This is a genomic window from Kribbella sp. NPDC058693 (assembly GCF_042715335.1).
In the GTDB taxonomy this organism is placed as follows: Bacteria; Actinomycetota; Actinomycetes; order Propionibacteriales; family Kribbellaceae; genus Kribbella; species Kribbella jiaozuonensis.
Genome location: NZ_JBHXSQ010000003.1, coordinates 887,729 through 997,347 on the forward strand (window position 1 = coordinate 887,729; position 109,619 = coordinate 997,347).

The 109,619-nt window shown below is 67.9% G+C and carries 117 protein-coding genes and 3 tRNA genes (2 of these 120 running past the window's edge); 77 read left to right on the top strand and 43 right to left on the bottom strand.

Translation table 11 applies throughout. The features are described 5' to 3' along the window. Positions 1 to 1,270, top strand: partial view of a penicillin acylase family protein gene (locus ACFWUU_RS22285; protein ID WP_380177771.1) — the end only. It extends 1,271 nt beyond the left edge of the window; only the last 1,270 of its 2,541 coding nucleotides appear in the window; its start codon lies beyond the left edge, outside the window; its stop codon occupies positions 1,268 to 1,270. A 3-nt stretch (positions 1,271 to 1,273) separates the two neighbouring features. On the opposite strand, the gene ACFWUU_RS22290 is transcribed toward ACFWUU_RS22285, so the two are convergent. The 3 genes from ACFWUU_RS22290 to ACFWUU_RS22300 are packed head-to-tail and all read right to left on the bottom strand — an operon-like array spanning position 1,274 to position 3,781. Beyond that, a complete protein-coding gene (locus ACFWUU_RS22290) occupies positions 1,274 to 2,332 on the bottom strand; it encodes a serine hydrolase domain-containing protein (protein WP_380177773.1) in 1,059 nt (352 codons plus the stop codon). Beyond that, on the bottom strand, positions 2,332 to 3,228 hold the full coding sequence (locus tag ACFWUU_RS22295; protein ID WP_380177775.1) for a phosphotransferase family protein: 897 nt from the start codon (positions 3,226 to 3,228) through the stop codon (positions 2,332 to 2,334). Before ACFWUU_RS22295 ends, ACFWUU_RS22290 begins: the two co-directional genes overlap by 1 nt. After that, positions 3,221 to 3,781, bottom strand: a complete 561-nt coding sequence (locus ACFWUU_RS22300; RefSeq protein WP_380177777.1) for a 5-formyltetrahydrofolate cyclo-ligase — start codon at positions 3,779 to 3,781, stop codon at positions 3,221 to 3,223. The genes ACFWUU_RS22295 and ACFWUU_RS22300 overlap by 8 nt, the downstream gene beginning before the upstream one ends. A gap of 65 nt (positions 3,782 to 3,846) precedes the next feature. On the opposite strand from ACFWUU_RS22300, the gene ACFWUU_RS22305 reads away from it, so the two are divergent. The 8 genes from ACFWUU_RS22305 to ACFWUU_RS22340 all read left to right on the top strand — a co-directional run bounded on the left by ACFWUU_RS22305 (position 3,847) and on the right by ACFWUU_RS22340 (position 9,563). Beyond that, on the top strand, positions 3,847 to 5,235 hold the full coding sequence (locus ACFWUU_RS22305) for a UTP--glucose-1-phosphate uridylyltransferase (RefSeq protein ID WP_380177779.1): 1,389 nt from the start codon (positions 3,847 to 3,849) through the stop codon (positions 5,233 to 5,235). Positions 5,236 to 5,254: 19 nt separating this feature from the next. After that, positions 5,255 to 5,725 (top strand): GNAT family N-acetyltransferase, encoded by a 471-nt coding sequence (locus ACFWUU_RS22310; protein WP_380177781.1) that lies wholly within the window; start codon positions 5,255 to 5,257, stop codon positions 5,723 to 5,725. A 10-nt stretch (positions 5,726 to 5,735) separates the two neighbouring features. Next, positions 5,736 to 6,962, top strand: coding sequence for a gephyrin-like molybdotransferase Glp (glp, locus tag ACFWUU_RS22315; RefSeq protein ID WP_380177783.1), 1,227 nt, complete (start codon positions 5,736 to 5,738; stop codon positions 6,960 to 6,962). Then, complete coding sequence (moaC, locus tag ACFWUU_RS22320; protein ID WP_137258985.1) at positions 6,959 to 7,441, top strand: cyclic pyranopterin monophosphate synthase MoaC; 483 nt, start codon at positions 6,959 to 6,961, stop codon at positions 7,439 to 7,441. The genes glp and moaC overlap by 4 nt, the downstream gene beginning before the upstream one ends. Beyond that, a complete protein-coding gene (locus ACFWUU_RS22325) occupies positions 7,438 to 7,926 on the top strand; it encodes a molybdenum cofactor biosynthesis protein B (RefSeq protein ID WP_380177785.1) in 489 nt (162 codons plus the stop codon). The genes moaC and ACFWUU_RS22325 overlap by 4 nt, the downstream gene beginning before the upstream one ends. Then, positions 7,926 to 8,543 (top strand): GNAT family N-acetyltransferase, encoded by a 618-nt coding sequence (locus ACFWUU_RS22330; protein ID WP_137258987.1) that lies wholly within the window; start codon positions 7,926 to 7,928, stop codon positions 8,541 to 8,543. The genes ACFWUU_RS22325 and ACFWUU_RS22330 overlap by 1 nt, the downstream gene beginning before the upstream one ends. A 97-nt stretch (positions 8,544 to 8,640) precedes the next feature. Further along, entirely contained in the window at positions 8,641 to 9,417 is a 777-nt protein-coding gene (locus ACFWUU_RS22335; RefSeq protein WP_380177787.1) for a hypothetical protein, read from the top strand. Between the two features lie 73 nt (positions 9,418 to 9,490). Continuing rightward, positions 9,491 to 9,563 (top strand) — tRNA-Ala (locus ACFWUU_RS22340). Positions 9,564 to 10,173: 610 nt separating this feature from the next. Here the strand turns inward: ACFWUU_RS22340 and ACFWUU_RS22345 are convergent. The 4 genes from ACFWUU_RS22345 to ACFWUU_RS22360 all read right to left on the bottom strand — a co-directional run bounded on the left by ACFWUU_RS22345 (position 10,174) and on the right by ACFWUU_RS22360 (position 13,062). After that, positions 10,174 to 10,971 carry a 50S ribosomal protein L11 methyltransferase gene (locus ACFWUU_RS22345; RefSeq protein WP_380177789.1) on the bottom strand — a complete coding sequence of 266 codons (798 nt, stop codon included), beginning with the start codon at positions 10,969 to 10,971 and terminating at the stop codon, positions 10,174 to 10,176. Further along, positions 10,968 to 11,231, bottom strand: coding sequence for a hypothetical protein (locus tag ACFWUU_RS22350; RefSeq protein ID WP_380177791.1), 264 nt, complete (start codon positions 11,229 to 11,231; stop codon positions 10,968 to 10,970). Before ACFWUU_RS22350 ends, ACFWUU_RS22345 begins: the two co-directional genes overlap by 4 nt. Before the next feature lie 23 nt (positions 11,232 to 11,254). Further along, the gene (locus ACFWUU_RS22355) at positions 11,255 to 12,061 is read right to left on the bottom strand and encodes a hypothetical protein (protein WP_380177793.1); all 807 of its coding nucleotides are present in this window, start codon (positions 12,059 to 12,061) and stop codon (positions 11,255 to 11,257) included. Positions 12,062 to 12,456: 395 nt separating this feature from the next. Continuing rightward, positions 12,457 to 13,062 carry a TetR/AcrR family transcriptional regulator gene (locus tag ACFWUU_RS22360; protein WP_380177795.1) on the bottom strand — a complete coding sequence of 202 codons (606 nt, stop codon included), beginning with the start codon at positions 13,060 to 13,062 and terminating at the stop codon, positions 12,457 to 12,459. 112 nt (positions 13,063 to 13,174) lie between these two features. Here ACFWUU_RS22360 and ACFWUU_RS22365 point away from each other — a divergent pair, with 112 nt between their 5' ends. Next, positions 13,175 to 13,867: a hypothetical protein gene (locus ACFWUU_RS22365; RefSeq protein ID WP_380177797.1), complete on the top strand. Its 693-nt coding sequence runs from the start codon at positions 13,175 to 13,177 to the stop codon at positions 13,865 to 13,867. A 53-nt stretch (positions 13,868 to 13,920) separates the two neighbouring features. On the opposite strand, the gene ACFWUU_RS22370 is transcribed toward ACFWUU_RS22365, so the two are convergent. Continuing rightward, on the bottom strand, positions 13,921 to 14,496 hold the full coding sequence (locus ACFWUU_RS22370; protein ID WP_380177799.1) for a TetR/AcrR family transcriptional regulator: 576 nt from the start codon (positions 14,494 to 14,496) through the stop codon (positions 13,921 to 13,923). An 83-nt stretch (positions 14,497 to 14,579) separates the two neighbouring features. On the opposite strand from ACFWUU_RS22370, the gene ACFWUU_RS22375 reads away from it, so the two are divergent. The 7 genes from ACFWUU_RS22375 (at position 14,580) to ACFWUU_RS22405 (ending at position 22,321) form a co-directional block, all read left to right on the top strand. After that, positions 14,580 to 15,461, top strand: a complete 882-nt coding sequence (locus tag ACFWUU_RS22375) for an NAD-dependent epimerase/dehydratase family protein (RefSeq protein ID WP_380177801.1) — start codon at positions 14,580 to 14,582, stop codon at positions 15,459 to 15,461. 69 nt (positions 15,462 to 15,530) lie between these two features. After that, positions 15,531 to 15,956, top strand: a complete 426-nt coding sequence (locus tag ACFWUU_RS22380) for a Fur family transcriptional regulator (RefSeq protein ID WP_134107921.1) — start codon at positions 15,531 to 15,533, stop codon at positions 15,954 to 15,956. A gap of 38 nt (positions 15,957 to 15,994) precedes the next feature. Beyond that, the gene (katG, locus tag ACFWUU_RS22385; RefSeq protein ID WP_137258993.1) at positions 15,995 to 18,223 is read left to right on the top strand and encodes a catalase/peroxidase HPI; all 2,229 of its coding nucleotides are present in this window, start codon (positions 15,995 to 15,997) and stop codon (positions 18,221 to 18,223) included. Positions 18,224 to 18,320: 97 nt separating this feature from the next. Next, positions 18,321 to 18,833, top strand: a complete 513-nt coding sequence (locus ACFWUU_RS22390) for a hypothetical protein (RefSeq protein WP_380177803.1) — start codon at positions 18,321 to 18,323, stop codon at positions 18,831 to 18,833. Beyond that, on the top strand, positions 18,830 to 19,432 hold the full coding sequence (locus ACFWUU_RS22395; RefSeq protein WP_380177805.1) for a hypothetical protein: 603 nt from the start codon (positions 18,830 to 18,832) through the stop codon (positions 19,430 to 19,432). Before ACFWUU_RS22390 ends, ACFWUU_RS22395 begins: the two co-directional genes overlap by 4 nt. Positions 19,433 to 19,507: 75 nt before the next feature. Next, positions 19,508 to 20,944, top strand: coding sequence for a GuaB1 family IMP dehydrogenase-related protein (locus tag ACFWUU_RS22400; RefSeq protein ID WP_380177807.1), 1,437 nt, complete (start codon positions 19,508 to 19,510; stop codon positions 20,942 to 20,944). A 393-nt stretch (positions 20,945 to 21,337) separates the two neighbouring features. Next, on the top strand, positions 21,338 to 22,321 hold the full coding sequence (locus tag ACFWUU_RS22405; protein ID WP_380177809.1) for a LuxR C-terminal-related transcriptional regulator: 984 nt from the start codon (positions 21,338 to 21,340) through the stop codon (positions 22,319 to 22,321). Here ACFWUU_RS22405 and proS read toward each other — a convergent pair. Then, complete coding sequence (proS, locus tag ACFWUU_RS22410; protein WP_380177811.1) at positions 22,318 to 23,730, bottom strand: proline--tRNA ligase; 1,413 nt, start codon at positions 23,728 to 23,730, stop codon at positions 22,318 to 22,320. The genes ACFWUU_RS22405 and proS overlap by 4 nt on opposite strands. Positions 23,731 to 23,886: 156 nt before the next feature. On the opposite strand from proS, the gene ACFWUU_RS22415 reads away from it, so the two are divergent. After that, on the top strand, positions 23,887 to 24,900 hold the full coding sequence (locus ACFWUU_RS22415; RefSeq protein ID WP_380177813.1) for a metallophosphoesterase: 1,014 nt from the start codon (positions 23,887 to 23,889) through the stop codon (positions 24,898 to 24,900). Between the two features lie 46 nt (positions 24,901 to 24,946). Here the strand turns inward: ACFWUU_RS22415 and ACFWUU_RS22420 are convergent, their stop codons facing one another. From ACFWUU_RS22420 to ACFWUU_RS22440, 5 genes are all read right to left on the bottom strand, one after another. Continuing rightward, a complete protein-coding gene (locus ACFWUU_RS22420) occupies positions 24,947 to 27,163 on the bottom strand; it encodes an NADP-dependent isocitrate dehydrogenase (protein WP_380177815.1) in 2,217 nt (738 codons plus the stop codon). An 86-nt stretch (positions 27,164 to 27,249) separates the two neighbouring features. Beyond that, positions 27,250 to 27,912, bottom strand: a complete 663-nt coding sequence (locus ACFWUU_RS22425; protein WP_380177817.1) for a pentapeptide repeat-containing protein — start codon at positions 27,910 to 27,912, stop codon at positions 27,250 to 27,252. 31 nt (positions 27,913 to 27,943) lie between these two features. Then, complete coding sequence (locus ACFWUU_RS22430) at positions 27,944 to 28,768, bottom strand: ROK family protein (RefSeq protein WP_380177819.1); 825 nt, start codon at positions 28,766 to 28,768, stop codon at positions 27,944 to 27,946. 19 nt (positions 28,769 to 28,787) lie between these two features. Continuing rightward, the gene (locus ACFWUU_RS22435) at positions 28,788 to 29,558 is read right to left on the bottom strand and encodes a hypothetical protein (RefSeq protein ID WP_380177821.1); all 771 of its coding nucleotides are present in this window, start codon (positions 29,556 to 29,558) and stop codon (positions 28,788 to 28,790) included. Between the two features lies 1 nt (position 29,559). Beyond that, a complete protein-coding gene (locus tag ACFWUU_RS22440) occupies positions 29,560 to 30,084 on the bottom strand; it encodes a SigE family RNA polymerase sigma factor (protein WP_380177822.1) in 525 nt (174 codons plus the stop codon). A 146-nt stretch (positions 30,085 to 30,230) separates the two neighbouring features. Between ACFWUU_RS22440 and ACFWUU_RS22445 the strand changes: the two genes are divergently transcribed. From ACFWUU_RS22445 to ACFWUU_RS22510, 14 genes are all read left to right on the top strand, one after another. Continuing rightward, positions 30,231 to 30,764 carry a hypothetical protein gene (locus ACFWUU_RS22445; protein WP_380177824.1) on the top strand — a complete coding sequence of 178 codons (534 nt, stop codon included), beginning with the start codon at positions 30,231 to 30,233 and terminating at the stop codon, positions 30,762 to 30,764. A gap of 46 nt (positions 30,765 to 30,810) precedes the next feature. After that, on the top strand, positions 30,811 to 31,503 hold the full coding sequence (locus ACFWUU_RS22450) for a YcnI family protein (RefSeq protein WP_137259005.1): 693 nt from the start codon (positions 30,811 to 30,813) through the stop codon (positions 31,501 to 31,503). A 2-nt stretch (positions 31,504 to 31,505) separates the two neighbouring features. Beyond that, positions 31,506 to 32,012: a copper resistance protein CopC gene (locus tag ACFWUU_RS22455; RefSeq protein WP_380177826.1), complete on the top strand. Its 507-nt coding sequence runs from the start codon at positions 31,506 to 31,508 to the stop codon at positions 32,010 to 32,012. Positions 32,013 to 32,260: 248 nt separating this feature from the next. Beyond that, on the top strand, positions 32,261 to 33,073 hold the full coding sequence (locus ACFWUU_RS22460) for a copper resistance D family protein (protein ID WP_380177828.1): 813 nt from the start codon (positions 32,261 to 32,263) through the stop codon (positions 33,071 to 33,073). Positions 33,074 to 33,115: 42 nt separating this feature from the next. After that, positions 33,116 to 33,598, top strand: coding sequence for a MarR family winged helix-turn-helix transcriptional regulator (locus ACFWUU_RS22465; RefSeq protein WP_380177829.1), 483 nt, complete (start codon positions 33,116 to 33,118; stop codon positions 33,596 to 33,598). A gap of 102 nt (positions 33,599 to 33,700) precedes the next feature. After that, on the top strand, positions 33,701 to 35,236 hold the full coding sequence (locus tag ACFWUU_RS22470; RefSeq protein ID WP_380177831.1) for an ABC transporter substrate-binding protein: 1,536 nt from the start codon (positions 33,701 to 33,703) through the stop codon (positions 35,234 to 35,236). After that, positions 35,237 to 36,175, top strand: coding sequence for an ABC transporter permease (locus ACFWUU_RS22475; RefSeq protein ID WP_380177833.1), 939 nt, complete (start codon positions 35,237 to 35,239; stop codon positions 36,173 to 36,175). 20 nt (positions 36,176 to 36,195) lie between these two features. Further along, positions 36,196 to 36,957 (top strand): ABC transporter permease, encoded by a 762-nt coding sequence (locus ACFWUU_RS22480; protein ID WP_380177835.1) that lies wholly within the window; start codon positions 36,196 to 36,198, stop codon positions 36,955 to 36,957. Then, complete coding sequence (locus tag ACFWUU_RS22485) at positions 36,954 to 38,474, top strand: ABC transporter ATP-binding protein (protein ID WP_380177837.1); 1,521 nt, start codon at positions 36,954 to 36,956, stop codon at positions 38,472 to 38,474. The genes ACFWUU_RS22480 and ACFWUU_RS22485 overlap by 4 nt, the downstream gene beginning before the upstream one ends. Continuing rightward, on the top strand, positions 38,471 to 39,517 hold the full coding sequence (locus ACFWUU_RS22490) for a pyridoxal-phosphate dependent enzyme (protein ID WP_380177839.1): 1,047 nt from the start codon (positions 38,471 to 38,473) through the stop codon (positions 39,515 to 39,517). Before ACFWUU_RS22485 ends, ACFWUU_RS22490 begins: the two co-directional genes overlap by 4 nt. A 26-nt stretch (positions 39,518 to 39,543) precedes the next feature. Continuing rightward, on the top strand, positions 39,544 to 40,347 hold the full coding sequence (locus tag ACFWUU_RS22495) for a Rossmann-like domain-containing protein (RefSeq protein WP_380177841.1): 804 nt from the start codon (positions 39,544 to 39,546) through the stop codon (positions 40,345 to 40,347). Beyond that, positions 40,344 to 41,552: an MFS transporter gene (locus ACFWUU_RS22500; protein WP_380177843.1), complete on the top strand. Its 1,209-nt coding sequence runs from the start codon at positions 40,344 to 40,346 to the stop codon at positions 41,550 to 41,552. The genes ACFWUU_RS22495 and ACFWUU_RS22500 overlap by 4 nt, the downstream gene beginning before the upstream one ends. 63 nt (positions 41,553 to 41,615) lie before the next feature. Continuing rightward, a complete protein-coding gene (locus tag ACFWUU_RS22505; RefSeq protein ID WP_380177845.1) occupies positions 41,616 to 42,293 on the top strand; it encodes a DUF1707 domain-containing protein in 678 nt (225 codons plus the stop codon). A 40-nt stretch (positions 42,294 to 42,333) separates the two neighbouring features. Next, positions 42,334 to 42,783, top strand: a complete 450-nt coding sequence (locus ACFWUU_RS22510) for a GNAT family N-acetyltransferase (protein ID WP_380177847.1) — start codon at positions 42,334 to 42,336, stop codon at positions 42,781 to 42,783. Here the strand turns inward: ACFWUU_RS22510 and ACFWUU_RS22515 are convergent. After that, entirely contained in the window at positions 42,767 to 44,338 is a 1,572-nt protein-coding gene (locus ACFWUU_RS22515; protein WP_380179045.1) for a dolichyl-phosphate-mannose--protein mannosyltransferase, read from the bottom strand. The genes ACFWUU_RS22510 and ACFWUU_RS22515 overlap by 17 nt on opposite strands. 195 nt (positions 44,339 to 44,533) lie before the next feature. On the opposite strand from ACFWUU_RS22515, the gene rsmI reads away from it, so the two are divergent. The 3 genes from rsmI to ACFWUU_RS22530 all read left to right on the top strand — a co-directional run bounded on the left by rsmI (position 44,534) and on the right by ACFWUU_RS22530 (position 47,976). Continuing rightward, a complete protein-coding gene (rsmI, locus tag ACFWUU_RS22520) occupies positions 44,534 to 45,376 on the top strand; it encodes a 16S rRNA (cytidine(1402)-2'-O)-methyltransferase (protein WP_380177849.1) in 843 nt (280 codons plus the stop codon). 28 nt (positions 45,377 to 45,404) lie between these two features. Continuing rightward, positions 45,405 to 46,970 (top strand): methionine--tRNA ligase, encoded by a 1,566-nt coding sequence (gene metG, locus ACFWUU_RS22525; protein WP_380177851.1) that lies wholly within the window; start codon positions 45,405 to 45,407, stop codon positions 46,968 to 46,970. An 88-nt stretch (positions 46,971 to 47,058) separates the two neighbouring features. After that, on the top strand, positions 47,059 to 47,976 hold the full coding sequence (locus tag ACFWUU_RS22530; protein ID WP_380177853.1) for an NADP-dependent oxidoreductase: 918 nt from the start codon (positions 47,059 to 47,061) through the stop codon (positions 47,974 to 47,976). On the opposite strand, the gene ACFWUU_RS22535 is transcribed toward ACFWUU_RS22530, so the two are convergent. Genes ACFWUU_RS22535 through ACFWUU_RS22555 form a run of 5 tightly spaced genes read right to left on the bottom strand, consistent with a single transcriptional unit; the run spans position 47,967 to position 53,186 of the window. Further along, on the bottom strand, positions 47,967 to 48,878 hold the full coding sequence (locus ACFWUU_RS22535; protein WP_380177855.1) for a phytanoyl-CoA dioxygenase family protein: 912 nt from the start codon (positions 48,876 to 48,878) through the stop codon (positions 47,967 to 47,969). The genes ACFWUU_RS22530 and ACFWUU_RS22535 overlap by 10 nt on opposite strands. Further along, complete coding sequence (locus tag ACFWUU_RS22540; RefSeq protein WP_380177857.1) at positions 48,875 to 50,149, bottom strand: ABC transporter substrate-binding protein; 1,275 nt, start codon at positions 50,147 to 50,149, stop codon at positions 48,875 to 48,877. Before ACFWUU_RS22540 ends, ACFWUU_RS22535 begins: the two co-directional genes overlap by 4 nt. Before the next feature lie 13 nt (positions 50,150 to 50,162). Beyond that, entirely contained in the window at positions 50,163 to 50,972 is an 810-nt protein-coding gene (locus tag ACFWUU_RS22545) for a carbohydrate ABC transporter permease (protein WP_380177859.1), read from the bottom strand. Then, a complete protein-coding gene (locus ACFWUU_RS22550) occupies positions 50,969 to 51,883 on the bottom strand; it encodes a carbohydrate ABC transporter permease (protein WP_380177861.1) in 915 nt (304 codons plus the stop codon). Before ACFWUU_RS22550 ends, ACFWUU_RS22545 begins: the two co-directional genes overlap by 4 nt. After that, positions 51,876 to 53,186 (bottom strand): glycoside hydrolase family 36 protein, encoded by a 1,311-nt coding sequence (locus ACFWUU_RS22555; protein WP_380177863.1) that lies wholly within the window; start codon positions 53,184 to 53,186, stop codon positions 51,876 to 51,878. The genes ACFWUU_RS22550 and ACFWUU_RS22555 overlap by 8 nt, the downstream gene beginning before the upstream one ends. 65 nt (positions 53,187 to 53,251) lie before the next feature. On the opposite strand from ACFWUU_RS22555, the gene ACFWUU_RS22560 reads away from it, so the two are divergent. Continuing rightward, positions 53,252 to 54,169, top strand: coding sequence for a helix-turn-helix domain-containing protein (locus ACFWUU_RS22560; protein ID WP_137259024.1), 918 nt, complete (start codon positions 53,252 to 53,254; stop codon positions 54,167 to 54,169). On the opposite strand, the gene ACFWUU_RS22565 is transcribed toward ACFWUU_RS22560, so the two are convergent. Continuing rightward, a complete protein-coding gene (locus ACFWUU_RS22565) occupies positions 54,141 to 56,276 on the bottom strand; it encodes a discoidin domain-containing protein (RefSeq protein WP_380177865.1) in 2,136 nt (711 codons plus the stop codon). The genes ACFWUU_RS22560 and ACFWUU_RS22565 overlap by 29 nt on opposite strands. 164 nt (positions 56,277 to 56,440) lie before the next feature. Here ACFWUU_RS22565 and ACFWUU_RS22570 point away from each other — a divergent pair, with 164 nt between their 5' ends. From ACFWUU_RS22570 to ACFWUU_RS22630, 13 genes are all read left to right on the top strand, one after another. Further along, positions 56,441 to 56,854: an SRPBCC domain-containing protein gene (locus ACFWUU_RS22570; RefSeq protein WP_380177867.1), complete on the top strand. Its 414-nt coding sequence runs from the start codon at positions 56,441 to 56,443 to the stop codon at positions 56,852 to 56,854. 10 nt (positions 56,855 to 56,864) lie between these two features. Further along, positions 56,865 to 57,776 (top strand): TatD family hydrolase, encoded by a 912-nt coding sequence (locus ACFWUU_RS22575; RefSeq protein WP_137259027.1) that lies wholly within the window; start codon positions 56,865 to 56,867, stop codon positions 57,774 to 57,776. 24 nt (positions 57,777 to 57,800) lie between these two features. Further along, the gene (locus ACFWUU_RS22580; protein ID WP_380177869.1) at positions 57,801 to 58,217 is read left to right on the top strand and encodes a hypothetical protein; all 417 of its coding nucleotides are present in this window, start codon (positions 57,801 to 57,803) and stop codon (positions 58,215 to 58,217) included. Then, a complete protein-coding gene (locus tag ACFWUU_RS22585; protein ID WP_380177871.1) occupies positions 58,214 to 58,450 on the top strand; it encodes a hypothetical protein in 237 nt (78 codons plus the stop codon). The genes ACFWUU_RS22580 and ACFWUU_RS22585 overlap by 4 nt, the downstream gene beginning before the upstream one ends. 10 nt (positions 58,451 to 58,460) lie before the next feature. Continuing rightward, positions 58,461 to 59,351 carry an ornithine cyclodeaminase family protein gene (locus tag ACFWUU_RS22590; RefSeq protein WP_380177873.1) on the top strand — a complete coding sequence of 297 codons (891 nt, stop codon included), beginning with the start codon at positions 58,461 to 58,463 and terminating at the stop codon, positions 59,349 to 59,351. 112 nt (positions 59,352 to 59,463) lie between these two features. Then, positions 59,464 to 59,772: a hypothetical protein gene (locus ACFWUU_RS22595; protein WP_137259031.1), complete on the top strand. Its 309-nt coding sequence runs from the start codon at positions 59,464 to 59,466 to the stop codon at positions 59,770 to 59,772. Positions 59,773 to 59,793: 21 nt separating this feature from the next. Further along, a complete protein-coding gene (locus tag ACFWUU_RS22600) occupies positions 59,794 to 60,408 on the top strand; it encodes a nitroreductase family protein (RefSeq protein WP_380177876.1) in 615 nt (204 codons plus the stop codon). A gap of 226 nt (positions 60,409 to 60,634) precedes the next feature. After that, positions 60,635 to 61,765 carry a ubiquitin-like domain-containing protein gene (locus tag ACFWUU_RS22605; protein WP_380177878.1) on the top strand — a complete coding sequence of 377 codons (1,131 nt, stop codon included), beginning with the start codon at positions 60,635 to 60,637 and terminating at the stop codon, positions 61,763 to 61,765. A 76-nt stretch (positions 61,766 to 61,841) separates the two neighbouring features. Next, positions 61,842 to 62,663, top strand: a complete 822-nt coding sequence (gene rsmA, locus ACFWUU_RS22610) for a 16S rRNA (adenine(1518)-N(6)/adenine(1519)-N(6))-dimethyltransferase RsmA (RefSeq protein WP_380177880.1) — start codon at positions 61,842 to 61,844, stop codon at positions 62,661 to 62,663. 184 nt (positions 62,664 to 62,847) lie between these two features. After that, on the top strand, positions 62,848 to 63,780 hold the full coding sequence (locus ACFWUU_RS22615) for a 4-(cytidine 5'-diphospho)-2-C-methyl-D-erythritol kinase (protein WP_380177882.1): 933 nt from the start codon (positions 62,848 to 62,850) through the stop codon (positions 63,778 to 63,780). 31 nt (positions 63,781 to 63,811) lie between these two features. Then, positions 63,812 to 64,066, top strand: coding sequence for a type II toxin-antitoxin system Phd/YefM family antitoxin (locus tag ACFWUU_RS22620; RefSeq protein ID WP_137259036.1), 255 nt, complete (start codon positions 63,812 to 63,814; stop codon positions 64,064 to 64,066). Continuing rightward, positions 64,063 to 64,458 carry a type II toxin-antitoxin system VapC family toxin gene (locus ACFWUU_RS22625; protein WP_380177884.1) on the top strand — a complete coding sequence of 132 codons (396 nt, stop codon included), beginning with the start codon at positions 64,063 to 64,065 and terminating at the stop codon, positions 64,456 to 64,458. The genes ACFWUU_RS22620 and ACFWUU_RS22625 overlap by 4 nt, the downstream gene beginning before the upstream one ends. A gap of 146 nt (positions 64,459 to 64,604) precedes the next feature. After that, positions 64,605 to 66,482, top strand: coding sequence for a GTP-binding protein (locus ACFWUU_RS22630; protein ID WP_380177886.1), 1,878 nt, complete (start codon positions 64,605 to 64,607; stop codon positions 66,480 to 66,482). Here ACFWUU_RS22630 and ACFWUU_RS22635 read toward each other — a convergent pair. Beyond that, positions 66,466 to 67,314, bottom strand: a complete 849-nt coding sequence (locus ACFWUU_RS22635; protein WP_380177888.1) for a fructosamine kinase family protein — start codon at positions 67,312 to 67,314, stop codon at positions 66,466 to 66,468. The two genes, ACFWUU_RS22630 and ACFWUU_RS22635, sit on opposite strands and share 17 nt — an antisense overlap. Before the next feature lie 73 nt (positions 67,315 to 67,387). Between ACFWUU_RS22635 and ACFWUU_RS22640 the strand changes: the two genes are divergently transcribed. Continuing rightward, positions 67,388 to 69,148 (top strand): ABC-F family ATP-binding cassette domain-containing protein, encoded by a 1,761-nt coding sequence (locus ACFWUU_RS22640; RefSeq protein ID WP_380177890.1) that lies wholly within the window; start codon positions 67,388 to 67,390, stop codon positions 69,146 to 69,148. 360 nt (positions 69,149 to 69,508) lie between these two features. On the opposite strand, the gene ACFWUU_RS22645 is transcribed toward ACFWUU_RS22640, so the two are convergent. Then, positions 69,509 to 70,006: a MarR family winged helix-turn-helix transcriptional regulator gene (locus tag ACFWUU_RS22645; RefSeq protein ID WP_130440594.1), complete on the bottom strand. Its 498-nt coding sequence runs from the start codon at positions 70,004 to 70,006 to the stop codon at positions 69,509 to 69,511. Positions 70,007 to 70,103: 97 nt separating this feature from the next. On the opposite strand from ACFWUU_RS22645, the gene ACFWUU_RS22650 reads away from it, so the two are divergent. Further along, on the top strand, positions 70,104 to 70,889 hold the full coding sequence (locus tag ACFWUU_RS22650; RefSeq protein ID WP_380177892.1) for a methyltransferase domain-containing protein: 786 nt from the start codon (positions 70,104 to 70,106) through the stop codon (positions 70,887 to 70,889). Positions 70,890 to 70,891: 2 nt separating this feature from the next. Next, positions 70,892 to 71,239 (top strand): VOC family protein, encoded by a 348-nt coding sequence (locus ACFWUU_RS22655; RefSeq protein WP_202878026.1) that lies wholly within the window; start codon positions 70,892 to 70,894, stop codon positions 71,237 to 71,239. A gap of 43 nt (positions 71,240 to 71,282) precedes the next feature. Here ACFWUU_RS22655 and ACFWUU_RS22660 read toward each other — a convergent pair whose 3' ends face one another. The 6 genes from ACFWUU_RS22660 to ACFWUU_RS22685 all read right to left on the bottom strand — a co-directional run bounded on the left by ACFWUU_RS22660 (position 71,283) and on the right by ACFWUU_RS22685 (position 78,232). Next, the gene (locus ACFWUU_RS22660; protein ID WP_380177894.1) at positions 71,283 to 73,745 is read right to left on the bottom strand and encodes an ABC transporter permease; all 2,463 of its coding nucleotides are present in this window, start codon (positions 73,743 to 73,745) and stop codon (positions 71,283 to 71,285) included. A gap of 1 nt (position 73,746) precedes the next feature. Beyond that, a complete protein-coding gene (locus ACFWUU_RS22665) occupies positions 73,747 to 74,526 on the bottom strand; it encodes an ABC transporter ATP-binding protein (RefSeq protein ID WP_137259044.1) in 780 nt (259 codons plus the stop codon). Positions 74,527 to 74,621: 95 nt separating this feature from the next. After that, a complete protein-coding gene (locus ACFWUU_RS22670; RefSeq protein WP_130440580.1) occupies positions 74,622 to 75,287 on the bottom strand; it encodes a response regulator transcription factor in 666 nt (221 codons plus the stop codon). Next, complete coding sequence (locus ACFWUU_RS22675) at positions 75,287 to 76,465, bottom strand: sensor histidine kinase (RefSeq protein WP_380177896.1); 1,179 nt, start codon at positions 76,463 to 76,465, stop codon at positions 75,287 to 75,289. Before ACFWUU_RS22675 ends, ACFWUU_RS22670 begins: the two co-directional genes overlap by 1 nt. Positions 76,466 to 76,540: 75 nt before the next feature. Next, the gene (locus tag ACFWUU_RS22680; protein WP_137259047.1) at positions 76,541 to 77,182 is read right to left on the bottom strand and encodes a TetR/AcrR family transcriptional regulator; all 642 of its coding nucleotides are present in this window, start codon (positions 77,180 to 77,182) and stop codon (positions 76,541 to 76,543) included. A 54-nt stretch (positions 77,183 to 77,236) separates the two neighbouring features. Further along, entirely contained in the window at positions 77,237 to 78,232 is a 996-nt protein-coding gene (locus tag ACFWUU_RS22685) for an acyl-CoA desaturase (RefSeq protein WP_380177898.1), read from the bottom strand. Positions 78,233 to 78,355: 123 nt separating this feature from the next. Here ACFWUU_RS22685 and ACFWUU_RS22690 point away from each other — a divergent pair. From ACFWUU_RS22690 to ACFWUU_RS22700, 3 genes are all read left to right on the top strand, one after another. After that, positions 78,356 to 78,427, top strand: a tRNA-Gln gene (locus ACFWUU_RS22690). A 331-nt stretch (positions 78,428 to 78,758) separates the two neighbouring features. Further along, on the top strand, positions 78,759 to 79,199 hold the full coding sequence (locus ACFWUU_RS22695) for a hypothetical protein (protein ID WP_380177901.1): 441 nt from the start codon (positions 78,759 to 78,761) through the stop codon (positions 79,197 to 79,199). A 492-nt stretch (positions 79,200 to 79,691) separates the two neighbouring features. Continuing rightward, a complete protein-coding gene (locus ACFWUU_RS22700; RefSeq protein WP_380177904.1) occupies positions 79,692 to 79,814 on the top strand; it encodes a hypothetical protein in 123 nt (40 codons plus the stop codon). A gap of 68 nt (positions 79,815 to 79,882) precedes the next feature. On the opposite strand, the gene ACFWUU_RS22705 is transcribed toward ACFWUU_RS22700, so the two are convergent. Next, positions 79,883 to 80,233, bottom strand: a complete 351-nt coding sequence (locus ACFWUU_RS22705; RefSeq protein ID WP_380177906.1) for a hypothetical protein — start codon at positions 80,231 to 80,233, stop codon at positions 79,883 to 79,885. A 241-nt stretch (positions 80,234 to 80,474) separates the two neighbouring features. Between ACFWUU_RS22705 and ACFWUU_RS22710 the strand changes: the two genes are divergently transcribed. The 4 genes from ACFWUU_RS22710 to ACFWUU_RS22725 all read left to right on the top strand — a co-directional run bounded on the left by ACFWUU_RS22710 (position 80,475) and on the right by ACFWUU_RS22725 (position 83,225). After that, a complete protein-coding gene (locus ACFWUU_RS22710; protein ID WP_380177908.1) occupies positions 80,475 to 81,263 on the top strand; it encodes a hypothetical protein in 789 nt (262 codons plus the stop codon). Positions 81,264 to 81,332: 69 nt separating this feature from the next. Further along, positions 81,333 to 81,659, top strand: coding sequence for a DUF4288 domain-containing protein (locus tag ACFWUU_RS22715; protein ID WP_380177910.1), 327 nt, complete (start codon positions 81,333 to 81,335; stop codon positions 81,657 to 81,659). A gap of 207 nt (positions 81,660 to 81,866) precedes the next feature. Further along, positions 81,867 to 82,730, top strand: a complete 864-nt coding sequence (locus tag ACFWUU_RS22720; RefSeq protein WP_380179047.1) for a phosphotransferase family protein — start codon at positions 81,867 to 81,869, stop codon at positions 82,728 to 82,730. A gap of 54 nt (positions 82,731 to 82,784) precedes the next feature. Continuing rightward, positions 82,785 to 83,225, top strand: coding sequence for an AAA family ATPase (locus tag ACFWUU_RS22725; protein WP_380177912.1), 441 nt, complete (start codon positions 82,785 to 82,787; stop codon positions 83,223 to 83,225). Here ACFWUU_RS22725 and ACFWUU_RS22730 read toward each other — a convergent pair. From ACFWUU_RS22730 to ACFWUU_RS22750, 5 genes are all read right to left on the bottom strand, one after another. After that, a complete protein-coding gene (locus ACFWUU_RS22730) occupies positions 83,216 to 83,740 on the bottom strand; it encodes a DinB family protein (RefSeq protein ID WP_380177914.1) in 525 nt (174 codons plus the stop codon). The two genes, ACFWUU_RS22725 and ACFWUU_RS22730, sit on opposite strands and share 10 nt — an antisense overlap. Further along, positions 83,730 to 84,167, bottom strand: coding sequence for an NUDIX hydrolase (locus ACFWUU_RS22735; protein ID WP_380177916.1), 438 nt, complete (start codon positions 84,165 to 84,167; stop codon positions 83,730 to 83,732). The genes ACFWUU_RS22730 and ACFWUU_RS22735 overlap by 11 nt, the downstream gene beginning before the upstream one ends. A 37-nt stretch (positions 84,168 to 84,204) precedes the next feature. Further along, a complete protein-coding gene (locus tag ACFWUU_RS22740) occupies positions 84,205 to 84,780 on the bottom strand; it encodes a nucleotidyltransferase domain-containing protein (RefSeq protein ID WP_380177918.1) in 576 nt (191 codons plus the stop codon). Positions 84,781 to 84,951: 171 nt separating this feature from the next. Next, entirely contained in the window at positions 84,952 to 85,770 is an 819-nt protein-coding gene (locus ACFWUU_RS22745) for an alpha/beta fold hydrolase (protein ID WP_380177920.1), read from the bottom strand. Between the two features lie 39 nt (positions 85,771 to 85,809). Further along, positions 85,810 to 86,184 carry a YciI family protein gene (locus ACFWUU_RS22750; protein WP_380177922.1) on the bottom strand — a complete coding sequence of 125 codons (375 nt, stop codon included), beginning with the start codon at positions 86,182 to 86,184 and terminating at the stop codon, positions 85,810 to 85,812. Between ACFWUU_RS22750 and ACFWUU_RS22755 the strand changes: the two genes are divergently transcribed. Further along, positions 86,183 to 87,106: a phosphotransferase family protein gene (locus ACFWUU_RS22755; protein WP_380177924.1), complete on the top strand. Its 924-nt coding sequence runs from the start codon at positions 86,183 to 86,185 to the stop codon at positions 87,104 to 87,106. The genes ACFWUU_RS22750 and ACFWUU_RS22755 overlap by 2 nt on opposite strands. Here ACFWUU_RS22755 and ACFWUU_RS22760 read toward each other — a convergent pair. After that, positions 87,096 to 87,422 (bottom strand): VOC family protein, encoded by a 327-nt coding sequence (locus ACFWUU_RS22760; RefSeq protein WP_380177926.1) that lies wholly within the window; start codon positions 87,420 to 87,422, stop codon positions 87,096 to 87,098. The two genes, ACFWUU_RS22755 and ACFWUU_RS22760, sit on opposite strands and share 11 nt — an antisense overlap. Positions 87,423 to 87,515: 93 nt before the next feature. Between ACFWUU_RS22760 and ACFWUU_RS22765 the strand changes: the two genes are divergently transcribed. From ACFWUU_RS22765 to ACFWUU_RS22805, 9 genes are all read left to right on the top strand, one after another. Then, positions 87,516 to 88,595 (top strand): hypothetical protein, encoded by a 1,080-nt coding sequence (locus ACFWUU_RS22765; RefSeq protein ID WP_380177928.1) that lies wholly within the window; start codon positions 87,516 to 87,518, stop codon positions 88,593 to 88,595. Positions 88,596 to 88,758: 163 nt separating this feature from the next. Beyond that, a complete protein-coding gene (gene glmU, locus ACFWUU_RS22770) occupies positions 88,759 to 90,210 on the top strand; it encodes a bifunctional UDP-N-acetylglucosamine diphosphorylase/glucosamine-1-phosphate N-acetyltransferase GlmU (RefSeq protein WP_380177930.1) in 1,452 nt (483 codons plus the stop codon). Positions 90,211 to 90,236: 26 nt separating this feature from the next. After that, a complete protein-coding gene (locus tag ACFWUU_RS22775; RefSeq protein ID WP_137259064.1) occupies positions 90,237 to 91,217 on the top strand; it encodes a ribose-phosphate diphosphokinase in 981 nt (326 codons plus the stop codon). 2 nt (positions 91,218 to 91,219) lie between these two features. Further along, positions 91,220 to 91,981, top strand: a complete 762-nt coding sequence (locus ACFWUU_RS22780) for an NAD(P)-binding domain-containing protein (protein WP_380177932.1) — start codon at positions 91,220 to 91,222, stop codon at positions 91,979 to 91,981. A 269-nt stretch (positions 91,982 to 92,250) separates the two neighbouring features. Then, positions 92,251 to 92,895, top strand: a complete 645-nt coding sequence (locus ACFWUU_RS22785) for a 50S ribosomal protein L25/general stress protein Ctc (RefSeq protein ID WP_137259066.1) — start codon at positions 92,251 to 92,253, stop codon at positions 92,893 to 92,895. A gap of 45 nt (positions 92,896 to 92,940) precedes the next feature. Continuing rightward, the gene (gene pth, locus ACFWUU_RS22790; protein ID WP_380177934.1) at positions 92,941 to 93,516 is read left to right on the top strand and encodes an aminoacyl-tRNA hydrolase; all 576 of its coding nucleotides are present in this window, start codon (positions 92,941 to 92,943) and stop codon (positions 93,514 to 93,516) included. Continuing rightward, positions 93,513 to 97,145, top strand: coding sequence for a transcription-repair coupling factor (mfd, locus tag ACFWUU_RS22795; protein ID WP_380177936.1), 3,633 nt, complete (start codon positions 93,513 to 93,515; stop codon positions 97,143 to 97,145). The genes pth and mfd overlap by 4 nt, the downstream gene beginning before the upstream one ends. A 31-nt stretch (positions 97,146 to 97,176) precedes the next feature. Then, positions 97,177 to 97,800, top strand: a complete 624-nt coding sequence (locus ACFWUU_RS22800) for a hypothetical protein (RefSeq protein WP_137259069.1) — start codon at positions 97,177 to 97,179, stop codon at positions 97,798 to 97,800. A gap of 6 nt (positions 97,801 to 97,806) precedes the next feature. Beyond that, positions 97,807 to 98,781: a MazG family protein gene (locus ACFWUU_RS22805; RefSeq protein ID WP_137259070.1), complete on the top strand. Its 975-nt coding sequence runs from the start codon at positions 97,807 to 97,809 to the stop codon at positions 98,779 to 98,781. Position 98,782: 1 nt separating this feature from the next. Here ACFWUU_RS22805 and ACFWUU_RS22810 read toward each other — a convergent pair whose 3' ends face one another. Together ACFWUU_RS22810 and ACFWUU_RS22815 are read right to left on the bottom strand one after the other, a co-directional pair. Next, positions 98,783 to 99,073 carry a transcriptional regulator gene (locus ACFWUU_RS22810; RefSeq protein ID WP_134123511.1) on the bottom strand — a complete coding sequence of 97 codons (291 nt, stop codon included), beginning with the start codon at positions 99,071 to 99,073 and terminating at the stop codon, positions 98,783 to 98,785. Further along, complete coding sequence (locus ACFWUU_RS22815) at positions 99,070 to 99,531, bottom strand: hypothetical protein (protein ID WP_380177938.1); 462 nt, start codon at positions 99,529 to 99,531, stop codon at positions 99,070 to 99,072. The genes ACFWUU_RS22810 and ACFWUU_RS22815 overlap by 4 nt, the downstream gene beginning before the upstream one ends. Positions 99,532 to 99,785: 254 nt before the next feature. On the opposite strand from ACFWUU_RS22815, the gene eno reads away from it, so the two are divergent. Genes eno through ACFWUU_RS22835 form a run of 4 tightly spaced genes read left to right on the top strand, consistent with a single transcriptional unit; the run spans position 99,786 to position 103,065 of the window. Continuing rightward, the gene (eno, locus tag ACFWUU_RS22820) at positions 99,786 to 101,066 is read left to right on the top strand and encodes a phosphopyruvate hydratase (RefSeq protein ID WP_371404687.1); all 1,281 of its coding nucleotides are present in this window, start codon (positions 99,786 to 99,788) and stop codon (positions 101,064 to 101,066) included. Between the two features lie 19 nt (positions 101,067 to 101,085). After that, a complete protein-coding gene (locus tag ACFWUU_RS22825; RefSeq protein ID WP_380177940.1) occupies positions 101,086 to 101,691 on the top strand; it encodes a septum formation initiator family protein in 606 nt (201 codons plus the stop codon). Next, entirely contained in the window at positions 101,688 to 102,170 is a 483-nt protein-coding gene (locus ACFWUU_RS22830; RefSeq protein ID WP_380177942.1) for a DUF501 domain-containing protein, read from the top strand. Before ACFWUU_RS22825 ends, ACFWUU_RS22830 begins: the two co-directional genes overlap by 4 nt. Beyond that, positions 102,163 to 103,065, top strand: a complete 903-nt coding sequence (locus ACFWUU_RS22835) for an exopolyphosphatase (protein ID WP_380177944.1) — start codon at positions 102,163 to 102,165, stop codon at positions 103,063 to 103,065. The genes ACFWUU_RS22830 and ACFWUU_RS22835 overlap by 8 nt, the downstream gene beginning before the upstream one ends. On the opposite strand, the gene ACFWUU_RS22840 is transcribed toward ACFWUU_RS22835, so the two are convergent. After that, a complete protein-coding gene (locus tag ACFWUU_RS22840) occupies positions 103,058 to 103,633 on the bottom strand; it encodes a TetR/AcrR family transcriptional regulator (RefSeq protein WP_380177946.1) in 576 nt (191 codons plus the stop codon). The two genes, ACFWUU_RS22835 and ACFWUU_RS22840, sit on opposite strands and share 8 nt — an antisense overlap. A 129-nt stretch (positions 103,634 to 103,762) precedes the next feature. Between ACFWUU_RS22840 and ACFWUU_RS22845 the strand changes: the two genes are divergently transcribed. From ACFWUU_RS22845 to ACFWUU_RS22855, 3 genes are all read left to right on the top strand, one after another. Beyond that, on the top strand, positions 103,763 to 105,193 hold the full coding sequence (locus ACFWUU_RS22845) for an MFS transporter (protein WP_380177947.1): 1,431 nt from the start codon (positions 103,763 to 103,765) through the stop codon (positions 105,191 to 105,193). Between the two features lie 193 nt (positions 105,194 to 105,386). Then, positions 105,387 to 106,235: a uracil-DNA glycosylase gene (locus tag ACFWUU_RS22850; protein ID WP_380177949.1), complete on the top strand. Its 849-nt coding sequence runs from the start codon at positions 105,387 to 105,389 to the stop codon at positions 106,233 to 106,235. A 61-nt stretch (positions 106,236 to 106,296) separates the two neighbouring features. After that, positions 106,297 to 107,040: a hypothetical protein gene (locus tag ACFWUU_RS22855; RefSeq protein ID WP_380177951.1), complete on the top strand. Its 744-nt coding sequence runs from the start codon at positions 106,297 to 106,299 to the stop codon at positions 107,038 to 107,040. A 13-nt stretch (positions 107,041 to 107,053) separates the two neighbouring features. On the opposite strand, the gene ACFWUU_RS22860 is transcribed toward ACFWUU_RS22855, so the two are convergent. The 4 genes from ACFWUU_RS22860 to ACFWUU_RS22875 form a co-directional block, all read right to left on the bottom strand. Further along, on the bottom strand, positions 107,054 to 107,875 hold the full coding sequence (locus ACFWUU_RS22860; protein ID WP_380179049.1) for an LLM class F420-dependent oxidoreductase: 822 nt from the start codon (positions 107,873 to 107,875) through the stop codon (positions 107,054 to 107,056). 389 nt (positions 107,876 to 108,264) lie between these two features. Continuing rightward, a tRNA-Leu gene (locus ACFWUU_RS22865) sits at positions 108,265 to 108,347 on the bottom strand. Between the two features lie 19 nt (positions 108,348 to 108,366). Further along, positions 108,367 to 108,909: a peptide deformylase gene (gene def / locus ACFWUU_RS22870; protein ID WP_380177953.1), complete on the bottom strand. Its 543-nt coding sequence runs from the start codon at positions 108,907 to 108,909 to the stop codon at positions 108,367 to 108,369. Further along, the gene (locus ACFWUU_RS22875) at positions 108,906 to 109,412 is read right to left on the bottom strand and encodes a glycine cleavage system protein R (RefSeq protein ID WP_137258488.1); all 507 of its coding nucleotides are present in this window, start codon (positions 109,410 to 109,412) and stop codon (positions 108,906 to 108,908) included. Before ACFWUU_RS22875 ends, def begins: the two co-directional genes overlap by 4 nt. Before the next feature lie 104 nt (positions 109,413 to 109,516). On the opposite strand from ACFWUU_RS22875, the gene ACFWUU_RS22880 reads away from it, so the two are divergent. Next, positions 109,517 to 109,619: the 5' end (the start) of a sensor histidine kinase gene (locus ACFWUU_RS22880; protein ID WP_380177955.1), read on the top strand. Its footprint extends 1,016 nt past the window's final position; 103 of the gene's 1,119 nt are visible here — the first part of the coding sequence; it begins with the start codon at positions 109,517 to 109,519; the stop codon falls past the right edge of the window.

Sequence of the window (109,619 nt, forward strand, 5' to 3'; positions counted from 1 at the left end):
CAAGGTCGGCGAGCAGGCCGCGGCACAGGCGAAGTACCCGACGGCGTACGGCGTTGCACTGCAGTGGACCGCGCTGAATCCGGGCAAGACCGCCGACGCGCTGTTCGCGATCAACACAGCTCAGAACTGGACCGAGTTCCGCGCCGCCGCGCAGCAGTTCCAGGTCCCCTCGCAGAACCTGGTGTACGCCGACACCGACGGCCACATCGGCTACCAGTCGCCCGGACTGATCCCGATCCGCGCAACGGGTCGCGGGGACTGGCCCGTGCCCGGCTGGGACCCGAAGTACTACTGGAAGGGCTACATCCCCTTCGATGCGTTGCCGACCGAGTTCGATCCACCGGGCGGGATCATCGTCACCGCCAACCAGGCAGTGGTGCCGAACACGTACACCTACTACCTGACGAACACCTGGGACTACGGCTATCGAAGTCAGCAGATCCTCGATCGGATCAAGTCCGCCGGCAAGCTGGACGCGAACGCGATGGCGTCGATCCAGCTGGACACCAAGAACAAGGCCGCCGAGATGCTGGTGCCGTACCTGCTCCGGATCAGCATCGACGACGCGTTCGAGAAGCAGGGCCAGGACACCCTGCGGAACTGGGACTTCACCCAGCCGCCGGACTCCGCCGCGGCCGCGTACTTCAACGTGGTCTGGCGCAACCTGCTCGCGCTGACCTTCCACGACCAGCTCCCGGACGGCACCTGGCCGGACGGCGGTTCGCGCTGGTTCGAGGTGATCCACACGCTGCTCGGCCAGCCCAACAGCGGCTGGTGGGACAACATCGGCACTCCGCAGAAGGAGAGCCGCGACGACATCCTGCGCGAGGCCCTGGTCAACGCACGGACCGAGATCACGCAGAAGATGGCGCGGGAGCCGGTCAATTGGCAGTGGGGCAAGCTGCACAAGCTCACACTGACCAACCAGACGCTGGGCAAGTCCGGGATCGGACTGGTCGAGAAGATCTTCAACCGCGGCCCCTACCAGCTCGGCGGCGGTACGTCGATCGTCGACGCGACCGCCTGGGACGCCTCCGAGGGGTACGACGTGACCGCGACCCCGTCGATGCGCATGGTCGTCGACCTGTCGGACTTCGACCAGTCCCGCTGGGTGAACCTGACCGGTGTGTCCGGGCACGCGTTCTCGTCCAACTACACCGATCAGACGAAGTTGTGGGTCAAGGGCGAGACGCTGCAGTGGGCCTACACGAAGGGCGCCGTCGAGGCGACCCGTAAGCACTCACTGACCTTCACCAAGCCGGACCGCTAGCTGTCACCAAGCGGGCGCGCTGGCCTCGGCGAACAGTTCCTCCGGCCAGGTCCAGAGCGCCCGCTGGGTCAGCAGGATCGAGATCGTCCCGTCTGCGGGCGTGGTCGACCAGAGCGAGCCCAATCCGCCTGCCCAGCCGTACCGTCCGCCACCGACGGACATGCCGTAGCCCCAGCCGGTGTCCGGTCCGAGGAAGCCGGCCGCGCCTTCGCGCTGCGCCGGCGTGAGCTGGTCGGTCGTCATCTCCGCGATGGCAGCCGGTGAGAGCAGGCCGCCGTTCAGGAGCATCCGCGTGAAGGCGTGGAAGTCGTCGACGGTCGAGACCAGCCCACCACTGGCGTCCGGGAACGGCGGCGGCGTCAGCCATTGGCTGCCATCAGCCGGATCCAGTACGTCGTCCCCGACGTACGCCGTGGTCAGCCGAGCGGGATCCATCGCCGTGAACCCGGTGTCGCGCATTCCGAGCGGTTCGAAGATCCGCTCGCGGAGGAACTCCTCCAGCGGCTGACCTGCAACCCGTGCGATCAATACGCCGAGCACGTGTGAGCCGGTCGAGTACAGCCACTGCTCGCCCGGCTGGTACTGCAGCGGCAGCGTCGCCAGCCGCCGCATCCACTCGTCCGGCTCCAACCCGGTCCGCGGTACAGGTGGTCCGAACGTGTGGAGGTCGAGCTCCTCCTCACGCTGCCGCAGCGCCGGGTTGTCCGACTCACCCAGCCCGAGCCGGAACGTCAGCAGGTCCCGCGTCGTGATCGGCCGCGCCGCCGGCACCGTGTCGTCCAGAGGCCCGTCCGGCTGCCGCAGTACGACGGGATGCGCCAGCTCCGGCAGTACGTCGGCAACCGGTGCGTCCATGGTCAGCCGCAGCTCGTCGACGAGGATCATGGTCGCGGCGGCAACGATCGACTTGGTGAACGACGAGACCCGGAACAGGCTGTCCCGCTGCAGCTCCGGCCCGTCGTACGCCGTCCTGCCGAGCACCTCGACCCGGGTTTCGTCACCGCGGCTGATGAGACTGATGAGTCCGGGTACCACGCCGTTGTCGACGTACGTCTGCAGCATCAGCTCAGTCCACCAGCGAACGGCATCGCGCGCCACTGGGTCGCGAACATCCGGATCCCGTCGGCCAGTTCCGGGATCAGCGGGACCAGCGGGGTGCAGACGAGGACCTGCAGGGCGCGGGCCAGGTCCATCACCTGCTGGATCTTCGGGTCGAGCGTCGGGAGCCCGCGAGCGTGCGCGCCGTCGTCGTACGCCCGGTACAGCTCCGGTCCGAAGCCGGCGACGTCCCACTCGATCGGTCCGAACGTCGCGTCCTCGAAGTCGGCCCAGAGCGGGCCGTCGACGGTGGTGATCAGGTTCCACGCCGGGGCGTCGCCGTGGATCGGCTGCACGGTCGCCGACGGGAAGACCGCCTCGAACCCGGCCCGGCTGGTCAGAACTGGCTCCAGCACCTTCCACTCGGCTCTGGCTCGGTCGAGGTCGTCCTGCTCGAGCAGACCGGGCACAGCCTCGACGGCCTGCAGACCTGGACCGATCAGCCGCAGCGGGGTCATCCAGGCGAGTTCACCTGGGTAGTCCGCGAGCTGGGCGTGCAGCTCTGGCACGCGAGCCGTGGCAGCGAAGTAGTCGGGCTCGGCGGTCTGGTCCACTTCCACGTACGTCCAGAAGGTCATGGACAACCCGTCCCGCTCCACCGGCCGCCGCGGAACCACCGGAGTCGGCTGGACGACGGGCACGCCCTGCGTGGCCAGCCAGGCAGCGATGTCCAGCTCGCGCTGCTGACGGCGTACGGCGGGCTCGGGGTCCTTCATGCCGTCCGGGAGGTTCATCGGTACCCGCGCGACCACAGGCGACGGCTGCAGATGAACGACCGTGGAGAAGGCCGTGTAGAGCACCCGAGGGTCGGTGACGGTCAGGCCGAGGGAGCGTGCGGCTTCGACCGCGGTCTCAGTCATCTCCTGATCTTTGCAGCGGGATCAAGCGAGTTGGTGTGAGCGCAGCGTCCACCGGGTGGTCGTGCGCGTCGGACGGCAGGGCATCCACGATCTCGGTGTCGTACACGGCGGCCCAGACCGGCGTACCAGGTCGGATGCGGCCGAGTGCGCGGTCGTACGAGCCGCCGCCACGGCCCAGACGTACTCCGTTGCGGGCGACGGCCACGGCGGGGCAGATGACCAGATCGGCGGTGGCGATGGCGTCCGAGCCCAGATCGGTCGGCGGCTCCGACAGGCCGAGCCGACCGGGCACCAGGTCAGCCGCGCCGGGTGCAATGCCCCAGCCGAGGTCGTTGTCGGCGTACAGGATCGGCAGCAACACCTCGCGGTCGGTCGCGAGCAGCCAGTCGATCAGCGCGCCGGTCTGCGGCTCCGGGCCCATCGACACGTACAGAGCGACCCGGTGGACGTCGGGCAGCACCTGCTTGGCGCAGGTCAGCAGCCCTTCCGCATGGGGGCGCTGCTCCCGGGTACCGAGGAAATGTTGCCGCGCCGTGGCCTTCGACTGAAACACGAACTGATCGTATGAGGGTGACGCGGGCAACACTCGGATTGGTGGCTGTCCCCTAGGGTTGGTGCATGGGTGAGGTGGGTCTCAGACAAGCGCAGGAGAAGATGCGTGCAGCCGGTGCTGCCGACGTTGCAATACGCGTCTTCACGCACTACTACCAGCTGCTCGAATCGGGGCAGCAGGGGAAGATCCACGAGGCCGACATCGAACCGGTCGGCGAGCTGCCGCACCTCGATCACCTGGACACCGATCCGGACGCCATGCGCGCCGCGCTCGCCGAGACGGTGGTGATCAAGCTTAACGGCGGCCTCGGTACGTCGATGGGCGTCACCGGCCCGAAGTCCGCGCTGGCGGTCAAGGACGGGCTGAGCTTCCTCGACATCATCGCCCGGCAGATCCTGAGCACCCGGCGCAAGTACGACGTACCGTTGCCGCTGGTGCTGATGAACTCGTTCCGTACCAAGACCGAGTCGCTGCAGATCCTGAGCGAGTACGACGGCCTGGCGATCGACGGGCTGCCGCTCGATTTCATGCAGAACATGGAGCCGAAGTTGCTCGCCGACGACCTGACGCCGGCCGAGTGGGAGCCGGACCCGGAGCTGGCCTGGTGCCCGCCGGGCCACGGCGATCTGTTCACCGCGTTGGTTGCCTCCGGCACCCTTGATGCGCTGCGCGAGCACGGCTTCCGGCACGCGTTCATCTCGAACGCCGACAACCTCGGCGCGACACCGGATCCGCGGATCGCCGCCTGGATGGCGGAACATACCGTACCGTTTGGTATGGAGGTCTGCCGGCGCACCAGGTCGGACCGCAAGGGTGGTCACGTCGCGGTGCGCAAGTCCGACGGCCGGCTGATCCTGCGGGACAGCGCACAGGTCGCCGAGGAGGACACGCAGTACTTCCAGGACGTCACCCGGCACAAGACGTTCAACACCAACAACCTGTGGATCGACCTGGACCGGCTCGCCGAGCTGATGGACGGACACGACGGGATCCTCGGCCTGCCGATCATCGTGAACCGCAAGACCGTCGACCCGGCCGACCCGTCCTCGCCGAAGGTGATCCAGCTCGAGACCGCGATGGGTACGGCGATCGAGACGTTCGAGGGCTCCCAGGCCGTGATCGTGGACCGCAGCCGGTTCAAGCCGGTGAAGACCACGAACGACCTGCTCGTACTGCGTTCCGACGTGTACGAGCTGGACGAGGCCGGCGACCTGACCACGACGCACGAGGGCGACGAGCCGTACGTCGACCTGGACCCGGAGTTCTTCAAGATCCTCGCCGACTTCGACCTCCGGTTCGCGGCCGGGCCGCCCTCGCTGGTCCGGGCCGACCGGCTCGAGGTGCGCGGCGACGTTGCCTTCGGCAAGGATGTGGTGGTGGTCGGGGACGTCGAGGTGGAGGCGCCGGCCGGTGAGCGCCGGGTCATCCCGGACGGGACCGAACTGAGCAACTGAACGCTTCGGGGGGAGTGCGATGGACGACCTGCTGATCAGGCCGTTGGAGCCGTCCGACACGGATGAGGCCGCCGCGGTGTGGTGGCGCTCGCGGCACGCTGCCGATTCGCAGCTGCCGCCGGCGATCCATACGGCCGCGGAGGTGGCGACCTGGTTCGCGGACGTGCTGCTGCCGGACGCGGAGACCTGGGTGGCGCTCGACGACGACCGGATCGTCGCAGTGCTGACGCTCGACGGCGACGACCTCGACCAGCTGTACGTCGTACCGGAGGCGGCCGGTCAGGGCATCGGATCGACCCTCGTGGACCTCGCCAAGGACCTCCGGCCTGGCGGACTGGCGCTCTGGACCTTCCAGACCAACACCCACGCCCAGTCCTTCTACAAAGCCCACGGCTTCGTCGAGGTACGCCGTACCGATGGCGCTGCCAACGAGGAACGTGCGCCCGACGTGCGGATGACCTGGGGCAACCACCCGGAGGGTGTGGATTAGGGTCAGGCTCGTGAGACGGAGTGTTGATGAGCATCTGGAGGCTGTACTCGGCCGTGTGACGCCTCTGCCCGCGTTCGACCAGCCTTTGATGGACGCGGTCGGGCTGGTGCTGTGCGAGGACATCGTCTCGGGGGTGAGTCTGCCGGGGTTCGACAACTCGGCCATGGACGGGTACGCCGTCCAGGCCGCTGACCTGGTCGGCGCCTCGGACGAGAGCCCGATCGCCCTGCCGGTCGTGGGGGAGTTCCGGGCCGGCCGAAGCCAGCCGATCGTGGTGACGCCCGGTACCTGCGTGCGGATCATGACGGGTGCGCCGATGCCACGCGGCGCGGACAGCGTCGTACCGGTCGAGTGGACCGACGGTGGGACGGTCAACGTCCGCATCACCCAGCAGCCGCCGGTCGGTGGTTCGGTACGGCATGCCGGTGAGGACGTGACGGCTGGAGTGCAGGTGCTGGACCGCGACACGATCCTGGGGCCGCGGCAGATCGCCGTACTCGCTGCGGTCGGCCGGGCGCGGGTCAAGGCTCGGCCGCGGCCGCGGGTCGTGGTGATCTCCACTGGTGCCGAGCTCCGTGAGCCCGGGAGCCGGCTGGGCGACGGGCAGATCTACGACTCGAACAGCTACACGATGGCCGCGTGTGCGCGGGACGCCGGAGCGGTTGTCTACCGCGTCGGCATCGTCGACGACGACCCCAAGCGGATCATGGACACGCTCTCCGACCAGTTGGTGCGGGCTGACCTGGTCATCACCACAGGTGGTGTCAGCATGGGCGCGTACGACGTAGTGAAGGAGGAACTGTCCAAGCTGGGCACTGTGGACTTCCCGCAGGTTGCGATGCAGCCGGGGAAGCCGCAGGGGTTCGGTGTGATCGGTGAGGACGAGGTGCCGATCTTCACGCTGCCGGGCAACCCGGTGTCGGCGTACGTGTCGTTCGAGGTGTTCGTCCGGCCCGCGCTGCGCAAGATGATGGGGCAGATGCCGTACCGGCGCGCACTGGTCCCGGGAGTGACGCTGGACGGGTTCAGCTCGCCCGCGGGGCGGCGGCAGTTCGTCCGCGCCACGGCCACCTCCGGCGACCAGGGCTGGATGGCCAGTACAGTCGGCGGGCACGGCTCGCACCTGCTCGGCGGGTTGAGCCGGGCGAACGCACTGATCATCGTGCCCGAGGACGTAACCGCGGTCCGGCCCGGCGATCAGGTAGAGCTGATGCTGCTGGACGAGGAGACCGGATGACCGAGCCGCCTGCCGGGCTGACCCATGTCGACGAGACCGGGGCCGCGCGGATGGTCGACGTGTCGGCCAAGGACGTGGGGAGCCGGCGAGCTGTTGCCAGCGGCAAGGTTCTGGTCTCGGCCGAGGTGGTGACGGCGCTGCGGGGCGACGGCGTACCGAAGGGTGACGCGCTCGGTGTCGCCCGGATCGCCGGGATCATGGGCGCCAAGCGGACGCCGGACCTGGTTCCGCTGTGCCATCCGATCGCGATCACCGGCGCCAAGGTCGACCTCGAGGTCGCGGACGACGCCGTACTGATCCGGGCGCAGGTGAAGACGACCGACCGCACCGGTGTCGAGATGGAAGCTCTGACCGCGGTTGCCGTCGCCGGGCTGGCTGTGATCGACATGGTGAAGGCGCTGGATCCGGCGGCAGTGCTGACCGACGTACGGGTGGAGTTGAAAGAGGGCGGCAAGACCGGGCACTGGGAGCGGCCGTGAGAGCGCTTGTCGTCAGCGTGTCCAACCGTGCGGCCGCTGGGATTTACACCGACACCACAGGTCCACTGATCGCCTCGCGGTTGGCGGACTGGGGCTTCGAGGTGTCTGGGCCGTCTGTCGTCCCGGACGGCTCTCCGGTCGGTGATGCGTTGCGTGCCGCGGTCGAGGCGTCGTACGACGTCGTGCTGACGACAGGTGGCACCGGGATCTCGCCGACCGACGAGACGCCCGAGCAGACGGCCGCTGTGCTGACGAAGGTCGTGCCGGGGATTGCCGAAGCGATCCGGGCGTACGGCGTCGCCAACGGAGTACCGACAGCCGCACTGTCCCGTGGACTGGCCGGAGTCGCAGGTACTACGGTCATCGTCAACCTGCCCGGCTCGCGTGGCGGGGTGAAGGACGGTCTCGCCGTACTGGAACCGCTACTGCGACATGCGGTCGAGCAGGTACACGGTGGGGACCATGTGCGGACGGACACCGACTGATGGCGATCGTGCACTGGCCTGTCGAACTGCAGCACGGACAGGTCGGACTGCGCCCGTTGCGGGCAGGCGACGGTGGCGAGTGGGCCGCTGCGCGCCAGCGGAACGTCAGCTGGCTGCGGCCCTGGGACGCGACCCAGCCGCCCGGTGCGGAGGACGGTGCACGCACCTTCCGAGCCATGGCACGTGACTGGAACCGGCAGGCGCGGTACGGACGCATGCTCCCGTTCGTCATCACGTACGGGGGTGCAGCCGGCGTCGGCGCGCGGTCGAAGTGGCCCCTGGTCGGACAGCTGACGGTGTCCGGCATCACCTACGGCTCGGCCCGCTGGGCGAACCTCGGCTACTGGGTCGACGAGCAGTACGCCGGTCGCGGGATCGTCCCGACCGCCGTCGCGATGGCCGCCGACCACTGCTGGTTCACCCTCGGCCTGCACCGGATCGAAGTCGCGATCCGCCCGGAGAACAAGGCAAGTCTGCGCGTGGTGGAGAAGCTCGGCTTCCGGTACGAAGGCGAGCGGCCGCGGTTCCTGCACATCGACGGCGACTGGCGCGACCACCGCATCTTCGCGCTCAACATCGAAGAGGTCGGGCCCGGTCTCGTAGCGCGACTGCGCTGACTACGGTGCGTGCTATTCACATCAGTCACACGAGTCTTCTTGCGACACACCGTCTCACGTACCTCATCTGGCCCCCGCCGCACCTTAGCGTCGTCGCATGGGGACGACAGGGCTGATCTATGTGGCGATCGTCGCCGCCTGGGCCGCCTACCTCGTCCCGATGTGGCTGAAGCGAGGCGACGAAGCGCGGCGGCAACCGGTGGTGCCGTCATCCGCCGAAGCGCGGGTGCTCTCCCGCGACCCGTCGCGACCGCGGTACGTCGTACGCCCGCCCGGAGCGACCGCCGCCGACGACCCGTCGCCGCCGCAGCGGTACGTCCCCAACCGAGCCCGCCGGGTGGCCGCAATGCGCCGTCGGCGGGTGCTGTCGATCCTGACCCTTTCGCTGCTGTCGGTCGTTGCACTAGCCGGACTCGCGATGGTGCCGTGGTGGTCGGTGGCGATTCCCGGCGCGTTCATCCTCGGCTTCGTCGTACTCACCCGGGTGCAGCTGCGGCGGCAGGCGCGGACCCGTGCGCGGCTCGCTGCCGAGCGGCGTACTCGCATCCAGGCCCAGCACGACCGCGGCCCGGCCGGGAAGCCCGCACCGTCGCCCGACGAGGAGATGACCATCGAGGTCAAGCTCCCCGAAGCGCCGGCGCCCGCCAAGCCCGCCGAGAAGCCTGCTGTCGAAGGACTCTGGGACCCGGTCCCGGTGACGCTTCCGACGTACGTCCTGAAGGAGAAGGCACCCGACCGGACGGTGCGCACGATCTCCCTCACCGACGACGAAGTCTTCTCCAGTGCGCGGACGACGGACCCCGCCGAGAAGCCCGTCGTCGCCGAGCCCGCCGAGCCCGAAGAACACGAGGTGAAACGCGCCGTCGGCGACTGATATCCGGTTTTAGAACCCGGGGCTCTACGTGTTAGAGTTTCGCGGTCGCCAGGGAAACCAGGGCGACCAGCTCGGGGCTGTGGCGCAGTTGGTAGCGCGCTTCGTTCGCAACGAAGAGGCCAGGGGTTCGAATCCCCTCAGCTCCACGAGGGCGATGGGCGAGGTGTGTCACGCAGCTTCCTGCGTTGACCGCCTCGCCCTCGTCATTTGTGCGGCTTCGCTCCGCTCGCCGCCCCACGGGGGCTCCGCCACCCGCACCCCCTTGCGCCTTCGCTTCGCTCGGCTCCCTGGGTCGGGTTGGGCGGTTGGCTTGGCGGCGGGGCCTTCGCTTCGCTCGGCTCGGAGGGGCAGAACGGCATACCGTACAGCGCGTGCTGCGGTGGATGTGCTGACAGTCGGACGTCTCAGGCCGCCAACAATGGGTGAGCGGCAAGTCGTGGGCTGATGCCGGTGCAGAGCCGTCGGCCAAAGGCATGCGCCGACGCGGCTGTGCGAGCGTTCGTGTGGTGTGTTGAACGTCGGAGCATGGGACAGATCCGTGTCCGGCAGATCCCCGCACTACGAAGGCGGCGGGAGGTTGCCGTACCGTTGCTGCGGGGCTTGGACAACAGAAGCGCTGGCGACCCGGTCGGTGTCAGCCTGCACACCACGGCGTCCAACGTCAGCACGATCCTGCGGAAGTACGAGATGGACATGTCTCGCGCGGGGTCGCCGATGGCGTACGTCGTTCCTGGCTCGCTGACTACCAGCGGCTGGCTAGCGGACGCGGTGCCTTCGGGCGGGGGACAGCAGGTCAACGGCTTCGAGGAAGGATCGTTGGCGGTTCACAACCGGCCGGCGTGATCGCCGGCGTCGGAGAAGATTCGGATCAAGCTTGATGAGGTGGATTCGGTAGGTCTCGTGTTCCCGCTCATCCTCGGTCTGAATAGTGCAGGTCAGCCCGCTGTCGGCACATAGACGCTTGAGGTCAATGCCGTTTCGGTCCAGGACATCGGACGTGGCCATGTAGCAGCGTCCGTCAGGCTCAAGCAGGCCGGGTAGGCGCTTGACCAAGTCCACCGTGGTTCTGAGTGCGGGGTCGAAAATTGCACTGCGGAGATAACCGCGCGGGCTCCCGGGCAGCAGGGGAGGGTTCGCTATGACGAGATCGAATGAGCCGCACCTGCGGAGTACGTCTCGGGCTGTGCCGAGCTCGATGTCCACAATGGTCTCCACGCTGTTGCGAAGCACGTTGTCACGTGCACAGGCGACAGCCAAAGGATCGAAGTCGAAGCCCAGCACGCGCGCCGCGCCGTTCAGCGCCGCATCGATGGCAAATGCCCCACTTCCGGTGAATGCATCCAGAACCGTGCCGCCCTCGACATACTTGATTGCATCTCGGAGAAGCGGTGACACTCGAGTCAGCGTCGGGCAGAAGACACCGTCGGTGATTTCAAGAGCGGCGCTTCCGAACCTGGTCTGATGCGGATAAGTCAGGGAGCGGTGCTTGTCGATCAATATTGCGGCTGGTTCGATGTTGTAGGCCCGGCTGAGCGTGCCGGCGCGAGGCTTCACTCGTGGTGGTCCTCGCCGCCGTTCTCACTCGGTTCTGTCTCGGTTGACTCTGCGTCGCCGGGGTCGGCCTCGTCCAGGTACCGCTCCAGTTCGGGGATGGTTGTTCCGGTTCGTTCCTTCATGTCCCGGTAGAGCGAAGCTTTGATCCTTGCTTCCTCTTCAGGTGTCAGAGGATCGTCCGGGATCACATCGAACCCGAAGTCCTCCGGGTTAATGTCTCCGGTCAGCTCACCGGGGAGTGGTCTCGAGATGCGAATCATCAGTTGTTCCGTTCTGGGGGCCGCTAGATGAGCTCGCCGACGACTAAGGCGAGATCGCGGACGTTGTCGAGGTACAGCTCCTGGTTCCCTATCCTGGGGGACGCATTCTTGACGCTGATTGTTACGGTGCCGATCGCTTCACCCGAATCGGGGTCCTGAACGACTTTCGCGACCACCTGCCCGTACAGGTTCGCGAGCTTCTTGGCGTCCGGGAGTTTCAAGTTGTGCGTAATTCCTTGGCCCTTGCTTTCCCACTCTTTCTCCGTGACCGACTGCAACGCGCGCCTATAAGTCGGGTCAGAGGTCCGAAGTTTCAGAGTCTCGCCGCGGTCGTTGTTCAGAAGACAGACGCCAATTAGACCCCTCCCCATCCGGAAAGGGACGCCGCTGGGCGGTTCCTTGACGAGGCCGACTGCGGCCAAACGCTGGAGCTTCGGGCGGATCTTCAGCCAGGCGAGCCAGGTCAGCCCTCGTCGTTGCGCGACTCGCCGCAGGAGGCCGCGCACGGCGTGGGGAAACAGCCGTCGGTACCACGGTGGAACGCCCCAGACGTGGACCCGGATCTGAAGGAGATCGTTCGCCACCGGCTTGTCTTGACAGAGCCTGATGAGAGTCTGCTGGGCCATACGCTCGACTTGGTGCTTCCGGTGGTCCCGTGGAGCCGTCAGCCACTTCTGTACGCCATTGAGCCGTTGAACACCGACCGCGACCGCGAGCACGACGGTGGTGGCGAACTGCGTAGTGTCGGTCTGGCCTGTGACGCTGCCCCGCACACTGAGGATCGCAGCCGCGACCACGATGATGAATGCTCCAAGAACAGCCAGCCTCACGTCGTCCCCATCCTCCCGAGCGCCTCTTAGTGCAGGCTGAGGATGGTGATGGAGGGCGCGCGGCGCAATGGCGATGGTCGCGAGACTCCCCTGCCTGGCAGAAACAGTATCGCTGCGGAGGAGTATTGCGTTACACATTGTGAAATTCCCAGGTGGAATCAAATGATTGATTCCACTCAAGGCAGAAATGGCGGAGGCGTCGAGTGGCGGCGCGCAGGTCGCACGGTGCGCTGTCATCTGTCCTCCCGTCCGCGTCGATCGCCATAGCTACAACGGAGTCCATTGGCGCCAGGTAACGCAGGTAGAGCTCAGTGGTGTCTCAATCTCATCACAAGCATAGTGCGCGAGGTTTCAATTATCCTCGTAGCTGGCCTGAATTCTTCCCGGGCGATGGGTCAGGGGGTTGCGCCGCCTAGAGCCAACTCGAGGATGGTGTCGACCTGAGCAGTCGAGACGGGGCGGGTGTGGAGGAGTAGGCGGTAGTAGAGGGGGGCGTAGAGGAGTTCTACTAGGTCTGCCAGGTCTACGTCTTGGCGGAGTTCGCCTGCTGATTGGGCCTTGGATAGGCGTTCTATGCAGAGGTCTACTCGGGGCTTGATGATGGAATCGACTACTGCTTTGGCGATGTCGGGGTCGCTTTGGGCAGCCGCAATCAGGCCCTTGCTGTAGGCGGCGAACATGGGGCTGGCGAAGGCTTGGGCTACCTGGGTCATCTGGGTGCGGAGGTCGGCTTCCAGGTTGCCGGTGTCGGGGAAGTCGAGGGTGCTGCGGCCGCGTTCCTCGATCGCCTCCAGGAGGATGGCGGCCTTCGACGGCCACCAGCGGTAGATCGTCTGCTTGCCGACGCCGGCGCGTTTGGCGATGCCCTCCATCGTGAGGCCGGCGTACAGCTGCTCGCCGCACAGCTCGAGCGCTGCGTCCAGGATCGCCTGGCGGGCGCGCTCGCTCCGGCGGTCGGGATTGGGCGCCGAACGGGGCGCGGGGGTCGAGGGTGTCGCCATGTCCGGAGCTTACACGAGACGAGACGTTGTGTCTTGACAGTGACCTCCAACGAGACTTAGCGTCTCGTCATGAGACGAGACGTCTCGTCAACCACAAGAGGGGATCAAGACCGTGTCCGAAGCCGTGGTTCGCAGGTATGCAGGACTGTTCGGGGTCATCGCGAGCGCGCTGATCGTCGTCCAGGTGCCGCTGTACTTCCTCTACTCCGGTGCTCCGCCGGACTGGAACATCCTGACCCGCAGCCTGATCGGGATCGTGGGCTGCGTCTTCTACATCCTGTTCTTCACCGGACTGCGCCAGCTGATCCATCAGGTCGACGTCGCGTCGGACTGGATCGCGGGCGTGATTCAGACGGCGGGTCTGTTGTGGGTCGCGATGGTGTTCGTGCCGCAGTCGATGGAGGCCGGCGCCGCGATCGTCACCGACCACGACATCGACACCACGAAGGAGGGTCCGTTCGCGGGAGCGCAGTACCTGATGCAGGGGCTGATCTCGCGGCTGCTGATGGGGTTGTTCCTGATCGCACTCGGGATCGTCGTCTATCGGTTGCGGTTGCTGCCGAAGTGGGTCGGCTGGTCCGCGTTCGTGCTCGCGGCGATCAACCTCGCCTTCGTGCCGGCGCTGTACTTCGGTGACGACCCGGCGAACTTCTACAGCGCCCAGGGCTGGGGTACGACGGCCAGCATGGGCGCACTGTGGAGCCTCTGGACCCTTGCCGTGAGCATCAGCGTCCTCCGCAGCTCCCGCCGGGCTGCGGTCCACGCTCGGCCCACGCGCGCTGCGGTCCCGGCCGCGGCCGGCTGAGCTTTACGCAGTACGTGCCTGAGGCAAGGATCTGCCTCAGGCACGTACTGTTCTCAGCCCAATGAAGCGCTGGCTGCGCGCAGCTCTGCGAGGGCGGCCAATGCGTGTGGCGCCAGCCCGGCCTCGTCGTGTTCCAGGTGCATCCATTCGGTGTAGCCGCGCTTGAAGGCCAGGACGCCCAGCTCGGCGGCCAGGTGGGCGACGGGGTCCGGGACGCCGCGGGTCAGAAGAGCGTCGGTCATCGCCTTTGCGAGGCCGACGCTCTTCAGCGCATCACGTTCCTGGAGTTCGGTGCTGGCGGCGACGGCAGCCTTCAGGCGGGGCCCGAGCTCACGGTTCATCGGCCCCATCGCGCTCGAGGCGCGCTCCAGTCCGGCGGCGATCGCGTCGACCGGACCTGCATCCTCGGGTGCGTCGGTGATCCCCTCGACCAGCAGGCGGCACAGGGTTTCCTGGCCGGCCACGAGGAGTTCGCGCTTGTCGGGGAAGTGGCGGAAGAAGGTGCTCTTCGTGACTCCGGCCCGTTCGGCGATCTGGGCGACCGTGGTCGCGTCGTAGCCCTGGTCGGCGAAGAGGTCCACGGCGGCCAGGACCAGTCGTTCGCGTGCACCGGGTTCCCATCGCGCCATACCCTGATTGTAGGTGATGGGACCTTTGTCTCGTCAGTGCTACTGTGATGGGACAAAGGTCCCATCACGTTCAGGAGTGTCTGATGCAGGTATTCATCACCGGTGGAAGCGGGCTGATCGGGTCGGCTGTGGTTGCGGAGTTGCTGGCGAACGGGCATGCGGTTCTTGCCCTGGCTCGGTCCGATGCCGCTGCGGCTGGGTTGAAGGAGGCCGGGGCTGCGGTTGTTCGCGGGAGCCTTGCGGATCTGGAGGTGCTTCAGGCTGGTGCCGCGGAGTCCGGCGGGGTGATTCACCTTGCCTTTAGCAACGACTTCAGCAGTCCGGAGGCGGTGGCGGCGGGGGTTGCCGAGGAGGGGGCCGCGCTGGCGGTGTTGGGGGAGGCGTTGGTGGGGAGTGGGCGTCCGTTGGTGACGGTTTCGGGTACGCCGTGGGTGGCGGGGCGCGTGGCGACGGAGGCAGATCCGTTGCCGCTGGACGGGCCGGTTGGTGGGCGTGGGCGTTCTGTCATGGGTGTGCTGGGTCTTGCGGAGCGCGGTGTGAGGAGTGCCGCCGTACGGATGCCGCGGACTGTGCACAATCAGGGGACCGGCGGGTTCGCCGGCTTGCTGACCGACATCGCGCGGCGCGCTGGGGTGTCCGGTTGCCCCGGTGACGGCACTCAGCGCTGGCCGGCTGTGCATGCGCTGGATGCGGCTGTGCTGTTCCGGTTGGTTCTCGAGAATGCGCCGGCCGGCACGGCGTGGCATGCGGTGGATGACGAGGGTGACGCCGTACGGGATATCGCTGCGGTGATCGGTCGGCGGCTCGGGCTGCCGGTCCAGGCTGTGCCGGAGGAGACGTACGGCCCGCTCGGTCCGATCTTCGCGACCGACCAGCCGGCGTCCAGTGTTCACACCCGGGATGTGCTCGGTTGGAAGCCTGAACACCCGAATCTGCTGGCGGACCTGGAGAACCTTCAGGCCTGAGTTGTCTCAGGTTGAGAATCGCGTCAGCTAATCTTGACTCGTTCCAGAAAACGCGGAAGACTGCGACGCGTGCCGACGGTGGATGAGCTCCAGGGGTTGTTGCGTGGGGTCTCGTTGCGGGTGACCCGGCCGCGGGTGGCGGTGCTGGCCGCGGTGTACGAGCATCCGCATGCGGACACGGACTCCATTATTGGTGCCGTGCGCAACGAATTGCCCCAGGCGTCGCACCAGGCGGTCTACGACTCGCTGCACACGTTGACGGCGGCGGGCCTGGTGCGGCGGATCCAGCCGTTGGGGTCGGTGGCGCGGTACGAGTCGCGCGTGGGTGACAACCACCACCACGCCGTCTGCCGGTCGTGCGGTGCCATCGCCGACGTCGACTGTGCGGTCGGGCACGCGCCCTGTCTGACCGCGTCCGAGGATCACGGGTTCGTCATCGACGAGGCCGAGGTCATCTATTGGGGCTTGTGCGCCGACTGCTCACGCCGTACCTGAATCTTCCATCGAAAAAGTCCAGTCCTGGAAGGAATCTGATGTCCGAGATCCATGAGCCACTGCCCGGTGAAGGCAGCGAGGAGAGCCGCGGCGAAGAGGATGCGCAGGCGTCCGGCGGTTGCCCCGTCGCCCACGGTCAGGGTGCACACCCGACCAGCGGGAACGCGAACCGCGGCTGGTGGCCGAACCAGCTGAACCTGAAGATCCTGGCCAAGAACCCCGCGGTCGCGAACCCGCTCGGCGAGGAGTTCGACTACGCCGCCGCGTTCCAGAGCCTCGACCTGGCCGCGGTGAAGGCCGATATCGCCGAGGTGCTGACCACCTCGCAGGACTGGTGGCCGGCCGACTTCGGGCACTACGGCCCGCTGATGATCCGGATGGCCTGGCACAGCGCCGGCACCTACCGGATCAGCGACGGCCGCGGTGGCGCCGGTGCGGGTCAGCAGCGGTTCGCGCCGCTGAACAGCTGGCCGGACAACGCCAACCTGGACAAGGCGCGCCGGCTGCTCTGGCCGGTGAAGAAGAAGTACGGCCAGAAGATCTCCTGGGCCGACCTGCTGATCCTGACCGGGAACGTCGCGCTCGAGACGATGGGCTTCAAGACCTTCGGGTACGCCGGTGGCCGCGCGGACGTGTGGGAGCCGGAGGACGACGTCTACTGGGGTCCCGAGACCACCTGGCTCGGCGACGAGCGCTACACCGGCGACCGTGAGCTGGAGAAGCCGCTCGGTGCGGTCCAGATGGGTCTGATCTACGTGAACCCGGAAGGCCCGAACGGCAACCCGGACCCGATCGCCTCGGCCCGCGACATCCGCGAGACCTTCGGCCGGATGGCGATGAACGACGAGGAGACCGTCGCGCTGATCGCCGGCGGCCACACCTTCGGCAAGACCCACGGTGCGGCCGACCCGGAGCAGTACGTCGGCGCCGAGCCGGAGGGTGCGCCGATGGACCACCAGGGTCTCGGCTGGCGCAACACGTACAACTCCGGCGCCGGTCCGGACGCGATCACCAGCGGCCTCGAGGTCACCTGGACGACGACGCCGGCCAAGTGGGGCAACGACTTCTTCACCATCCTGTTCGGCTACGAGTGGGAGCTGACGAAGAGCCCGGCCGGTGCGAACCAGTGGGTCGCGAAGGATGCCGAGGAGATCATTCCGAACGCGTTCGACCCGAACAAGAAGCAGAAGCCGACCATGCTGACGACGGACCTGGCGCTGCGGTTCGACCCGATCTACGAGCCGATCTCGCGCCGGTTCAAGGACAACCCGGACGAGTTCGCGGACGCGTTCGCGCGGGCCTGGTTCAAGCTGACCCACCGCGACATGGGTCCGGTCGTCCGGTACCTCGGCCCGGAGGTTCCGAGTGAGGTGCTGATCTGGCAGGACCCGCTGCCGGCCGTCGACCACGAGCTGATCAACGCCGACGACGTGACCGCGCTCAAGGCGGCGATCGCGGCCTCGGGGCTCTCGGTCTCGCAGCTCGTCTCGACCGCGTGGGCGTCGGCGTCGACGTTCCGTGGCAGTGACAAGCGTGGTGGCGCCAACGGTGCGCGCATCCGTCTGCAGCCGCAGGCCGGTTGGGAGATCAACAAGCCGGACGAGCTGGCGCAGGTACTGCGGACGCTCGAAGGCATCCAGCAGTCGTTCGGCAAGCCGGTCTCGCTGGCCGACGTGATCGTCCTCGCCGGCGGTGTCGGTGTGGAGGTCGCAGCGAAGAACGCTGGCTACGACGTCGTCGTACCGTTCACCCCGGGTCGTACGGACGCGTCGGCGGAGCAGACCGACTCCGACTCGTTCGCCGCACTCGAGCCGGTCGCGGACGGGTTCCGCAACTACTACGGCAAGGGCAACCGGCTCCCGGCGGAGTACCTGCTGCTGGACCGGGCGAACCTGCTCACGCTGAGCGCGCCGGAGCTGACTGTGCTGGTCGGCGGCCTGCGTGTCCTCGGTACGAACTACGACGGCTCGAAGGCCGGCGTACTGACCGACAACCCGGGCACGCTCACGAACGACTTCTTCGTGAACCTGCTCGACCTCGGCACCGAATGGCACGCCGCGGACGACAGCCAGGAGACGTTCGAGGGCTCGGTCGACGGCAAGGTCAAGTGGACCGGCACCCGCGCCGACCTCGTCTTCGGCTCGAACTCCGAGCTCCGCGCCGTCGCCGAGGTCTACGCCGCCGACGACGCGAAGGACAAGTTCGTCACGGACTTCGTCGCTGCGTGGCAGAAGGTCATGGAGCTGGACCGCTTCGACCTGCGGTGAAATAAGCGCAAACGGAACCGGCTCCCCCTGCCAGGGGAGCCGGTTTTGTGCTGTGGATAAGTCTGGGCAGGCCACTGCGGCGTCGTAGAGTCGGGGTGTGGCTACAGATGGTTCCGGGATTCGGTCGGTGGAGGACGTACGGCGTGATGTCGTGGGGGTGCTGACCCGGTTCCGGCGTGGGCGGACGATGCCGTTCAGTTTCGGCGACGCCGGGGTGCCGGAGGCGGTGCTGCTCACGTACGACCAGTTCGAGGATCTCGGCGGGGAGTCGAAGTTCGAGCGTCGTGCTGGTGTCGTTGCGGCGCAGACGGTGGCGGATGAGCTGGCGTCGATGGTCAGCGCGATCCGGGCCGGCTCGTTCGCGCCGGTGGTGTGGGGTGATGACGGCGCGCCGGAGGCCGTCATCATGTCGACCTCGCAGTACCGCCAGTTACGCGGCGACGACGAACCCCCGCCCGGCACGATCGACGATCCGACACATCGTGTCTATGCCACGGAACCGCTCCCGACCAGCCGCGCGATGACCCTCGACGAAATCGCGGAGATGATGGGCCCGGAGGCGGTGAAAGACCTTCAGGAACTCCGCCGTGCCGACGACGAGATCCCGTGAGCGGCGCGCAGCAGTACGAGGTCATTGTCAGCGACAAGTTCGCTGAGGACCTGAGACGGCTGGCGGCCGACGCACGCGCCGACCCGAGCAGGGTGTTTCTTCGGCAGCAGGTGATTGCTCAGATGAAGCAGTTGGCCGAGGGGGCCACGGACGGGCGCCATGCGCTCGGATACGAGTCCGGGAAAGGGGATCTGCGGGACTGTGTGACCGCTTATCTGCAGTCTGATCCGCAGGCGAAGGCTGATTATCGGTTGGTGTTTCGGGAGATGCCGGCGGTCGCGCCTGGGGAGTTGCCGCGGCGGGAGTTGTTGGCGGTCAAGCCGCGGCGCGGTGCTGGGAACATCTACGAGCACACGTGCGCACGGCTCAATCGGAATCTGCATGACCGTCAACCGGGTTTGAACGCCTTCGGTGATCGGATGCCCAGTCTCAAGCAGAACCAGGCCCAGCGGCAGGCTGAGCTCGATGCCAACCGCGCGATCGCCCACGCCTTCCCGGGACAGGTGCCTTTGGCAACATCGCGCCCGTTGGCGGCCTCGCAGTTCGGCAACCGGCGGGCGAACTCACCACCGCCCCAGGGCCAGGGTCTCGACCGATGAGTGCGGGTTCGCTTGTTCGGGGGTACCTGACGTGTCAGGCTAGGTGGGTTTTGTTCTCGGGCGAAGGGGTCTGCCATGCGGTTTCATCTCGAGCGGGAGTCGGTGGGGGACCTTACGTTCAGTGACGTGTTCCTGGTGCCTAATCGGTCTCGGGTCGCGTCGCGGTTGGATGTTGATCTGTCGACCGGGGACGGGAGCGGCGCCTCGATTCCGGTGATCGCTGCGAATATGACCGCGGTGTCGGGGCGGCGGATGGCGGAGACGATGGCTCGGGGTGGCGGGCTGGCGGTGATTCCGCAGGACATTCCGGTGGATGTGGTGGCCGACGTGGTTGCTTGGGTCAAGCAGCGGGACCCCGTGCACGACACCGCGCTGACGCTGCCGCCGACGGGGACCGTGGGTGAGGCGTTGAACCTGCTGCCGAAGCGGAATCACGGCGCGGTGGTCGTGGTCGATCACGGGCGGCCGGTCGGGGTAGTGACCGAGGCGGACTGTGCCGGCGTCGATCGGTTCACCCAGCTCGAAGGGATTATGTCCCGCGAATTGCTGACGCTGCCGCAGGGGACCGATCCGGAGGCGGCGTTCAATCAGCTGCACGACGGGCGGCATCGGCTCGCGCCGGTCGTGGATGCCAACGACCAGATTGTCGGCATCCTGACCCGGCAGCGCGCGCTCCGCGCCACCCTGTACGACCCGGCGCTGGACGCGAACGGCAAGCTCCGGATCGCCGCCGCGATCGGGATCAACGGGGACGCCGAGCAGAAGGCGAAGGCGTTGCTCGACGTCGGCATCGACGTACTCGTGATCGACACCGCGCACGGTCATCAGGAGCGGATGCTCGAGGTTGTCGAGCGGGTTCGCGCGCTGGGTCCGACGGTGCCGATCGTGGCCGGCAACGTGGTCACCGCCGAGGGCGTCACGGATCTCGTCAACGCCGGCGCGGACATCGTGAAGGTCGGTGTCGGGCCGGGCGCGATGTGTACGACGCGCATGCAGACGGCGGTCGGTCGTCCGCAGTTCTCCGCCGTACTCGAATGTGCGACGCGGGCCCGTGAGCTCGGCAAGCACGTCTGGGCGGACGGCGGCGTACGGTACCCGCGCGACGTCGCGCTCGCCCTGGCCGCCGGGGCGTCGAGCGTGATGATCGGCTCGTGGTTCGCCGGTACGTACGAGTCGCCCGGCGACCCGCACCGGGACAGCCAGGGGCGGATCTACAAGGAGAGCTTCGGGATGGCGTCCGCGCGGGCGGTGCGATCCCGGACCGCCGACGACACGCCGTTCCAGCGGGCCCGGAAGAGCATCTTCGAGGAGGGCATCTCGACCGCCCGGATGTACCTCGACCCGGAGCGCCCGAGCGTCGAGGACGTGCTGGACTCGATCGTCTCCGGCATCCGCAGCTCCTGCACGTACGTCGGTGCCGCGAACCTCGCCGAGTTCCACGAGCGCGCGGTGGTCGGCCTGCAGACGGCCGCCGGGTACGCCGAGGGCAAGCCGCTCGACACCAGCTGGTAGCTGTAATCGTATACAAACGGTCTCACCCGCGGGATGAGATTGAGGGCACAACAAGATCATGCGGCGGGCGATGGTCACAGTCGGCGTTCGGTGGCACCGTGTAGTCAGCGGGGGGAGGATGGGACACCGGAACAACCGTCGGGGGGTCGCCGATCTCGCAGGGGGCGTGGGATCGATCGACGCGGGGGCTCAACGTTTACAGGTGTCCCACTTCGTGGTCGCGGGTGGTGCAGGAGGGCTCGGCCGAGGCTTGGGAGGGCGACTCGGGAGCTCACACTCACCGCCCGCGACTGCAGTTTGTCCACAGATCGTCGCGCATCGCTTGGCAAGCCGCGGGTTACGGCGGCATAGTCAAGGGATCGATGCTGCCGTGGTGTGTGGGGAGCCGACGTTGTGGAGTCAGACAAGGTTGCCCCGCTGCGGGTTGACGCGGAGACCGCGATCATCCTGCGCGAGGCCTACCACAAGATCGAAGCGCTCTTCCGCTCCGACCACTACGGGCTGTACGACTACGTCCGGGTCGTAGCCGGGAAGGTCGCGCGCGTCGACGCGTTCTTCGTCGGGTTCCTGCAGGGCAGCAACCGGGTCCGCTACCCGTACGGGTACGACGTCGGCCACTACGTCAGCCCGGACACCCACAACTTCGGGCCGAACGGGCAGACCGCGTGGGTGGTGAAGCACCGGCAGACGTACCGGTTCGCCTACGACAACGGGTTCGCGCTGCATGCCGGTGTACCGGTGGGGGATCTGGGGCGACGGTCCGAGGACGCGGTGACCGTGCCGATCTTCCGGCCGGCCAAGGACGGGCCCGATCAGCTGTTCGGGATGCTGTCGATGCAGAGCTACGAGCCCAAGGCGTACGACGACAACGCGGTCCGGGCGTTCGAGTGGTTGTGTGCCGTCGTCGAGCGCGTACTGACCCGTGAAGGCGAGGACCGGGAGGCGTTGCGCCGGCTGCCCGCGGGCGACGTCGGGCCGAATCTGCTGACGTCCGACCACGTGATGGAGTACCTGACGCATCGGGTCGCGTCGATCCGGGAGATGGCGACCGAGGCGGAGAAGGAGCCCGATGTGAGCGCCGCCGTCCGGACGCATCTCGAGCGGATCATCGACGCGACCGAGCACATCCAGTCCGAGCTGATCGAGATGCTGATGGAGACCGACGAGGGGCCCGAGCGCCGGTTCACCAGCCTGACCAAGGCGCAGCAGGCGGTCGCCGTGCTGCTCGCCGATGGCCTCGACAACGACCAGTTGGCCGCAGAGCTCGGCGTCAGCCTCAACACCGTCAAGACGCACCTGAGCGCGATCCTCCGCAAGTACGGCTTGCGTAACCGCGCCCAGGTCAGCGACGACGTCCGGAAGTACCTCGCCCGCTAGTACGACCGCGCGACGTACGCGATCAGGTCGGGCTCGGTGTCGTCGAGCGGCAGGGTGCCGTCCGGGCGTTGGAGGCAACGGACAGTGACGCCTGACTCGGCCAGGCGGTCCTCGCCCTCTTCTCCGACGGCGTCGTACGGCAGGCTGGCCCAGCCGGCCGCGGCCACCTCCACTGCTTCGTCGACGGTCGACACCGCGGTGGTGCGTGCGGTGTGGCGAGCTGTCGCTTCCTGCAACAGATGCGCCTGGTCGGTGTCGATCGCGTAGACGACGGTCGACGTGAGGTCGGAGAGGTTGACGGCGGTCTTCGCAGAGTCGCGGAGGCGCCGTACGACGGTTGCCGCGCCCGCGGCCAGATCGCGCGGGCCGAGCTCGATGCGGATCGGGACGCCCTTGAGCTCCCAGTTGACTGCGCGGCGGCCGAACGGCTGGTCGGTGCGGTCGTCGACCGTCACGCGCAGCCCCGCGGACTCGAGGTCGTCGGCGATGCGGCGGGCGGCTTCGATCGTTTCGTCTCTTACCGCGAGTACGACGACCTGGATCGGCGCGACCGCGGGCGGGACGCGGAGGCCGGCGTCGTCGCCGTGCACCATGATCAGGCCGCCGACCATGCGGGTGGTGCTGCCCCAGGAGGTGGTCCAGGCGAGCTCGCGTTCACCGTTGCTCGACAGGTAGTTGATGTCGAAGGCGCGGGCGAAGTTCTGGCCGAGCTCGTGGGAGGTGCACATCTGCAGGGCTTTGCCGTCGCCGGTCATCGCTTCCAGCGTCATGGTGTTGATCGCGCCGGCGAAGCGTTCGCGCCGGGTCTTGCGGCCGGGGACGACGGGGATCGCGAGGACGTTGACCATGACGTCGCGATAGACGTCGTACAGGATCTTCGTGGCGTACGCGCGGGCGTCCTCGAAGGTGGCGTGGGCGGTATGGCCTTCCTGCCAGAGGAATTCGGTGGTGCGGAGGAAGAGACGCGGGCGCAGCTCCCAGCGGACTGCATTGGCCCATTGGTTGAGGAGGAGGGGCAGGTCGCGGTAGCTCTGGATCCACTTCGCCATGTACTCGCCGATGACGGTTTCCGAGGTCGGGCGGATGACGGCGGGTTCTTCGAGTTCCTTGCCGCCGGCATGCGTTACTACCGCGAGCTCGGGGCTGAAGCCTTCGACGTGCTCGGCCTCACGTTGGAGGTAGCTCTCGGGGATCAGGAGCGGGAAGTAGGCGTTTGCCGCACCGGTCGCCTTGATCCGGCGGTTCATTGCCTCCTGCAACAGTTCCCAGATCCCGTAGCCATACGGTCGTACGACCATGGTCCCCCGCACCGGCCCGTTGTCGGCGAGCTCGGCTTTGGCAATCACATCCTGGAACCATCGGGGGTAGTCCGCGGCCTGTGAGGCAAGCACGGAACGGGAAGCTGTCATGTCGGCCAGTGTAGGAAGACCCCACGATGGCTGCCACGCATTTGCTGACCGGGGCTATCAGCGGACTCTCAGTCGGTGAAGTTCATGCGGGAGTGCGCCGGTGTTCACCACCGGGCCGAAAAGTTGGCCCGTATCCCGCTCGGACTTGGAGGATTTGTGAGAGTACGTCGTGCGCCTGTGATCTCCGCGTGCCTTGCCCTGCTCGGGCTCGCGGTCGGTGTTCCGAACGCCGCCGCGGACCGCGGCCCGGATCCGTACACCTTCGCCGTGATCGGCGACATCCCCTACGGTGCAGCGCAGATCACCCGCTTCCCGAAGGTGATCGACCAGATCAACGCCGACCGGCAGGTCAAGCTGGTCACCCATCTCGGCGACATCAAGGACGGCTCGTCGGTCTGCAGCGACGAGTACTTCGCCCAGGTGAAGACGCAGTTCGACCGGTTCACCGACCCGCTGGTGTACACCGTCGGGGACAACGAGTGGACCGACTGCCACCGCGCGAACAACGGCGGCTACAACCCGCTGGAGCGGCTGGCGAAGGTCCGGCAGGTGTTCTTCCCGCAGCCCGGCCGGACGCTCGGCCGGCACCCGGTGAAGGTCGAGAGCCAGGTCGCCCAGGGCATCCCGGAGGACGTCCGGTTCAGCCGCGACGACGTGGCGTTCGCGGCGTTGCACATCGTTGGCAGCAACAACAGTCTGGCGCCGTGGACGGGCAACACCACGGCCACGCCGGAGCAGACCGCCGAGGTGCTGAACCGTATGTCGGCCGTCATGCAGAGCATCCACGACACCTTCGCGCAGGCGCGTGCCGACCGGGACAAGGCCGTCGTACTGCTGACGCAGGCCGACATGTTCGACCCGACCGTCGCGAACCCGTCGTTCGCGGACTACTACGCGTTCCAGCCGATCGTGCAGGAGATCGCCCGGGAGTCGGCGAACTTCCGCGGCCCGGTGTACCTGTTCAACGGCGACAGCCACGTCTACAACAGCGACAAGCCCCTCTCGGCGAGCTCGTCCTGGACCAAGTTCTACGGCGTGACGACGCCGGCCGAGAACCTGTCCCGGGTCACCGTCGACGGCTCGACCGGGGTGAACAACTACCTGCGGGTGACGATCGACCCGCGCAAGCCGGCCGTACTGAGCTGGACCCGCGTGCCGTTCACGTCCTGAAACGCAAGAAGGCGCCCGGATCACCGGGCGCCTTCTGACCCATCGATCAGATCGACGCCAGGGCGTCGTTCCAGGTCTTGGACGGGCGCATGACGGCAGCCGCCTTCGCCGGGTCGGGCTGGTAGTAGCCGCCGAGGTCGACCGGGCTGCCCTGGACAGCCAGGAGCTCGTCGACGATGGTCTGCTCGTTCGCAGCCAGCGCCTCCGCCAGCGGCGCGAACGCCTTGGCCAGCTCGGCGTCGTCGGTCTGCTTGGCCAGTTCCTGGGCCCAGTAGAGGGACAGGTAGAAGTGGCTGCCGCGGTTGTCGATGCCGCCGACGCGGCGGGTCGGGGACTTGTCCTCGTTCAGGAACGTCGCGGTCGCGCGGTCCAGCGTGTCGGCGAGGACCTGGGCGCGGGCGTTGCCGGTCGCCTGGGCCAGGTGCTCGAAGCTGGCGGCCAGGGCGAAGAACTCGCCGAGGCTGTCCCAGCGCAGGTAGTTCTCCTTGACCAGCTGCTGTACGTGCTTCGGCGCCGAACCGCCGGCACCGGTCTCGAACAGTCCGCCGCCCGCCATCAGCGGGACGATCGACAGCATCTTCGCGCTCGTGCCGAGTTCGAGGATCGGGAACAGGTCGGTCAGGTAGTCACGCAGTACGTTGCCCGTCACCGAGATCGTGTTCTCGCCGCGGCGGATCCGCTCGAGGGAGAACTTGATCGCGTCCACCGGCGCGAGGATCCGGATGTCCAGGCCCTCGGTGTCGTGCTCGAACAGGTACGTCTGCACCTTCGCGATGATCTGGGCGTCGTGCGCGCGGGTCTCGTCCAGCCAGAACACCGCCGGGTCGCCGGTCGCGCGGGCCCGGTTGACGGCCAGCTTGACCCAGTCCTGGATCGGGGCGTCCTTGGTCTGGCAGGCGCGGAAGATGTCGCCGGCCGAGACCGCCTGCTCGAGGACGACCTCGCCGGCCTGGTTCACCAGCCGGACGCTGCCGGTGGTCTGGATCTCGAACGTCTTGTCGTGCGAGCCGTACTCCTCGGCCTTCTGCGCCATCAGGCCGACGTTCGGCACCGAGCCCATCGTGGCCGGGTCGAACGCACCGTTCGCGCGGCAGTCGTCGAGGACCGCCTGGTAGATGCCGGAGTAGCTGTGGTCCGGCAGGACCGCGAGCGTGTCGTGCTCCTCGCCGTCCGGACCCCACATGTGCCCCGACGTACGGATCATGGCCGGCATCGACGCGTCGACGATCACGTCCGACGGGACGTGCAGGTTGGTGATGCCTTTGTCGGAGTCGACCATCGCGAGCTTCGGGCCGGCCGCGAGCTCGGCGTCGAAGGAGGCCTTGATCTCGGCGCCCTCGGGCAGCGTCGCGATGCCGTGCAGGATGCCGCCGAGGCCGTCGTTCGGCGTCAGACCGGCCTTCGCGAGGACGTCGCCGTACTGCGCGAACGTCTCCGGGAAGAAGGCGCGGACGACGTGGCCGAAGATGATCGGGTCGGAGACCTTCATCATCGTGGCCTTCAGGTGGACCGAGAACAGGACGTCGTCGGCCTTCGCCCGGGCGACCTGTGCGGTCAGGAACTCGCGCAGCGCGGCCACGTGCAGGACCGACGCGTCGACGACCTCACCGGCCAGCACCGGGATCGACTCGCGCAGCACGGTGGTGGTGCCGTCGTCGCCGACCAGCTCGATCCGCAGTACGTCGTCGCCCTCGAGCACGGCCGACTTCTCGGTCGAGCGGAAGTCGTCGGTGTCCATCGTCGCGACGTTGGTCTTGGAGTCGGCACTCCAGGCGCCCATCCGGTGCGGGTGGGTCTTGGCGTAGTTCTTCACCGAGGCGGGCGCGCGGCGGTCCGAGTTGCCCTCGCGCAGCACCGGGTTCACCGCGGAGCCCTTGACCTTGTCGTAGCGGGCCTGGATCTCCCGCTCCTCGTCGGTCTTCGGCTCGTCCGGGTACTCCGGCAGCGCGTAGCCCTGGGACTGCAGCTCGGCGACCGCGGCCTTCAGCTGCGGGATCGAGGCCGAGACGTTCGGCAGCTTGATGATGTTCGCCTCGGGCGTCTTGGCCAGCTCACCGAGCTCGGTCAGCGCGTCCGCGATCCGCTGGTCGTCCTCCAGGTACTCCGGGAAGAGGGCCAGGATGCGGCCTGCCAGTGAGATGTCCCGGGTCTCCACCCCGACACCGGCCTGGCCGGCGTACGCCTGGACGACAGGGAGGAACGAGTACGTGGCGAGCGCCGGAGCCTCGTCGGTGTGGGTGTAGATGATCGTCGAGTCAGTCACAGCCCCACCCTAATGGGCCTTCCGGCCGGACCGTCCCCGGCGTGGGCAGGCTCACGCCCCGTGCAGGGCTCGCCTGCGGAGATCAGTCAGTCGAGCTCGTCGGGGTGGGCAAGTGTGATACCGCTCGCCGCCGTCACCGCGCTGGTGAACGCCAACGTGTCGATCGGGGAGGCCGCCGCGACCGTCGCACCGGCCAGCGAGGCCAGGCCTTTCGCGCCCTCCCAGGTGCAGTCCACGAAAACCGCCTTGGTGGCCTTGACCTGGGAGAACTCCACGCCGGACAGGTCGCAGCCGCGGAACACCGCCCCGGTCAGGTCCGCGGAGACGAAGTCGGCGTTCTGCAGCCGGCAGTCGGACAGCTCGACCTTCTGGAACCGCGAGAACCGGAACGACGCGAAGTCGAGTACGCTGTCGCGGATCGTCACGTGCTGGAGGCTGGCTCCGGGGCCGGCGAACCCGATCATCCGGGACGCAGTAATCGCGACCCGGGTCAGCGCCGCATCGGACCAGCGGGCGTTCGCGATATCGCACTGGGCCAGCTCGGTGTCGACCAGGATCAGCTTCTCCAGATCCGAACCGGCCAGCTTGCAGCGGGTCAGCCGGCTGCCGCTGATCTCGACGTGCTCGGCCTCGAGATCGCTCAGATCCACGTCCTCCAGGGCGAGATCGAGCAGCCGTTCCTCGTCGTCCAGGTCGGTCGGCTCGGCTGCGTCGAGGTTGGAACGGAGGCGAGGTGCGGCGATCTTCACGTCTGCGACCGTAGCCGGGATCGCCGACAGTTCATCGCGAGCGGAGGTAGTGGGCTGCGGCGCCGATCAAGGCGGAATGCTCGGTGTCATGCGTCGCGGAGACCGGGAAGTCGAGCGACGACGCGACCAGGTCGAAGGCTCCTGAGATCGAGCCGCCCAGGACTGTGTGGGTTACCCCGAAGCGTTCGAGCCAGGGTTTCAGAGCGTCGGCCAGGTGAGTGAAGGCGGTGACCAGGACTTCGTGCGCGGTCGTGTCGCCGGCGCGGGCCAGGTCGGCGATCTCCTTCACGCCCGGGACCGTCTTCGGGTACGCGCGGAGAATCGCGCGCGCCGAGATCGAGTCCTCCAGCGGCTTCCCGGCGTACGACGTCTTGTAGAGCTCGCCACCCGGCGGGACCGTGTCGCCCTCGCGGACCACGCGGCCGTCGGCGAGGAACGCCGTACCGATGCCGGTGCCGATCGTGACGCCGAGGCAGCGTTCGACGCCGCGGACCTCGCCCGCCGTCCACTCACCGACCGTGAACGCCTCCGCGTCGTTCATGAACAGGAGCCGGTCGATCCCGAGCTCGGCGCTCAACGCGGCGCCGAGGTTGAATCCGTACAGCTGGTCGAACTTGCCCTGACCGCGGTACCAGGCGACCCCCGTGCCGAAGTCGAACGGACCGGGCAGCGCGATCGCCAGACCGTTTGCCAGCGGCAACTTCCGGGCCGCTTCCGCGAGCTGCCCGACCACCACGTCCGGCGGCTCCTGGGACGCGAGCTTGGCCCGGTCCACCTCGGTCACGGCCCACGTCGCCGGCGTCACCACGGCCGCCGTGACGTGGCTTCCCCCGATCTCCAGCACAGCTACATCCATCCGGACATCATCGCAAAGCTCAGTACCGCTCCTTGAACACCTGCTTCCCGGCCTCGTCGTACATGGTGATGTAGATCGGGTCGGTGTTCCCCTTCAGGATGGTGTCGGTGTAGACGCGGTGGACCCAGTAGCCGTCCTTGATCGTGGCGTCCGCGTGCTGCCCGAGGCCCGAGAACGCGATCCGGGTGACTCCCTCCGGCACCCGGCCCGCGTAGCTGTACCGAACCCCCATGCACAGGGTCTTCCGGTCCGCCCGATCGACCGGGACATCGCCGCACGCCATGGTCCAGTAACGCTGGATCTGGTACGGGCGGGTGACGATGCCGACGTTGAGCAGGGTCGCCCCGAACCCGCCCAGCGGCCGGCCGTTGATCGGTACGCCGGCCACGCAGTACGCGTACTGCGATCCGTCCGGCGACCGTCGTACCGTCATCGCGCCGTCCGGGTCGGTCACCTCGACCACTTTGTCCGTCCAAGTGCTGACCACCTGCCGGCGCCACGCGTCGTCGTTCGCGGTCCGGAAGAAGTCGTCGGACTTGGCGCACAGGTCGGTGATCATCGTCGGCTGGGTGGCGGTGGTCGCCGGCTGCGGCTTGGCGTTGCCGAGTTGGCCGATGAGCAGTCCGGCGATGACGGCGGTCGCCGCCGCAACAGCTGTCCCGGCCGAGATCACCACGCGACGGACCCGGGTGCGGTGCCGTCCGGCGGCGAGCAGATCTGCCACGTCCGGAGTGAACGTCGCGGGACGGTCGGCGGCCTGGTCGAGCAGAGTCTTCAGTTCGGTTGTCATCTCAACCCCTCACAGCCAGGTCGGAAAGCTCGGCGAGGGCTGGATGCGTGCGCAGTTTCTCCAGCGCGCGCAGGGTCTGGCTCTTCACCGTCCCGGGGCGGCAGTCGAGGGCAGCGGCGGTCTCGTCGACGGAAAGCTCGTCGAAGTACCGCAGTACGACGCAGGCGCGCTGCCGGGGTGGCAGTTCGGCGAGGGCCTTGGTGATCACGAGGCGGTTCTCGAGTACGGCGAGCGGGTCGGCGCTGTCGGTCTCGTTGGCGAAGTAGTCGTCACCACCGACGACCTCCTGGCTGGACTTGCGCCGCAGCGCGTCGAGGGTGGTCGAGACGACAACCTTCCGTGCGTACGCCGCGACCGCGCCCTTACGCTGGATCCGGCCCCAGACGCGGTACAGCCGGATCAGAGCCTCCTGGGTCGCGTCCTCGGCCCGACGCCAGTCACCGCACAGCAGGTAAGCGGTTCGGCACAGAGAGTTAGCTTGATGCGTGACGAACTCGATGTAGTCCTGCTCGGTCTCCGGTCTCACCCGCGGCTCTCCCCAGTCATGCCGGGTCAAACGTGGTGGGCTCACCAACTGGTTGCACCGATCCGGCAGATTTTTCCCGCTCCCCTGAGGCTAAGGGAACAAGGGCCCGGTCCTGTCCGTAGAGTGACTGGAGCGAGGGGAATGACATGCCGACCGAGAGCAGGACGACGTCCGTGGTCGCGGCGCTGAGCGTCGCGGTGGCGGTGGTCGGTCACGTGCTCGTGGGCGGTGGCGGAGTCCCGCTCGGCGTCGTACCTCCGCTGGCTGCGCTGGCCGGCGCGTGCTGGTTGCTGGGGGAGTACCTCGCCGGGGAGCGGTTGCTGACGGCGCTCGTGCTGGCCGCGGTCCAGTTGTTCGTCCACGTGACGCTGGATTCGGCGAGTATGCACGACGGTATGGCGATGTCGCCGGGTATCGGCGGCAGCTTGATGATGAGCGCCACGCACCTCTCGATCCTGCTGGCCGGTGTGCTCGCGGTCAGCCAGGCCCAGCGTTGGGTCTCGCGCGTCGTACGCATCCTCGCGCGGTTCCTGCCGCGGCTCCCGGTGCTGTATCCGGTGCCTGGGCGCACCCGCCGGTTCGTCGTGGTGTCCTCGCCGGTGCCGCTCGCCGCGTCCTGGCTCGAGTCGAACGTTTCCCGCCGCGGACCTCCCGGCGTACGAGTGATCGCTGCTGTCTGAACCGGTCCACGGGCCGGATTACTCGTATGCCTTGAAAGGTTCTCTCATGCCCAAGAGATTCGTCCTGCGCGCCGGCGCGATCGTCGCGGCGTCCGCGCTGGTCGTGATCGGCGCCGCGGGATCGGCGTCCGCGCACGTCACGGTGTCCTCGCCGGACGCCAAGCCCGGTGGGTACGCGAAGCTGGTCTTCCGCGTTCCGACCGAGTCCGACAACACCAGCACCACCAAGCTGGTGGTGTCGCTGCCCACCGATCACCCGTTCGCGTCGGTCGGTGCGCAGGTGAAGGATGGCTGGAAGGTGGAGAAGAAGGAGGAGAAGTTGCCGGCGGAGGTCAAGGTCGGCGATGTCACGCTGACCAAGGCGATCACCACGGTCACCTGGACGGCGACCGCTGGTGGGATTCCGCCGAACGACTTCGATGAGTTCGCGTTGTCGGTCGGGAGGATGCCGGAGGGGGTGGATTCGTTGAGCTTCCCTGCTGTGCAGACGTACAGCGACGGTGAGGTGGTGAAGTGGGCCGACGTCGCCAAGGACGGTGCGGACGAGCCTGAGCACCCGGCGCCGACGTTGAAGCTGACGGCCGCTATTACGCCGGTCGCCGCGACCACGTCGGAGGGTACGTCGGACACACTGGCGCGCTGGCTGGGCGGTGCTGGTCTGTTGGTCGGGTTGCTCGGATTGGCCTTCGGGCTGCGGCCGCGTCGTACTGCTGTGGCTGCTCCCGGAGAGAAGCAGTAGCCGTGCGTCGACTGATCGCGATTCTGGTGGCGTCGCTGTTCACGCTGGTGGTTTCCACCGGCGTGGCGGCGGCGCACGCCAAGCTCGAGTCGATGACGCCGACCGACGGTTCGTCGATGGCCGCGCCGCCGACGAAGGTGATCCTGACGTTCAACGAGCCGGTCGGGTCGAACGGGACGCAGGTGCAGGTCAAATCGCCCAGCGGCACGAACGTCGCGAACGGCGACGCCCAGGTGGTCGACAACACCGTCACCCAGCCGGTCGGCGCGATGATCGAGGCGGGGAAGTACACCGTCGAGGCCCGCGTGGTCTCGGCCGACGGCCACCCGATCACCATCACCGGCGCCTTCACCGTCACCCACGCCGGCCACCCCGCCACCCAACCTGCGGGCACCCCGACAACCACCCAGGGCAACGGCAACACCGTCACCATCGTCGCCATGTGCTTAGTGATGCTCGTAGTCGTAGCCCTCGCCATCGTCATCGTCCGCCGCCGCCCCGCCGCCTGATGAACACCCACCCCTCACCCGAGGACCCAGCACAGCCTGTGGGTCCGGCCCCCGCCCAACTCCCTCGATCGGGAGCGCGGAGCGCGTGGGTCGTACTCGGGATGGTTGCTGTTGGCATCTTTGTGATGGTGGCGGCTCTGTACGCGGGGGGTGGGGCGCCGCAGCGGGCGGTGGATGGGTTGTTGGGGGCTGGGCTGGGGGTTTCGTGGGCGGTTCCGGTGTTGCGGGTTGTCGCGGATGGGGCGGCTATGGCGACCGGCGGGGCCCTGCTGGCGGTGTTGCTATTTCTGCCCGCGGACGGTGGAAAGCTTGGTAATAAGGCGATCCGGGCCTGTCAGGACGCGGCGTTGGCGGCCGGGATCTGGGCGGTGGCGAGTATCGGCGGGCTGATCGCGACCGCCACGGTGATCCTCGGCATCCCGCTCTCGCATCTCGCCGAGCATGCCGAGCCGGCCGGTCAACTCACGCAAGTCCGAGCGCTCGCAGCAGCCGTCGTATTCACCGCCGTGCTCGCCGTCGTCTTGAGCGGTGTGAAGACGATGCGCGGCGCACGTCTCGCCGCAGTACTCACGATCGCCGCCCTGACCGGCCCGCTCCTCACCGGTCACGGCGCACTGGATCGCACCAGCGCCTGGTCCGTCCTCGCGACGACTTCCCTCGTCGTACACGTCGTCGCCGCGACCGCATGGGTCGGCGGACTAGCCGCCGTACTGCGGTATTCCCGCTCGCGCCAAGCCGTCGAGATCTTCAGCACCCTAGCCCTGGTCTGCGCCGTCACGATGGGCATCACCGGCCTGCTGACAGCCGAAATCCACCTCGGCGGCCGCCAAGAAGGATGGGGCTTGATCACGCAATGGGTGACGACCGGGTACGGCGCTCTCGTGCTAGGCAAGACCCTCGCGTTCGCCACGCTCGTCATCATCGGGCAGCTGCATCGGCAGAGCACGCTGCCCCAGTTGGAGGCAGGTGATCCGGTCGCGTTCCGCCGGCTCGCCGTACTCGAGCTGCTCGTGATGGCCGGCACCATCGGTCTCGCGGTTGCCTTGTCGCGCACGCCGTAGCGGACTCGATGACATGTCAACAGATGTCCGTACAATGTCGTCATGGGTGAACCGCAATGGCTCGACAAGCGTGAGGCGCGGCTCTGGGAGTCGTACCGGGACACGCACCGCGAGCTGATGCGCGCGCTCGAGGCGCGGATGATCAGCAATTCGGGCCTGTCCGGCGCCGACTACGCCCTGCTCCACCCGCTGTCGGAGGCCGAGGACGGCGTACTGCGCACCCGCGACCTCGGCCGCTCGGTCGGATGGGAACGCAGTCGCCTGTCCCACCAGGTCAGCCGGATGGAGAAACGCGGCCTGGTCTGCCGCGAGGAATGCGCCGCCGACGCCCGCGGCTCGATGGTCCGCCTCACCGAACTCGGCCGCACAGCGATCGACGCCGCCGCCCCCGACCACGTCGACGCGGTCCGCGCCTACTTCTTCAACCGCCTGACCCCGGCCGAGCAGGCCCAACTCACCACCCTCCTCGACCGAATAGCCGCCGACCTCCCAGAAACCTGCCCGACCCCGGACTGCGACGACTAGGACACGCCGTCACGGAGAGCGATTGGGGATGGCCCTCGGAAGAATGAGGGCGTCTCGTTCAGATGCGCGCTGGATTTGACAATCGTTTTCACTAACGTGAGGATGTGGCGCGTGTCCGAGGCGTTCAGCAGGCGTGGGTTTCTGGGGATGGCCGGCGCCGCCGGGGTGGCTGCGGCGGTTGGCTGCGGGGCGGACGGTGAGGCGGCGGCGCAGCCCAAGCAGGGTGGGCGGTTGCGCGCTGTGTACGCCGGTGGTGGGGCGAAGGAAGTGCTGGACCCGCACGTGCAGAGCCTGTTCGTGGACATCGCGCGACACAAGGCGATCTACGAGAAGCTGGTCGAGCTCGGGCCTGACCTGAAGCCGGTGCCGCGGCTCGCGTCGAAGTGGGAGCACGACGGGACGGCGACGACCTGGCGGTTCAGCCTGCGGGATGCGAGCTTCCACGACGGCGCGAAGCTGGTCGCGGAGGACGTGCTGTTCAGCCTCGCGCGGATCGCCGACCCCGCCGTACCCGAGCGGGTTGCGCAGTCGTCGCTCGCGACGCTGGATTTCAAGCGCAGCAAGGCCCTTGGCCCGTCGACGGTCGAGCTGGTGCTGACGGCCCCGAACGCCGAGTTCCCGGCCCTGCTCGCCGGCATCGGCACGCAGATCGTGCGTGATGGGTTCAAGGATCCGACCAAGCCTCTTGGCACCGGCGCGTTCCGGTTCGCGTCGTTCGAGGCGGGGCGGTCGATGGTTGCTTCGCGGTACGACGATTACTGGGACGAGCCCGCCCGGATCGAGGAGCTGCACATCCTGTCCGCCGAGTCCGAGGCGCGGGCGAACGCAGTACAGGGCGGCCAGGCGGAGTACGCGAACGACATGACGGCGACGTTCGCGCGGACGGCCGGAAAGGCGGTGCGGGTCGTCGCGGCGAAGGCCAGCACGATGCAGGCGTTCGTGATGAAGGTCGATCAGCCGCCGTTCGACAACCTGGACGTGCGGCTCGCGTTCAAGCTCCTCGCGGATCGGCAGCGGCTGGTGGACGTCGTACTCGCGGGGCGCGGTGAGGTCGGGAATGACCTTTTCGGTAAGGGATATCAGTACTATCCGGCCGATCTGCCGGCTCGTGAGCGGGACGTCGATCGGGCGAAGGCGTTGCTGACGAAGGCCGGGCTGGTGGGGAAGGAAGTCGAGATCTTCACTGCGGATGCGTCGGCTGGGTTCGTCGAGGCGGCGACGTTGTTCGCGGAGCAGGTCGCGGAGGCGGGGGTGCGGTTGAAGGTGACGACCGGGAGCCCGCAGACGTACGCCAAGGATCTGTTGACGAAGGGTGCTATCGGCAACCATCGGTCCGGCGCGATGCCGATCCCGCAGTACTTCACCGATCGGTTGCTGTCGCATTCGCCGTTCAATGTGACGCATTGGCGGCGGCCGGCGTTCGACGCGGAGTTCGCGGCGGCGCGGGCGGTGACTTCGGAGGAGGAGCGGTCGTCGAGGTACGGCGTACTGCAGAAGACGTTGCGCGACGAGGGCGGGATTCTCGCGTGGGGTCTGCCGGACTATCTCGTCGCGGTGTCGGCCAAGGTGCAGGGTGTGCAGGCGGCGCCACCGAACACGTTGGACCAGGGGCGGTTCGACAAGGTGTGGCTGGCCTGAATGCGGTCGTACGCCGCTCAGCGGGCGCTGCTCGCGGTCGTGCAGCTGGCCGTGCTCTCGGTGCTGGTGTTCGTGCTGACGTCGTTGCTGCCGGGGGATGCGGCGGAGCTGCGGTTCACCGAGACGCTGACGCCGGAGCAGGTTGCGCGGCTGCGGGGTGAGCTCGGGCTGGATCAGCCGGCGCCGGATCGCTTCGTGCACTGGTTGGGGAATGTGCTGACGGGCGACCTCGGTACGTCGCTGATCAGCGGGGGACCGGTGGTCGACATCGTGCGGTCCTCGATCGGCGCGACGCTGGTGCTGACGGTGGCGACGCTTGCGGTCGTCGTACCGCTGGCTGTTGCCCTGGGCATCGTGATGGGGACGCGGGAGAACGGTCGGCTCGATCGCGCGATCACCTCGGTGACGCTGGCATTGTCGGCGATCCCGGACTTCGTGATCGCGGTCGTGCTGGTCGCGGTCTTCTCTTTGAGACTCGGCTGGCTGCCGGCGACGTGGGTCGGCGGGGATCTGCTCGCCTCTCCCGCGCTGCTGGTTCTCCCCGTGGCAGTCCTGTTCGGTCGGACCGTATGTCTCCTGTCACGCCAGGTGCGAGCCGGCACGATCAATGCTCTCCATGCCGAGTACGTCGTCCAGGCACGCCGACTCGGGGTTCCGCGGCGGCAGCTCCTGCTCCGTCACGTGCTCCCGAACGCCGCCGTACCAGGCGTCCAAGAGCTGGCCCGCACCGGTGACACGCTTCTCGGTGGGGTGCTCGTCGTCGAAGCCATCTTCGCGATCCCGGGCTTCGCCACCGCGCTGGTCGACGGCGTGGAGACCCGCGACATCCCCACGGTCCAAGGCCTGACCCTCGTCCTGGCAGTTGCAGCCCTCCTCATCAACCTGACCGCAGACCTCGCCTGCAACCGGCTGGTCCCACGAACGGCCCTGCTCCGATGAACCGCCGGGGGTGGATCGCGATGCTGCTGGTTGTTGTGCCGTTGGCGTTCGCGGTCCTCGGGCCGTTCGTGCCCCGCGACCCACGGCCTGGGCTCCCGTACTCGTCCGAGGGGTTGTTGGGGACGGATGGGTTGGGGCGGGATGTGTTCGGGTTGTTGCTGGTGGGTGGGCGGACTGCGTTGGGGATGGCTATTGGCGCGGTGGTGTTGGCGTATGGCGTGGGTGGGTTGATTGGGCTGGTGGCGGCGTCTACGCGGCATCGGTGGTTGGACGAGGGGTTGATGCGGCCGCTGGACGTACTGCTGCCGTTGCCCTCGTTGCTGGTGATCAGTGTGGTTGCGGTCGGGTGGCGGGCGTCGGCGGTGGCGATCATGGTGGCGGTGGCGATGGTCAACGTGCCGACGGTCGCGCGGCTGGTTCGAGCCGCGGCGTTGGATGCGGCGAGTGGGCCGGTGGTTGAGGCGTTGCGGATGCAGCGGGAGTCGTGGTTCGCGATCCAGCTCGGGTACGTCGGACGCTCGGCGCTCGGGCCGGTGGCCGCCGATCTCGGCACCCGGATCACGCTCGCGGTCTTCCTCGTTGCCTCGGTCAACTTCCTCGGCCTCGGGCTGAGCCCGACCGCGCCGGACTGGGCGGTCAGCGTGTCCCGCAATCGCGAAGGCCTCCTGCTCCAGCCGTGGTCGGTACTCGCGCCGGCCATCCTCCTCGTCTCGTTCACCCTCGGCTTCAACCTGCTGGCCGACCGCCTCGTGCACCGGTCGCGTCAGGTGGCGACCGCATGACGTTGGTGCAAGTCGACAAGCTGACGGCTACCGCGGGCTCGGCGATTCTCGTGGACGGTGTCTCGTTCGAGGTCGTCGCCGGTGAGGTGACGGCGCTCGTCGGAGCGTCGGGATCGGGGAAGACGACCTCGGCGCTGGCGTTGCTCGGCGAGCACGGCGACGGCGTACAGCTGAGCGGTCGGGTCGAGGTCGGTGGTGAAGTGGTTGTCGACAGCAACGGGCCTACGGCGGCAAACGTGCGCGGGCGCGGGGTCGCGTACATGCCGCAGCACCCGGGCAGCGCACTCAATCCGGCTCGACGGATCGGTACGACGCTGCGGGAGCTGGCGAAGCTTCACGACGGCGATGTCGAGGAAGCTGTCCGGGCCGCGCAGGTGTCGGGCGATCGCGCGACGCTGAAGAGGTTTCCGCATCAGTTTTCGGGCGGGCAGCGGCAGCGGGTGGCGTTGGCGCAGGCCCTGACGTGTGGGCCGAGGGTGCTGGTGCTCGACGAACCCAGTACCGGGTTGGACTCGATCACCCGCCTGCAACTGGTCCAGGAGCTCCACGAGCTGACCGCGGCTGGTCTGGGTGTGTTGTTGCTCAGTCACGATCTCGAGCTGGTCCGGGCACTAGCGACCCGGGTCGTGGTCCTGGATGCCGGTCGAGTGATCGGCGACGTTCTCCCGCCGTCGCCCGACCGACCCGCCGCGGGAACCTCCACTCCCGGGCAGCCGTTGCTAGAGGCAATGGACCTGTCTGCTTCGCTGCGTCCGCGCGGGCGGGACGTCGTACTGCGTGATGTCGATCTCGACGTCCGCGCCGGCGCCTGTCTCGGCGTCGTCGGCCGCTCCGGCAGCGGCAAGACCACCCTCGCGCGCTGCCTCGCCGGCCTGCACGAGCGCCACACCGGCCGCATCCTCCTCGACGGCGAGCCGCTCCCGGTCCTCCGCAACCGCACCCGCGAGCAGACCCGCCGCGTCCAGTACGTCTGGCAAGAGGTGCGCGGTTCCTTCGACGAACGCCGTCCCGTCGGCCAGCAGGTCGCCCGTACGGCGCAACGCCTGCGCGGACTCGCGCCGGATCAGGCCCACGCCGAAGCCGTCGCCACGCTCGCCCGCCTCGGCGTCGCCGCGATCACCGCGGCCCGCCCGCCGAGCCGACTCTCCGGCGGCGAGCTCCAGCGCGCCGCCCTCGCCCGCGCGGTCCTCGCGAACCCCGACGTACTGATCTGCGACGAGATCACCACCGCCCTCGACGACCACGGCACGGCGCTCGTCCTCGACCTGCTGACCGAGCTGAAGGCCCGCGGTACGGCGCTGATCTGGATCGGTCACGACCTCGGTCTCGTCGCGGCCGTCGCGGATCAGGTCCTCGTCCTCGACGACGGCCGCGTGGTCGAACAAGGTCCGCCCGCGACCCTCACGACCGAACCACACCACGAATTGACCCGCCGGCTGGTAGCAGCCGCGCGGATCGGAAACCCGCACACTCCGCCCGTGCACACAATCGACTCGAGGAGCGAACCGCGCCGATGACGCGACTGCACGACCACCTGGCGGAGGCCATCAAGGACCCCGACCCGATCCGGGTCGGGGACGATCTGATCTGCCTGCGGTTCGAAACCATGAAGGTGTACTCCGCGCTCGGCGCCGTACGCCACCTGCTCGAGACCGGACGGGTACGGCGTGGTGACACGCTGATCGACAGTTCGAGCGGGATCTACGCCCACGCGCTCGCGCTCGCCTGCCACCGGTACGGGATGAACTGCCACATCGTCGGCTCGACCACGGTCGACCGGACCCTGAAGATCCAGCTCGAGATCCTCGGCGCGACCGTCGAGCAGGTGCCGTCCTCGAACAATCTCCAACTCGACCAGAACCTCCGGGTACGCCGGATCGGGGAGATCCTGCGCGACAACCCGACGTACCACTGGATGCAGCAGTATCACGACGACATCCACTACCTCGGGTACCGCGCGGTCGCCGATCTCGTCGCGGAGGTGGTGCCGGACGGACCGCTCTGCCTGGTCGGCGGGGTCGGTACGGGCGCGTCCACCGGCGCGATCGCGGCGTACCTGCGGGAGCGTGGACGGGACGTGAACCTGGTCGGCGTGCAGCCGTTCGGGAGCATCACGTTCGGGGCCGGGCACACGCAGGACCCGGACATGATCATCGCCGGGATCGGCAGCTCGATCGAGTTCCGCAACGTGCGGCACGAGCTGTACGACCGGCTGCACTGGGTCTCGTTCGACTATGCGATGTCGGCGGCGGTGGATCTGCTCCGGACGTCCGGCGTGTTCGCGGGGCTGTCGGCGGGAGCGGCGTACCTGTCGGCGTTGTGGGAGCACAGCTGCGACCGTGGGCGGAAGCACGTCTTCCTGGCCGCGGACACTGGGACGCGGTACGTCGAGTCCGCCTTTGCCCGGCATGCCGAGGCGCGGCCGATGGCGTCGATGCGCCCGCTCGAGATCGACTCGCTGGACGAGCTCTCGGTGCCGTGGTCGGCAATGTCGTGGGACCGCCGCGAGTCGGCACTGGCCCGCCGTGAGGAGTTTCCATCTGCGACGCCGTCGCATTAGTCTCAACCTGTGAGTGGAGCTGCCCGATGACTGTTGCTGACCTGACCGCGGCTGTTCTCGACGGCTCGTACGGCCGTTCGCCCGCAGAGTTCAACATCACCAGCGCCTTCTGGTTGCATCACACCACGCGGTTGCCGGGGGCTGAGGTCACCTATCGCAACTACTACGTGCTCCTCCGCGTGGGCGAGGTCTTCGGCGCCTGCTCGTTCGAGGCCGGGGAGTTGGATCCGTCGTACTGCGCCGACACTTCCGGGCGGACGCTCGCCGACGTACTGTCCTCGGACGACCCGCTCCCGGTGCGGATCGCGGCGCTCGACGCCTATCTGGCCGCGGTCGAGCCGCATCACGTGTCCGCCAGCGCCGAGGAGATCGTCCTCCCGGCCGGTACTCCGGACGTCCGGGCGCGGGCTCGTGATGCCGTCGTGGCCAGTCTTCTCGATGTTGCTGACGGCACCAAAGTCGCGCTGATCGGGGTCGTCAACCCGCTCGTCGACGCGATCACCGACCGCGGCGGCATCTGTCTCCCGTGCGACTTCAACCTCCGCGAGACCGCCTCCGGTCTGGCCGTGTCGCGGGACATGATCGAGGTCGTGGATGCCGCCGACGCGGTTGTCGCCACCGGCATGACCCTGTCCAACGGCAGCTTCGACGTACTCCTCACTCGTTGCCGCGAGCAATCGAAGCCGCTCGCCATCTACGCGCAGACCGGCAGCGCTGTCGCCCGCGCGTTCCTCGGCGACGGCGTGACCGCGTTGTCCGCCGAGCCGTTCCCCTTCTCCCAGTTCAGCTCCCGCCCGAGCAGCCTCTATCGCTACAGGACGGATCTATGAGCACCTCGCAGAAACTGGCCGCCGAAGTCCCCGGCGATCTCCGGATGGCCAGGCGGCTCTGGCCCTTCCTGCTGGCCTCGACGGTGAGTCTGATCCCGTTCACGGTGTTCGGGATGTATCTGGTGCCGATCGCGGACACCGCGGGCGGGAGCGTGGCGGAGATCGGCGGCCTGCGCGGGCTCGGTGGACTGGCGGCGCTGGCGGTCGGGGTCTCGCTGGCGCCGTTGATGGATCGGGTCGCACGGGAGTTGGTGGCCGCGGGTGGGCTCGCGTTGCTGGGGATCTCGGCCGCGTTAGGGGCTGTAGGCAACGTATTCGCGCTGGCGGCGTTCTGCCTGCTGATCGGTGCGTCGACCTCGATCCTGGCGCCGTCGATCGGGGCTGCGGCGGCGGATCGGTTCCGCTCGCCGGCGGCCGCGGGGCGGGCGGCGACGTTGGTGTCCGCAACGACGTCGGCGATGGCGATGCTGGCGGCTCCGGTGCTCGCCGTACCGGGGTTGATCTGGGGTTGGCGGGGCAACCTGCTCGCCGCCTCGGCGATCTCGCTCGCCTTGTCGGCCGCCTTCTTATGGCGCGGCCGTGGGCGCAAGTCGCCCCGGAGCAGGAACGAGCGGGTGAGCTACCTCGCGACGTACCGCGAGTTGGCCCGCGTCCCCGGTGCGCTTCCGCTGCTCGCGGTCGCCATGCTTCGGACCGCCGCGTTCATGGGGTACCTCGCGTATCTCGCCGCGTTCTACGACGACAAGTTCGACCTCGCTCCGGGCTGGTTCGCGCTCGTGTGGTCACTGAGTGGCGCGTCGTTCTTCCTCGGCAATCTCTTCGCCGGGCGTTATCTCGCCACCGATCGCGCGTGGATCAGCCCGGAGAAGCTGCTCCTCGCCGGCATCGTCGTGGCGCTGATCGCGGTCGCGGCGTTCTACTTCTCGCCGACCCTGCCACTCACGCTGCTGCTCACCGCTCTGATGGGCGCGAGCCACGCGACCGTCGCGGCCTGTGTCACCACGCTCCTGGTCCGTCGCAGCGGCGACCTCCGCGGCTCGGCGCTCAGCGTCAACGCGGCCGGCATGAGCCTCGGTACGTTCCTCGGCGCCGCGATCGGCGGCCTGGGCCTCGGCCTCGGCGGCTACCCGGGTACGGCGCTCACCTTCGCCGCAATCACCCTCGTCGCGCTGCTCTGTGCCCTCAGAGTCCAGCGTCAGGAGTAGGGGTCAGGATCGGGGGTTTTCCGGAGTCCGCACCGAGCCCCTCTCGATATATCGTTCCGTCTTATGGAGAATCTGCCCGACCGCCCGCACCCGCACGCGCACCTGCGGGCGTCCGACACCGATCGTGACCAGGTCGTCGACGTACTGCGGGATGCCCTGATGTCGGGGCGGTTGTCGCAGGACGAGCATGCCGAACGCCTCGAGCAGACGTTGCAGGCCAGGACCCTCGGCGAGCTCGAGCCGATCACCCGCGACCTCGTCGTACCGGGTCAGGCCCGGTCGGCGCCGCTGCCGGTGGCGCAGCCGTCGGTCTCCAACAGCCCGGTCCCGATCGAGGAGCCGGCCGACCCGAGCCAGAGCTTCGACACGATGGTGGCGATCTTCGGCGGCGGCGAGCGGACCGGCCGCTGGCGGGTGAAGCGGCGTACGAACGCGTTCGCGGTGTTCGGCGGGCACGATCTGGACATGACCAACGCGGTCTTCGAGGGCCGCGAGGTGACGATCTGGGCGTTCGCGGTGTTCGGCGGGATCGACATCACCGTGCCCGAAGGCGTGACGGTCCGCAACGAGGGCGTCGGGATCTTCGGCGGCTTCGGCGCCCGCGGCAGCGACGACCCGGACCCGAACGCGCCGACCGTCGTGGTGAAGGGCCTCGCGCTGTTCGGCGGCGTCGGCGGCCAGTCCTCGGCCAAGCGGCACGGCAAGAAGAACAAGGGGAAGGGCCACCACGAGCTGCACTAATGCGCGTGCGGTCCGGGGCGTGGCCTCATAGCCTGCGGGCATGAGCGACTTCGTCCCAGCTGACTTCGACGTGCCCCGGGAACTGATCACGCCACGCTTCCGGCTGGAACCGCTCGGGCCGGAGCACAACGTCCCGGATCATGCCGCGTGGACGAGCAGCATCGAGCACATCCGTGCGACTCCGGGGTTCGGTGGCAGCTGGCCGCCGGTCGACGGGATGACGCTCGAGTCGAATCTCGCGGATCTGGAGCGGCACGCGGAGGACTTCGTTCAGCGGCGTGGCTTCACCTTCACGGTGATCGACACAGACGTGATCGGGTGCGTCTACATCTATCCGTCGCGCAAGGATCCGGGAGTCACCGACGTACGGTCGTGGGTGACCGCTGGCCGCGCCGAGCTGGACGTTCCGTTGTACGAGGCAGTCTCCGGTTGGCTGGCCGAGGACTGGCCGTTCACGAACGTCGACTACGCGGCTAGATCCAGGACTTGAACCACATCCGGTTGAGCCAGTCCGGATGGGGGAGGACCTTGTCGGTCAGGATCGGCCAGATGTAGGCGAAGTTCAGCACCACGAGTACGACGAACGCGCCGACCACCGCGCTGCCGATCAGCCGGCGCGGTGACGCCGTACTCATCGCACTGGCCGCCGAACCGATCGCCGCGCGTGCCGGGCCGAGGATCTTGCCGAGGACCAGGGCCACTGCCATCACGGTGAACGGGATCATCGTGACGGCGTAGAAGAAGAAGATCGGTCTGTCGTCGAACGCGAACCACGGCACCCAGCAGGTGACGAACCCGACGATCGGTACGCCGTACCGCCAGTCCCGCGAGCCGATCCAGAACACCAGCGCCGCGATCAGGGCGAGTGCGCCGCCCCACCACAGCAGCGGCGTACCGAGGGCAGAGATCACCTGCAGGCAGTTGGTCCCGGCGGGGGCGTTGCAGCCCGGCGTACCGGGTTTGATGTCGTTGACCGCGTCGAAGCCGATCGGGCGGGCGATGATCGGCCAGCCGGCCGGGTTCGACTGGTACGGGTGGGTGGCGTGCTTGATGTAGTCGCCGGTGTGGAACGCGAGCACTTCCTTGTGGTACTCGAGCAGTGACCGGAAGTCGTCGGGCACGACCTTCATCACGCCGTGTGCCGGATTGCTCGCCGCCCAGTTGTGGTCGTAGGCGTTGTCGTGCAGCAGCCAGCCGGTCCAGGTCGCGAGGTAGGTGACGCCGGCGACCAGCACGAGGCTGACGAACGCCGGGATGCCGTCGACGAGCGCCGACTTCACGAACGCGAACCGTACGCCGAGCGCGCGGCGGGCGCCGAAGTCCCAGGCGAAGGCGAGTACGCCGAACGCGGCGAGCGTCCAGACGGCCGACCATTTCGTGCCGAGCGCGAGGCCGAAGCAGATGCCGGCGGCGATGCGCCACGGGCGGATGAGCAGCCAGCGGCCGATCGTACGACGTTCGCCGTCGGAGGTCGGGGTGTCGAGGGAGTCTGCGTGCCGGCGGCGGGTCCAGTCGCGGTCCGCGACCAGGCAGGAGACCGCTGCGACCAGCCAGAACGCGAGGAAGATGTCGAGCAGCGCGACCCGGGACATCACGAAATGCAGGCCGTCGACCGCGAGCAGCAGGCCGGCGATCGAGCCGATCAGGGTCGAGCGGGTCATCCGGCGTACGGTCCGGATCACCAGGAGGACGGTCAGGGTGCCGAACAGGGCCGGCATGAACCGCCAGCCGAACGTGTTCATCCCGAACAGCTGCTCACCGGCCGCGATCATCCACTTGCCGACCTCGGGGTGCACGGTCAGGCTCGGGGTCGGCTTGAAGACGTCCAGGTTGCCGCTCAGGATCGCCTTGTCGGCGGCGCCCTCGGGCTGGTCGATGAACTGGCGCGCGTACCCGAACTTGAGCAGGCTGAACGCGTCCTTGGCGTAGTACGTCTCGTCGAAGACGAACTTCACCGGCGTACTGAGATGCCAGAACCGCAGGATGCCCGCCATCAGCGTGATCGCCAGCGTGGCGATCCAGCCACCGTCGAAGTCCCGCGGCATGGCCGGGTACAGGCGCTCCTTGAGCGGCGGCAACCGTCTCCCGAGCACGTCCCGCCCGAGCGTCTCCAGCCCCTCGCCGACGTCGCTACGCCGCGCAGTCCCATCCTCGATCACAGCAGCCACGCCCGCCATCGTACGGACGCCCCGGTACCACCGCCTCCCGGAGTCTGTCCGGCGGGCTGGGATGATGGCCCGATGACCGGGCGATTGGTGCTGGCGGGGACTCCTATTGGGGATGTTTCTGATGCTTCGGCGCGGTTGGGGCGGGTTTTGGTGGGGGCGGATGTGGTGGCGGCGGAGGATACGCGGCGGTTGCGGCGGTTGACTTCGGAGTTGGGGATTCAGCTGGGTGGGCGGGTCGTCAGTTACTTCGAGGGGAACGAGCGGGAGCGGACGCCGGAGTTGCTCCAGGCGTTGGTCGACGGGCAGACCGTGGTGGTGGTGACCGACGCGGGGATGCCCAGCGTGTCGGATCCGGGGTACCGGCTGGTGGCGGCGGCGATCGAGGCGGACGTGCCGGTGACGGCTGTGCCGGGGCCCTCGGCGGTGTTGACGGCGTTGGCGTTGAGCGGGTTGCCGGTGGATCGGTTCACGTTCGAGGGGTTTCTGCCGCGGAAGCCGGGGGAGCGGGGGCGGCGGCTCGGGGAGCTGGCGGAGGAGCCGCGGACGATGGTGTTCTTCGAGGCGCCGCACCGGTTGACCGCGTCCCTGGAGGCAATGGCCGAGGCGTTCGGCGCGGATCGGCGTACGGCGGTGTGCCGGGAGCTGACCAAGACGTATGAAGAGGTCAAACGCGGCCCGCTCGACGAGCTCGTGACCTGGTCGAAGGACGGCGTCCGCGGGGAGATCACGATCGTGGTCGCCGGCGCCGACCCGCACAAGATCGTCACCGCGGAGGACCTGGCCCGCGAGGTGGCCAAGGACGAGGAAGCGGGTACGCACCGCAAACAAGCGATCGCTGATGTCGCGAAGCGCTTCAACGTCCCGAAACGGACCGTGTACGACGCCGTACTGGCCGCGCGAGACCCTGGTAAATAGCATTCGCGCGCCCCACTACGCTTGAGACATGTCCGAGAAGGCCTATTACGTCACCACCCCGATCTACTACGTCACGGCCCCGCCGCACATCGGCAGCGCCTACACGACGGTGGCCGGGGACGTCCTGACGCGCTGGCACGCGCAGCGCGGCGAGCGCAAGTGGTACCTGACCGGTACCGACGAGCACGGCGAGAAGGTGATGCGCAGCGCCGAGGCGCAGGGCATGACGCCGCAGGCCTGGACGGACAAGCTGGTCGAGGAGGCCTGGAAGCCGGCCTGGGTGGACGTCGACATCGCGTACGACGACTTCATCCGGACCACCGAGCAGCGCCACACCGAGCGGGTCCGCGAGTTCTGGCAGACGCTGTACGACAAGGGCGACGTCTACAAGGGCGAGTACGAGGGCCTGTACTGCGTCGGCTGCGAGGAGTTCAAGCTCCCCGCGGACATCCGGACCGACGAGGACGGCACCCAGCGGTGCATGATCCACGGCACCGAGCTGGAGACGGTCTCGGAGACCAACTACTTCTTCCGGCTCTCGGCGTACGCCGACAAGCTGCTCGAGCTGTACGACGAGCAGCCGGACTTCGTCGCGCCCGCCAGCGCCCGCAATGAGGTGATCGCGTTCGTCAAGCAGGGCCTGCAGGACCTGTCGATCACGCGGTCGACCTTCGACTGGGGCATCCCGGTGCCGTGGGACGAGGACCACGTTCTGTACGTCTGGATCGACGCGCTGCTCAACTACGTGACGGCGGCGGGCTACGGCACCGACCCGAAGCGGTTCGAGGAGCTGTGGCCGGTCGACGTCCACTTGGTCGGCAAGGACATCCTCAGGTTCCACGCGGTGATCTGGCCGGCCATGCTGATGGCTGCCGGTGTCGCCGTACCGCGGCAGGTGTTCGCGCACGGTTGGCTGCTGGTCGGCGGCGAGAAGATGAGCAAGTCGAAGCTGACCGCGATCGCGCCGCACGAGATCACCGACCACTTCGGCTCGGACGCGTTCCGGTACTACTTCCTGCGGACGATCCAGTTCGGCTCGGACGGCTCGTTCTCGTGGGAGCACCTGAGCGCGGTCTACACCTCCGAGCTTGCGAACGGCCTGGGCAACCTGGCCAGCCGGATCGCGGCCATGGTCGGCAAGTACTTCGACGGCGCGCTGCCGGAGCCGACCGACCACGGACCGGCCGAGCAGGCGCTGGCTGACAAGCTCGCGCAGACCGTGGCGACCGCGGACAAGGCGCTGGACACGCTCGCGTTCCAGGACGCGCTCGCTGCGATCAACGAGCTCGTTGGCGCGGTCAACGGATACGTCACCGAGCAGGAGCCGTGGAAGGTCGCGAAGGACGAGTCGAAGCAGGACCGGCTCGCCACGATCCTGTACTCCGCGGCCGAGACGCTGCGCGCGGTCGCCGTACTGCACAACCCGACCATGCCGAAGTCGTCCGCGAAGCTGTGGGAGCTGCTCGGCGCCGAGGAGAAGCTGGGCGCGCTGAAAGACCAGCGCGTGCAGGACGCCGGCACCTGGGGTCAGCTGCCGCCGGGTTCGACGCTGACCAAGGGTGAGCCGCTCTTCCCGCGGCTCGAAGAGAGCTAACTGCAACAAACTCGCGCCGCCGTCCGGGAATGCCGGGCGGCGGCGCAGCCTTTTCTTGTAGCAACAACCAATTCGAGGAGGCTGTGGCATGCGGGCTGTGGTGTTCGAGGAGTACGGCGATCCCGAGGTACTCGAGGTGCAGGATGTGCCGGAGCCGCACGCAGGCCCCGGGCAGGTGCGGATCAAGGTGCACGCGGCCGGCGTGAACCCGTACGACACGAAGATCCGGCGCGGCTTCACGAAGGACTTCGCACCGGCGAAATTCCCCGCGATCCCGGGGTTCGAGGTCGCCGGCGTGGTGGACGAGGCCGGTGACGGCGCGGCCTTCGCGGTCGGCGACGAGGTCGTCGGCTGGTCGGCCGGCGGTTCGTACGCCGAGTACGCGCTCGGCGGCAACATCACCCGCAAGCCGGCCGGTCTCGGCTGGGAGCAGGCCGTCGGCGTACCGGTTGCCGGCGAGACCGCGCAGCGGGTGCTCGACCTGCTCGAGGTGAAGCCCGGCGAGACGATCCTGATCCATGGCGCCGCGGGCGCGGTCGGCTCGGTCGCCGTCCAGCTCGCGAAGGCTGCCGGTCTGACCGTGATCGGTACGGCGTCCGAGGCGAACCACGAGTACTTGACGTCGATCGGCGCGATCCCGGTGCTGTACGGCGAGGGCCTGCTCGAGCGGGTCCGCGAAGCCGCTCCGCAGGGCGTCGACGCGGTGTTCGACACGGCAGGCAAGGGCGGTCTCGAGGAGTCGATCGAGCTCCGCGGCGGCACCGACCGGATCGTCACCATCGCCGACTTCGCCGCGGCCGAGCTCGGCATCCAGACGTCCGGGGGCGGCACCGGCTCCCCCGAGGAGGTCCGGGTCGCCCTCGACGCGCAGCTGCAGGCGGCTGCCGACGGCAAGCTCACGATCCGGATCGCCGAGAGCTTCGCCCTGGCGGACGCGGACAAGGCCCAGGCGCTGAGCGAGTCGGGCCACGCCCGCGGCAAGGTCGTCGTACTGCCTCAGGCGTAGCTGAACCTGGACGTCGGCGTAGGTACGTCGTCCACGCGCGGGTCCCAGCGATCGACGAAGTTCACCCCGGCCGGGACCTCGACGGATTCCGTCGAGGTCCAGCCGCGGGTGAGGGTCGGGAAGTCCGGCACCTCCGGGTGGTAGTGCGGCTTCCCGGTGCCGAGCAGATCCCTCGCCATCGGTGCGCTCAGTGCCTGATACCGGAAGTCGGCCGACAGCCGCAGCCGCTTCGTCCGGTTCGGCATCGCGCCGTGGACGGTCAGGCTCCCGAACAGGAGTACGTCGCCCGGCTGGTACGACGTCGTACGCCACTCCGGGTGGTTCTCGTCGGCCTCGGCCCGCATCATCCCCGGCCCGTCGGACGCCTTCACCGGGAGTACTCCGAGCCGCGGTGACCCGGCGTACACCCGCAGCCCACCGATCTCCGGCGGCGCCGCGCTCAACGGGAGCCACGTCGTGAGCGTGTCGACGCAGCCCTGGATGAACCGGTAGTCCTGATGGATCGGCGTCGGATTCGCCCCCGGCGACGGCGGCGCGATCCGGCAGATATGCGCCGGATGCGCGAACGCCTCCTCACCGAGCAACCGGCCGGCCAACCCGATCAACTCCGGCCGTACGGCGAGCTGGTGGAACGCCTGCGTGCTCTGGATCGCCGTATAGGCACCGAAGAACCCGGCCGACCCCTCCTCGACGGCCCGTCTCGACGCCACCAGCTCCCGCGGATCAGCGTTCCGGTCCAGCCAGTCACTGTCGTACAAGATCCGCGCCAGCTGTTCGTGCACGTCGGTCACCACGTCAACAGGCAACAACCCGCGGAAGAACAAGTAGCCGTCGGAGGCCAGCCGTGTCTGCAGAGCGGCGGCGTCCGACACCAGGTCGTGGGAGTCGGTCAGCTCTTTCACTTGTCATTCCCAATCTTGTCCATGGCTGTGGCGATGTCCTGAACGGGCGTCTTGTCGAGGAAGAGGTCGTTGGCGGCCTTGTTGATCTCGGTGCTCTTCGACGTCCAGCCGTCCGCGATCGGGAGGTTGACCGTGCTGCCGGCCGCCGAGTCGAGGAACGGCTTGACGTCGATGTCCTTCTTCTTCCAGAACGCCTGGTACCCGGCGCCCGCGTCGGTCAACGCCGGGATGATGTACCCCGCGTCGCCCATCAACCGCTGCGCCTTCTCCGAGCCGAGGAACGCGACCAGCTTGCCGGCCTCGTCCGGGTGCTTGGTCTTCGCGAACATCGTCTCGGCGAGGCCGTTGATCACCACCGTCCGCCCGGCCGGTCCGGCCGGCATCGCGGCGACGCCGATCGGGAACTTCACCTCGGGCAGCGCGAACGGGAGCAGCGCGTTGTTCGCCGGGAACATCGCGACCTCGCCCCGGTAGAACATCTCGGTCGCCTGCCCGGTCGGCGGGTTGGTCCGGGTGCCGTCCGGCGACACCTTCCACTTGAAGATCAGGTCACGGGCGAACTGCAGCGCCTCGACCGACTTCTGCCCGGCGAAGTCGAACGTGCCGTACGGCTTGTCCATCGCGTGGCCGCCGTTCGAGGCGATCCAGTTCAGCCACTGGGTCTGGTTGTGGTTCCACGAGCAGAACCCCCACTGCTTGGTGCCGACGGTCAGCTTGCGGGCGACCTCGAGGAAGCTGCCCGAACCGTCCGGCGCCCAGGTCAGCTCGGCCGGCATCGTCACGCCGGCCTTCTTGAACAGGTCCTTGTTGTACAGCAGCCCGACGATGCCCATGTCCTTCGGCATCCCCAGCTGCTTGTCCTCGAACTTGTACGACTGCACGACGTTCTCGTTGTACGCGTCGAGCTTGAGCCCGGCCTTCGAGATCAGGTCGTCGAGCGGCGCCAGTACACCCTTGCCGGCGAAGTCCGGGAAGTAGTCGACGGTCAGCCAGAACACGTCCGGCGCCTTGCCGCTGGCGAGTTCGGTGGTGAGCTTTGTCCAGTACTGGTCCCATGGCAGGACCTCCATCCGGACGGTGATGTCCGGGTTCTCCTTGGTGAACTCCGCGAACACCGCCTTGTAGCCGACCTCCTGCTGTTCGTCCCACAACCGGTACACGAGCTCGACCTTGCCGCCACCACTCGAGCCGGCGTCGTTCGACGAGCCGCACCCGGCCAGCGCGAGCACACTGCCGGCGCCGATCAGAAAAGTCCTCCTGGACAAAGACATGAGAGCCTCCGAACTACTTGAGCCCGGTAACAGCGACCGAGCGGACGATGAAGCGCTGGAACACGATGAACAGCACGAGCAGCGGCGCCAGCGCGATCAGGCTGCCGGCCATCACGGCGTTGTAATCGACGCCGATCTCCCCCTTGAACAAGGCGATCCCGACCGACAGCAACCGCTTGTCCTCGCTGCTGGTGATGATCAGCGGCCAGAGGAAGCTGTTCCAGTTGGCGACCACGGCGAGCGTGGTGACGGTGACCAGGATCGGTTTCGACAACGGCAGCACGATCGACACCAGCGTCCGGACCCGCCCGGCGCCGTCGATCCGGGCGGCGTCCTCGAGATCCGCGGGAATGCTGCGGAAGAACTGGCGGAGCAGGAAGATCGCGTACGGCGTACCGAGCATCGTCGGCAGCATCAGACCGGCCCAGGTGTCGACCAGGCCGAGCTTCTGCATCATCAGGTACAGCGGGATCATCGTGACCACCGGGGGCACCATCAATGTCGACAGATAGACCCAGAACAACGCGTCCCGGCCCGGGAACGACAGCCGCGCGAACGCATATGCCGCGAGCACCGCGAACACGACCTGGCCGAGAGTGATCCCGGCCGTGACGAGCGTCGTGTTGACCAGGTAGCCACCGAAGCCGGAGGCGAACAACCGGTGGAACGCGGCCGTGCTGGGCGGTACGCCGGGCTCCCACGGCATCGTCTCCGACAGTTGCCCCGGGCCCTTGAACGCGGTCAGCACGGTCAGGAAGTACGGGAAGATCGCGAGTACGCAGCCGGCCACCAGGACGGCGTACACGAAGATGCGCAGTTTCATCCGGACACCTCGTAGGTCGTACGGCGTTCGAAGTACACGAACTGGGAGATCGTCGCGATCAGCACCACCGCGAACAGCAGCACCGAGATCGTCGAGGCGTAGCCGAAGTCGAACTTCTTGAACGCCTCGTCGTAGATCAGGTACGTCGTCACCTCGGTGCTGTCGCCGGGTCCGCCCTCGGTCATCACGAAGATCGTGTCGAAGGCCTGGAACGAGCCGATCACGTTGGTGATCAGCACGAACAGCATCGTCGGCCGCAGCAGCGGAAGCGTGATCGAGAAGAAGTGCGCGACCGGCGAGGCACCGTCCAGCGACGATGCCTCGCGCAGCGACGGCGGGATGTTCTGCAGACCGGCCAGGAAGAACAGCATGTTGTACCCGGCGAACTGCCAGATGTGAACGGCGGCGACGCTCGGCATCGCGAGGACCGGCGACGACAGCCAGGCCGGGCCGTGGACGCCGAACAGCCCGAGGAACTGGTTCAGCGCGCCGCGGCCGGGGTCGAAGATCCAGCTCCAGACCAGGCCGAGGGCAACGGGTGTCGCCATCCACGGGATCACCAGCAGCGCGCGGAAGTACTTCATCCCGCGCAGCTTGCGATCGACCAGGAGCGCGAGGAGCAGCGAGAGGATCGTCGTACCGGGCACGCAGATCAGGACGTAGTACAGCGTGACCAGGAGTGAATGCCAGACGTCGGAGTCGGTGAACAGCTTGCGGTAGTTGGCGAGCCCAATGAATTCCGGTGTCGACAGCAACTTCCAGTCGAACAGGCTGAGCACGAGCACGATCACCACGGGCGCGAGTAGGAACCCGAGTACGCCGACCAGACTCGGCGCGAGCAGCGCGTACGCCGCTGCCGTCTGCCGGGCCTGTCCGATGCGGTGCCGACGGCGGGGCGCGGGCCTAAGCATCGGGATCCTTCAGCGGGTGGGGCCGCGGCGAACTCGGGACGAGCAGCTCGCGGGTGCGATCCAGCCCCCAGCGATCGAGCTCGCCGATGGGATCACTCGACATCCGCAGCCCCGGGCCCTCCGCGATGTGGTGCGCCCAGATCTCCCGCTCCTGGACGTCCGGCCGCACGATCAGGCAGTCGGAGTCGTTGGCCCACCACCGGCCGTGCAGGAACTCGCGCGCCACCGACGTGGAACGGGCGCCGCGCTGACCCGGCTGACTGATGTCGCCGGACGGTGGGTCGACCAACGGATCGGTGTCCGGCGAGATCCGCATGCAGTCGACCAGTCCGAGACTCGGCAGGATCGGTGCCCCGCAACCGTGCAGGATCCGGTTCGGTCCGACGGCCTCGCGCAGCAGTCGCATCCCGTGCCGGTACGCCGCGATGCCGTCGAGCTGCTCGTGCCGCGGCCCGTCGATCGCACCGGCGTACACGAAGTCGAGCTTGAAATGGTCGTACCCCTGCCGGCACAGCTCCGTGAAGACGTCCTGGATGTGCCGTGCGGCGCCGGGATGCGTGACGTCGAGGACTAGTTGCTCCTGGCCCCAGTTCGTACCGGCGTTGATCCCGGGGACCAGCCACTCGGGATGCTTGCGCGCTGTCTCGCTGCCGGCGGCAACCAAGAACGGGGCGACCCAGATGCCGGCGCGGCGTCCGCTGGACCGGATGTCGGCGGCGAGCCGGACGGTCGAGCCGAAGTCGTCGCGCGGCGTCAGCCAGTCACCGATCGCGGCCTGGTACCCCTCGTCGAGCAGGACCAGGTCGACGCTGAGCTCGTGCTGGTCGAACTGGCGGACCTCGGTCATCACGTCGCGTTCGGTGACCTTGCCCCAGTACGCGTACCAGCTGCACCACGACGGACCGAAGACCCGGATCGGTGGTGACCCCAAGGATTCGGCCCAGTCCGCGAGCGCCTGGTTGGGGTTGGTGTGCGTGCCTGTGGTGACTTGAACCTCGCCGTCGGCCGAGATCACCAGGCGGTTGCCGTGGACCTCGGCGCGGATCGACGGGACCGCGTCGGGCGTGATCGCGGCAACTGTCGTGACCTCGCCGGCGGTCGCGACCGCGAGCAGGCCCTCGCCCTGGAACTGGCCGGCGTCGACGCCCGGGCGGTACGCCATCACGTGATGGTTCGGCGCGGTCGGCCGTGGCGGTGAGGCGTCGAGCCGGTACCAGCCGCTCGGGCTCCAGGACTGCCAGCCGTGCTCGAAGACCAGCGTGGACGCGTCGTACTCGAGCTCGGCGACGGGGGCGAAGGGCACGGATTCACTCGATTCTCCGGGTGCAGGATCTTGCTAATCTTGGAGCCCTTACGAGGGGATCCACCATGACGGAGCCTGCTGACTTCGAGCACGATCTTGCTACCCAGGTACTGATCGAGCTGTACAGCGAGATCCCGCCGCCGAGCAAACTGGTGACCGGTCATTTCCACAGCGGCGGTGACTATCGCGTCGTCCGGCCGGACGGCGTGGGCAGCTGGTACCTGCTCTACACGGCCTCCGGCACGGGCCGGTACCTGATCGGTGAGAACCGGCTGACGCTGCGCCACGGCGACGTCGTACTGGTCAGCCCGGGGACGCCGCACGACTACGGCACGGTCGGCACGTACTGGGAGTCGTGGTGGGCGCATTTCCAGCCGCGGCGCGAGTGGCACACGTGGTTGTCGTTGCCACAGGCAATGCCGGGATTGTCGTACGTGCGGTTGACGAGGTCGTCGGAGACCGACCGCGTGGTGTCTGCCTTCGACCGGCTGCATCGGGATGCGCAGCGGGCCGGGCTGTCGCCGACCGGCGATACCGAGCTGCACCTGCTCGAGAAGAGTGTCGCGACCGAGCTGACCATGAACGGCATCGAGGAGGTGCTACTGACCGCGGTCGCGAGCCTGCGCCGGGAGACGCAGCACCTGGACGCCCGCGTGCATCTGGTGCTCGAGGCAATCACCGCCGACCCGGCGAGGCCGCACACGCTGACCTCGCTCGCCGGGCTCGCCCAGGTGTCCGTCTCCCGGCTCGCGCATCTCTTCAAGGAGCAGGTCGGCGACTCGATCATGAACGTCGTACTGGCGCTCCGGCTGCAGCGCGCCGCCGAGCTGCTCGGCGCGACCGATATGTCCGTTGCGCAGATCGCCGCGGCGGTCGGCTTCGATTCACCGCACTACCTCAGCCGCCAGTTCGGCCGCCGTTACGGGATGTCGCCGACCGCCCATCGCGCCAAGGTCAGGAACCCGGAGCTAGAGCTATATTGAGCTCGGTCGCGGCCGCGTAGTCCGCCCCGCCGGCCAGACCGATCAGCCTCACGTAGCGGGCGGTCGTACCGGCCGGGAGCCTTGCGATCTTGGCGTCGACGGTGCCGTCCCAGGTGCCCTGCGTGGCCGACGTGAACGTGATCCCGTCGGCGCTGGTCTGGACGTCGTACGACGAGATCCGGCCGTTCGGCACGTCGGCGTCCTGGCGCGGGGTGTAGACGAGCGCTTCGATCGCGCGCGGCGTCTTCAGATCGAGGGTGATGTACTGCGGGAGCGGTGCGTGCGGGCTCCAGTTCGAGTGCCACATCGTCGTGCAGTTGCCGTCGATCGCGCCTGCTGCGCTGTAGGCGGGCGATCCCTGGCTGGTGGCCGTCGCGGTCATCTCGCTCTGCGGCAGCAGGTTCAGTGGGCCGAACGGGCCGTCGACGGGCGGCGGCGTACCGGGGATCGCGGTCACCCGGCCGAGACTCGGTGCCTTGAGCAACGGATGGGTCCGCAAGTAGTTGAGGAACACCTCCTGGCCCATCTTCGGCGCTCGGATGAGCTTGGAGTATTGCTGGAAGCCGGGATAGCCGTACTGCGCTCCGTGCAACGGCATCGCCGCGCTGGTCGTCACGCGGTACGTCTTGTCGAGCTTCAGCGGCTTCCCGTTGATCAGGACCTTCGCAGGGTCGATGCGATCGCCGACCGGTCTGCCGAGGTCGTAGGTGTAGCGGAAGTTCGCGGAGGTTGCGAGCGCGGACAGCCTGCTGCAGCCGTACGCCGGCGGGATCCACTGTTGCTCGAGGACGGCCTCAACCGTGGAGCCCTTCATCGAGAGCGTGGTGATCGGCGAGATCCCGGCGACGGGCCAGGCTTCGCCGTACGTCACCGTGCCTGCCTTCAGCCCGGCGGCGATCACGTCGACGCCGAGATCGGCCGGGACCAGGGCGAAGTCGCCGTCCGCTTCGGCTTTGTAGAGGTCGGCGACCAGGTTGCCGGTCCGGCTCTCCGCGGTGGTGGCGAAGTCGAGATCGCGGTCGAGCTTGGCGATCGGCTGCGCCTGGCGGGCAGTCCACTTGTCCATCCAGTACTTCACGATCTGCTGGATCTTCGGATCGGGTGTGACGTCCTTGGTGACCGCGTGGTTGGTCGCGGTCGTTGCCGATCGGATCACGTCACCGGTCGCGGGGTCGAGCTGGAGGTTGATCTCGCCGAGCACCCGGCCGTGGTTGCTTGCCTCCAGCACCGGACGCGGTACGCCGTTCGGATCCGGGATCATGCAGTTGAACGCGGTGTGCCAGTGCCCGCCGAGGATCACGTCGATATCCGGCGACATCGCCCGCGCGGCGTCGAAGATCGGGCCGGTCGGGTTCTTGCACTCGTTGTACAACCCGCCCTGCTGACCGCCTTCGTGCATGCTGACCACGATCGCGTTCACGCCCTGGGCCTTGAGCTCCGCCGCGGCCCGGTTCGCGGCGTCGACCACGCCCTGGAACTCGAACCCGGAGCCGTCGATCGACAGCGTCTCGGTCGGCGTCCCCGGGAAGCCGAGTCCGATGAAGCCGATCCGCTTCGATCCGGCCTTCGCGATCCAGTACGGCGGAAGCACCGGCCGCTTGGTCCGCGGGTCGACGATGTTCGCCGCGTGGTAGGCGTAATCGGTGCCGTGGAAGTTCCGGCCGGTGGAGTCCTTGAAGCAGCTGTCGAAGGTGGACTTGCCGTAGCAGGCGCCGCTCTGTATCCGCCGCAGGAACGGGAACTCCCGGTCGAACTCGTGGTTGCCCGCGACGTCGAAGTCCATCCCGAACGCGTTCAGCACCTCGATCGTCGGCTCGTTCGCGAACGCCTGGGTGTAGTCGGGCCAGCCGCTGAACTGGTCACCCGAACCGATCAGGAAGCTGTTCGGTTTCCGCAGCCGGTCCATGTGCGCCTTGAGATAAGTGGCACCACCGACCTGCTGGGTGCCGGACGGGCCGGCGATGGTCAGGTTCTCCGTCTCGGAGAGATATCCGTGCAGATCGGTCAGACTGAAGATCTGCACCGGGATCGGTGGCGGCGTCTCCGTGTGTAACGCTCCCACGGCGAGACCAAGTACGGCGAGGACTGCGCTGAGCCTTCTGGGCATCGGCTGCTCCTGTCGGTCGGGCGGAACCGAGACGCAAACTACTGGGCTGCGCGGGCTGCGGACATGGCCGTGGGTGCTGACTTCCTGCACGATCCGGCTGACGCTTTTCTACAAGCGCATGGGAGGCGGGAACCGTACGGTCAGGGGGAGAGAGGAGTTTCACCATGACTGGATATGTGGCAGTGGCCGAGATCGATATCGATGCGCCGGCCGAGCGGGTGTGGGAGGTGCTGACCAGCCCGGAGAAGCTGAAGGAGCTGTGGTTCGGCGCCGAGGTCGAGACCGACTGGCAGGTCGGCAGCCCGATCACGTGGAGTGGCGAATGGGAGGGCAAGCCGTACCAGGACAAGGGCGAGATCCTCGCCGTCGAGCCGGGGCGGTTGCTGACGCTCACGCACTGGAGTCCGCTGACGGGGCAACCCGACGTACCGGAGAACTACCACACGCTGACGTATGAGCTGACCGGCGATACACACCTGAAGCTGAGCCAGGACAACAACGCCAGCGAGGAAGAGGCCAAGCACTCGCAGGGCATGTGGGAGACGCTCGTCGCCAAGGTGAAAGAAGCCGCTGAGTAATCTAGAGGGCATGTCTGATGGTGTGGAGGTCGACCGCCCGACCCGGGAGCGGGCCGCAATCGGTGAGGACGGGCGGTCGCGGGACCGGAGCCGGCCCGCGGTGCCGGATCCGTTGCCGATGAGCGTGGTCGACGCGCACTGTCATCTCGATATCGCCGACGGCGAGGACGGCGCGTGGCTGAGCCCGGCCGAGGCGATCAAGCTGGCGTCGTCGGTCGGCGTCACGCGGATCGTGCAGGTCGGATGCGACCTGCCCGGCGCGGTGTGGGCGGTCGAGGCGGCTGCGCAGTACCCGAACCTGATCGCGGGCGTCGCGCTGCACCCGAACGAGGCACCGAAGCTGAAGGAAGCCGGCGAGCTGGACAGTGCGCTCGCCGAGATCGAGCGGCTGGCGTCGAGCTCGGACAAGGTCCGGGTGATCGGTGAGACAGGGCTGGACTACTTCCGCACCGGCGAGGACGGCCGTACGGCGCAGCACGAATCGTTTGCCGCCCACATCGAGTTGGCGAAGCGACTCGGCAAGACGCTGATGATCCACGACCGCGACGCGCACGAGGACATCCTGCGCATCCTCGACCGCGAGGGCGTCCCCGACCGGCTGGTCATGCACTGCTTCTCCGGCGACACCGAGTTCGCCCGCGAATGCGTCAACCGCGGCGCCTTCCTCAGCTTCGCCGGCGTAGTCACCTTCAAGAACGCCCAGTCCCTCCGCGACGCCCTGGCCGTCACCCCCCTCGACCGCATCCTCGTCGAAACCGACGCCCCCTACCTGACCCCCTCCCCGTACCGCGGCAAACCCAACGCGTCCTACCTCATCCCCCACACCGTCCGCAAAATGGCCGACGTCCTCAACATCTCCGTCCCTGAACTCTGCACCGCCCTCAACACCAACGCCAACCACGCCTTCGGCGGCTCGTGGTAACCGTTCGCCCACTACGCTGAGTCCGTGGACTACGAGGCTTTCGACGCCCAGCTACTAGAGCTTGCCGACTCCCTCCGAGGAGCCGACGAGCCGACGGTCGCTGCTGAGATCGTCCGGTTGAAGGCGCTGGCAGGACAGATCGCCGACGAGCGTTCTCGTCGCCTGGCGCTGATCAGAGCGGAGAAACTGCCTGAGTTCATCAGCGGGCCGAAGCCCGGCACCAGCCCGCAGTACCTGCGCGCCTCCACGTTGCTCGGACAGGCGCTTGCCGACAAGGGGTCGCCGCTCGAGCGGATCGCTCATGCCGAACGCGTGAAGACCGAGATCGCGGCGTTGTCCCGGCAAGCCCCACGGCGCGAGTCCATGACGATCCTGCGGATGAACTCGAGCCTGGTCAGGCTGATCGAGCGGCTTCGGGACGGCTCGGACGGCAGCACGTGACCGACGTGGTCGAGATCTCGCCGCAGTCGTGGGAGTACCGGCTGGTGGCCGCGGTGGTGTACGCCGTCGAGCAGCGAGCCGGCGGTAGAGGTGGCCCTCGGACCCGGTGGAACGGGCGGGTGCTCGAGGAGACCGATCCGGAGAAGCAGGGCGAAGGCTCGCGGCCCCGCGGACAGCAGGCGACGCGGCCGACCGGTGGCCCAAGGCAACCGCACTCTCCGCAGCGCGACTGAGCGGCAGACCGTGGTAACCATCCTCACCGATGCCGATATCCGGGCCCGGCTCCGCCCCGGCGATGCGGTTGCCTGGATGCGGGAGGCGATTCTTGCTGCTCATGCGGGGCGGTTGCACACGCCGCCTCGGGTATCCACCGAGCTCGGTGGTGGGCGGCTGGTGTTCACGACCGGTGCGTTGGAAGGGGAGTGGTACGGCTACCGGTCGTATGACTCGTTTGACACCGATCTTGGGCAGCAGGTCGTCGTGCTGCACGACTGGGGTTCTGGTGAGGTGCGGGGGATTGCTGTAGGCAACGAACTGGGGCCGAGGCGGGTCGGCGCGATCGGAGGTGTAGCCGTCGACGCCCTCGCCGACCCGACTGCTACCACCCTCGCCTTGATAGGTACGGGCACCCAAGCCTTCACTCAGCTCTGGGCTATCGGGGCGGTGCGGCGGTTGTCGAGTGTTCGGGTTTTCGGTCGGGACCGGGAGCGGCGGATCGCCTTTGCTAGAAGGGCTTCTGGGGATCTTGGGTTGCCTGTGACTGCGGTCGAGTCGGCCCGTGATGCTGTTGAGGGGGCGGATGTCGTGGTGTTGGCGACCAACAGCGCGACGCCGGTGATCGAGCCGGCTTGGGTGAAGGACGGGGCTTTCGTGACGACGGTCGGGCCGAAGCAGGTTGGGCGGGCGGAGTTTGGGGCGGAGTTGGTTGATCGGGCCGACCTTGTCGTGACGGACTCGGTTGCGCAGACCGCGGCGTACGACCCGCCCTTCGTCCTGGCCGGCACTCCGCAGCAGGAGCGGCTGATGAGTCTCGGCGCCGCGATTGCAGACAACGTGACGGGGCGGACCGTGCTGTTCTGCTCGGTGGGTCTGGCCGGCACCGAGGCCTACCTGCTGGCGAAGCTGCTTTCGTGACGGGCCGGACGCCGACCGTCAACGTTTCCGCGGGCCGTTGCGCGGGGTGTCGGGCGAGCGCAGTCTGAGGGCGTCGGCCCGCTTCGGGGCCGGCCTGCAAGGGGGAGGGGCAATGAGTGTTCTGATGACCCTGCGGGTGACTGGGGACCCCACGGCGATCGAGAAGCTGGGTGCCGACAACGGCGCGCTCTTCGAAGGTGTGATTGCGGACGCATCCAGTCGCGGCCTGATCTCACATCACTTCTACGGCAGCGAGAACGAGCTTCTCGTCGTCGACGAGTGGCCCGACGAGGCGTCGTTCCAGGCGTTCTTCGCGAACTCCGGGCCGCAGATCGAGCAGATGATGGCGGCGGCCGGCGTGACGGCTCAGCCGGCGATCGAGTTCTGGCGGCACCTGGAGGTCGGCGACGACGTCGGCTGAGGCCGCTGATAGACACACCTCATGGAGTTCAGTGAGGTTGTGCGGCGGCGGCGGATGGTTCGGAACTATGACCCGGACCGGCCGGTCCCAGAGGAGACCCGGGAGCGGATTCTGGAGAATGGGCTTCGGGCGCCGTCGGGCGGGTTCAGTCAGGGGTGGGCGTTCCTGACGCTGGAGGGTGACGAGCGGGAGCGGTACTGGCGGATCGCGGCCGAGGATCCGGACGAGAAGTATGTGGAGTGGATCACAGGCCTGCGCCGGGCGCCGCTGCTCGTTCTCGCGTTCGCGCACAAGGACGCCTACCTCGATCGGTACACCGAGCCGGACAAGGGCTGGACCGATCGCGACGAGGGCCGCTGGACCGCGCCGTACTGGTACGTCGACACCGGGATGGCGGTGCTGCTGATGCTGCAGACGGTCGTCGACGAAGGCCTGGGAGCCTGCTTTTTCGGGCCTCCTGCGGACAAAGTGGGCCGGCTGCTGAAGGAGTTCGGCGTACCCGAGGGGTTCGATCTGGTCGGGGTGCTGTCGGTCGGTTACCGGGCCCAGGACAAGCGCTCGCCGTCACTGAAACGAGGTCGCCGGACGACCGCCGAAGTGGTGCATCGCGGCCAGTGGGGTCATCACCTGGCGTGACGAGGCATGTCGGCCCCGTTACACCCATTTGCGACTCGCCGACCAGGGGATTGGCACTTCCGGCATATCTTCGTTATGGTCCCGTGATGTTGGCCGGGATCGGGGAAGATTCCGGGCAGTACATCCCCTCGGCGGGACACGAAGCTCCGGGCAGCCAGTCCGGCGTCGACGGTCGGTGCCTGTGCTGTCCCACCCCGTGCCCGGGTAGCCCTACCTGGGAGCGTTAGTGCGTAAGTCCATCATCGCGGCCGTCGGTGCGACCGCCGCGATTGCCGTCGCGGGCGGCTCTGCGGCGTATGCCGAGAAGAGCAAGACAGTCAGCCTCTCCGTCGACGGCCAGGTGCGGAAGGTTCACACCTTCGGCTCCACCGTGGCAGACGCCCTGAAGGCCGAGAAAGTTCAGATCGGTGCCCACGACGTGGTCGCGCCGGGTCCGGACTCCAAGCTCAAGGACGGCCAGGAGATCGCGGTTCAGTACGGTCGCGAGCTGACCGTCAACGCCGACGGCACCAAGAAGGCCTACTGGACCACCGCCGACAGCGTGAACGAAGCGCTCGCCGACCTCGGTCTGCGGTACGACGGGGCCCAGCTCTCCACCAGCCGTAGCGCGCCGCTCGGGCGCCAGGGGCTGGAGCTGGTCGTGAAGACCCCGAAGACCGTGCAGATCGTCCACCTGGGCAAGATCGCGACGATCAAGTCGCTGGCCGGTACGGTCGGCGAGGCCCTGACCGAGGCGAAGATCCGCTGGGACGCCGACGACCGGATCACTCCGGCCGCCGCCACCCCGCTGAAGCTCGGCGTCAACAAGGTCGGCTACGTGCAGGTCCTGCAGAAGCAGGTCACCAAGACCCTGGCGGTTGCGCACGGCACCGATCAGACCAAGTCGGCGACGCTGGTCCAGGGCAGCACGAAGACTACGGCCAAGGGCACCGACGGCTCCAAGTCCGTCACGTACCTGTACACCTACCTGGACGGCAAGCTGTCGACCACGAAGGTGGTCGCGACGAAGGTCGTCACCGCGCCGGTCGACGAGAAGGTCCTGGTCGGCACCAAGCCGAAGCCGGCCGAGCCGACGACCACGACCACGGACGAGAAGCCGACGCCGCCCACCAGCAGTGGTGGCGCGTGGGACCGGATCGCCGCGTGTGAGTCGGGCGGCAACTGGGCGGCCAACACCGGTAACGGGTACTACGGCGGTCTCCAGTTCGACCATGGCACCTGGGCGGCCTACGGCGGTACGGCGTACGCCAGCAACGCCAACGGTGCCTCGAAGGCGCAGCAGATCGCGATCGCGGAGAAGGTCAAGGCCGACCGCGGTGGCTACGGCGCTTGGCCGGTGTGCGGCAAGAAGGCCTGAGCCTGACACACTGACAGGCGTGAGCTCGTCTGATTCATCCACTTCCGCCGGACCGAGGCTTCTCGGTCCGGCGGAAGTGCGTTCGTTGGCCGCGTCGCTCGGCGTACGTCCGACCAAGCAGCGCGGCCAGAACTTCGTCATCGACCCGAACACGGTCCGCCGGATCGTGCGCGCGGCCGACCTGTCCGCCGGTGAGACGGTGCTGGAGGTCGGCCCCGGGCTCGGCTCACTGACCCTGGCGCTGCTCGCGGAGGGTCACCCGGTCACTGCCGTCGAGATCGACCCGCTGCTGGCGCAGGCGCTCCCGTCCACGATCGCGACGTACGCGCCGGAGCAGGCGTCCGCGCTGACCGTGGTCGAGGCGGACGCGATGGACGTGACTCCGGCGGAGATCGGTACGCCGACCGCCTGCGTGGCGAACCTGCCGTACAACGTCGCCGTACCCGTCCTGCTGCACCTGCTCCGTGTGTCCGACTCGCTACGCCACGGGCTCGTGATGGTGCAGTCCGAGGTCGCGGACCGCCTGGCTGCCCCGCCCGGCTCGCGCACGTACGGCGTACCGTCCGCCAAGGCCGCCTGGTACGCCGAGGTGCGGCGCGCCGGGCCGATCGGACGGAATGTCTTCTGGCCCGCGCCCAACGTCGACTCCGGCCTGGTTGCGTTCGAACGACGCGATCCGCCGGAGACGCCGGCGACCCGCGAGGAGGTGTTCGCGGTGATCGAGGCGGCGTTCTCGCAACGACGCAAGACGATCCGCTCCGCACTGGCCCGCTGGATGCCCGACCGCGCGCGCCTGGACGAGGTGTTCGCGGCAACGGGGATCGACCCGCAACTACGCGGCGAGATGCTCGGGATCACAGACTTCGCCGCTCTCGCAGGTGCAAGTCGGACTAGGTAATGCCCCTAGGGCATGTCACGGTCTCCTGCGCCTACTGCGCGGCACTCGGCACGGCACCTCGCCGCACGGGACCGAAGGCCACGATGCTCCGCATCGAGACCTTCGCCCCCGCACGCCGATGCACCGCACCGAGCACCTGCTCGTAACGACGCAGAAGACCGCGACATGCCCTAGCCTGTGCGACGTGCCACCTTCTGTTGAGGTCACGGTGCGGGCACCGGCCAAGATCAACCTCGGTCTGTCCGTCGGTCCGCCGCGCCCGGACGGGTTCCACCCCGTCGCCACGGTGTACCAGGCCGTTGCCCTGTACGACGATGTCACCGCGCAGCTGCGTGACGACGACGGCGAGGTCTCGGTCGAGATCGTGGGGGACTTCGCGGACGACGTACCGACCGACGAGACCAACCTCGCGGTGAAGGCGGCCCGGCTGCTGCAGGCGGAGTACGACGTCGACGAGGGTGTCGACCTGACCATCCGCAAGACGATCCCCGTGGCCGGCGGGATGGCCGGCGGATCGACTGACGCGGCAGCGACCTTGGTGGCGTGCAACCGGCTGTGGGGCCTGCAGCTCACGCAGACCGAACTGCAGCATCACGCGGCGGAGCTCGGCAGTGACGTCCCGTTCTGCCTGGTCGGGCACACCGCGCTCGGCCAGGGGCGCGGCGAGCAGGTCACCGAGGTCATGTCCCGCGGCACGTTCCACTGGGTGTTCGCGATCGCCGACGGCGGCCTGTCCACCCCCGAGGTGTACGGCGAACTGGACCGCCTGCGGCCGCTACGCCGCGTCGAGCCGCCGCAGGTCCGTCCCGAACTGCTCTCGGCGCTGCTCTCCGGCCAGCCCGGCGCACTCGCCGTTGCTCTCAGCAACGACCTCCAGGCAGCCGCCCTGTCGCTGCGCCCCGAGCTGGGCGACACACTCCAGTTCGGCCTCGACCAGGGCGCCCTGGCCGCCCAGATCTCCGGCTCCGGCCCCACCTGCCTCTTCCTCGCCGCCGACAGCCGCAGCGCAGTCGACCTCGCCGTAGAACTCGCCGAATCCGGCCTCTGCCGAATGGTCCGCCAAGCCGAAGGCCCGGTCCCCGGCGCCCGAATCCTCCCCGCCATCGTCAGTCACTAGTACACTTAGCCAAGTGGACTAAGGAGGGATGATGGGCGAGCCGGCTCCGCAGTACAACATTCATGAAGCCAAGACGCAGCTCTCTCGGATCATCGAGCGGGTAGAGCACGGCGAGGAAGTCATCATCAGCCGCGCCGGGCACCCTGTTGCAAAGGTGGTTCCGCTGCCTACTGCCCGCCGTCGCAGCGGATGGGGCTCGCTGGCCGGTCAGATCAGCTTGGCCGACGACTGGGACTCGGCTGAGACGAACGCGGAGATCGCGGACGACTTCGGCATTCCCTCGTGACCGAACTGTCGGGGACAGCGCGTCTTCTGCTCGACACGCATGTGCTGATCTGGTGGCTGCAGGCCAGTCCTGAGCTCTCGGACGATCTCAGAAACCGGATCGACACAGAGCTCGATGTCTACGTGAGCGCTGCGTCTGTCTGGGAACTCTCGATCAAGCAGGCTGCCGGCAAGATCAAACTTCCGGACGACCTGCGGGAATGGATCGAGCGTGGTGGTCTCAGCGAGTTACCGATCTCGATGGCTCACGCCGACGTCGCCGGACGGTTGCCGCCGATCCATCGGGATCCCTTCGATCGGATGCTGGTGGCGCAGGCTCTCGTCGAGAGATTGACGTTGGTGACTCGCGACGAGCTCATCCAGCGGTACGACGTACCGATCCTCGAAGCCTGAAAATCGTTCGTCCGCGGCCTTGTTGTGGTGTTACGGTCGAATGCCCATCAGTGAGAGACAGGAGACCGGGATGCGCCGCGTTGTGATCGACCTCATCGGTTCTGATCGCATCGACGCATTCGCGAGGACTCTTGAACTCTTTGACGATGGGCATTGTGGCGCATGTCGACGCCGGTAAGACCAGTCTGACCGAGCGGCTGCTGTACGCCGCCGGGGTTATCGACCGGGTCGGGCGGGTCGACGACGGGAACACCCAGACCGACTCGATGGAACTCGAGCGCAAGCGCGGGATCACGATCCGTTCGGCGGTCGTGTCGTTCGCGCTGGGCGACCTGCCGGTGAACCTGATCGACACGCCCGGACACTCGGACTTCATCGCCGAGGTCGAGCGGGCGCTGTCCGTGCTGGACGGCGCGGTGCTGGTGATCTCCGCGGTCGAGGGCGTGCAGCCGCAGACGCGGCTGCTCATGCGCACCCTCGACCGGTTGCGCATCCCGACCCTGCTGTTCGTGAACAAGATCGACCGCGTCGGCGCGCGGTACGACGACTTGCTGGCGGACATCAAGCGCTTGCTGACGGCGTCCCCCGTACCGATGGTCGGGGTCACGGAGCTCGGGACGCGTGCCGCTGGCCTGGTGCCGTTGGACACCGAGCCGCTCGCGGAGATGCTTGCCGAGCGCAACGACGAGTTCTTCGAGGGGTACTTGTCCGGCGCTCCGCTCGATGTCGCCGGCGAGCTACGGCGGCAGGTGGCGACTGCGCAGGTGCATCCCGTGTACTTCGGGTCGGCCATGACCGGGGTTGGGGTGGCGGAGCTGATCGAGGGCATCCGTTCGTGGTTGCCCAGAGCAACTCCAGCATCAGAAGATCCCTTGCAGGCAAGGGTTTTCAAGGTCGATCGCGGCGCGGCCGGGCAGAAGATCGCGCTGGCCCGGATGTTCGCGGGCACGCTGACGTCGCGCTCGTACGTCGACGTACATCCGTTCGACGGACCGGAGTACCAGGCTCGTCCGAGCGCGATCGAGGTCTCGGGTCATCCGGTCGATCGGGCCGAGGCCGGCCAGATCGTGGCGTTGCGCGGCTTGAAGGGCATCCGGATCGGCGATCAGCTCGGGGTCCGCGCCAAGCAGGTCGGGCGGTTGTTCGCGCCGCCGACGCTGGAGACCGTGGTGAGCGCACGGGATCGGGTCAAGCTGTTCCAGGCGTTGACGCAGCTCGCCGAGCAGGACCCGCTGATCCGGGTGCGCAAGGCCGACGAGATCACCGTCAGCCTGTACGGCGAGGTGCAGAAGGAGGTGATCGCGTCCTTGCTCGCAACGGAGTACGGCGTAGACGTCACCTTCAGCCAGACCACGCCGATCCACGTCGAACGCCTTGACGGGACAGGCGAAGCGGTCCGTGAGATCACCGCGCCGGAGAACCTGTGGGCGGCCGGCGTCGGATTCCGGGTCTCGCCGGTTGCCGAGGGCATCGAGTACAACCTGGTCGTCGAGCTCGGCGGGCTGCCCCGCGCCTTCCACACCGCGATCGAGGAAACGGTCCGCCTGACCCTCCACCAGGGCCTCTACGGCTGGGAGATCCCGAACATCCGGGTCGATCTCACCCATACGGCTTACTCCAGCGTCGCTACCGTCGCCGCCGACTTCCGCCGTCTCGTCCCGCTGGTCCTCATGCAGGCGATCGCCGAGGCCGGTACGACGATCCTCGAGCCGGTCAACCAGTTCGAACTGGACGCCCCGGCCGACACGGTCTCGCGCGTTCTCGCCCACATCGCCGAACACCGCGGCATCGTCTCCCAGACCACCCTCACCGAGACCCAGGCCCATCTGGAAGGCACGATCCCCGCCGCCACGACGCACTCCTTCGAGACCTTCCTCCCCACGCTGACCCACGGCGAAGGTCTTCTGGCCACCACCTTCCACACCTACCAACCCGTTCCCGGCCCGGCGCCCACCCGCTCGCGCACAGACGGCAACCCACTCAACGAGAAGCAGTACCTGCTGAACCTCAATCGAAGCTCTTGAGGATCGTGTGGATCTCGGCGACGGTCTGCGCGCGGTCGGGCCAGTGGGCGGTGATGCAGAGGAGCTCACGCAGATGGAGGAGCGGCATGCGCGCACGCCAGCCCTCAGCCAGCGGATGCTGCTCCTCATAGGCGGAGAAGAAGCGATCGGACAGGTTGCCGTAGATGAGGAGCGTGGCCAGGTCGGCTTCGGGCCAGCCGTAGTTGACGGCGGGATCGATCATGCCCGGCTCGCCGTCGGGGCCGGGGAGGAGATTGCCGTGCCACAGGTCGCCGTGCAACAAAGACGGAGGCTGGGCCGGGACCAGGTCCGGCAGACGAAGAGCGATGCGTTCCAGACGGCGGCGGTCGGCCTCCGGAAGTTGCGAGAAGCAGTTGGGCTCCTCCAGATAGCGGAGCAGCCGCTGCTCGGCGAAGAACGTATGCCCGTCGGTCGTCCACGGGTTCCGCTGCGGAAGCGTGCCCAGGTAGTTGTCCTGGTGGTAGCCGAACTTGTCGGCCGTCTGCGCATGCTGCAGCGCCAACGCCCGCCCCGCGTCCTCCCAGTACGTCGGCGACGCTTCCGCCGTACCCAGATCCGCCAGCACGATGAACGACGACGTGACCCGAAGCACCTCCGGTACGGCGAACCCGCCCGGGACCCGCAGCGCGTCGAGGCCATCGGCTTCGAGCGGATACAGGTCGGACGGCAGATTCTCCTGGGTCTTCACGACCGCGGTCCGGCCCAGCGACGTACGCACGCGGTAGGTCTTGCTGGCGTACCCGCCCTCCAGCGGATCGGCGGCGATCGGGTCGCCCAGGGACAGGCCGTCGAGCCAGGCAGCATTCAGCACCTGGACGATCCTGGCACGTGCGGAGCGGTCGGATACCCTGGGGCCCGTTATGGCGGCACCTAACTTGGTCAATATGGAAGCTGTTTCCAAAGGCTTCGGCACCCGGACGTTGCTCGACTCGGTCACCCTAGGGATCGGGCGCGGTGAACGAGCCGGCGTGGTCGGACGGAACGGCGACGGCAAATCGACGCTTCTACAGGTCCTGGCGAGGCGTGAGGAGCCCGACAGCGGCCGGATCACACACAACCGCGACCTGCGGCTCGGGTACCTCGGGCAGAGCGACGACCTAGACCCCGAGCAGACCGTGCTGCACGCGGTGCTCGGCGATGTCGAGACCTACACCTGGGCTGCCGATCCGCGAACACGCTCGGTGATGGAGCACTTGCTCGGCGAGATAGACCACCAGGCGCTCGTCGGCAGCCTGAGCGGTGGCGAACGCCGCCGGGCGTCGCTCGCCAGGCTGTTGCTGACCGAGGTCGACCTGCTCGTCCTCGACGAGCCCACCAACCACCTCGACATCGAGGCCGTCAGCTGGCTCGCCGAGCACGTCGTCGACCGCGCCGGCGCCCTCATCGTCGTCACCCACGACCGCTGGTTCCTGGACGCGGTCTGCACGGTCACCTGGGAGGTGCAGGGCGGCCACGTCTCGTCGTACGACGGTGGGTACGCCGCCTACGTCCTGGCGAAGGCCGAGCGGTCCCGGAGCGCGCAGGTCACCGAGACCAAGCGGCAGAACCTCCTGAAGAAGGAGCTGGCCTGGCTGCGCCGTGGCGCGCCGGCGCGATCCACCAAGCCGAAGTTCCGGATCGAGGCAGCGAACGCCCTGATCGAGAACGAGCCGCCGCCGCGCGACAAGCTCGCGCTGTCGCAGCTGGCGACGGCGAGGCTCGGCAAGGACGTGTTCGACGTGGAGGACGTCAGCCTGAGCTTCGGCGACCGGGTGATGCTCAACCACGTCACGTTCCGCCTCGGCCCGGCGGACCGGATCGGGCTGCTCGGCCCGAACGGCGCCGGCAAGACGACGTTCCTCAAGGTCCTGACCGGGCAGCTCGCCCCGGACCGCGGCGTCGTCAAGCAGGGCAAGACGGTCCGCGTCGCGAACCTGTCCCAGACCCTCGACGAGGTCGACGGTGCGTCGACAGTGCTCGAGCACATCACCGCGATCCGCCGTACGGCGGCGCTCGCGGGGCGAGGTGGTGAGCTGACGTCGTCGCAGCTGCTGGAGCGGTTCGGATTCACCGGGGACAAGCTGACGACGCGCATCTCGGACCTGTCCGGTGGCGAGCGGCGCCGGCTGCAGCTGCTGCGGATTCTGCTCGACGAGCCGAACGTGCTGATCCTCGACGAGCCGACCAACGACCTGGACGTCGAGACACTCACCGTGCTGGAGGACTTCCTCGACAGCTGGCCCGGCGTCGTCGTCACGGTCACCCACGACCGGTACTTCCTCGAGCGCGTGAGCGACATGGTTTACGCGATCATGGGCGACGGCCAGGTGCGGCATCTGCCGCGTGGTGTCGATCAGTATCTCGACGAACTCGAGGCCGGAATTCCGCGACGGGCGCCGTCAAATGCGTTGACACCGGCGCCGGAGATGTCCAGCAATTTGTCGGTCGACCCGGCGGCGTCGCGAGCGGCGAAGAAAGAGCTGAACCGGATCGAGCGGCAGCTGGCCAAACTCACCGAGACCGAGGCGAAGCTGCACGACCAGCTGGCCGCGAGCGCGAGCGACTACGAGCGGCTGGCCGAGCTGGACACCGAGCTCCGCAAGCTGGCCGACGAGCGGGCCGAGCTCGAGACGGCATGGTTCGAAGCCGCCGAGTTGGCCGAGTAGAAACGCTTGATTGAGCGCGGCGCCCCTCCGATCCCCTGTGATTCGGAGGGGGCGCCGAACTCTGGGTGAGCGGGCCCCGTGCCGGCCGGCGTTGTTCGGGCCCCGAGCCCCGGACACCGCGCGGCCACTTTCGGCGGACCACCTCTTGCCGCCGAAGTCACCGTGATCTGACAGTTTGTGGTCGGTCAACCACCGACGGTGATGACCCTAGTGCGGGGTCTCGCCCAGTGTCGATAGTCGACGGCTACAACAGCCTCTCGATCTCGTTGCAACTAGCAACGATCGGAACCGGGCGGAAGTGACGGGTCGTCTTTTCGGATTATTCCGGCAGAATTCCACTGCGCGTTTGTCCGGATATTGTTAGTGCTTTTCCAGATCGAACGGGCGGACCAGCTCGCGCAGTACGCGGGCGATCTTCTGCTGGTCGCGCTCGCTGAGCGAACCCAGCAGCGCGCGCTCGTGGGTGAGCAGGTCGGCCATCGCGGCATCGACCGCGTCGCGGCCGGCTGTGGTCAGCTGGACGAGCACCCCGCGGCGGTCCGACGGATCCGGCAGCCGCTCGACCAGGCCGCGCGCGGCGAGCCGATCGACCCGGTTCGTCATCGTGCCGGAGGTGACCAGAGTTTCCTTCAGCAGCTTGCCGGGGGAGAGCTGGTACGGCGCACCCGCGCGCCGGAGCGCCGCGAGTACGTCGAACTCCCACGACTCCAGGCCGTGGGTGTCGAACGCTTGACTGCGGGCGCGATCCAGGTGCCGCGCGAGCCGGCTGACCCGGGACAGCACCTCCATCGGCGCCACGTCGAGGTCGGGGCGCTCACGGCGCCAGGCCTCGATCAGCCGATCGACCTCGTCCTCCATGGTTCGAGACTACCCATCAAGACTCTTGACATCAAGACAAGTGGCAGGTCTAGAGTATCTCGATGTCAAGATAAATCGTGGAGAGAGGTGCAGACCGATGCGTGCGTCACCGGTGTGGAGTCCAGTGCAGTACGGCACGTACGCCGACGAGCGGGCCCGCCCGTTCCGGGATCTGGTCGAGCGGGTGCAGGCAACCGACGTACGGACCGTCGTGGATCTCGGCTGCGGTCCGGGCGCGCTGACCGCGACGCTGCGCCAGGTCTGGCCGGAGGCTGTGATCCGTGGGATCGACAGCTCGCCGCAGATGCTCGAGGCGGCGGCGGAGTACGCGGACGATCACCTGAGCTTCGAGTTGGGCGATGTTCGCGAGTGGGCCGCCGAGCCGGGATCGCTCGACGTGATCGTCACGAACGCGACGCTGCAGTGGATCCCCGAGCAGGTCGACCTGCTGCCCGGGTTCGTGCGGGCGTTGCGTCCGGGTGGGTGGCTGGCGATCCAGATTCCGGGCAACGGGAACGCGCCGTCGCACGCGATCCTGCGGGAGCTCGCCGAGACCGAGCCGTACGCCGAGTACGCGAAGGACGCGTCGCTGCGGCCGGACGTGCCCGGTCCGGCGGAGTACGTCGATGTGCTCAGCGCGGAGGGTTGTGTGGTGGATGCGTGGGAGACGACGTACTTCCACGTGCTCGCGGGCGACAACGCCGTACTGGAATGGGTGAAGGGGACCGGAGCGCGGCCGGTGCTGCAGTCGTTGCCGGATGACCTGCGCAAGCAGTTCGAGGCGGAGTACGGCGCTCGGCTGGCGGAGGCGTATCCGCAGAAGTCGTACGGGACGTTGTTGCCGTTCCGCCGGATCTTCGCAGTGGCACGCAAGGAGGGATGAGCATGCGGCTCGATCATGTGCAGGTGTCGTGCCCGGCCGGCGGCGAGGACGTGGCGCGGGCGTTCTACGCCGAGGCGCTCGGGATGACCGAGGTCGAGAAGCCGGAGCTGCTCAAGTCGCGCGGCGGTTGCTGGTTCAAGGCCGGTGACGCGGAGATCCATGTCGGCGTGGAGGCGGGGTTCACTCCGGCGAAGAAGGCACATCCGGCGTTGGCCGTCGACGACCTGGACGGACTGGCCTTGCGATTGGCTGGTCTGGGATACCCGGTCACGTGGGACAACGAAACGATCCCCGGCCGCCGGCGGTTTCACACCGCCGACGGACACGGGAATCGGATAGAGATCGTGTGACGAGCGGCTCGCCCGGCCCCCTCAAGCCGGGCGAGCCGCTGGCTCATTCGGTCGCGAGCGCACCGGCCGGTGCGACCTTGGCCGCCCGGCGAGCGGGCAGGACCGAGGCGAGCAGACCGGCGATCGCGGCGACTGCGGCGATGATGATCAGCAGCTTCCCGGGTACGGCGTACTCGACGCCGCCGTCGACCGTCTGGCCGCCCATCAGCGCGCTCGTCCCCGTCCAGCCGTAGACCAGGCCGAGCACGATCCCGAGACCGGCCGCGACCAGTGCCATCAGCAACGATTCGACCGCGAGCATCCGGCGCAGCTGGCGGCGGGACAGGCCCATCGCGCGGAGCAGTGCGTTCTCGCGGGTCCGTTCGAGGACCGACAGGCTGAGTGTGTTGCCCACGCCGACCAGCGCGATCAGCACCGAGACCCCGAGCAGGCCGACGCCAACGATCAGCAGTACGTCGAAGATCTTCGTGTAGCTGGTCCGCTCGGCCAGCCCGCCGGTGACGGACAGGTCCTTCACGGTCGGGATCGACTGCTCCACGGCGTCGATCACGTCTGAGCCGTCGGCCTTCGGATCCGATGCCAGCCAGAACCCGGTCACCGGCGCGGTCGGCGCCAGCTTTGCTAGATCGGACGAGCTCACCGTGATCGGATCGAGCCCGGTCGCCTGCTGCGCGGTGACGGTCAGCTTGTGTTGCCCGGACACGATCGTCAGCGGCGATCCGCTCTCGAGCTTCAGCATGATCATCGTTGACCGGTCCATCAACGCCGTACCCGGCTTGAGTTGGCCGGCCGCCTCCGGGTTGTGGATGACCGGCCCGGCCTTGGTCGGGTCGATGCCCGTGACCTGGACCTCCTGGCCGCCGGACTTCACCGTCACCTGGATGATCGGGACCACCTGCGTGATGCCCTTGATGTCGCGGAGCTGCTGCTCGGCGTTGGCCGGCATCTTCTCCTTGTACGTCGTCACCATCAGGTCGACCGGGTACTGCCCGTCCATCGACACGTCGAACGTCTTGCGTACCGAGGCGATCCCGACGCAGGTGAGGCTGATCAGCGTCACGCCGATGAGCAGCGCGGACGTGGTGGCCGCCGTACGCTTCGGGTTCCGGACAGCGTTCGCGACGGCGATCCGAGCGGGTACGCCGCCACCCTTCGCGGGCAGTGCGCCGATCACCCGGATCAGCGCCGGCACGAGCAGCGAGCCGACCGCGAGGATGCCGAGGAACGAGATCGCCCCGCCCGCGACACCGACCAGGACCTGGTGCGACGCCGCGCCGGCCGCCAGCAGCAGGCCGCCACCGACGAGGAGCAGGAAGCCCAGGATCAAACGCAGTACGCCGGCCTTGGACGCGGCGGCGGGAGCAGCCTCGGGACGCAGTGCGGCGAGCGGCGCCACCTTGGTCGCGCGCCGGGCAGGTACGACAGCGGCGAGCAGCGTCGCCACGGTGCCGAGCAGCAGCGGCAGGAACACCGACGACAGATCCAGGTGCAGCGGCACCGGCGGGATGCCCCAGTCGAACTCGCGGGAGAGCGCCAGCCCGACCGCGGACAGCGCGACGCCGAAGACGACACCGATCGTAGAAGCGATCACGCCGACCACGCTCGCCTCGGCGATGACCGAGGAGAACACCTGCCGCCGGGAGGCGCCGACGCACCGCAGCAGCGCCATCTCGCGGGTGCGTTGCGCGATCACGATCGTGAACGTGTTGCCGATCACCAGACACGCGACGAACAGCGCGATGACGGCGAACATCCCGAACACACCGCCGAGTACGTCGATGCCGTTGGTGTAGCTCTTCACCTCGTGGGCGATGAACGCCGTACCGGTGAAGGTCGTCAAGCCCTTGGAAACAACGGCTCCCGCGGCGTCGGCCACCTGCTGCTGCGTGACGCCGGGCTTGGCGGCGATCCCGATGCCTTGGACGAAGGCACCCGGTTCGAAGATTTTCACTGCGGCCGGAGTCGCGACCGCGGACCCCGTACCGACGACCTTCGAGTCGTCGAGCAGTCCGACGACGGTGACGGTCCACGACTTGTCGTCGTACGAGCTGATCCGCAGGGTCTGGCCGACCGTGACCTTGTGCTTGGCCGCCGCGCGGGCCGGCAGCGCGATCTCGTTCGTTGTGGTGGGCAACCGTCCGGACGAGGTGCCGGGACCGGCGATGCGGGTGGTGTCGTAGAGAGCGTCGATCGGGAGCGTGGTCGGCCGGACCTGGTCCGGGTACGACACCTGCAGGTACGCCGTGGTCAGCGTGACGACCGATGCGGCCTGGGGCAGCTTCTGCACGTTGGCGATGTCGGCGGGTGAGATCGTCGACTGGTCCGGGTAGACGACGGCGTCGACACCCTTGTACTGCGCGCCGATCGTCTCGTCGACACCGTGCGACGCGGACGAGTGCACGATCATCGCCAGCGACCCGAAACCGACCCCGAGCACGATCGCCAGACAGGCGGCGACCAGGCGGCCCACGTGGGCGCGCAGCGAGGAGAGGATGGAACGGCGCACGTCAGGCTCCCAGCTGGCGCAGGGCGTCGAGGACGCTCTCCGGGGTCGGCTGCCGCAGCTCGCCCGCAAGCTTGCCGTCGGCAAGCATCACGACACGGTCGGCGTACGACGCGGCCAGCGGGTCGTGGGTGACCATCACCACGGTCTGGCCGAACTCGCGCACCGAGCGGCGCAGGAAGCCGAGCACCTCGGCGCCGGACCGCGAGTCCAGGTTCCCGGTCGGCTCGTCGGCGAACACGACCTCCGGCCGCCCGACCAGGGCCCGCGCGACCGCGACCCGCTGCTGCTGACCGCCGGACAGCTCCGACGGCCGGTGCGTGAGCCGGTCAGCGAGGCCGAGTACGTCGATCAGCGTGTCGAGCCACTGCTGGTCGGGCTTGCGGTTGCCGAGCTCGAGCGGCAGCAGGATGTTGTCCTTCGCGGTCAGCATCGGCAGCAGGTTGAACGACTGGAAGACGAACCCGACCCGGTCCCGCCGGATCTTGGTCAGCTCGGAGTCGGGCAGCCGGGTCAGCTCGGTCTCGCCGAGCAGGACCTGACCGCCGGTCGGCGTGTCCAGACCGGCCAGGCAGTGCATCAGCGTCGACTTGCCGGACCCCGACGGTCCCATGATCGCGGTGAACTGGCCGACGCCGAAGTCGACCGAGACGCCGTCGAGCGCGGCGACCGCGGTGTCGCCCTGTCCGTACACCTTGCGCAGCTCGTGCGCCCGGATCGCGGTCCGCGGTTCCCCGTCCTGCGGCAACCGCCCGGCCGCAAGCTCTCCGGTCTGCAAGCTCATGTCACTCCTTGGTCTTGAGGTTTCACCAAGAAGTTAGTGATCGCCGCGCCCGGTTACGTCGGACCGCAGTGGGGACTACGGGTCCTACCTGGGTATTACTTGGTCGGCCTGACCAGGCCCGTTTCGTACCCCAGGACGACCAGGGCGACCCGGTCGCGGAGGCCGGTCTTGGCCAGGATCCGGCCGATATGCGTCTTCACCGTTGCCTCGGACAACGTGAAGAGCTTGGCGATCTCGGTGTTCGACAGGCCCCGCGCCACCTCGACCAGCACCTCCCGTTCGCGGGCGGTGAGCTCGGCCAGGTCAGGCCGCTCGGTCTCGGTGTCGGGCAGCGCGCCGGCGAAGTGCTCGAGCAGGCGTTTCGTCGTACTGGGGGAGACCACGGCGTCGCCGGAGTGCACCTGCCGGATCGCGGACAGCAGGTCGGCCGGTGGGGTGTTCTTGAGCAGGAAGCCGGCCGCGCCCGCCTTGATCGCGGCGAACGCGTACTCGTCCAGGTCGAAGGTGGTCAGCACGATCACCTTCGGTGCCTCCGGCAACGACTGCAGCCGGCGGGTGGCTTCGACGCCGTCCAGCCGCGGCATCCGGACGTCCATCAGTACGACGTCGCAGGCGGTCACCTGGATCTTCTCGACCGCCTCGCCGCCGTCGCCGGCCTGTCCGACCACCCGCATGTCGGCCTGGGAGTCGACCAGCATCGTGAATCCCGCTCTGACCAGCTCCTGATCGTCCACGAGGAACACGCGGATGACGTCGTCCATCACTCTCCAGTCGGCAGGTTGTACGGCAGCTTGGCGATCACCTCGTAACCGCCGCCCGCCTTCGGTCCGGCGCTCACCGTACCGCCCGAGACCGAGGCGCGTTGCCGCATCCCGACCAGACCATGACCCGGATCCGAGCTCGGCGCGACGCCGGCGCCGCGGCCGTCGTCGGTGACCACCACGGTCAGCATCTCGCGCCCGAAGTCCAACTTCACGCAGGTGCGGGCTCCTGGTCCGGCGTGTTTCAGGGTGTTGGTCAGACCTTCCTGCACGATCCGGTACGCCGTGAGCCCGAGCAGCGCGGGCAGATCGCGAGACTGGCCGGTCACGTCGTACGTGACGTTGAGGCCGGCCTCGCGGACGTTGTCGATCAGCTCCGGCAGGCTGGAGACGCCCGGCTGTGGACGCGGCTGGTTCGGGTCGAGCTCGTTCGGCTCGTCCTGTTTGAGCAGGCCGAGCATCTTGCGCATCTCGGTCAGGCTGGCGCGGCCGGTGTCGCCGATGGTGGCGAGTGCCTTCTTCGCGGCCGCAGGCGACTGGTCCGCGGCGTACAGCCCGCCGTCGGCCTGGACGATCATGATCGAGAGGCCGTGCGCGACCACGTCGTGGATCTCGCGGGCGATCCGGGTCCGTTCGTTGCTCACGGCCAGCTTGTTCTCCCGGTCGCGGTCCCGTTCGAGCTGGGCGGCGCGCTCCTCGAGCTGGGCGACGTACAGACCGCGGGTGCGGCGGCGCTCGCCGAACGCCCAGACGCCGAAGACGAGCGCGCCGAGCGCGACCATCATCGTGACCTGCTGTTTCCAGTCCGCGTTCGACCAGTAGCGCGAGACGGCCATCAGCACGCCGAGCCCGCCGATACCGAGGGCGATCCGGCTCAGGCGGGTGTCGCCGTACACGGAGATGGCATAGAGCGCGACGAGCAGGCCGATGTTGCCGGGCTGCAGGTCGACGCCGATCAGCCATTGCAGGGCGGCGACCGAGCAGACGGCGAAGAAGACCAGTTCAGGATGGGTACGGCGCCAGATCAGCGGGACCAGCATGCCGAACGCGAGGATGCCGCCGAGGTGCGCCTGGGCGAGCGACAGGAATCCGGCGGTCACGCACAGTGCACCGGCCAGCAGCAGGTCGAAGGCCTTGCTCCGGGCAGGCAGCGGCCGGGCGGTCAGTATCCCCGTCATGTTCGCCAGGGTACGGGGCCGGTCGTGCGTCGGGGTCAGCCTGCGGGCGGATGTCGGCGTACGACCGCGGTCTTGTTACTTGTGCGGGCGGGTCGAGAGCGTGGGCTTGGGCTCGAGGCCGGACAGGCCGTTCCAGGCGAGGTTGACCAGGTGCGCGGCGACGTCCGGCTTCTTCGGTTTGCGGGCGTCCAGCCACCATTGGCCGGTGAGCGCGACCATGCCGACCAGCATCTGGGCGTACATCGGCGCGTTCTTCGGGTCGAGGCCGCGGCGCTTGAACTCCTCCGCGAGGATGTGCTCGACCCGGGTCGCGACATCGCTGAGGATCGAGATGAAGGAGCCGGTCGACGATCCGACCGGCGAGTCCCGGACCAGGATCCGGAAGCCGTCGGCGTTCTTCTCGATGTAGTCGAGCAGGGCGAGCGCGGCCTGCTCGACGAGCTCGTGCGCCCGGCCGGCCGTCAGCGCGCCGGTGACGCCGTCGAGCAACGCGCGGACCTCGCGGTCGACGACGACGGCGTACAGGCCTTCCTTGCCACCGAAGTGTTCGTAGACGACCGGCTTGGAGACCTCGGCGCGATGCGCGATCTCCTCGACCGAGGTAGCCTCGTACCCCTTCTGGGCGAACAGGCCGCGGGCAATCGTGATGAGTTGTTCGCGACGTTCGGCACTGGTCATCCGGATCCGGCCGGACCGCCGCGGTTTGGGTTCCGTCACGTCGTGATCACGTCAGCATCATGCCGCACTTCGGGTGTTGCCGGTGGGAGGTTTTCAGGCAGCCTTGAGAGTACGGGTCGAAGAGTCCACACGCCGGGCCTCCAGCCGCTCTTTGACCGGCCAGCGGACGTCGGTGACCCAGCCGCGCTTCTCGAAGAACCAGATGCAGCGGGCCGACGTGTCGAGCTGACCCTTGAGTACGCCGTGCCGCGCGCAGGTCGGGTCGGAGTGGTGCAGGTTGTGCCACGACTCGCCCTGGCTCAGGATCGCCAGCCACCACACGTTGCCGGACTTGTCCCGGCTCTTGAACGGCCGGTCGCCGATCGTGTGGCAGATCGAGTTGATCGACCAGGTGACGTGGTGCAGCAGCGCGATCCGGACCAGGCTGGCCCAGAAGAACGCGGTCAGCGCGCCGGTCCACGACCAGGACCACAGGCCGCCGATGATCGCCGGCAGCAGGACGCTGGTCGCGACGAGGAGCGGGAACAGCCGGGAGACCCGGACGATGTCCTTGTCCTTCAGCAGGTCCGGCGCGTACTGGCGCTGCGGGGTCTGCTCGGTGTCGAACAGCCAGCCCACGTGCGCGTAGATGAACCCCTTGGTCAGCGCGCCGAGCGTCTCGCCGTACCGCCAGGGGCTGTGCGGGTCACCCTCGCGGTCGGAGAACTTGTGGTGCTTGCGGTGATCGGCCACCCAGCGGATCACCGGGCCCTCGATCGCCAGCGAGCCGGCGATGGCCAGCGCGTACTTCATCGGCCGGTTCGGCTTGAACGACTTGTGCGTGAACAGCCGGTGGAAACCGATCGAGATCCCGTGCCCCGCGACCGTGTAGAACACGACCGCCAGTACGACGTCGTGCCAGCCGAGGAAACCGCCCCACGCGATCGGCACCGCCGCCAGCACCGCCAGGAACGGGATGCCGATGAACAACGCCAGCGCCACCTGCTCCCAGGCCTTCTTCTGCTCGCCGCCGAGCGTCCCGGTGTTCACGTCCTCGACGACGGGCGCGGTACGGGTGGGCGCGTCCGGCGTGGCAACGGGTGGGGTCATAGCTGCTTCATCCCTCGGGTCGGGGGTCCTTACCTACGCAACCGTAACCTACGGCACCGTAGGTAAGGAACCCCTCAGCGTGTCATCCACCCCACTCATGGCAAACTGTCCCGGCAACCACGATCCCCCGTGGGGTAATCGGCAGCCCGCGAGACTTTGAATCTCGAAGACCAGGATCGAAACCTGGCGGGGGAGCTCTCTTCACGTACTGCGCGTGCCGCGGACGTGGATCTTGTGGGGTGTGCCCCACGCGGTGCTACGCGCGGCTCCTCCGTCGCCGTGCTGCGCGCCGCTCCCACCCACCCGGCGCTTGGCGCGCCATGCTGGCGCTTATCGCGCGTGACTACGGCGTACTGGGTTTCCGCTGGTGATGGGTTGTGGCGGATGTGGTGGGGTGTGCCCCGCGAAACCTGCCCGTTCGACCTCGTCAATCGAGGGTCCACGACGATGTGCGGCCGTACGTGATGTTCATAAACCCCTTCCGTGCCTTCGCGCTGTCGCCGGACCGCATCGCTAGCATCTCCACATGGCAGCGATCGCGTCTGGGGTGTTTCGGCGGACTGCTCTTGAGCGGGCGGATCAGCGGGTCTCGTGGGAGCGGACGGATCAGGCGTTCTTCTCGAGTGGGGCTTGTCATGTGTTGGCCTGGACTTGTCGGGATTTCTATCCCGGCAAGGGGATCGGCTTGGCGGCGATGTACATGGGTGACTTCGAGCATCCGCTGCATGTGTACGCGAGGTGGGGCGCGTGGGCGTTCGATGCGTCGGGTTGGAACCCTGAGTCCGAACTGCAGCAGGTCAACAGCGACTTCGAGGGTCTTCCGGTCCGTGAGGTGGAGACGATCACCAGCGACCTTCGGGAGTTCTGTGAAGCGCACGTGCATCGGCAGCCGCACCAGTACTGGGCCGATCCGACTGAAAGAGCACGCGCCTACGTGAGCCGATACGACCCACCCTGGCTCTCGTAGCGGGAGTATCGAGCCGCGCGTGACCGCCCGGTGGCGATGCCGGCCTCGGCGACTGACGACCGCTGCCAGAGCCACAAGACGCAAAGGGCTGCCTATCTGGCGCAGACGCAACGCCGCTTCCGAGCACCGATAATCGCCTCGTGGTCTTGCGCCCTGCTGCCTATCCGTTCGTGCCCAAGTCGAACGCTCACCTCTTGCCAGGGCACATCTGGGGGATACCGCTGCGAGACGGCCGTTCAGCCTGCGGTGTTGTTGTCGCGGTGCCCACCGCTGAGGAAGCGCCACACCAGGCGATCAACAGTCGAACGTTCGCCGCAGGCTGCGGTCGATGACAGTCAGCTCGTCAACTGGGGCTACGGGCACATCAAGATGATCGGGGACAACGGAGGGGCAATCCTCGGTCAACGCTCGCCGGTGCGCGAGCGAGATGGTGCTCTGCCGCGTGTATCCCACCGCGTGGGCGGAACGGTCGGCATTTATCGTGATGGTCAGATGGTCCGCGTCGCCACAGCCGACGAGGCACGAGATCTTCCCGTCATCGGTACGTGGGGCTCCACCTACATCGTGGCCCTGGCCGAGCTGGTCTTCATCGACGGGAAACCGGTCGGTCGATGAACATCGGGCCAGGTCTGAGGATTTGGTGCGGATCAGGATGGACGCGGCAGGCTGGCCCGGGTCTGCGGCTATCCGAAGGACGCCGCGGCCCGGGTCGCAGTACACCGGCGGCATTGGGAGCGGAGTTCGTTCCAGAGCAGGTGGGCGAGTAGGACATTGCCGGCTGCGGCGAGGGTCCAGAGGGTGATGAGCCAGGGGACCAGGGCGTTGCTGTCGCTCAGGTTGTTGGGGCCCAGGAGCATCAGCGGGATTGAGGCGAGGTAGCTGATGTAGGGCACTGTCAGGCCGAGTGGTGCGGTGCCGAGCCAGAGGAATCTGATGAGATCGAAGTCGGCGATGTAGACGTAGGTGGCGAACGCGAATACGGCCAGTACGTAGAGGGCGCCGCCAACCCGCCATGACTTGCTCATCCCCGTCATGAACCGAGTATCGGGGACGGGGTGACGCGCGTTACGGGCCGCCGTACTGGATGGTGAACTGCCGCGCGTTCGATCCCCCTCTCGGCGTATGCCGTCGGACGCGCGGCAGTTTGATCACGCTAAGCGAGGGGGTGCGTGGCGTCCATGCGGTGGGACGTAGAGGGAGGCAAGTGCCTCCCTACAGATGGCCACGTAACGTGACGATGGTTCTGCCCGATGTACAGGCGGGGGAGGACTCGAGATGACGCCACGGCCACCGGCAGCGCGGGATGACGCCAGCGCCGGATACTTTCTGGATGCGGCCGCCGAGCTGATCGACGGGATGTTCGACGGTGGTGTCCGGGAGCGTCCGCATCGACTGCGTGGGATCCATTTTCCGGCTGCGCTCGAGTGGATGCGGGTCAGCGACGTCGTCGAGCTCGCGCAGGAGCGCCACGGGGACGGGGCGAGTGAGAAGGCCTTCCGGAATCGGTGGCCCGATCGCAACACCTTCGTGAAGGCGGCGATCATCCACACGATGCTGTACCGCGATGCGCCCGAGTCCAACCCGGCGCTGTACGTCGGGAAGCTGCCGGCCAGTGTCACCGCCGCGAGCTTGACCGACGCCGTGATCGAACTCTGCGACGGGCTCCTGAAGGCGTTGCAGGCGCGACCGCGCTCGTACCTGCTGCACCACATCGGACCTCTGCTCGACCAATATCCCGACCTGAGGGCCGCGATCATCAAGGACATCGTCGGCACTCGCGAACCGTGGTTCGAGGGGTACGCCGCGTTGCTCGGCGCGCTCCAGCTCAACCTCAGGCCCGGCTGGACGATCGAGCGGGTCGGCCTGGCGCTGCAGGCGATGCTGGACGGGTTCTTGTTCCGATCCCGCGTCCAGCCCGAGGAGATGAAGGAAGCCGGCTCAACAGACGCAAGCCTCTTCGCCGAGACCGTGATCTGCTTCATCCTCGGCGTACTCGACCTGGACACTTCACACAAAACCACCCACACAATCCTCGACGAGACCGCACACACAGCACAGAGCTGATGCTCAGCCGACTGGGGCCGCCATCAAATGCGGTCGCTTGCAGCGTTGTGGGCTGGCAGGCTGGATGCTGTGAGTGACCTGGGGGATTCCGGTTGGTACGCGGTGCGGTGTGTCTTCGAGGCGCAGCGTGGGGTGTTCGAGGAACGGATCACGTTGTGGCGGGCTGACTCTTTCGATCGCGCGATAGAGCGCGCAGAAGACGAGGCGCGTGAGTATGCCACCACCATCACCGACTCCCCGGACGCCTACCTCGGGTTCGCACAGGCCTACCGGTTGTACGACACGCCAGGCGACGGCGCAGAGGTGTTCTCGCTGATGCGAACGAGTAGACGCACCCCCGAGGCCTACCTCGACCACTTCTTCGACACAGGCAAGGAACGTCAACAAACGCTCTGATGCTCGCCGGGCGGACGCCGTTTCGTCAGTCGGCCGGCGATGCCGCCGAGCGTCAAGGTGACGCCTACTTTGGCGGGTTCGAAAACCCTTATCGCCGGTGGGGCTCTGACGAATAGGGTCGTGGTTATGGGTGACGGCGACTGGCGGGAGGGTGGGTTCAGGGAGCGGCGGCCTTCTGTGGAGACGCTTGACTGGGTGGCGGCGTCGATGGGGCGGGGGAGTCGGGTTGTTGGTTATCGCCGGTTGACCGGTGGTGTCTGCTCCGCCGTGAATCGGTTGACTGTCGAGCGGCGTGGGGTGCGGACGTTCGTCGTACTGCGGCAGTATCCGGGTGGGCTTGGTCTGCAGGAGCCCTTGGAGCAGGAGATCGCCAACCTTGGTGTGGTGGCGGGAAGCGGGCTTCCGGTTCCGAGCGTTCTGGCTGCTGATGTTGCCGGTGCTTCGACAGGCGGCGCGCCGGCGTTGCTGATGACGCGGTTGCAGGGGCATGTTCACCTCAATCCGGCGGAACCTCGATCGTGGCTGACGAGGATCGCGGAGATTGCTGTCTTGCTCCATTCCCTCGATCTGCCCGCGAAGACGTTCAGGCCTTGGTCGGATTCTTGGATCGCTCCTGTAGGCGGGTTTCGGGTGCCGGTCGATGCACAGAAGCCGGCTGTGTGGAAGACGGCGTTCGGTCTCATGGCGGCGCCGCCACCTGAGGACGCTGCCGTCTTTCTGCATTGCGATCTTCTGCCTGTGAACATGTTGTGGTCGCGCGGGAGGATTACCGGGCTGACCGACTGGAACTCCATCCATCGCGGGTCGCGCGCGATTGACGTCGGGCACTGTCGGCGGTACTTGTCAGCGCTGTACTCGCCCGAGTGGGCGGAGCAGCTTCGGTCGCTCTATGAGTCGATCGCCGGGGTGAGTCTTGATCCGTGGTGGGACCTGTATGCCCTGCTGCACTATGACGAGAGCGGGTCGAAGTGGATCCGTGGTCAGGTCGCCGGGCGCCGTCCCGTCGATGTGCCTGGCATGACTGCCCGGGTCGAGGTCGCCGTCGAGGCAGCGCTACAGCGGCTCGGATAACTGGGCGGTCGTCGCGGAGTCCGACGTACCTGATTGTTGCTACGGTCCGGTGGTATGGCGCGGGTGTTGGTGACGGGGATGTCGGGGGTCGGGAAGACGACCGTGCTCGAGGAGTTGCGGCGGCGGGGGCATCTGACGGTCGACACCGACTACGACGGGTGGGTGTTGGCGGATGGTCGGTGGGATGAGGGGCGGATGGATCGGTTGTTGCGGGAGCAGCCGGATGTTGTTGTTTCGGGGACGGTTGAGAATCAGGGGCGGTTCTACGACCGGTTCGAGCAGGTGGTGTTGATCAGTGCGCCGGTCGAGGTGCTGATCGAGCGGGTCAGTACGCGGACCAACAATCCGTACGGCAGGACCGCGGAGCAGCAGGCCGAGATCGCGACGTACGTCGAAACCGTCGAGCCCCTGCTCCGCCAGGGCGCGACGCTGGAGCTGGACGGGCGGAAGCCGGTGGCGGAGCTGGCTGATCTGATCGAGGGGCTTCAGCGGTAGACGTCGGCAGCTTGTTGGATCGTGCGTCGGCGGTCGCGCCAGGACGGGTCGTCGTCGATCAGCTCGCGGATGATGTCGGCGTGGCCGGCGTGCTGGGCGGTCTCGTTGACCATGCGGATCAGTAGGACGCCCAATGTCGTCTCTTGGTGGCCCTCGGCCCAGTGCGCGACGTGGGCCGGGCTGTCCAGGTCGCGCTCGTTGACGGTGCGGTCTGCATGAGCACAGGCCTGCCGGTACACGTTGACGACGTACTCGCTCGATTCATCCGGCGTGGCCCACATGTCGATCTCGGTGGACGGGTCGTCGCGGAACCACGACGGGCGCTCGATCGGTGGACGCCCGAACGCCTCGCCGAGGTACCCGTACTCCATCCCGGCCAGATGCTTCACCAGCCCGAGCAGATTCGTCCCGGTCGGAGTCAACGGACGGCGCCGGTCGTACTCCGACAACCCGGCGAGCTTCCTGAGCATCACGGCCCGACTGCCCTGTAACGCCTTCAACAGCTCAGCTTTCATCCCGCACCTCCGCGAGCAGTTGGCCGAGTTGGGGCGGGAAGATGGTTTCGATTGTGGTGAGTAGTTCCTGGGAGGTCCACCAGCGGAAGCCGAGGATGGTGCGGGTCTCGTACTCGCTCAATGCAGCAGGTGCCGGCGAGAAGTGCTCGACCCGGTGCAGCAACCATTCCTCGTGTACGTCGAAGGCTTGGCCGTTGAACTCGTAGCGGTGGTCGCGGCGCCAGACCGGCGTACCGACCGGGAGATCGACCAGGCCCGTTTCCTCGTGGGCCTCGCGTGCGGCGGCTGATTGGAGGGACTCGTCGGGCTCGACGCCGCCGCCGACCGGGTACCAGCACTTGGACTGGGATTTGGGGTCCTTGGCGTGGATGAGGAGTACGCGGTCGTCGGCGTCGAGCAGGATGAGCTTCACGGCTAGCCTCGCCACGGGATGACTTTAGAGGCTGGTGGGCTCGGCTGGCTGGCTAGCTGAGGGCTGGGAGCCAGGGGTGGTCGGGGTACCGCGGGGCGACGTGGGCGTGGAGCCAGGCGCGGCGGGCTGGGTCTAGGAGGTCTGCGACATCGCGGAAGTCCTCGGCGTCCTTCGGGCGGTCGCTGCGGGATTTGTAGAGGAGCACGATCTCCGGGGCCAGGTACGGCAGGCCGTTGGTGAGGGTGATCTCGTCGAGCGGTTTGCGGGTGGTGCCGCGGCCGCGGTGGTACACCCAGTCGTCGCCGTCGGAGGCCGCGAGCATGATGCGGACCGGGGCCGGGAAGAGCTCGTCCGGGAAGGCGAGTACGTCGGGGCCCGGGGTCAGCGTCTCGCCGGGCTCCCACGGCCGTTGGTCGCCGGTGTTGGGGTCTTCGAGCGTTGGTCGCGGGGTGGTGAACGTGTCGGCGACGTGGTGGAGGTCGCGGGCCAGGACGAGTACGTCGACGTCCGAGTGCGGTCGCCGTACCCGATCGGCGAACAGGTCGAGCGCCCAACCGCCGGCGATCCAATAGCGGGCGGGGTAGTTGTCGAACAGCGCGCGTATGGCGCTCAGAGCTTCAGATTGCATGGGGGACTCCCTCGCATGACATCGGATGCGGTGAGCCCCGAGAGAGTCAGAGCCGCCAGAGTTCGATTCGAGGCGGCACCGCGCATGAGTAGCGCATAGAACCACCTCCTCCGTGCTCTGACACTCGTCGAACGAATCGTAGCGATCCAAAGGTCTGTCGGCACCGGGGTTTCAGGCCAGGAAGCGGCGGATGTGATCTGACCACAGGGTCGGGTTTTCGAAGTGGGCCATGTGGGCTGTGTTGGGGATGACTGCTAGTTGGCTGGTGGGGAGGGCGGTGTGGAGGCGTCGGGCGAGTTGGACGGGGAAGCCCATGTCGTATTCGCCGTGGAGGATGAGCGTGGGTTTGTTGAGGGTGCGGAGGACCTGTTCGGGGTCGCCGGGGCACCACGGGTGCATTAGGCCTTGCATCGCGCGTTCGAGGGACCAGTCGCCTTGGTCGGTGCCTATCGAGTTGAGCAAGGCGAGGTATGCGGGTGCGAGGGACAGGTCCCAGACGAAGACGGTCGAGTTGCGGAGGACGCCGTTTGCCTCGTCCTCGATGCGCTGGCGGCGCTGGTATTCGGGCCAGTCGGCCAGATAGCGGGCGCTGTCTGCAGATGTGTACGCCGACGTGGAGGCGAGCATCAAGCGGCGTACCTGCTCCGGATGTTTGTCCACGAAGCCCATCGCGGCGCGCCCGCCCGTCGAGAACCCGAGCAGATCGACCTGCCCGAGCTCGAGTTGGTCGACGAGGCGATGGGTGTCGCGTACGACGTACTCCGGTTGCAGCTCGTCGTCGGGCAGGCCGCGCGTGCTCCGGCCGCAACCGCGGAAGTCGAACAGCACAACGTGGTGATCGCGAGCGAGCGGCTCGAACCCAGGCAGAAGATACCCGTGGCCGACGTCCGGCCCGCCGTGCATCACCACCAACGATGGCCTATCGCCCCGCTCCCCAAGCTCACGCACGAACAGCGTCACGTCGCCCACGTCTACGAACGAATCACGCATGCCGCGAGGATGTCAGGTCGCACCGACAGCTAGAGGCCTTTACTCGTCAGGTACGCCGACATCGAGGCATTCCCGCACCTCGATGTCGTACTCGCGGGGCAGCAGCGCGGCCACCTCGAGCGCCGTTGCCAGGTCGGGCAGCTCGACCAGATAGAAGCCGCCGAGTTGCTCGACCGTGTCGGCGTACGGCCCCTCAACCACCGCACGCCCATCGCCAGCCGGGCGCAGCGTCCGGGCATCCTTCGGGTGCACCAGCGCCTCGCCCCCGCGGAAGCGCCCGCGCTCACGTACGGCGGCCGTGAACGCGCGGAAGTCCGCAAAGACTCGCTCGTGCTCCGCCTCGGCCGCCGCGTCCCAGCGAGCGAAGTGATCGGGCTCGGCCATGAGGATCAGAAACCGCGTCAAGTCAGCCATGTGGTTCGCCTTTCAGGACCGGCAGTATCACCAGGATGACGACCGACCCGACCTGAAATCGACACGACTCGAGCAGATCGCGATCGGGATGCAGGGGGCTGTCTACCGCCTGCCGGGCGAGAGGATCGCCAAGATCTGGTTTCACGCCGGCGACGGCGAGTTGCGGCGGTTGGGGGAGTTGTACGCCGCGATCGACGGGCAGTTGCCGTTTCGTACGCCGCGGATGATCGAGATTCGCCGGCCTGGTCCGTACCACGTGACGATCGAGGCGGAGCTCCCCGGCGTACCGCTCGACAAGGTGGCGCCCGCGTTCGGAGAGGCCGGGTGGGAGCGGGCGCGGGACTGCGTTGTCGACGTACTCGCCGCGCTTGCGGAGGTCGACGCGCCCGAGGTGCTGCGGCGGATGACGGTGCTCGATGAGGTCGACCCGTTCAGGCCCGAGGGAACGTCGTGGATCGAGGCGCTCACAGGGTTGGTACGGCGGCGGGTGGTGCGGTTCGGCGATCAGCTTGCGGCGGTTATCGACGACTTCGACGGCAAGGTCGAGCGGCTGTTGCATCAGCTGTCCGGGATGAAGGAGCCGGAGCGCCGGCTCGTGCACGGCGACGTGACCGCGGGGAACATCCTTGTCGACGAGGATCTCTGGCCGGTGGCGCTGATCGATCTGGGCATGCTGACGATGGCCGGCGATCCGGTGTTCGACGCGGCGGCGGCCGCGAGTCTGGTCGAGCTGTGGTCGCCGCGGGTTCGCGAGGTCGAGGCGGCGTTCGACCAGGCGTTTGTGGAGCAGCTCGGGTACGACGCCGAGCAGCTGCTCGTCTACCGCCGCATCCACTCGCTGCTGATCGCCAATGCGCATGACGCGGACCCGTACGGCCGGGACAGCGCCGTACCGCTGGCTGCGGCTCTGTTCAACCGATGATGCAGAAGACGGTGCCGTCGGGGGATCTGAGGACCACGAAGTCGGCGTCGTGCGGGTAGGTCCAGTCTTCGACTCGTTCGGCGCCGAGGGCGATGAGGCGGTCCACTTCCTCTTCCAGGGTTGAGTTGTCTACCCAGAGGTCGAGGTGGGTGCGGTCGGTTTCGTCGAGGTGGAGGCGGGTGGGGCGGGCGGATGGGGGAGGGATGAGGAAATCGGGGTTGCTCTCGGCGGTGAAACCGAGAGCCTGACTCCAGAAATCGGCGGCGGGGCCGGTTTTCGGGACGTTGAGGATGATTGCTCCGAGGGTGAGGGCCATGGTTCTCAGGGTTGCAGATTTTGGGGTGTAACGCGGGGGTCGGGTGAAGGCGTCGGGAGGGATGTAGGAGACGCACACTCGGAGGGAACCGTTGTGAGACTGAAGAAAAGCATGCTGGCCGTGATGGCTGGGGTCGTCGCGAGCGCGCTGGCGGCCGGATCCGCTGCAGGAGCCGAAGTACCGTTGCAGTGGGCAACTACTGCGACGCATCGGCAGCCGGCGACGTTCAACGATGTCGCGAGTGGGGCCGGCGGGACATGGGCTGTCGGTGGCGATCAGGTGGAGGACTTCGCCGATCAGCGTCCGTTGGCGATGCGGTGGGACGGGAAGACGTGGAAGGCGACCGCGCAGCCGGTGAAGACCAACGCGACGTTGGAGAGCGTCGCGGTCGGTACGGCGGCCAACGTCTGGGCGGTCGGCGAGGACCGGACGGACCCGAACCAGACCAAGCCGCTTGCCATGCACTGGAACGGCACGAAGTGGCAGGTCGTCAAGCCGCCCGCCGTACCGACCGGGTCGTTCGACGATGTCGTCATCGCTCCGGACAAGTCGGTCTGGGTCGCCGGGTGGGCGAACGTCGGTGGCGCGGAGCGGGCGGTCGTCTATCGGTACACCGGTGGGAAGTGGCAGCCGCTCTACACCGGCCTCGAGAATTCGATCAACGGCAACGTTCTCGCCGTACTGTCCGCGAACAACGCCTGGCTCGGGCTGAACGCCGGCCTCGCGCACTTCGACGGCAAGCGCTGGACGCTGGTGAAGGATGTACCGGTCGACGGCTCCCAGATCCCGACCGGCATCGCGGTCGCCGGCCCGAAGAACATCTGGCTGGTCGGCGTCCAGTACCACTCCGGGATCGCCCCGCTCGCCCTCCACTACAACGGCACCAAGTGGGCCCAGGTCCCGGTCCCCGCCGGCATGGCGCAGTTGTACGACGTCGTACTCCGGAACAACCGTCCCGTCGCCGTCGGCGAACGCTTCGAAGGCGACAACTCAACCGCCAAGCCCTACGTCCTCCAACTCACCGGCTCGAAGTTCGTCACGGCCCCCGCCCCCAATGCCCCAACGGGCACCCTCACCGCCATCACCACCGCTAAGGACCGAACCTGGACCGTAGGCATGACAGCCACCTCCACGGCGTCCCCGTTCTCGGCCCTGGCCGCCTATACCCGGTGATCGGTCACTGAGCGTCGCGAGCACGACGGAGGGTGAGATCGGTCTCGTGGAGGGCGGGGTGGGGTTCGGATCTTGAGCAAGTAGGCTTGCGCGGGCACTGCATCGGGTGCCCATGCTGATACTTGTTGAAAGAAACTCGCAGGGAACTCGAGGAGAAGACCGCGTGACTTCCCATCGCCCCGCGGCGGTCGTGATCATGGCCGCCGGGCTCGGAACCCGGATGAAATCGGCGACGCCGAAGGTGCTGCACGAGATCGGCGGGCGCAGTCTCGTCGGGCACGCCGTCGTCGCCGCCCGGGCACTCACCCCCGAACACCTGGTCGTCGTGGTCGGCAGCGGCCGCGAACTGGTCGAGGCGCACCTGAAGGAGGTCGACCCCGACGTCCGGACCGCCGTCCAGGAGCAGCAGCTCGGCACGGGCGACGCCGTCCGCGCCGGGCTGACCGCCGTACCGCAGGACTTCGACGGCTCGGTGATCGTCACGTCGGGTGACGTCCCGCTGCTGGAGGCGGAGACGCTGCACGACCTGATCGCCGACCACGACAAGCAGGGGAACGCGGTCACCGTCCTGACCGCGCTCGTCCCCGACCCGACCGGCTACGGGCGGATCGTCCAGGGCGCCGACGGCGCGGTGGACGCGATCGTCGAGCACAAGGACGCCACCCCGGAACAGCGCGAGATCCGGGTGATCAACGCCGGCATCTACGTCTTCGATTCGATCACGCTGCGTGACGGACTCAGTCGTCTCACCACCGACAACGCGCAGGGCGAGCTGTACCTGACCGACGTCATCTCGATCGCCCGGAACGACGGCAAGCGCGTCGGCGCGCACGTCACCGACGACGCGATGCAGACCGAGGGCGTGAACAACCGCGTCCAGCTCGCCACGCTCGGCGCGGAGCTGAACCGCCGTACGCTCGCCAAGCACATGCTCGAGGGCGTCACGATCGTCGACCCGAACACCACCTGGGTCGATTCCACGGTCGAGTTGGCCCGCGACGTCACCCTGCTGCCGAACATCCAGCTGCACGGCGCCACCACGGTCGGCAGCGGTACGACGATCGGCCCGGACACCACGCTGACCGACGTCGAGATCGGCCAGAACGCCACGATCATCCGCACTCACGGCACCCTCGCGGTGATCGGCGACGGCGCCTCGGTCGGCCCGTTCGCGTACCTGCGGCCGAACACCAAGCTCGGCGTCAAGGGCAAGATCGGCACGTTCGTCGAGACCAAGAACTCGACCATCGGCGACGGCGCCAAGGTGCCGCACCTCACGTACGCCGGGGACGCGACGATCGGCGACGGCGCGAACATCGGCGCCGGCACGATCTTCGCGAACTACGACGGCGTCGCGAAGCACCCGACCCACGTCGGCAAGCACTCGTTCATCGGCAGCAACTCGGTCATCGTCGCCCCGCGCACGATCGCCGACGGCGCCTACCTGGCGGCCGGTACGGCGCTGACCGAGGACGTCGGCCCGGGCGAGATCGCGGTCGCACGCGGTCGGCAGCGCAACATCAAGGGCTGGGTCGCGCGTAAGCGGGCCGGCACCAAGACCGCTCAGGCGGCCGAAGCGGCGCTGGCCGAACAGGCCGGCGACGAGCAGTCCTGAACAGCAGAACAACGGGAGGCGCGGCGATGAGCGGGATGAAACGAACCACCGAGAAGAACCTGATGGTCTTCTCCGGCCGGGCGCATCCCGCGCTCGCCGCGCAGGTCGCCGAGGAGCTCGGCAGCGGCCTGGTTCCGACGCAGGCGTACGACTTCGCCAACGGCGAGATCTACGTCCGGTTCGAGGAGTCGGTCCGGGGCAGCGACGCCTTCGTGATCCAGAGCCACACCTCGCCGATCAACGAGTGGATCATGGAGCAGCTGATCATGGTCGACGCGCTGAAGCGGGCCTCGGCCAAGCGGATCACGGTCGTGCTCCCGTTCTACGGGTACGCGCGCCAGGACAAGAAACACCGCGGGCGCGAACCGATCTCGGCCCGGCTGATGGCCGACCTGTTCAAGACCGCGGGCGCGAACCGGCTGATCTGCGTCGACCTGCACACCTCGCAGATCCAGGGCTTCTTCGACGGTCCGGTGGACCACCTGATGGCGCTGCCGATCCTGAGTGACTACGTCGCGCAGAAGTACGGCGACCAGCAGCTGGCCGTGGTCTCGCCGGACGCCGGCCGGATCAAGGTGGCCGAGCAGTGGTCCGCCCGGCTCGGCGGCGCGCCGCTGGCGTTCATCCACAAGACCCGCGACATCGACCGCCCGAACGAGACGGTCGCGAACCGGGTCGTCGGTGAGGTCAAGGGCCGGGTCTGCATCCTGGTCGACGACATGATCGACACCGCCGGCACGATCACCAAGGCCGCCGACGCCCTGTACGCCGAGGGCGCCGCCGGGGTGGTGATCGCCGCGACCCATGCGATCCTGTCCGGTCCGGCGGTGGACCGGCTGAAGAACTGCCAGGCCAGCGAGGTCATCGTGACCAACACGCTGCCGATCGCGGAGGACCGCCGCTTCGACAAGCTCACCGAGCTGTCGATCGCTCCGCTGATCAGCCGGGCCATCCGCGAGGTCTTCGAGGACGGCTCGGTGACCAGCCTGTTCGAGGGCCGCGCCTAGGCATGCGAATCGCCGTCTTCCACCCCGGCGCTATGGGTTCGAAGCTCGCCAAGCAACTGGTCACTGCCGGTCACGAGGTGTACTGGGTCCCCGAGGGGCGCAGCGAGGCTTCACGGCAGCGCGCCGAGGACGCCGGTCTGATCGGTACGCCGTTCGCGCAGGCCGTCGAGCAGGCTGAGGTCGTGCTGTGCTCGTGCGCCCCGCAGGGTGCCGTGGACATCGCCAAGCAGGTCGGCAGCGCGGGCTTCAGCGGCCTGTACGTCGAGGCGAACCCGCTCTCGCCGATGTCGCTCCGCGAAGCCGAGTCCGCCGTACCGGAGGCAACCTTCGTCGACGCCGGCGTGGTCGGGCCGCCGCCGACCGGTGGGCCCAGCCCGACCCACCTGATGCTGTCCGGTACTGCGGCCGACCAGGTCGCCGCGCTGTGGGCCGGGACCGCGGTCACGCCGATGGTGGTCGGCACGGAACCCGGTGCGGCCAGCGCGGCGAAGTCGTCGTACGCGCTCTACAACAAGGGCAAGGCGGCGCTGGCTGTGCTGGCGTTCCAGCTGGCCGAGAAGCACGGTGTGACCGAGGCGCTCGTCGCCCAGCAGACCCGTGCCGACGGCGGCTCCCTCAAGGACCCGGCGCTCGCGGAGCAGCTCCGCAGCGTCGCGTGGCGCTGGGGTCCGGAGTTCGACGAAATCGCCAGGACCCTCGACGACGCCGGCCTCGAAGGCGACGCAGCGCGAGCCCTCCGCGAGGTCTGGACCAAACTCACCTGACCGGGCCCGGAAACGGCTCACCGGGAGCGGCTCCAGCGGGGGAGCAAAGTGCCTTGGAAGTACGATTTCCCGTCTGGCCGGAGTGGTGGGTAGACTGTTTTGGTTGCCTCGGCGAGGGACGCCCCCCGAGAAGTGCAGGGCGCGGCTCCGTGATCGACGCGGTGGTTCGTTGCCTGACGCCTTCTCCGGGGTCAGCAGGCGCCCGCTGAGGCCGCAGCCGAGTTCCAACCAGACAACTGATCACCGCAACGCTTTTAGGAGTTCATCTCGTGGCCGAGGTCAAGATCCAAGCCGAATCGCGTACGGAGTTCGGCAAGGGGGCTGCCCGCCGAATCCGCCGGGACAACAAGGTTCCCGCTGTCCTCTACGGCCACGGCAGTGACCCGGTGCACATCACGCTGCCCGGTCACGACACCATGCTGGCCCTCAAGACCGCCAACGCCCTGCTGATGATCGAGGTCGAGGGCGGCGAGTCCCACCTCGCGCTGCCGAAGCAGGTCCAGCGCGACCCGCTGAAGGGCTTCATCGAGCACGTGGACCTGGTCATCGTCCGCCGTGGCGAGAAGGTTCAGGTCGACATCGCGGTGCACCTCGAGGGCGAGGCCGTCAGCGACTCCCTGGTCGTGCTCGAGGCGCAGAGCATCCTGGTCGAGGCCGAGGCGACGCACATCCCCGACGGCGTCACCGTCTCGATCGAGGGCCTGGAGGTCGGCGCCCAGATCCACGCGTCGGACCTGCAGCTGCCGGCCGGCACGACGCTGGCGATCGAGCCCGACACCCTGGTCGTGAACATCACCGCCCAGCAGACCGCTGAGCAGGCCGAGGCCGAGCTGGCCGAGGCCGAGGCCGAGGCCGGTATCGAGCGCGACGAGCCGACCGCTGCCGAGGAGCCGGTGGCCGCCGCGGCCGAGTAGTCTGCACTCGGCATCAGCAGCCGAACTTCAGGAGGGCCGGGATCCGTGGCGGACGACGTGTGGTTGGTCGTCGGACTGGGGAATCCCGGCCCTTCCTATGCCCGCACCCGGCACAACATCGGCTGCCTGGTGGCCGACGAGCTTGCCGCCCGGACCGGCGGCAAGTGGAAGCAGAGTAAGCAGGTCAAGGCCGAGCTGATCGAGACCCGGATCAGTGGCCTGCGGACGGTGCTGGCCAAGCCCCGCGCGTACATGAACGAGTCCGGCGGCCCGGTCTCCGGCCTGCTGAAGTTCTTCAAGCTGGACCCGGCCAACCTGGTCGTCGTCCACGACGAGCTGGACATCGACTTCGGCGTACTGCGCTGCAAGTTCGGCGGCGGGGACAACGGGCACAACGGGCTCAAGTCACTGCGGAAATCGCTTGGCACCGGTGAGTACTATCGAGTGCGGTTCGGTGTGGGTCGTCCGCCGGGCCGGCAGGCGCCCGCAGACTTCGTCCTCAACGAGTTCTCCTCGACCGAACGCAAGGATCTTCCGTTCGCCGTCGACCGGACCGCGGACGCCGTCGAGTGCCTGCTCACCGACGGCCTGGATGCAACCCAAGGGAAGTACAACTCGTGAAATTGAGCGGTCTGGTCGACACCCTGATCACCGATCCGGTGGTGTCCGAGGCCGTTCGTGACGCCAAGAGCGACGGTGTCACGACCCTCGACCTGAGCGCGCCCGGCCCGGTGCGCCCGGTCCTGCTCGCCGCGATCGCCGCCGCCCAGAACGGCGCCGACCGCCCGGTCCTCGCGGTCACGGCCACCTTCCGCGAGGCCGAGGAGCTCGCCGAGGAGCTGCAGTGCCTGGTCGAAGAGCCCGGCACCGTCGCCTACTACCCGGCGTGGGAGACCCTCCCGCACGAGCGTCTCTCGCCGCGTTCCGACACGGTCGGCCGGCGTCTCGCCGTACTGCGACGTCTCGCGCACCCGGATCCGTCCGACGAGACCACCGGGCCGATCAAGATCCTGGTCGCGCCGGTGCGATCCGTGCTGCAGCCGCAGGTCGCCGGCCTGGCTGACCTCAAGCCGGTGCAGCTGCACGTCGGCGACTCGATGGAGCTCGAAGATGTAGTGGAGCGGCTCGCCGGAGCGGCGTACCACCGGGTCGATCTGGTCGAGCGGCGCGGCGAGTTCGCGGTCCGCGGCGGCATCATCGACGTCTTCCCGCCGACCGAGGAGCACCCGCTCCGGGTCGACTTCTTCGGCGACGACGTCGAGGAGATCAGGTACTTCGCGGTCGCCGACCAGCGCTCGTTGGAGATCGCCGAGCACGGTCTGTGGGCGCCGCCGTGCCGCGAGTTGCTGCTGACCGACGAGGTGCGTTCGCGTGCCGCCGTACTCGCGAAGGAACACCCCGAGCTGGCCGAGCTGTTCGAGAAGCTCGCCGAGGGGCATGCCGTCGAGGGCATGGAGTCGTTGGCTCCGGTGCTCGTCGACAACATGGAGCTGCTCGTCGACCTGATGCCGGCCGGTGCGCATGTGATCGTCAGCGACCCCGAGCGGGTCCGGGCCCGGGCGCACGATCTGGTCGCGACCAGCCAGGAGTTCCTGGATGCGTCGTGGGCCGCGGCCGCCGGTGGTGGCGAGGCCCCGATCGACCTCGGCGCAGCGGCGTACATGTCACTGGGAGACGTCCGGTCGCATGCCTTGGGCAAGGGGCTGGCCTGGTGGAGCCTCTCGCCGTTCGCGGCGGCGCCGACCGACGACACTCCGGTACTGCGGGACTCGATGGGCGAGCGCGTCTCGTTCGACATCGACGCCAACGCCGGTGCGGTCACCAGCAGGATCCTCGCGGTCCACGAGGTCGACCCGTACCGCGGTGAGACGGCCGCCGCGGCCGAGGACATCCGCGGCTGGCTCCGGGACGGCTGGCGCGTCGTCTGCGTCACCGAAGGACACGGTCCCGCGCAGCGGCTGGCCGAGGTGTTCTCCGAGGCCGAGCTGCCGGCCCGCGTGGTCGAGGGGATCGAGGAGATCCCGGAGCCGGGCGTCGTCCTGATCTCGCAGGGGCAGCTGGACCACGGGTTCATTGCCGAGGGCATCAAGTTCGCCGTACTCACCGAGAACGACCTGGCCGGGCAGCGGTCCGCGGCCGAACGCCGTTCCCAGCAACGGATGCCGTCGCGCCGGAAGAAGACGATCGACCCGCTCGAGCTGCAGCCGGGCGACTACGTCGTCCACGAGCAGCACGGTGTCGGCCGCTACGTCGAGATGATGCAGCGGACCGTCGGTTCGGGCAGTCAGAAGGCCACCCGCGAGTACGTCGTGATCGAGTTCGCGCCGAGCAAGCGCGGTCAACCGGGCGACCGGCTGTACGTGCCGACCGACCAGCTCGACCAGGTCACGCGGTACGTCGGTGGCGAGCAGCCGACGCTGGACAAGATGGGCGGCGGCGACTGGGCCAAGCGCAAGGGCCGCGCCCGCAAGGCCGTCCGCCAGATCGCCGGCGAGCTGATCAAGCTGTACGCCGCCCGTCAGGCGACCAAGGGACATGCCTTCGCCAAGGACACCCCGTGGCAGCGTGAGCTCGAGGACGCGTTCCCGTTCGTCGAGACGCCGGACCAGCTGGCCACGATCGACGACGTCAAGCACGACATGGAACGCGTCATGCCGATGGACCGGATCGTCTGCGGTGACGTCGGCTACGGCAAGACCGAGATCGCCGTCCGGGCCGCGTTCAAGGCGGTGCAGGACGGCAAGCAGGTCGCCGTACTCGTGCCGACCACGCTGCTTGTGCAGCAGCACTACGCGACCTTCGCCGAGCGGTACGCCGCGTTCCCGGTGAACGTCGCGCCGTTGTCGCGGTTCCAGACCGACAAGGAGGCGAAGGCAACGATCGACGGCCTCGCCGACGGGTCGGTCGACGTGGTGATCGGGACGCACCGGCTGTTCAGCGGCGAGGTCGCGTTCAAGGACCTCGGCCTGGTCGTGGTCGACGAGGAGCAGCGGTTCGGCGTCGAGCACAAGGAGCAGCTGAAGCGGCTCCGGACGGCGGTCGACGTACTCACGATGTCCGCGACGCCGATCCCGCGGACGCTGGAGATGTCGATCACCGGTATCCGCGAGATGTCGACGATCGCGACCCCGCCCGAGGAGCGGCACCCGGTGCTGACCTTCGTCGGTGCGTACGACGAACACCAGGTGACCGCGGCGATCCGGCGCGAACTGCTCCGCGAGGGGCAGGTCTTCGTCGTCCACAACCGGGTCAACACGATCGAGAAGGCCGCCGCGCGGATCCGTCAGCTCGTGCCCGAGGCGCGGGTGTCGGTCGCGCACGGCCAGATGAACGAGCACACGCTCGAGAACGTCATCCAGGGCTTCTGGGAGAAGCAGTCCGACGTGATCGTGTGTACGACGATCGTCGAGTCCGGGATCGACATCTCGAACGCGAACACGATGATCGTCGAACGCGCCGACCTGCTCGGCCTGTCCCAGCTGCACCAGCTCCGCGGTCGCGTCGGTCGTGGCCGGGAGCGTGCGTACGCGTACTTCTTCTTCCCGCCCGAGAAGCCGCTGACCGAGACAGCCCACGACCGGCTGGCCACGATCGCGCAGCACGCCGATCTGGGTGGCGGTATGGCGGTCGCGATGAAGGACCTGGAGATCCGCGGCGCGGGCAACCTGCTCGGCGGCGAGCAGTCCGGGCACATCGCGGATGTCGGATTCGATCTCTATGTCCGGCTGGTCGGCGAGGCGGTCGCGGAGTACCGCGGTGACACACAGACGGAGGAGCCCGAGGTCAAGATCGAGCTCCCGATCGACGCGCATCTGCCGCACGACTACATCCCGTCGCAGCGGCTGCGGCTGGAGATGTACCAGCGGCTGGCCGCCGTCCGGGACGAGGACGGGATCGCGGAGCTGGTCGAGGAGCTGCACGACCGGTACGGCGACATTCCGCAGGCCGTGCTGAACCTGATCGAGGTGGCGAAGTTCCGCAACCACGCCCGCCGGGCGGGGCTGCACGACGTCACGCTGCAGGGGAACATGATCCGGTTCGGGCCGGTCGAGCTGCCCGATTCGAAGGTGCTCCGGCTCAACAGGCTGTACCCGAAGAGTCTGGTGAAGCCGCAACTGCATACCATTCTGGTGCCGAGACCTGCCACCAGGCCGGTCGGCGGTCAGCCGCTCCGCGACCAGGAGTTGCTGCAATGGTGCACCCGGTTGATCGACGACGTGATCGCGGAACCTATCGTGGTGCCGGCGTGAAACCTTTGAAGAACAGATACGAGGAGATTCGGTGAGCACACGGCTACGGGCTCTCGGTGCGGTGGCGGCGATCGTGCTGCTGACCGGTGGTTGCGCGGCGGGCACACACCCGGGTGCGGCAGCCGTTGTCGGCACGACCGAGATCAGCATCGGCGACGTCGACAAGACCTCGCAGGCGGTGAGCACCGCGCTCGGGCAGAACTACAACACTGCCGCCGCGCTGAGCGACCTGGTGAACAACGCGATCCTCGGGCAGGTCAAGCAGGACAAGTCGATCTCGGTCACGCCCGCGGAGACCGCCACGGCGGCCAAGAGCGCGGTCGGTGACGACGAGGCGACGTTCCAGAAGTTCCAGTCCGACACGGTCACCCGCGACTTCCTGAACGAGGTTGCCACCGCGGCGGTCGTCACCGTCAAGCTCGGCGGCGGCACGATCAAGGACCTGCAGGACCAGGCCAAGCTGCAGCAGGGCCTGCTCGCGGTCAAGGACGCGTCGAAGGACATCAAGGTCTCGGTCGCCCCGCGCTTCGGCCAGTGGACCGACGGCAAGCTCGACACGAGCGTCTCGGGCTCCCTCTCGGTCGAGTCCGACCAGACCGCTGCCAAGCGCAAAGCCGCGGCCGACGCCGCCCAGCAAGCCCAGCCCCAGGGCTGACGGCTCATGAGTAGCGGTGGGACGATCACGGTCGTACTCACCAGCCCCCGGGTCGCGCCGGGTCTGCTGACCCGCGCGACCTGGCAGGCGCTCGAGGCTGCCGACGAGATCGGCGCGGCCGGCGGTCCGGGCCGCCCGGATGTACAGGCTGTGATCGGCTCCGGCCTCGTTGTCACCCAGGTCGAGGCCGGCGTCTCCGCCGCGTGGGCCTGGCTGTCGTCTGCCGCCGCCGAGGGACGACAGGTGGTCTGGCTGACCGGTGACGACGGCGAGCCGGGTCTGCTCCGCGTCGTGTCCGACGAGCTGGTCCGCGAGCCGTCGTACCAGGTGGAGATCTTGCACGGCTCCTACGACGTACCTGGCGCTCGGCTGATCGACCTCGTGCGGGTAATGGACCGGCTGCGGCGGAACTGCCCGTGGGACCAGGAGCAGACGCACGAGAGCCTCGCGAAGTACCTGCTCGAGGAGACGTACGAGACGCTCGAGGCGATCGACACCGGGGATCTCTCGCACCTGCAGGAGGAGCTGGGTGATCTGCTGCTGCAGGTCGCGTTCCACTCCCGGATCGCCGAGGACAACCCGGACGAGGCGTTCACGATCGACGATGTCTCCGCCGGCATCGTGGAGAAGCTCATCCGCCGCCACCCGCACGTTTTCGGCACGGTCGACGCAGCGGACGCTGCTGCCGTCGAGGCCAACTGGGAGACCATCAAGGCGGCCGAGAAGCAGCGCTCCTCGGTCCTCGAAGGCATCCCGCTAGCCCTGCCTGCGCTGGCTCTGGCCGACAAGGTCCTGGGCCGCTCGGCGAAGGTTCTCCCGTCGGAGGCGTCCCCGGAGGTGGAGACCTCCGCGGAGGAGATCGGGCCGGAGTTGCTTGCCGTCGTGCGCGAGGCACGCCGCCTGGGGGTCGACGCGGAGCAGGCGCTGCGGCAGGCGGTCGGCGTACTCGCTGAGCAGGTCCGCGCCGCCGAGAGCGCCTGAACTACTTCGGCCCGTCCAGGAGCGCCCGGAGCGCGTCCCGATGGGCGGCGTACGCCTGGGTCCCCGCCTTCGTCATCCGGTACGTCGTGGTCGCGCCGCGGCCGTGACCGGTCTTGGTCGTCGCGACGTATCCGGCCGACTCCAGCGCCGACATGTGCTTCGACAGGTCGGAGTCGCTCACCTCCAGGTAGTCCTTGAGGAACCGGAATGTCACGGTCGTCGCGTTCGCGAGGACAGCCATCGCCGCCAGCCGTTTCGGCGCGTGGATCACCGGGTCGAGGCCATCGATCACCCGAGACGCTCCCGGACCTGCGCGGCGGCGACGGCGTACCGGCGTTCGTAGAACCAGAGGCCGGCGGTCACCAGCACGAACGCAGTCACCGCGGCGGCGAGCACTCCGCCCAGCCACCAGACCAGCGCGACGATCAGCACGAACACGGGCACTGTCATGAAGTACCGCTTCCAGATCCGTCCGATCTCCCGTGGCGGCCGCCCACGCCCCGGGAACGGCATCGCACCGTGCCGCCGCTGCATCCAGGTCAGGAACCCGACCTCCAACGCGATCAACCCAACCAGCGACCCGACGAACAGCAGCCCGTTCTCCCGCCACCACGCGAAGGTGCCGATCAGCCCCGCCACCCAGAGCCCGACGACCGGCGGATACCACCACGGCGTCTCCGGATAACTCACGTACGGCGCCGCCTCGGCCCGCTCGATGATCCGCAACTGCTCCTCCGCATCACTTTCCACACCGGAAAGCTAACCAATAACTTTCCACTTCCGCAAGTAGTTGTACTACCTGTTCTTCCGTCACCGAAACGGCCGTAGAAGTCTTGCTGGGTGTGGATTCCGGGGATCTTGCGGTCTTTCGGGCGGCCAACGGAGTGTTACTGACGCGGGAGGTACCTCCGGATGCGATCGTTAGGACCGACGCGGTCCACTGAGGCTGGTGGTCTGGAGGCTAGGCTCGGGACCGATTCGTCATCGAGAACTTGGGAGTCAATGTGGCCACCATCGAGGCCGTCGGCGCCCGCGAGATCCTCGACTCGCGCGGCAACCCCACTGTCGAGGTCGAGGTTCTGCTCGACGACGACACCGTCGCCCGGGCGGCCGTCCCGTCGGGCGCGTCCACCGGCCAGTTCGAGGCCGTCGAGCTGCGTGACGGCGACAAGGAGCGGTACGGCGGCAAGGGTGTCCAGAAGGCGATCACCGCGATCCTGGAGGACATCGACAAGGAGATCGTCGGGTACGACGTTCACGAGCAGCGGCTGATCGACCAGGCCCTGCTCGACCTGGACGGCACCCCGAACAAGGCCAAGCTCGGCGCGAACGCCATCCTCGGCGTCAGCCTCGCGGTCGCGAAGGCGGCCGCGGACAGCTCCGGCCTGCCGCTGTTCCGCTACGTCGGCGGCCCGAACGCCCACGTCCTGCCGGTGCCGATGATGAACATCCTGAACGGCGGCGCGCACGCGGACAGCAATGTCGACGTCCAGGAGTTCATGATCGCCCCGATCGGCGCCGCGACGTACGGCGAGGCGCTGATGCAGGGCGCGACCGTCTACCACGCGCTGAAGGCGGTGCTGAAGGAGCGCGGCCTGTCCACCGGTCTCGGCGACGAGGGCGGTTTCGCGCCGAACCTGGCCAGCAACCGTGAGGCCCTCGACCTGATCGCGGTCGCGATCGAGAAGGCCGGTCTGCAGCTCGGCAAGGACATCGCGCTGGCGATGGACGTCGCGGCGAGCGAGTTCCACACCGACGGCGTGTACGCGTTCGAGGGCGGCAAGAAGTCGGCCGACGAGATGATCGCCTACTACGCCGACCTGGTCGCGTCGTACCCGATCGTCTCGATCGAGGACCCGCTGAACGAGGAGGACTGGGACGGCTGGAAGAGCCTGACCGGTCAGCTCGGCGACAAGATCCAGATCGTCGGCGACGACCTGTTCGTCACCAACGTCGAGCGGCTGCAGCGCGGTATCACCGAGAAGGCGGCGAACAGCCTGCTGGTCAAGGTGAACCAGATCGGCTCGCTGAGCGAGACCCTGGACGCCGTCGACCTGGCCCACCGCAGCGGCTTCACCTGCATGATGAGCCACCGCTCCGGCGAGACCGAGGACACCACGATCGCCGACCTCGCGGTCGCGACCAACTGCGGCCAGATCAAGTCCGGCGCCCCGGCCCGGTCCGACCGCACCGCGAAGTACAACCAGCTGCTCCGGATCGAGGAGGAGCTCGACGACGCGGCGACGTACGCCGGTCGCTCGGCCTTCCCGCGCTTCCAGGGCTGAGTCTCAGGAGGACCCAGGTATGCCGTCCCGTCGGGAATCCGGTGCACGCCCCGGCTCGCGTCCGTCGAGCCGGACCCAGTCGCGTCCACCGGCCCGGCGGGGCGACCAGCCCAAACGCCGTACGGCGGGAACCCAGGCCGATCCGGCGCGGACCCGGGGCTCCCGCAACCTGACCGGCCGGGCGGCCGTCGTACTGCTCGTGCTCGGGGCGTTGATCGTGTCGTACGCGCAGAGCCTGCGGGTGTGGTTCGACCAGCACCAGCAGGTCAGCGCGCTGCAGCAGGAGATCCGCGACCGGGAGAAGCGGGTCGGCGAGCTGAACGACGAGATCGCCCGCTGGAACGACGACGCGTACGTGAAGGCACAGGCGCGGCAGCGGCTCGGCTGGGTGATGCCGGGTGAGGTCGGGTACCGCGTGATCGGCGCGGACGGGAAGCCGGTCGGCGCCCCGCCGGAGCCGTCGACGCCCTCGGACGGTGCGACGGACACGCAGAAGCCGACCTGGTACACGAAGCTGTGGGGGAGCGTCGAGGGCGCCGGCAAGCCGCCCGTCGCCGCGACGCCGACGCCGGCCAAACCCACCCCGAAGCCGATCATCACGCCGTCACCTAAGGTGACCCGGTGAGTGTCAGCCCTGCCGATCAAGAAGCAGTCAGCAAACAGCTCGGCCGTACGGCGCGAGGGATCCGCTCGATCGCACATCGGTGCAGCTGCGGCCTCCCCGACGTGGTCGAGACCGAGCCGCGCTTGCCGGACGGTACGCCGTTCCCCACGACGTACTACGTGACGTGCCCGCGGCTGGCGTCCGCGATCGGGACGCTCGAGGCCTCCGGGATGATGAAAGAGATGACGGATCGCCTGGCCGAGGATCCCGAGCTGGCTGAGCGCTACCGGGCCGCGCACGAGTCGTACCTCGCGCACCGCGAGTCGATCGAACATGTCGAAGAGATCGCCGGCATCACGGCTGGCGGGATGCCGACCCGCGTGAAGTGCCTGCATGTCCTGGTGGGCCACTCGTTGGCTGCCGGTCCTGGCGTGAATCCGCTTGGCGACGAGGCGCTGGAAGCCCTGGACGACTGGGGCCGTCGAGGCCCGTGTGTCTGAGCGGGTTGCCGCGATCGACTGTGGCACGAACTCGATCCGGTTGCTGATTGCGGATCTGGTCGACGGTCAGTTGGTCGAGGTCGATCGGCGGATGACCATCGTCCGCCTCGGTCAGGGCGTCGACGCGACCGGCGCCTTCGCCCCGGAAGCGCTCATGCGCGTCTTCAAGGCAGCTGACGACTTCGCAGCTGTCATCGAGTCTGTCGACCGGCTTCGTTTCGTCGCCACCTCCGCGGCCCGCGATGTCAGCAACCGCGACGAGTTCCTAGCCGGCATCGAGGCGCGCCTCGGCGTACGCCCCGAGATCATTTCCGGTGAAGAAGAAGCCGAACTCAGCTTCCGCGGCGCGACCATGTCCCTCGACCTCCCCGCGCCGTACCTGGTCGCCGACATCGGCGGCGGCTCGACTGAACTCGTCCTGGGCGACCAGAACGGCGTACGAGCAGCCGAATCGCTCGACATTGGCTCCGTCCGCCTCACCGAACGCCACATCACCACCGACCCGACGTCCCCGGCCGAACTAGCCGCGATCACCAAAGACATCGACGCGCTCCTCGACGGCACCACGGTCCCGCTGGCCGACACCCGCGCGTTGATCGCCGTAGCCGGCACCGCCACCACCGTCGCCGCGGTCGCGCTAGGCCTCCCGGAGTACGACCGCAACGCCGTCCACCACGCTCAGCTGACGGCCGCCGACGTACGCCGAACCACCGCCTGGCTCACCACGTCGACCCGCGCGGAGCGGTCCGCCGTACGGTCCATCCACCCGGGCCGCGTGGACGTCATCGGCGCCGGCGCCCTCATTCTCCAACGCCTGACCGACCGTCTTCCTGTCGACGCCCTGACAGTCTCCGAACACGACATCCTCGACGGAGTCGCGCTCTCGCTTACCTGATGCGGACGCCGTCGAGGGCGATGGTCAGGACCCGGTCGCGTTGGGCCTGGTCGACGAAGCCGGCCGCGGTCAGGCCGCTGACCATGCGGAGGAGGTCGTCGAACGAGACGTCCTTGCGAGCCTCGCCGGCCTCCTGGGCGCGCTCGAACAGCGGCGTCCCGGCCGCGTACATCGCCGCCCGGGCCGCCTTGAAGCTCTCGGTCTCGCGGTTCAGCGACTCCCAGATCGCGCGCTTGGTCGCGGCGTACTCGACGAAGCGGTGCAGCCACGTCGTCAGCGCGTCCCACGGCGGTAGATCGGCCACCTTCTCGGCGGCGATGCACAGCTCCTCGATCTCGCCGAAGTAGACCGCGTTGAGCAGGTCCTGACGGTTCGGGAAGTTGCGGTACAGCGTGCCGATGCCGACCCCGGCCTGGCGGGCGATGTCCTCGAGCGAAGCCTCGACGCCCTTGGTGGCGAACGCGTCCCGGGCGGCGACGAGCAGGGCGTCGAAATTCCGCCGTGCGTCCGCCCGCTGCGGCCGGCGTACGTCGACCTGCAAAGCCGGCCTGCTCTGCTCGCTCACCATTCGATCACCTTAGCCAGTTGTTACCGGAGGCATCCCTCCGGTATAGTGGAGGCACACCTCGACTTTACCAGGCCGGGGATTCCCGCGCCGTCGTACGGCGCGATCACACCCCTTTCGAAGGACTTCTGCATGCCTGTCATCAGGTCTGGAAACCCGCGTCTGACCTTGGCGGTCCTCGCCACGGTCGTCGCATCGTTCTCGATGTTGCAGTCGCTGGTGAGCCCGGCGCTGCCCGTCATCCAGCACGACCTGCACACCACCCCGAGCACGGTCACCTGGGTCTTCACCGCGCTGTTGCTGTCCGTCTCGGTCGCGACCCCGCTGCTCGGCCGGATCGGCGACATGGTCGGCAAGGAGCGCACGCTGTTCATCGCCCTCGGCGCGCTCGCCGTCGGCTGTCTGATCGCCGCCCTCGCACCGAACATCGGCGTACTGATCGCTGCCCGCGTCTTCCAGGGCGTCGGCGGCGCTGTCTTCCCGCTGGCGTTCGGGATCATCCGCGACGAGTTCCCGGCCGAGCGCGTGCCGTCGGTGGTCGGCGTGGTCTCCGCGATCATCGCCGCCGGCGGTGGGCTCGGGATCGTGCTGGCCGGCCCGATTGTCGAATGGCTCGGCTGGCGCTGGCTGTTCTGGATCCCGATGGCGGTCGTCACCGTGTCTTCGGTGCTGGTACGCCGGTATGTCCCGGAGTCGCCGAACCGCGTCGCCGGCCGAATCGACTGGCTCGCTGCTGCCTTCCTGTCCGGTTGGCTGATCGCGCTGCTGCTTCCGCTGAGCAGCGGCCGCATGTGGGGCTGGGGCTCGTTCCGTACCGTCGGCCTGTTCGCGGTGGCCGTCGTACTGCTGGTCGGTTGGATCACCGTTGAGCTGCGGTCGCGGAACCCGCTGATCGACATGCGGATGATGCGCCGCCCGGCGGTGTGGACGACGAACCTGGTGGCGCTGCTGTTCGGCGCGGCGATGTTCGCGGTGTACGCGTTCGTGCCGCAGTTCCTGCAGATCCCGAAGGCGGCCGGGTTCGGCTTCGGGGCGAGCGTGACGCAGGCGGGGCTGCTGATGCTGCCGATGCTGGTCACGATGGCGGTCACTGGTTCTCTGAGCGGTCCGCTTGCGCCGCGGTTCAACGTGAAGGCGCAGGTCGTTTCCGGGTCCGCGTTGAGCTTGGTCGCGGCGCTGATCTTCGCGGAGTTCCACGACCAGCAGTGGCAGGTGGCGGTATCGACGGCGTTGTTCGGCGTCGGGCTGGGGCTCGCCTATGCGTCGATGACCAGCCTGATCGTCCAGAACGTCCCGCGCGAGCAGACGGGCGCGGCGACCGGCATGAACACCAACATCCGCACGATCGGCGGATCCATCGGTACGGCGCTGGCCAGCTCGATCATCACCGGCCATCTGCAGCCGTCAGGTCTCCCGGCCGAGTCGGGCTTCACCGACACGTTCCTGCTGCTGGCCGCGTTCGCCGCGGCAGCCGTCGTACTGGCGCTCGCGATCCCGAGCCCTCGTCGTACGCGACCTATCGAGGCCACCGAGGCGCAGCCCGTCGAGGAGCTAGCCGCTTAGCCCATCAACGGCCGTAAGAATGCGGGCCCAGGGCAACTCCCGCCCGTCCGCCTCCCATTCGATCAGTACGACGCCTGCCGCGCGCAGCGTCTCCAGATGACCGGCCCACGCGGGATGCCTCGCGTGGGCCGCGAAACAGCTCGATCGGAGGATGCGATGACTCCGATGGCGGTCATGTCTTTAGTCTGAGGGGATGAAGCTTCCGCATCCGTTGACGGGGCAGTTGTTCGAGAGTCCGGTGCCGCCGGGGACCGGGTGGCCAGAGGATCCTGCTGTACGGCGTACTCCGGTGGCGCGTGACGCCGCCAAGGTGGTGAAGCTCGCGGCGGTCGATGACCTACACGAACTGGAAGCACGGGTGTCGGTCTGCCGCGCCTGTCCGCGGCTGGTGGAATGGCGGGAAGACGTTGCTGTCGGCAAGCGAAAGTCCTTCGCCGACCAGCCGTACTGGGGGCGCCCGATCCCCGGCTGGGGCGACCCGGCCCCACGCATCCTGATCGCCGGCCTCGCCCCGGCCGCGAACGGCGGCAACCGCACCGGCCGCGTCTTCACCGGCGACCGCTCGGGCGACTGGTTGTTCGCCTCGCTGTACCGCGTAGGCCTCGCCAACCAGCCCACCAGCGAGCACGCCGGCGATGGCCTCCGCCTCACCGGCGCCCGCATGATCGCCGCCGTCCGCTGCGCCCCACCCGCCAACAAACCCACACCCGACGAACGGGACAACTGCGCCCCGTGGTTCCGCCGCGAGCTGGAACTGTCCCTCGCCACCACCCGAGCCATCGTCTGCCTCGGCAAGTTCGGGTACGACGCCCTGCTCAACGGACTCGCCTCGCTGGGCGCAACGATCCCGCGACCCCGCCCCAAGTTCGGCCACGCCGTCGAACACCAGATCCCAACCCCACAAGGCGAAATCGCCGTCCTCGGCTGCTTCCACCCCAGCCAGCAGAACACGTTCACCGGCAAACTCACCGAACCCATGCTCGACGCCGTCCTGGCCCGCGCGAAGACTCTCGCCGGGTTATCCACAGGGCCGGGGGAGTGAGGTTGACCCGGGTGGTGCAGGTGTTGGAAGCTCCCGGCATGCCTCCGAAACGGGTGTTCAGATGACCAGCGGGAATCTGCCCGAGCAATCCCGCGGACGCCCCGCCACGCGCCGGGAGGCGGGCGGTGTCGAACGCTCGACCGCCAAACCCCAGATGCCCGGCGCCCACGAGGCGACGAACCTCAACTTCATCCCGGCCCCGGATCGGTTCCACTTCTGGGAGGAACTCCACGACGACGTCAAGGCGTACGTCGAACGCAAGGTCGGACCGCGGATCGACTGGTGGGCCGACCGCCACAAACGAGAACGCGACCGCCCGTACGCTGTCGTCCTCGGCCCGAACGGCTTGGCGGTGACGACTCCGAAGGTCAACCAGCAGGGTCAACGCACCCAGAGCGTGCGACTCGATCTGTTCGTACCGTCGAGCCTCAAGCACGCCGTCGTACAGCAGCAACCCACCAAACCCCGCGGCGCCCTACGCTCCCTCGTCTCAGGCCGAGCCGGCACCCCCGAGCCGGCCGCGCCGCCACCGGACCTGCAACTCACCGAGGACATGCGCGGCTTTCTCGGCAACCTCCCCGTCGAAGCGCAACACCGCCTGCAAACCCCATTCCTACGAGGCCAAGCCGTCAAGCACTACCTGTCCTATGCCTACGGCAACAACGAAGACTACGACGCTTGGTGCTACCTCGCCGGCGACCGAACCATCACCTTCGCCTCCGGCCACTGCACCCGCCCAACCGGCACACCCCCAACCCAAGCAACCTGGCACCTAACCTGCTACCAAGCCGACATCGCCCGCTGACGACCAAGGTCCGTCAGGCGTTCTGCTCATCCCGCCAGGCGATCCACTGCCGAGCGGTTTCGAGGTCGTAGTCCGGTCCACTGGTAGAAGTCGTGAACAAGCTGACCCCAAGTTCCCGCAACGGCGGCCCCGCCTCGCGCGGATCGCCCCCGACATGCACGGAGTACTCGATCGACGACGGGTCCCGCCCGATCTCAGCGCAGTACTTCTTCAGCAACCCGAGCTTGCGCACCAGATCCTCACCCTCAGCAAAGGTGTTCCAGATATCAGCATGCTCGGCAACGATCCGAAGCATCTTCTGCTCACCCCCACCAGCAATCAGAATCGGCATCCGCCCAACCAGCGGCGGATTCAACACACCCAGCCGCTTCTTGATCCTCGGCAACGCCCCAGCCAACTCGGCAACCCGCCGCCCAGGCGACGGAAACTCATACCCGTACTCAACAAACTCCCGCTCCTTGAACCCAGCCCCGACCCCAAGGATCACCCGCCCACCACTGATGTGATCGACCGTCCGAGCCATGTCAGCCAGCAGCTCCGGATTCCGATAACTGTTACAACTAACCAGCACCCCAAGCTCCACCCGAGCCGTCTGCTCAGCCAACGCCGCAAGCACCGTCCACCCCTCAAAGTGCTTGCCCTCAGCATCCTTCCCCAACGGAAAGAAGTGATCCCAGGTAAAGAGCGCGTCAGCCCCCAGCGCCTCCACCTCACCAGCCGCCCGCCGAATATCCCCATACTCAGCCCGCTGCGGCGCCAACTGAACCCCAATCCGAACAGGTCTCACGAAAGCCGCCCATCTCACGTCAGACAAACACTCGACCATAGGCCACATCAGGTCCACCCCGCACACGAATTGCACGGCACCAGCCGGACCACCCGGCTCTGATCGGTGGAAGCGGTTGTAGCCCCGAAGCCACCACGACCAGCTCCCCCAGAACGAGGCAGGGCCGTACGACGCCGCCCGAGGCGGCGGCTGCAGGAGACGGTCTGTACCCGACCACGGGGCGGTCGATCGCGCGGCAGCGCGCACTCGCCGGCGGCAGCCGGCACCCGTCGGCGGTAGCCGACCAAGCCCGCGATAGCGGGAAAGGATGTTCCGGGCGATGAGCCCGGGGGTGGGGTGGGAGCGGGTGTAGCGGCCGCGGGTGAGGAGCGGAGCGACGAACGGAGCGGCTGCGTAGCGCGCGTGGGCTGGCTGCAGTAGTCCGACAGCATGTTCTGTGCCCGGGACGGGATTCGAACCCGTATGCCTGTTGGGGCCGCGAGGTTTAAGCTCGCTGCGTCTGCCGTTCCGCCACCCGGGCTTCGGACTGAGGGTACAAGCTATTGGTAGTTCTTCCGCGGGTAGACGGCGTGGGCGCCGGCGACGCGGTCGAGGAAGAGTTTGCCGTTGCAGTGGTCGATCTCGTGCTGGAGCGCCCGAGCCTCGAAGGCATCGGTCGTGATGGTGACAGAATCCGTAGTCCCAGGCAGTACGCCGCGAACGGTCAGGCGGGTCGCCCGTTTGACGTCGCCGGTGAAGTCCGGGACGGACATGCACCCCTCACGAGCCTTCTCATTCCGAGAAGCCTCGACCACGACCGCGTTGCAGAGAACGAAGACACCGTGACACGTGCGGGTTTTCGGGTGATCGCTCACATCCAGCGAGAACATCTGCGCCGCCACCCCCACCTGCGGCGCCGCCAGCCCGACGCACCCGGGCGACACCCGCATGGTCGCCACCAGATCCGCCGCCAGCTGAATCATCGAAGGATCGAGCGGGTCCACCGAGGCGCCCTCAGTAGCAAGCACGGGATGCGGAGCGCGGACGACCTCCAGGACCTGGCCTTCGACGTCCAGCAGCTTGGGTGACCAGGGGGAGATCACAGGTCGTCGCTCTCCGCCGGGCGCAGGGTGACGCCGACGCCGAGCTCCTCGGCGGTGATCTCAAGCGCGCGGTCCAGCATCTCCAGCTCCGCCGACGGCGGCAGCTCGACCTCCGCGGTCAGCACGTACAGCCCGCCGCTCAGCCGCGTCGCCAGGTCCGTGATCGTCCCGCCGGCCGCGGCGATCATCCGCGTCACCGCCGCCACGATCCCCGGCCGGTCGGCGCCGTGCACGCTCAGCATGTACGGCGCACCGATCGGCGCGTGCTCGTGCTCCGGACCCATCGTCCGCACCGTGATGACCAGCTCGCCCTGCAGCGGCTCCAGCGCCGACTCGACCTCGTCGATCGGCCCCGCGCAGACGATCATCATCGCGAAATGGCCGCGCAGCAGCGTCATGGTGGTGTCCTCGAGGTTGACCCCGGTACCGACCAGGGCCCCGGTGACGTCCGCGATGATGCCCGGGCGGTCCGGGCCGATGACGGTGACAGCGAGCTGACTCATGCCCGGCAACCTACCGTTGACCTAAGTACCGCAAGAAAGCGACTTCGGTATCCGGACGGCCGTCAAGCCGCCGGAGAACGCTTACGCGCCGCTACATTCGAACCATGAAGGAGCTCTTCCGGCGGAGTACGCGCGACTGGATCGTGGACAGCATCGTCTTCGTCGTCGCGGTCTTCGCAGGGTTCCTGCTGTACGACGAGGGCAGTA

What these genes read in the sequence shown, in the direction of transcription:
- ACFWUU_RS22645 (WP_130440594.1), bottom strand. Translation starts at nt 70,006, where the DNA reads ATGGAGGACGAGGTCGATCGGCTGATCGAGGCCTGGCGCCGTGAGCGC.
- ACFWUU_RS22360 (WP_380177795.1), bottom strand. Translation starts at nt 13,062, where the DNA reads ATGGCGACACCCTCGACCCCCGCGCCCCGTTCGGCGCCCAATCCCGAC.
- ACFWUU_RS22740 (WP_380177918.1), bottom strand. Translation starts at nt 84,780, where the DNA reads ATGCAATCTGAAGCTCTGAGCGCCATACGCGCGCTGTTCGACAACTAC.
- metG (WP_380177851.1), top strand. Translation starts at nt 45,405, where the DNA reads ATGTCCGAGAAGGCCTATTACGTCACCACCCCGATCTACTACGTCACG.
- ACFWUU_RS22500 (WP_380177843.1), top strand. Translation starts at nt 40,344, where the DNA reads ATGAGCACCTCGCAGAAACTGGCCGCCGAAGTCCCCGGCGATCTCCGG.
- ACFWUU_RS22545 (WP_380177859.1), bottom strand. Translation starts at nt 50,972, where the DNA reads ATGAAACTGCGCATCTTCGTGTACGCCGTCCTGGTGGCCGGCTGCGTA.
- ACFWUU_RS22780 (WP_380177932.1), top strand. Translation starts at nt 91,220, where the DNA reads ATGCGAATCGCCGTCTTCCACCCCGGCGCTATGGGTTCGAAGCTCGCC.
- ACFWUU_RS22370 (WP_380177799.1), bottom strand. Translation starts at nt 14,496, where the DNA reads ATGGCGCGATGGGAACCCGGTGCACGCGAACGACTGGTCCTGGCCGCC.
- ACFWUU_RS22705 (WP_380177906.1), bottom strand. Translation starts at nt 80,233, where the DNA reads ATGACGGGGATGAGCAAGTCATGGCGGGTTGGCGGCGCCCTCTACGTA.
- ACFWUU_RS22330 (WP_137258987.1), top strand. Translation starts at nt 7,926, where the DNA reads ATGGCGATCGTGCACTGGCCTGTCGAACTGCAGCACGGACAGGTCGGA.
- ACFWUU_RS22510 (WP_380177847.1), top strand. Translation starts at nt 42,334, where the DNA reads ATGAGCGACTTCGTCCCAGCTGACTTCGACGTGCCCCGGGAACTGATC.
- ACFWUU_RS22875 (WP_137258488.1), bottom strand. Translation starts at nt 109,412, where the DNA reads ATGAGTCAGCTCGCTGTCACCGTCATCGGCCCGGACCGCCCGGGCATC.
- ACFWUU_RS22550 (WP_380177861.1), bottom strand. Translation starts at nt 51,883, where the DNA reads ATGCTTAGGCCCGCGCCCCGCCGTCGGCACCGCATCGGACAGGCCCGG.
- ACFWUU_RS22700 (WP_380177904.1), top strand. Translation starts at nt 79,692, where the DNA reads ATGGTCCGCGTCGCCACAGCCGACGAGGCACGAGATCTTCCCGTCATC.
- ACFWUU_RS22570 (WP_380177867.1), top strand. Translation starts at nt 56,441, where the DNA reads ATGACTGGATATGTGGCAGTGGCCGAGATCGATATCGATGCGCCGGCC.
- ACFWUU_RS22335 (WP_380177787.1), top strand. Translation starts at nt 8,641, where the DNA reads ATGGGGACGACAGGGCTGATCTATGTGGCGATCGTCGCCGCCTGGGCC.
- ACFWUU_RS22290 (WP_380177773.1), bottom strand. Translation starts at nt 2,332, where the DNA reads ATGCTGCAGACGTACGTCGACAACGGCGTGGTACCCGGACTCATCAGT.
- ACFWUU_RS22630 (WP_380177886.1), top strand. Translation starts at nt 64,605, where the DNA reads ATGGGCATTGTGGCGCATGTCGACGCCGGTAAGACCAGTCTGACCGAG.
- ACFWUU_RS22560 (WP_137259024.1), top strand. Translation starts at nt 53,252, where the DNA reads ATGACGGAGCCTGCTGACTTCGAGCACGATCTTGCTACCCAGGTACTG.
- ACFWUU_RS22860 (WP_380179049.1), bottom strand. Translation starts at nt 107,875, where the DNA reads ATGTGGCCTATGGTCGAGTGTTTGTCTGACGTGAGATGGGCGGCTTTC.
- ACFWUU_RS22375 (WP_380177801.1), top strand. Translation starts at nt 14,580, where the DNA reads ATGCAGGTATTCATCACCGGTGGAAGCGGGCTGATCGGGTCGGCTGTG.
- ACFWUU_RS22465 (WP_380177829.1), top strand. Translation starts at nt 33,116, where the DNA reads ATGGGTGAACCGCAATGGCTCGACAAGCGTGAGGCGCGGCTCTGGGAG.
- ACFWUU_RS22840 (WP_380177946.1), bottom strand. Translation starts at nt 103,633, where the DNA reads ATGGTGAGCGAGCAGAGCAGGCCGGCTTTGCAGGTCGACGTACGCCGG.
- ACFWUU_RS22490 (WP_380177839.1), top strand. Translation starts at nt 38,471, where the DNA reads ATGACGCGACTGCACGACCACCTGGCGGAGGCCATCAAGGACCCCGAC.
- ACFWUU_RS22825 (WP_380177940.1), top strand. Translation starts at nt 101,086, where the DNA reads ATGCCGTCCCGTCGGGAATCCGGTGCACGCCCCGGCTCGCGTCCGTCG.
- ACFWUU_RS22350 (WP_380177791.1), bottom strand. Translation starts at nt 11,231, where the DNA reads ATGATTCGCATCTCGAGACCACTCCCCGGTGAGCTGACCGGAGACATT.
- ACFWUU_RS22495 (WP_380177841.1), top strand. Translation starts at nt 39,544, where the DNA reads ATGACTGTTGCTGACCTGACCGCGGCTGTTCTCGACGGCTCGTACGGC.
- ACFWUU_RS22675 (WP_380177896.1), bottom strand. Translation starts at nt 76,465, where the DNA reads ATGACGGGGATACTGACCGCCCGGCCGCTGCCTGCCCGGAGCAAGGCC.
- ACFWUU_RS22760 (WP_380177926.1), bottom strand. Translation starts at nt 87,422, where the DNA reads ATGGCCCTCACCCTCGGAGCAATCATCCTCAACGTCCCGAAAACCGGC.
- ACFWUU_RS22685 (WP_380177898.1), bottom strand. Translation starts at nt 78,232, where the DNA reads ATGACCCCACCCGTTGCCACGCCGGACGCGCCCACCCGTACCGCGCCC.
- ACFWUU_RS22750 (WP_380177922.1), bottom strand. Translation starts at nt 86,184, where the DNA reads ATGGCTGACTTGACGCGGTTTCTGATCCTCATGGCCGAGCCCGATCAC.
- ACFWUU_RS22530 (WP_380177853.1), top strand. Translation starts at nt 47,059, where the DNA reads ATGCGGGCTGTGGTGTTCGAGGAGTACGGCGATCCCGAGGTACTCGAG.
- ACFWUU_RS22845 (WP_380177947.1), top strand. Translation starts at nt 103,763, where the DNA reads ATGCCTGTCATCAGGTCTGGAAACCCGCGTCTGACCTTGGCGGTCCTC.
- ACFWUU_RS22445 (WP_380177824.1), top strand. Translation starts at nt 30,231, where the DNA reads ATGCCGACCGAGAGCAGGACGACGTCCGTGGTCGCGGCGCTGAGCGTC.
- ACFWUU_RS22295 (WP_380177775.1), bottom strand. Translation starts at nt 3,228, where the DNA reads ATGACTGAGACCGCGGTCGAAGCCGCACGCTCCCTCGGCCTGACCGTC.
- ACFWUU_RS22450 (WP_137259005.1), top strand. Translation starts at nt 30,811, where the DNA reads ATGCCCAAGAGATTCGTCCTGCGCGCCGGCGCGATCGTCGCGGCGTCC.
- ACFWUU_RS22725 (WP_380177912.1), top strand. Translation starts at nt 82,785, where the DNA reads ATGGCGCGGGTGTTGGTGACGGGGATGTCGGGGGTCGGGAAGACGACC.
- ACFWUU_RS22620 (WP_137259036.1), top strand. Translation starts at nt 63,812, where the DNA reads ATGGGCGAGCCGGCTCCGCAGTACAACATTCATGAAGCCAAGACGCAG.
- ACFWUU_RS22640 (WP_380177890.1), top strand. Translation starts at nt 67,388, where the DNA reads ATGGAAGCTGTTTCCAAAGGCTTCGGCACCCGGACGTTGCTCGACTCG.
- ACFWUU_RS22650 (WP_380177892.1), top strand. Translation starts at nt 70,104, where the DNA reads ATGCGTGCGTCACCGGTGTGGAGTCCAGTGCAGTACGGCACGTACGCC.
- ACFWUU_RS22515 (WP_380179045.1), bottom strand. Translation starts at nt 44,338, where the DNA reads ATGCCGCGGGACTTCGACGGTGGCTGGATCGCCACGCTGGCGATCACG.
- ACFWUU_RS22430 (WP_380177819.1), bottom strand. Translation starts at nt 28,768, where the DNA reads ATGGATGTAGCTGTGCTGGAGATCGGGGGAAGCCACGTCACGGCGGCC.
- ACFWUU_RS22710 (WP_380177908.1), top strand. Translation starts at nt 80,475, where the DNA reads ATGACGCCACGGCCACCGGCAGCGCGGGATGACGCCAGCGCCGGATAC.
- ACFWUU_RS22600 (WP_380177876.1), top strand. Translation starts at nt 59,794, where the DNA reads ATGGAGTTCAGTGAGGTTGTGCGGCGGCGGCGGATGGTTCGGAACTAT.
- ACFWUU_RS22575 (WP_137259027.1), top strand. Translation starts at nt 56,865, where the DNA reads ATGTCTGATGGTGTGGAGGTCGACCGCCCGACCCGGGAGCGGGCCGCA.
- proS (WP_380177811.1), bottom strand. Translation starts at nt 23,730, where the DNA reads ATGACAGCTTCCCGTTCCGTGCTTGCCTCACAGGCCGCGGACTACCCC.
- ACFWUU_RS22850 (WP_380177949.1), top strand. Translation starts at nt 105,387, where the DNA reads ATGAAGCTTCCGCATCCGTTGACGGGGCAGTTGTTCGAGAGTCCGGTG.
- ACFWUU_RS22435 (WP_380177821.1), bottom strand. Translation starts at nt 29,558, where the DNA reads ATGACAACCGAACTGAAGACTCTGCTCGACCAGGCCGCCGACCGTCCC.
- ACFWUU_RS22470 (WP_380177831.1), top strand. Translation starts at nt 33,701, where the DNA reads ATGTGGCGCGTGTCCGAGGCGTTCAGCAGGCGTGGGTTTCTGGGGATG.
- ACFWUU_RS22655 (WP_202878026.1), top strand. Translation starts at nt 70,892, where the DNA reads ATGCGGCTCGATCATGTGCAGGTGTCGTGCCCGGCCGGCGGCGAGGAC.
- ACFWUU_RS22475 (WP_380177833.1), top strand. Translation starts at nt 35,237, where the DNA reads ATGCGGTCGTACGCCGCTCAGCGGGCGCTGCTCGCGGTCGTGCAGCTG.
- ACFWUU_RS22775 (WP_137259064.1), top strand. Translation starts at nt 90,237, where the DNA reads ATGAGCGGGATGAAACGAACCACCGAGAAGAACCTGATGGTCTTCTCC.
- ACFWUU_RS22745 (WP_380177920.1), bottom strand. Translation starts at nt 85,770, where the DNA reads ATGCGTGATTCGTTCGTAGACGTGGGCGACGTGACGCTGTTCGTGCGT.
- ACFWUU_RS22665 (WP_137259044.1), bottom strand. Translation starts at nt 74,526, where the DNA reads ATGAGCTTGCAGACCGGAGAGCTTGCGGCCGGGCGGTTGCCGCAGGAC.
- ACFWUU_RS22720 (WP_380179047.1), top strand. Translation starts at nt 81,867, where the DNA reads ATGGGGCGGGGGAGTCGGGTTGTTGGTTATCGCCGGTTGACCGGTGGT.
- ACFWUU_RS22805 (WP_137259070.1), top strand. Translation starts at nt 97,807, where the DNA reads ATGAGTAGCGGTGGGACGATCACGGTCGTACTCACCAGCCCCCGGGTC.
- ACFWUU_RS22305 (WP_380177779.1), top strand. Translation starts at nt 3,847, where the DNA reads ATGGGTGAGGTGGGTCTCAGACAAGCGCAGGAGAAGATGCGTGCAGCC.
- ACFWUU_RS22695 (WP_380177901.1), top strand. Translation starts at nt 78,759, where the DNA reads ATGGCAGCGATCGCGTCTGGGGTGTTTCGGCGGACTGCTCTTGAGCGG.
- ACFWUU_RS22310 (WP_380177781.1), top strand. Translation starts at nt 5,255, where the DNA reads ATGGACGACCTGCTGATCAGGCCGTTGGAGCCGTCCGACACGGATGAG.
- rsmI (WP_380177849.1), top strand. Translation starts at nt 44,534, where the DNA reads ATGACCGGGCGATTGGTGCTGGCGGGGACTCCTATTGGGGATGTTTCT.
- ACFWUU_RS22670 (WP_130440580.1), bottom strand. Translation starts at nt 75,287, where the DNA reads ATGGACGACGTCATCCGCGTGTTCCTCGTGGACGATCAGGAGCTGGTC.
- ACFWUU_RS22755 (WP_380177924.1), top strand. Translation starts at nt 86,183, where the DNA reads ATGTGGTTCGCCTTTCAGGACCGGCAGTATCACCAGGATGACGACCGA.
- ACFWUU_RS22460 (WP_380177828.1), top strand. Translation starts at nt 32,261, where the DNA reads ATGGCGACCGGCGGGGCCCTGCTGGCGGTGTTGCTATTTCTGCCCGCG.
- ACFWUU_RS22480 (WP_380177835.1), top strand. Translation starts at nt 36,196, where the DNA reads ATGCTGCTGGTTGTTGTGCCGTTGGCGTTCGCGGTCCTCGGGCCGTTC.
- ACFWUU_RS22505 (WP_380177845.1), top strand. Translation starts at nt 41,616, where the DNA reads ATGGAGAATCTGCCCGACCGCCCGCACCCGCACGCGCACCTGCGGGCG.
- ACFWUU_RS22565 (WP_380177865.1), bottom strand. Translation starts at nt 56,276, where the DNA reads ATGCCCAGAAGGCTCAGCGCAGTCCTCGCCGTACTTGGTCTCGCCGTG.
- ACFWUU_RS22485 (WP_380177837.1), top strand. Translation starts at nt 36,954, where the DNA reads ATGACGTTGGTGCAAGTCGACAAGCTGACGGCTACCGCGGGCTCGGCG.
- ACFWUU_RS22540 (WP_380177857.1), bottom strand. Translation starts at nt 50,149, where the DNA reads ATGTCTTTGTCCAGGAGGACTTTTCTGATCGGCGCCGGCAGTGTGCTC.
- moaC (WP_137258985.1), top strand. Translation starts at nt 6,959, where the DNA reads ATGACCGAGCCGCCTGCCGGGCTGACCCATGTCGACGAGACCGGGGCC.
- ACFWUU_RS22595 (WP_137259031.1), top strand. Translation starts at nt 59,464, where the DNA reads ATGAGTGTTCTGATGACCCTGCGGGTGACTGGGGACCCCACGGCGATC.
- katG (WP_137258993.1), top strand. Translation starts at nt 15,995, where the DNA reads ATGTCCGAGATCCATGAGCCACTGCCCGGTGAAGGCAGCGAGGAGAGC.
- ACFWUU_RS22855 (WP_380177951.1), top strand. Translation starts at nt 106,297, where the DNA reads ATGACCAGCGGGAATCTGCCCGAGCAATCCCGCGGACGCCCCGCCACG.
- ACFWUU_RS22400 (WP_380177807.1), top strand. Translation starts at nt 19,508, where the DNA reads ATGCGGTTTCATCTCGAGCGGGAGTCGGTGGGGGACCTTACGTTCAGT.
- ACFWUU_RS22730 (WP_380177914.1), bottom strand. Translation starts at nt 83,740, where the DNA reads ATGAAAGCTGAGCTGTTGAAGGCGTTACAGGGCAGTCGGGCCGTGATG.